The organism is Nitrosopumilus maritimus SCM1 (assembly GCF_000018465.1).
GTDB lineage: Archaea > Thermoproteota > Nitrososphaeria > Nitrososphaerales > Nitrosopumilaceae > Nitrosopumilus > Nitrosopumilus maritimus.
This window is the reverse complement of the sequence record NC_010085.1, coordinates 1-114,766: the sequence shown is the minus strand read 5'-3', so window position 1 is coordinate 114,766 and position 114,766 is coordinate 1. Positions and strand designations below refer to the sequence as shown.

The following is a 114,766-nucleotide window of genomic DNA, read 5'->3' as shown; positions in this document are numbered from 1 at the left end:
GGAACACGACTAAGGCCTTTAACCCATACAGGACCAAAACAACTACTTCCAATTGCAAATAAACCAATGTCTCAATACTGTATTGAATCCATGAAGAATGCAGGGATTACAGAAATTGCCATCATTATTGGAGGTATAGCTTCTAAAAAAGTCGAAGAATATTATGGAAATGGAGAGAAATTTGGAGTAAAAATCACGTATATTTCACAAGAAGCGCCAAAAGGTATTGCTCATGCAATAAATCTATGCAAAGATTTTGTTAAAGATGATAAATTCCTTGTATTTTTAGGAGACAATATTTTAAAAAAAGAAATTTTGGAATACAAAACCAATTATGAAAATTCTGATGCAGATGCACTATTGTTATTATGTGAAGTAGATAACCCTACACAATTTGGAATTGCAGATGTTAAAGATAATAAAATTATCAAGATCATGGAAAAACCAAAGGATCCACCAACAAATCTTGCAGTTACAGGAATTTATTTTCTAAATAAAAAAATTTTTGAAATTATTGATATCTTAAAACCTTCATGGAGAAACGAGTTAGAGATTACTGATGCACTACAATTATTGATGGAAAAAGGAAATAAAATTATCTTTGACACTGTAACTGATTATTGGAAAGATACAGGAACTCCAAATGATATTTTACATGCAAATAAAGAAATTCTTCAAGATATTTCTCAAGAATTTTTGGGAGAAAAAGAACAAACTCAAATTGATGGTGTTTGTGTTTTAAAAGAAAAATCATTGCTAAAAAATGTAAAAATAATTGGACCAGTCTTAATTGGAAAAAATTGTATTATTAATAATAATTCAGTTATTGGTCCTAATGTTAGTATTGGAGATAATTGTAAAATTTCAAAAAGTAAAATTGAGAATTCAATAATTATGAATAATTGTGAAATTAATTCAAATATAAAAATTTCAGATAGTATAATTGCTTTTGATTGTCAGATTTTTCAAGAAAAAAATGAAAAGAATGTTTTGCTTCTAGGTGAAGGAACAAAAATTTGGATTTAAAAAAAGAATTAATTAAAATAAGTACAATCATAGAATAATTTGTGAATACAGAAGAGCCATTAGTCAGCATTATTATTTTAAATTATAATGCAGGTAAATTAATTGAAAACTGTATTGAATCAATTCATAAAAGTGATTACAAGAATTTTGAAATAATATTAGTTGATAATGTATCGACAGATAATAGTCAAAATAAATGTAAAAAAAAATTTCCTGAAATTAAACTAATACAAAATCAAGAAAATTTAGGATATTGTGGAGGAAACAATATAGGGATAAAAACTGCCAAAGGGGAATTTATTGTGATACTAAATCCAGATACAATTGTAGAAAAATCTTGGTTAAAGGAATTTCTTCAAGAGTATAAAAAAATAGGTTTAGGCCTTTACCAACCAAAATTATTAGCATTAGACGATACATCTAGAATAAATTCTGCTGGAAACATGATTCAAATTTTTGGTTTTGGGTATTCTTTTGGAAAGGGTGAGAAAGAAAATTCAAATCATGATAAAAATTATCTAATTAATTATGCTTCTGGTGCATGCCTTTTTACTACAAAGCAAGTATTAGAAAAAATCGGTTTCTTTGATGATTTTTTGTTTGCATATCATGATGATTTAGAATTGGGATGGAGAGCTAGACAGTTAGGAATTAAATCACACTATGTTCCTAGGTGTGTGGTATATCATGCTGAAAGTTTTAGTTTTGGTTGGAGCAAGAAAAAATATTTTCTTTTAGAAAGAAATAGACATTATTGTTTACTGACACATTATTCTAGAAAAACATTTTTTAAAATGCTACCATCTTTGATCATAATCGAAATAATTGTAATAATGTTTTACTTATCAAAAGGAATGATAAAAGAAAAAATTGAGGGATATTCAAATATTTTAAAAAACTGGAATGGAATTAAGAAAAAATATTTAGAAATAGAATCAAAGAAAGAAATTAAAGATGTAGAAATCATCAAAGAATTTAAAAATCAAATTGAAATTCCAAGCATAGTAACAGGAAGAATATATTCAAAAAAAATTAATTATATTCTAAATATCTTGTCAAAATTTTTTATTAAAATTTTATAATTTTTTGTTTTTAAAATAATCTAAAGTTTCAATAATCCCATCTCTCAAGGAATACTTTGGTTCCCATCCCAATGATTTCAGTTTGGAATTATCAGCTAAAAAATTTCCCACATCCACTTTTTTAGTGTATTCTGGAGGTGGAATAAAATTTAGAGGCGAGCTTGTTAATTCATGAAGTATTTTACCGAATTCTTTAAACCATGTTTTTTGATGTGAAGAAATCCAATAGAGTTCACCATTTTTTCCATTTTTCATAATTGTCTCAATTCCTGAAACTACATCTTTCACATAGATAAGATCTCTAAAAAATTCTCCATCATTAAAGACAGTAATCTCTTTTCCACTATATGCTTGATAAATTAAAAAGTTTACAGCATTTTTTGATGAAATAGTTTTTTCTCTAGGACCAAAGGAATTTGTTATTCTAAATATTCTACAATCCATATCATATACTTGATGATAAATTTTACAAAAATGTTCACTACTCAATCTATTTGTTGCATAGATTGTTGTTGGAATACAAACTGATTTCTCATTTACAGGTAAAGAAATGGGTTTCCCTATAACAATGAATGTGCTACCTAAAATAAAAGTACATTTTAATTGTAATTTTCGAATTGATTCCAAAAAATATAATGTTGATTTTGAATTAACTTCTACATCATGAATAGGATCTTCAAAACTTTTTGAGTGAGAGGTTTCTCCAGCTAAATGAATAACTACATCAGGTTTTATTTCATTTAACAAATTTTGTATTTCTTTAAAATTTGTAATATCTAATTTAGAAAGATTTACTTTATCTTTCAAATGGTTTATGTTAGAGATATTACTGAATTCTCTTACGGCCAAAAAAATATCATAATTATTATACAGATAATCAGCCAAATGGCTTCCAATAAATCCATTTGCGCCAGTAAGCAATACCTTCACAATATCCATTTATTTTAGCATTTAATAAAAACTAGGATTCATAATAAGAAAGTCATAAGATTAAAAAAGATATTTTAAAACAATAAAACCAAGATTGCTGTATTATGAAAAAACAAATTAAAATTTTGGTTACTGGTGCAAGTGGAATGTTAGGCAATAAAATCATATCTGAATTAAGTAATAGTGATTATCAATCTTTAGGCATTTCAAAAAAAAATACACATACAATAAACAACACAATAATAAAAAAATGTGACATAACAAATTACAAACAATTAAAAAAAATTTTTGACGCATTCAAACCAAATATTATAATTCATACAGCAAGTATAACAGGCAACATTGAATGTGAAGAAAATCCAGAAAAAACTTTTTTGGTAAATTGTTTAGGAACATTTAATATTTTAAATCTAATGAAAAAAAATGGTGCCAAAATAATTTTTTGTTCTTCAAGAGAAGTTTATGGAAATTCAAAAAAGAAAGTTACTGAAAAAGATCTAGAGTTTCCAATTAATCTAAATGGAATTACAAAAATTACTAGTGAAAATTTAATAAAAAAATTTCATCAAACATATAATGTTCAATATGTAATCCTAAGATTTACAAATTTTTATGGAGATCTTAATTCTAAAAGAGGAATATCATTAATGATAAAAAATGCTATAAAAAATAAACAAGTTACAATTTATGGGGGGAAGCAAATTCTTAATTTATTACATATAGATGACGCAGTTAAGGCAATATTATTATCAATTAAATATAAAAATTCGAATACATTCAATATTGGTTCAGATGAAAAAACAACATTACCAAAATTGATTAAAATTATTGAAAATAACATTAATCAAAAAATTAAAATCAACAAAAAAAATGCAAGAGTAATAGAACCACAAAAATTTGTAATTAATATTAAAAAAGCAAAAAATGAGCTTGGATTTACTCCAAATTTTACTCTTGATTTAGGAATTAAAAAACTGGTAAAAGAAATCTAATTTTTTAATAAAATTATTATCATTACATGTTATAATAGAGGAATTTCAAGAAATAATTAAATGAAAATTGCTTTAACGTGTCCCGCATTTTTACCTGCTACTCAGTTTGGAGGGATTTTATTTCTATGTTTAGACATAGCAAGATTTGTTTCAAAAAACCATGAAACAACTGTATATACCACAGATTTAGATTTTGATAACAGCGTCAACAAATTTAATTCAGAGTTACCAAAGATTGAAAAATACGAAAAATTTGTAATTAAAAGAAACCATGTTTTTTTTAAAATAAAATTATTTTTTATAAATCCAGGATTGTTTTTTCAACTAAAGAAAGATAAGCCTGACGTAATTCATGCCATAGGAATTAGAGGGTTTCAAGCATTTGTTTCTGCAGTATACTCAAAAATTTACAAAATTCCATTATTATTAAGTGATCAAGGAGGATTACATACACATCCTGAATATCAAAAAGGGGCGGGTAAAATTCTAAATAAAATTCAGGAGCCTTTAGTAAAATTTGTAATTAATCAAGCTTCACATATTATTGCAGCAAATGAATATGAAAAATCAGTTTTTTTAAAATACTCAAATGAGAAAAAAATTACCATAGTGCATAATGGAATAGATTACAGAAACTTTGCTGCAAATAATATAGATTTTAAAGACAAATACAACATTAGTGAGTCATTTATTTTATTTCTTGGCAGATTCACCAAAATTAAAGGGATTGATTTACTGCTTTTATCATTCAAAAAAATTGTTGACAAGAAAAAATTTCAAGATTTAAAACTTGTGATTTTAGGAGCCAATTTTGGATATGAAAGAGAGATGAATTCAATGATAGAAAAATTAAATTTAAAAGAAAATATTTTGGTTATAGAAAAACCTACAAGAGGAGAGGTAATTTCAGCATATCATGCATGTAAATTTCTTGTACTACCATCAAGATGGGAAATGTCTCCACTAACTCCTTTGGAAGGATTCGCTTGTAAAAAACCAACAATTAGTACGAATATCTTTGGAATACCATATGTTGTTTTGAATAACAAAAACGGTTTACTTTTTGAACCAGAAAGTGTTGATGATTTAAAAGAAAAAATTGAAATTTTGTTAGAAGACAAAGAATTGGTAAAAAAACTAGGAAGTAATGGTTACGAGTTTGTCAAAAAAGAATATTCTTCTGATAATATGGGCAATCAAATTTTGAAACTATATGAAAAATCTCAGAAAAAAATGGAATGAGTGAATAATAGCAATGGTTTCATTAAAGGATAAAATTAAAAACATCAAAGGAATTAAAGATTTAACATCAATTGGTTTTGCCAATATTTCTGGAAATGCAATTAGTGCATTATTTTGGTTTTATTTAGCAAGTTTGTTAACAACTACAGAATATGGTGAATTATCTTATTTAATATCAATAGCAGGGCTTGCATCTGTTTTATCATTTGTAGGTGGTAGTCATACAATAACAGTTCTTACAGCAAAAAAAATCAACATCCTATCAACACTTGTAACAATTATTCTTCTGATTGGAGTTACAATAATGTTTGTACTATATCTTCTTTTTAGTAATTTATCAATAAGTATGTATGCTATCAGTTACCTAATCTACGGAGTTAGTATTGGAGAAATTTTAGGCAATAAACTTTACAGAACATATTCAATTTTATTTATTGTTCAGAAAGCTACAATGGTTTTAGCAAGTATTCTACTTTACCCCAATTTGGGAATTGACGGAGTAATTCTTGGATACGCAATATCACATTTTGTTCCAGGTTACAGAATTTTTAAAATGTTAAAAGGAAAATTCTCTTTTTCGTCATTAAAGCCTCAATGGAGTTTTATTTCAAATAATTATGGGTTAGTAATTAGTAGGGCATTTACTGGACAAATTGACAAAATTATAATTGCACCCATACTAGGATTTGCATTATTAGGAAATTATCATTTAGGAATTCAATTTCTTTCACTTTTGAGTATATTACCTATGAGTATGATGCAGTATATCTTACCCCAAGAATCCACAGGTCATTCTCATGTGATTTTAAAGAAATTAGCAGTTATCGTAGCTGTTTTGTTTGCAGTTTTAGGAATCTTCCTAGGTCCAATAATTCTGCCACATTTCTTTCCAAAATTTGAGAGTGCTGCAGAAATAATTCCCATAATGAGTTTAGTAGTAATTCCGAGAACAATAACAGCTATCACAAATGCAAAATTGTTAGGAATTTTATCAACTAGGTTTATTGTTATAGGTGTTGCAATATATCTTACAATACAAGTTTCAGGAATTTTGATCTTAGGGGAATTGTATTCGCTTAATGGAGTTGCGTGGGCATTAGTTTTAGCAGAAGCTGGTCAAGCTATTTTCCTATATGTTTCAAGTAAGTATTTCTTAAAAAAAACAAGTAATGCATAAGATCATCATTTCAAAGTGAAAAATTTCAATTTTCTCATGCTTATACTAAAGGGATATTTACAAAATCATATTTAACGAGTAGAAAACAAACAATAAAGTTGCAAGAAAAATCAAGTATAAATAAATATTTTAACAGTGATATTCTAAAACCTAAGATTTTCTTAGCGTTATTTGGAATATTTTTCTCTGCAATAATTATTAGATTAGCCTATGTAAATTTTGAAGTTCCATTAACATTAGATTCACTAGAATATTTTTTTTATGCATCTGATATTCTCATAACAGGAAAAATTCCCAATGACTACACAATTGCAAATAACGGATGGGCAATGTTACTATCAGGAATTTTTTGGTTTTTTCAATTTGAAAATATTATAAATTATATGAATTTGCAAAAAATCATTTCAATAAGTATTTCTTCATTAACTATTTTTCCCATTTACATTTTTGCAAGAAAATATGTAAGTATAAAACATAGTATTCTGGGAGCATTTATCTTTGCTATAGAACCACATTTAATTCAAAATTCATTATTTGGGATTTCAGATTCTTTATACATATTTTTAATTGTGATTTCTTTTTGTTTTTTTATTTCAAATAATAAAAAATTAAATTATTTAGCTTTTCTAATTGCAGGTTTTTCAACTATAGTAAGATCAGAAGGATTGTTTCTAATGTTGGGATTATCAATAATGTTTATCATTAAATATAAAAATGAAAAATTTGTTTTCCCAAAATATACAATTGCATTAGCATTATTTCTTCTAGTAGTTTTGCCAATGAGTTATTACAAATATGATGTAAAAGGCGAAGATGGAATTTTCATGAGGGCCGGTAATAGTTTTCTGAAACACACAGATATTGTTCCAGAATCAAATGTTAATTCAGGATTTCCATTTATTCATACAGGAATAGAAAATTATTCAAAATTTTTTGTTTGGAATATGATACCGATTTTTGGTTTTTTTGTTCCATTTGGAATTTATTTTCTATTAAAAAACAGAAATTTTGAGAAAAAATTTCTAATTGTATCTGCAATAACAATGTCACTACCTACATTTTATGCATATTCTATCCCATTACTGGATGGAAGATATTTCTATTTTTTATTTCCAATATTCTGTATAGTTTCACTTTTGGCGATTGAAAAATTTTCTATAAAAATGAAAAATGAAAATATAATAATAATTTGCATTATAATTGGAATTACTATTGCTTCAAACTATTACTTATATGAAAAAATTAACAATGAACACGAAATTGAAGTTTTAAAAATTGCAAAAATTATTTCGATGGATAAAAAAATAATTAATTCATTTTTACCCGAAGAAAAATATATTGAAGTTACAACTTTACCAGAAAAATGGAATGAATTTACAGAAATTTTTGAAAAACGGTATAAAGGAAAGTCAATCAGATCGACTTTAGATCATAATGTCAATACTGTTTTGGTTAATGAAAAAAATTCACTAGAAGAATATATGGTATTTTTTAGAGAGACAAATATTAGTCATATTATAGTTGATGATAAAAATGATTTAGCGATTTTTGATGACATACATGCTAATGAAGAAAATTACTCGTTTTTGATCAAAGAATTTGATTCAAAAGAAGAAAATTTTTCATACCATCTAAAAATATTTAAAATAGATTTTGAAAATTTTGAAGAAGGTAAATGAATTAATAAATTTTTTTTAAAAGTTTGACAATCTGTTCTTGTGAAATTGGTTTAACAGTTTCGAAATACTTTGTTGTGTTCTTTGGTTTTTTTGAACCAGGATATTTTTTGGGATCTAAAGATTCAAACATTTTAGGAATTATAAAAAAATTCTTTGTTTCTAAACAATGTTCCATTTCAAAATTTGTTAATAGATATTCGGTTAATTTTTCACCAGGTCTAATTCCAGTAATTTTTGTTTTTATTTTTGTTGATGAATACCCATGTTTTGGACCAATTACAATTTTCATTGCTTCAAAAAGATCTTTTAAATTCAGCATAGGCATTTTGAGAATAAAAGTTTCTCCACCTTTAGCAGTATAAGCTGCGTTTAAAATTAAATCAACTGCATCTTCTTTAGTCATAAAAAATCGTTTCATTCTTTCATCAGTTAATGTTAAAGGACCACCATTTTGAATTTGTTTTTCTATCTTAGGTAATATTGAACCTCTAGTATGAAATACATTTCCAAATCGTACAGAGGAAAAAACTGTCTTTGATTTTGAATGATATGCTTCAGCGGCAATTAATTTTTCTGCAAGAAGTTTTGTTGCACCCATCACACCTATAGGATTTACAGCTTTATCAGTACTAATAGAAATAACTTTTGATACATTCGCATTGACTGCAGCTTTTGCAACATTATTTGTTCCAATTATGTTTACGGTCATTGTTTCTAATGGATATAATTCACATCTATCTACATGTTTGAGTGCAGCGGCATGGAAAATAATATCACAATTTTTTACGATTGAATTGATTTTATCAAAATCTCTAATATCGCCAATTATGTATTCGATGTTTTTATGTTTAGAAAAATCTAATTCCATTTCATAAAGGGCATTTTCATCATTACTGAAAACTTTGATATGTTTTGCGCCATCAGATATAGCTCTTTGAACCAAAGCTTGTCCTATAGAACCGGTTCCACCAGTAACAAGAATATTTTTTTTATTTAAAATTGATTGCAAGTGATTTTTTTAAAATATTTTGAATTAATAACTATTGTTCTTTTTTAGTTTTTATGATGAAAGTAATTTTTGATAAATTTCTACATATTTTGGCCCTACAACGGACCAATCATGATTTTTGATTTCATCCAAAGCATTGTTCTTTAGTTCCTCTCTTTGTTTTGAGTTGTTCATTAATTGATTAATAGCATTTTTTAATTCTGTTGAATTTTCAGGTTTGATAATAAATGCATTTTTCATATGAGATAAAGTATCTTTAGCACCACCAACATCAGTACATATAATTGGAGTTCCACATGCCATAGATTCCAACAAAGTATAACTTAGTCCACCTTCCATTCTAGATGGTTGTATTAACAAATCAGAACCACGAATTATAGATAGAGTGTTTTCTCTATTTTGATATCCTAAAAAATGAATATTTTTTTGTAGTTCTGATAATTCTTTTACTTTATTCTCTTCTACCCCTGATCCTAAAATTAAAAGATGAATGTCTTGTGGTAATTTTTCTGCAACATCCAATACTTCAAGAATACCTTTTTCTTTTGATAATCTAGCAGCATAAACAATTTGTTTGTCAAATTTTCGATTAGATTTTTTGGTAATTGATTGTATATCCAATGCATTTGGGAGAAAAAACGTGTTCAATCCTTTTTGAGAGTAATAATCAAGCATTTCTTTTGAAGAAACCGTTATTGCGTCAACCCAGTTTAACGCTTTATCTTCATAATCCTTTGCTACATTTCCAGCAGTTTTTCCATGTAAATGATCTACTTGTTCATGATGAATTCCGTGTATTGCCAATAATTTTTTTCCCAAAACATTTTTCATTGCAAACGCAGATACAACATTTTGAGCATGTACTACATCATATTTTTTTGAAAATTTTGTTTTTAAAAAAGAAGATAGCATGAAGCTAGGATTTTTTAATTTTCGTATAGGAATTGTGAATGTATTTTCAGAAGAGATTACATCTACTTCATGCCCATCATTTTTTAAAAATTTTGTAAGACCTTGTACATGTCTAGCAACACCACCAATTCCTTCTTGAGTCGGAGAAATGATCAGAATTTTCATTGTTCAAAAATTAAGTTAGAATCTATTAAGGTCTTGGATTAAAAATTCCTTTTACATTGTTGCTTGTGCTGCTTGGTGGAACATTTCACTTTTTGCACATCCTGCTGCAAGTTCATCACCTGCACCACGTCTCATAAGACCTCTATAAAGACCGTCTTCGAGTTTAACACCTTCTCTCTCTTCCCATTCTTCTACAGTGATAGAGTATTTCTTTTGGATTCTGTCTCTGTACCATTCAGGAATTACATTAAATGCACAGAATGGAACGATTCTAAGATCAGGAGTAACATAATGGATATCACATCTTTGTAGTCTTTCTAGATCTTCATTGTATTTGTCTTGGAAGTGCATCATACCAAGGAATAATCCTTTAACATGCCAAGAACCAACTGAATCAAATGATCTCTTCATCAAGATGTTACCAAACATTTTTGCCAAGTCTAATCCTGCTGGTTGTTTCTTTGAATCAACAAATCCTTTGAGTTTTCTTACAACTTCAAGCATTGTAAAGTACTTGTTTTTACCAGAACGAATTTCTTCGGCTTTATCTTCAAATAATTCTAACATTCCTTGAATATCACAGAATTTTGTTAATGGAACAAATTTCTTTGTATCTTCATCTTCAAAGATGTATGTTCCTGCACCACAAGCAAAGTGAATTGATAATTCGTATTTTGGTTTGCTTGAGAATGCTTCAATTACATTTGTTAATGGCATACAACTTGGTACTGGGAACCAATCATCAATAGTTACTTCACCATTTGTTTGCTCTTCAATTCTTTGAATACAATCAGGAACTGTAATTCTGTATTTTTCACGTTCACTTTTACCCATTCTACCAGTTAGAGATACTGGTTGGAAGTTAACAGCATGAACTACATCCATGTTCTTTTGAGCATATCTAATAATTCCACCTAATTCATGATCATTAATTGATTTGATTACTGTTGGAACAAATACAACAGTTGTTCCTGTTTTTCTGCAACTATCAAGTGCATATGGAATTTCCCAGTGATTCTTTGGGTTTGTTCTTGCAGTTACACCATCAAATGAAAGATACAAATTGTTACATCCAGCTAGTCTTACTTCACGTGCTGCTTCTGGATCCATTGCATGTCTAATGCCGTTAGTGTTCATCTGAATATGGTCAACACCTTCTTCTTTCATAATTTTGATAACATCAGCAATATCTTCTCTAAGCATTGGTTCACCACCAGTAATTTGCATAGAGTTTCCTGGAATTGGTCTTTCTGCTCTTAGAGTTTTCATCATACCTCTAATTTGAGTATGATCTGGTTCGTACATGTAAGCACCTTCTAGACCTTTCTTTACATAGAAGAAACAATACCAACATGTCAAGTCACATCTGTTAGTTACAATCATGTTTGCAAGTCCACTGTGAGATAGGTGGTTTGAACATAATCCACAATTATTTGGACAAGAACATTTGTCAATCATTACGTTTGGAGCATGAGCACCTTTACCATCCATCCAGTAAGTACTGAATTTCTTGTATAATTCGTAAGAACCAAAGTATAATTCCTCACATTCACCATGAGTTGGACAAACTTTAGACATGAAGACTTTGTTATCCCTCTCAAAAACTTCTGCATCCAAAATCATGTTACAATCAGGACAGATACTTTGAGTGAATCTAATAGTGGATTTTTTACCTAAATTCTTTGTAGTTTGATTAGATATCTGAATTAGAGCCATGCCTACTATGGGCATTTTTCAGAAATGGTATATAATGCATTTCATACTTGGCCTCGGGTGGAATTTAGGAAGCAGGCATATGTGATTTAAATATCAAAACTGATCGACTAGATCGCATGAGCATATCAGATAAGACAAGAAAAGCATTAGAAAAAATTGGTCTTACAAGTTATGAGATTAGAACATTTTCAGCATTACTAAAATCAGGAGAATTAACAGCATCAGAGCTCAGTCAAAAATCAGGAGTTCCATACTCAAAAATTTATGAAGTTCTAGGAACTCTAGAAGAAAAAGGATGGATTGGAACAGATGATTCAAGACCAACTAAATATTTTGCAAAGTCACCATCAACAGGATTAGAAACAACAAAACAAAAAATGGAAAATGATTTTTCAGAGAATCAAAGTGTTATTCTAAATGAACTAGTTCCATTGTATGAAAAAAGTGGAACTAGTGAAAAACCAGACATTTGGGTATTATCAGGTGCAATAAACATTGCAGCAAAGATTCTAGAAATGGTTGAAACTTGTAGAAATGAAGTAATGATTGCATTACCTGAAGCTGGAGAAGAATTAGTTAGACAAGCATTACCAAAACTAAGATCACTACATGACAAGGGAGTAGAAATTACAATTCTTACATCAGACAAGATGGATAAAGAATCCATTAAAGCAATAAAACGAGTCGCAACGGTAAAAATCAAGAAAGGTTTGTTTGGAGGAGGAATAATTTCTGATAAAAAATACGTTGTAATATTGTTAGGTCCAGCAGTTGCTGCTGAAAATTCTTCAGATGTGGTTGCAATTTGGGCAGATCATGCAGGATTAGCAGGATTTGCACGTCAATATTTTGAATATTTATTAAAAGATTCAAAGAAGGTATAACATGGACGTACTAGATGAAGAGACTCTGTTTGTTGGAACCGCTGAAGCTGAACATGTTGAGATGTATCTCAAAGCGATTTGGCTTCTTAAAGAAAGAGGAGAAGAAGTCAAAATTAGCACTATTGCAAAAATGCTCAACGTTAGACAACCAAGTGTAGTTCAGATGCTAAAAAAATTAAATGCTAAGAATTTAGTCACTTACAACAAAGCAGGAGTAAGACTCACAGATGAAGGTCAAACAATTGGTTCTAGCATGATGAGAAACAGTAGACTTTTGGAAGTACTAATGGATAGTGCACTCAAAGTAGATATTGATGAAGAGATGGTATGTGGTATTGAACATCATATGAATAAACAGTTTACTGATGCACTTTGTACAATGTTAAAACACCCTAGAACATCGCCACATGGTAAAGAGATTCCAATGGGTGAATGTTGTAAATCAGCTTCATAGTATCCCAAAAGATATATCATCTTAGAAATTAGATTAAACATGGCATGTTTTTGCGGATGTGAAACGTATGAAAAAGACGATAATGGATTCAAAATTGCATGTGTGAAATGTGGACATGGTCCTCAAAATCACGATGAAGAGTTTAGAGCTGCTGCAAGAAAAAATGAATCACAGAGTCAGAAACGTGATGCAGATTTTGGATAGAATGTTATTCTCCAATTATTTTTACTAAAACTCTTTTTGGTCGCTTTCCATCAAACTCCCCATAGAAAATTTGTTCCCATGGACCAAAATCTAATTCACTATTAGTTATTGCAATAACTACTTCTCTTCCCATTACTTGTCTTTTTAGATGAGCATCTGCATTGTCTTCACCAGTATCATTATGTCTGTATTGATCAACTGGAGCATGCGGTGCTAATTCTTCTAACCATTTTTCATAGTCATGAAGTAATCCACCCTCATTATCATTGATAAAGACACTAGCAGTAATATGCATCGCATTTACAAGACACAAACCTTCTTTGACTTTGCTTTTAGTAACTAATTTTCTAATATCAGGAGTGATATTAACAAATCCTCTACGAGCTTCAACATTAAATGTTAGATATTCAGTAAACGAATTCATAATTTTTCTAAAGTAATCATCAATTAAAATCATAGGCAGGCTCAGAACTCAAGATCCTCATCATCATTTCAAAGGGATAGGTTCATCACCACCTGCAAGCCATATTTGAGGTAGATTCCTATTGAGTCTTTCAAGAAGCTTGATAAATGGCCAATAGTTTATTCATTCAAAATGGTTGCAATTGACACTCCAGCATCAGTAGAAAGTTTTAGAAGATTCATCATTTCTAGTACGTGTAAATCTTATGCTCCAAGAAGTTATCTGGATGATTCAGAAGTATTTGCAGAAAGAGAAGATAGTTTAGGTGCAATCTATGTTGAGGCAGCGGATAAGGTAACTTTGAAAAAAATTAGAGATATCACATTTGTTAATGCAAGGGACATTTTAGGAATTATCTATAATTCAAAAAGTGGTAATACATCTCTAAAATGGCGTCAATTAAAAAAAAATCATGGTAAAGTCACAGGAGAAGCATCTGCAAACTCTTTAACAAATTTAGCTGAATCAGGAGTTCTTACTTTAGATTGGGTTGAAAGTTATCTAAAGAAAAAATCTGAAGAAACAACTAACGAAGTAACAAACTAAACTCTTTTCTCTTTGTAGAATAGAACAACAACATGATAACAAAAAATATTGATGAGAATTTAATTTCAGTTATCCCAGAAGATTCAGATGATCTTCTAAATTTACGCAGAATTATTAAAGAAAATGATAAAATAATTGGTGATACAACCAGAGTACTAAAACAAGATAAAGATTATTCAAGGCCAGATAAAGGGGAAAGAATCAAAGTTAGAATCGCATTAACTGTAGAAAAGATTTCACTTGATGATGTATTAGATAGACTAAGAATCAGAGGTACAATTTCAGAATCAAGTAATGAGTCAGTACCACATGGAACTCATCATTCATTTATTTTAAAAATTAATGATGGTATTACAATCTCCAAGAAAAAATGGTTGCCATTTGAAAAAAATCTTTTAGAATCAAGTAACAATCAAGTTGGTTTTGTACTAGTAGCAATTGATACAGGAGACAGTGGTATTGCAAGATTAAGAGGAACACATTTGGAATTTATGCCAAATATTTACTCAGGTTCTGGTGGAAAAAGATACAAAACTAATTTTAATATTGAAAAATTCTTTGAGCAAGTACAACAAGCAATTTCAACTATTCTTAAAGAAGGAGATTCAATTGTAATTTTTGGTCCAGGTGAAACAAAGAAACGATTTGCAAATTTTATTCAAAAATCTCAAAATTTACAAAAATTCAAAGTACAAGTAGTTGAAGGAATAGATTCCGGTGGAGAAGATGGAATTTACACCTTTACAAAATCAAACACAATGAAAGAGATAATGTCAGATAGCAAACTGGCTAAAGTATCATCAATTATTGATGAAGTTATGCTTCTTGCAAACAAAAAAAGCACAAAATTTACCATGGGTTTTGATGAAACCTTTAATGCAAATCAAATGGGTGCAGTAGAGTCCATGGTTTTTTCAGATAAAGCAATTCAAGATGATGAACAAAAAATGATAGATTTTCTAAATGATATGGAAAATAAGGGAGTTAAAATGTATAGTGTGGATTCGTCTACAGACATAGGTCTAAGAGTTACTGGTTTAGGAGGCATAGTTTCCTTGTTACGATATTCAATTGAATCTTAATTTGTAGAGTCTATCAACCAATCAAGATAGGATTTGTTTATTGAAGTTACATCAATTTCAGCAATTTCAGGAACATTATATGGATGAGTTTCTTTGATTTTTTCTTTAAGTAATTTTGTATTTTTTGATGTAGTTTTGAAAATAGCTATATATTCAGATGTATTTTCTATTTTTTTATTCCAAGAATAGATTGAGTCTATTTTTGATATATTTACACATGCAACAGTCTTATTTTTTACAAATATTTTTGCGATTTTTGTGATTGATTTTTTATCAGGATAAGTTGAAATGATTATCGCGGGTTTCATAGTAACCGATAAATGTCCGTACCTTAAAAAAATTACAATTAGTTTGGAACTTGATTTTATCACTCAAAATTCGATTATCTATGTGTTGATGGCATGGGTAGTAATTGTTATTGTTGCAAAAGGACTAAAATTAGAGAAACATGGTTTTGAAATAAAAGCATACAGTCTAACTTACAAAAACAAACAAGTTAACTCAGTACTGTTAAAACTTCTTAGTCGGACAAGAAGAGGAATTAGAGTTTTTGCAGATGTAAGTGTAATTTCAGGTTTTATAATGATGGGTTTTGCATTTTGGTTTTTGCTAAATAATGTTGCAAACTTTTTTGTTGCACAAACAGAATTTTCAGAATTAACTGTTCTTATTCCAGGAGTTACATTAACTTCAGCAGCATCAATTACATATTTTTTACTATCAATTCCAGTTGTACTAGTAATTCATGAGGGAGCACACGGTATTGTTGCAGCATTAGAAAAGATAAAGATCAAAACAGGAGGATTTGCAATATTCATTGCAATGTTTGCAGGCTTTGTAGAACCTGATGAGGAAGAATTCAACAAAGCAAAAAAGATCTCAAAACTCAGAGTTATTGGAGCAGGAGCTACATCAAATGTAATTTTTGCATTTGCTTTAGGAGTAATTTTACTTACAAATCCATTTTTTGCAATGGTATTACCTGAACCACTATTAAGTACATTTTACGAATTACCAGAAGGAGTCCTAATTCTTTCAATTATTGAAAATTCAGGAGCAGAGCAAGCAGGATTACTTGCAAATGACATCATAACATCAATCAATGACAAGTCCATTCTAAGTCCGGCGGATTTCCCCAGTTTAAATCCAGGAGAGACAGCAAGTGTCTCTGTACTTAGAGATGGACAACCATTGGACTTTAGTCTTGAAGTAATGCCAGCACCAGATGATCCAGAAAGAGGATTGATTGGAATTATGAGAGATAATTCATTTGCATACAAGCCTATATTGAATTTTATTGAATGGAATGATCCAAACGTCTCAATGTTCCTCTTATGGTTATGGATGATTTCATTTTTCATTGGAATAATCAATATGCTTCCATTACCAATTTTAGATGGAGGTAAATTCATTCATACGATTATTGATCAAAGAATTTCAGAAAAAGCAGTAAATGGAGTAATGTGGGGAATCTATGCGTTTACTTTTGCTTTGTTTGGCCTAAACATTGCCCTCTCATATGTAAAATCTGGTTGGTTTACAATATAAAAAATACCAAATAGATTAGATACGCTAAATTATTTTTGCAATTTTTTTTATTTTAAAAATTTGAACAGATAATACCAAAATATTAAAATTCATTTACAGTTTTGAATTTTTTCTAGTCAGAATTTGTAAGAATAATTCGTAAATAATTTCCATTTTTTTGATCCGAAACAATAAAAAAATCTTTTTTAAAAATCCAAAACAAGAAATATTTTATATGATCTAAAAATGTTGAAACTTTCCCATAAAAAAAGTCTGCTTTAATTATAGAAAATCCTGTTGATGAAGATAGGGATTCAATACTTTTTTTTGTAAAATGGAAAATATGAGGTTGAGTAAAAATTGACTCATGTAATGTTTTAAGATTTGAGCAATTTGGAACATCTATGAAAATAATTCCGTTAGGGTTAAGTATTTTTTTTAGATCTAACAATACTTGTTTACAATCTTTTAAATGTTCAAAAACATGTGATAATATTATTACATCAAATTTTTTTTTTATTGATTTTATATCATCTGCAGAACCAGTTACACATTTCCCATAAGTTAATTTTCTATTAATTAATGAAAAATTTATTTTCGATGGCTCCATACCAAATACGTCAAAACCATTTTTCTCAAAAAATTCAAGAATAAATCCTTCACCAGAACCTAATTCAAACAATGAATGTTTTTTTTTCAACAAGGGTAATAGATACCATGATTGTGAGCGTGAAAGAGATTTTCGTACACCTGTCCAATCAAAAAACTTTTGAATGAATTTTGGAAATTTTTTTATTAAATAAGCATTATCAGTTTGTTGATTTTTAATTTGTTTATTTTTGATATTTCTAAATACATCCCAATAAGTTTCATCATAATATTTTTCCAGATTCAATGTTAGGTTTTTGTCCCAAATAAAATGTAATCCACATTCATTACATTTCAAAACAGGTAGATTAAAGAAACTCTTTTCAAATGCGATGTAAAGATTGTTAGATGAGCAACAAGGGCAAAAAGCATTATCAATAAAATCATATTTTTTACTTTCATTCATCAAGCAAAAAATTTCTATATAAGATTTAAGTCTTTGAAAATATTTTGGTCTTTATTAAGCAAAAATAATTTAATTTTAAACTATCTAAAGAATCATTAATGAAAAAAAATATTCAAAATCATGAAGTGTGACTACTGTGAAAATTTAGCAGTTTATACTAGAAAATATTCTGGACAAAAGCTCTGTTCAAAATGTTTCTCAAACTCTATTGTAAGAAAGACTGCAAAAACCATATCTAAACATAATATGATCAAAAATAATGAATTAGTAGCAGTTGCAGTATCTGGAGGAAAAGACTCCTTAGCACTGTTAAAAATTATTCATGAAATGGCATCATCTCATAATTTTAGAATTAAAACAATTACGATTGATGAAGGAATTCCAGGATACAGAAACGAAGCATTAGAGATTGTTGAAAAATTTTGTGGGGAATTGGGTGTAGAACACAAAGTTTACTCCTACAAGAATCTCTTTGAATTAACACTTGATGAAGCATTAGATTTAAGAGAAAACGAAAAAACATCTTCATGTTCAATTTGTGGAACTCTAAGAAGAAGAGCAATCGATCATGCAGCAAAAGATGTTGGAGCAGATGTTATTGCAACAGGACATAATCTAGATGACACATTACAGACATTTGTCATAAACATGCTTTCAGGAGATACAAATAAGATTGGTTGGATGGAACCTGATACATCATCAAATTCTTTAAGAAAAATCAAACCGTTTTGTGAGATATATGAATCTGAAATAGTATTTTATGCATTTACAAACGACATCCCATTTCAATCAGAACCATGTCCTCACATGAATGAAGGAATAAGAACAGAGATTCGTGAATTTCTAAACTCATTAGAAAAACAACATAGCGGAATTAAAAATAATTTGTATCAATCAATTCTCAGAGTATCAAATATTGTAAAAGAAACAAACTACAAAGAAAAAACGGTTTGTAAGAAATGTGGTAGTGATTGTACAGGAAATGTGTGCTCAGTTTGCAACATGATTTTGAAACTAAAGGAAAATCAAACCTAATGCAAATATAACATACTTTGTTTTAGAAAAATTGGTAGCAGGTAGGATCGGGGTGCCAGCCGTGCCCTGTTCTGAAACCGGCTATATGCAGAGATCAGTAACTGTTGGGTAAATCTCTAGATGGGTAATTCCCGCTTGGTGTGCGGAAATGAAATCACGCCGAGGCGGGTGGTTGCAGGACTAGAATTATCCGAAGGGATAACTTCTAAGACCGAACCATCGAAAGGGATGAGGTCCGGGAGGGAGCAATCCTAAGGTGGAGCATCCACGCTTCCTCGTCAACGTGGCGGATCTTGTATGCCTTGAAATGGGGCTATTCGTCTAGACTGGAACCAACAGAGCTGCTACCATTTATTATTAAATTCAAATTTACAAAGTTATGGAAGGGATAATTTCATTTGGAAATAAAAGAAATTATGAAGATTTTAAAAAACAAATTCCAATCCAAGTATTACCTCTATTTGATTCAATTAGGGAATTTTGTTTTAATTTAGGAGAAAATGTGATTGAAGATGTTAGAATGCACAGAGTTGTTTTTTGTAAATCAATGACATTTAGATGGTTTACAGATGTAGAGCCTCAAAAAGAAGGAGTAATAATAAAACTCCAAAAGAGTAGAAAAGAACCTGTAGAAATTATTCAAATTGATAAAGACCAAAAGATCTCAGAATTTGGAGATGTAATAAAAAGAGCATATGAACAAATTCATTAATACAAAACATCAAACTTTGAAAATTCGCCACTAAATTTTTCATTTCTTATTTCTACATCTTCGACTATTGCATTTGCAGGACCCCCATGGGCCCATTCAACCAATCTACTAACATTTTCTTCATCACCTTCCAAAATGGCCTCAACACGACCATCTTTGAGATTTTTTACCCATCCAAAAACATCATTTTGTATTGCTTTTGTTTTCAAAGTCTGACGGAAAAAAACACCTTGAACTCTACCAGTTACAAAAAGTCTAATTCGTTGGTTTGACATTCATCAAAGATTTCTTTGGGCTATTAATCAATTTTAGGTTAAAGAGAAAACTACTTTCTTTCTTTAATTCTAGCTCTACCAGTCTTTCTTGCAGCAATGCTTCCGACTTTGGCTCCTGGAGGAGTATCTCTAGAAACAGTAGAACTTTGTCCAACATGTTGGTGACGACCACCACCGTGTGGGTGAACATAGGCTGCTTGAGCAACACCTCTAACAATCGGATATTTCTTTCCTTTAGCTTTAAAGTTTCTCCATTTGCCACCAGCACTCATAAATGGTCTTTCGCTAGCTCCACCTCCAGCTAGAGTTCCAATCATAGCTCTGTTTTTTGGGTTAAGTGTAGTGAATTTTCCAGAAGGAAGTTTTACCGTAACACCTTCATCGCCATGAGAGAAAACAGTTGCATCAGTTCCGGCAGATTTTACAATTGCGCCGCCATCACCAAAGTGCTTTTCAATATTACATACAATAGTTCCATCAGGAATGTTTTGAATACTAATTACATTACCTTTTTCAATTTTTGATTTTAATCCAAATTGTAGAGTTTCACCAACTTTTGCTCCAAGAACTGCTGGAACAAACGATACGGAACCATCTTCAAATCTTACTTTAGCTAAAGGTGCTTCTCTACCACGTTCATGAACAAGGTCAATAATTTCACCTTCATGTTGTTCAGATAGCGGAAAACGAGGATAATTTGCTTTGGTGCCTACTTTACCAGTAGAAGTAGATCTAAATTGATTGCCTCCACGGCCACGTCTTCTTACTAATGGTCTCTTACCCAAGCTGATCGTTTCCTACGTAAAGAGGATTTTAAGCTTGTGATTTTTACCTGGTCTTTGGATAAATTACCACAAAGATATAAAAATTAGACAGAGGGCATTTGAATATGAGTCAAAACGCACTTTCTCTCAAAGTTTTAGAGGCATACACTAGAGATGTCGGAAGAGGAGTAGCAAGAATAGATTATGATTCTATGGATACATTAAATGCATCCACAGGCGATGTTATTGAAATTAAAGGTAAAAGAAGAACAGTTGCAAAATGTCTTCCATTATACCCATCTGATGAAGGAAAGGGAATTATCAGAATTGATGGCCTTGGAAGGAATAATTCAGGAATTGCAATTGGAGATACAATTTCAGTTAGGAAAATCAAAGCCGTAGCTGCAGAAAAGGTCGTAGTTGCTCCATTAGAAGCAATTCCACCAATTGATGAAAGATATCTTGCGGATGCTTTAGAAAGTGTTCCTTTGATTAAAGGAGACAATGTAATGGTGCCATACTTTGGTGGACGTTTAACTTTTCAAGTAATTGGAGTCACACCAGCTGCTGATGCAGTTTTGATCACCCAAAAGACAGTTTTCCATATTGCAGAAAAAGGTGAAACATTACGTGGAGTTCCACAAGTAACCTATGAAGACATTGGAGGTTTGACTGATGAGATAAAGAAAGTAAGAGAAATGATTGAACTCCCATTAAGACATCCTGAAATTTTTGAAAAACTAGGAATTGAAGCTCCAAAAGGTGTTTTACTTTATGGTCCACCAGGAACAGGTAAAACATTACTAGCAAAAGCTGTTGCAAACGAAAGTAATGCACACTTTATCAGTATTTCAGGTCCAGAAATTATGAGTAAGTTTTATGGTGAAAGTGAAGCAAGATTAAGAGAGATTTTCAAAGAAGCAAGAGAAAAGGCCCCTTCAATAATCTTTGTTGATGAAATAGATTCTATTGCACCAAAAAGAGAAGAAGTTACCGGAGAAGTTGAAAGAAGAGTAGTATCTCAGATGTTATCATTAATGGATGGATTAGAAGCAAGAGGTAAAGTCATTGTAATTTCTGCAACAAATAGACCAAATGCAATTGATCCTGCACTTAGAAGACCAGGAAGATTTGATAGAGAGATTGAGATCAAAGTACCAGATAAAAAAGGAAGAAAAGACATTCTTGCAATTCACAGCAGAAACATGCCATTATCTGACGATGTAAACGTGGATAAAATTTCAGCAATTAGCCACGGATATGTTGGTGCAGACTTGGAATACCTCTGTAAAGAGGCTGCAATGAAATGTTTGAGAAGATTATTACCAATTCTAAATCTCGAAGAAGAAAAAATCCCACCTGAGACTTTGGATAAATTAATTGTAAATCATGAAGATTTCCAAAAAGCCCTAATTGAGGTAACTCCATCTGGAATGAGAGAAGTTTTCATTGAAAATCCAGATGTAAAATGGGATGAAGTTGGCGGTTTAGAGGATGTTAAACGTGAATTACAAGAAGCAGTTGAATGGCCAATGAAATATCCAGCACTATATGACAAACTTGGTCACAGCATGCCAAGAGGAATATTGCTTCACGGTCCTAGTGGTACTGGTAAAACATTACTAGCAAAAGCTGTTGCAACCCAAAGTGAAGCAAACTTTGTTTCAGTTAGAGGTCCTGAGTTATTATCAAAATGGGTAGGCGAATCTGAAAGAGGAATTAGAGAAATTTTCAAAAGAGCAAGACAATCTGCCCCATGTGTAGTTTTCTTTGATGAAATTGATTCTATTGCACCAATTAGAGGAGCAGGTGGAGAAACTGCAGTTACTGAAAGAGTTGTCAGCCAATTACTTACAGAGTTAGATGGAATGGAAAACATGCATGGAGTTGTTGTTCTAGCTGCAACAAACAGAGCAGACATGATTGATCCAGCATTGTTAAGACCAGGAAGATTTGATAAAATTATTCAAGTACCAAATCCAGATAAAGATAGTAGAAAACGTATTCTTGAAATTAATGCTGAAAAAATTCCTATGGGTGATGATGTAGATATGGAAAAGATTGCAGAAATTACAGATGGAATGAGTGGTGCAGATACTTCATCTATTGCAAATACAGCAGTTTCATTAGTAATTCATGAATTCCTAGACAAACATCCAGATGTAAAAGATGTTGAAAAGAGCAGCATAGAAGCCAAAGTAACAATGAAACACTTTGAAGAAGCAGTAAAGAAAGTAAGAGAACAAAAAGACCTCAAGATGGGTGAAAAGCTAGTTGCTTCCTATTACAGGTAGTTTTAATTAAATAGCAAATCTAATTCTCGTAAATGTCAGAATATAGAGGATATGAAGGCAATTCGTTAGAATTTCTAAAGAGCAATCAAGTAGTTGTTGGAGATTCAGTCAAAATCCTCTCAGATATTACATATTCAGGCATAATTATGCCTCGATATGAGCATAGTGACGACAAACACATTGTTCTGAAGTTAAAGAGTGGGTATAATGTGGGATTAGAAATTGCAAAAATTGAGAGTATTGAAAAAATTCAATCATCAGAAAAAAATATTGATGAACTTGAAAAAATCAGCAAAATAGACGGATTACCAAAAGTATTGTTACTTTCAACAGGAGGTACGATTGCAAGTAAAGTAGACTATAGAACAGGAGCAGTTACTCCAGTGCTAACTGCAGAAGAATTGAATTCATCAGTTCCAGAGCTTTCTAAAATTGCAAATATTGATGCAGAAGTTTTGTTATCAGAATATTCTGAAAACATTATGCCAGAAAATTGGTTAGAGATAGCTAATAAAATTAGTAGTTATTCAAATTCAGACTATTCAGGAATTATCATTGCTCATGGAACAGACACAATGCATTATACATCATCATTTCTTTCATTTGCACTCGCAGGATTTCCAGTTCCAATTGTTTTAGTTGGTTCACAAAGATCATCGGATAGAGCATCATCAGATGCAGCATTAAATCTAATTGGTGCCACTAAATTCATTACCGAAAGCAAAACAAAAGGAGTGTACATTGTTATGCACAATGATGAAAATGACAATACCGTTGCATGTCACATTGGAACAAGAGTTAGGAAAAATCATACAAGTAAACGAGGAGCATTTCAAACAGTAGGAGATGATCCTGCTTTCATAATTGCAGAAGAAAAAATTCAAAAAAATATTTCAAAAGAGTTCTATAAAGTTCAAAAATTCCAACCAAAAATTAATCTAGATACAAAAATTGCATTAGTAAAATACTATCCAGGATATGATCCAAAATTAGTTGAACAAATTATTGACAACGGATACAAAGGAATAATCTTTGAAGGTACAGGATTAGGACATATTGGAAGGGTCATGTATGATTCTGTAAAAAAAGCTAGTGAAAAAGGGATATTTCTAGGCATGACATCACAGTGTATTGATGGAAGGGTAAGAATGACCGTCTATGAAAGTGGCAGAGATCTTCTAAATTTAGGCATAATTCCTTTAGAGAATATGCTTCCAGAAGTTGCTCTAGTAAAAGCAATGTGGGCATTAGGAAATACTCAGAATATTGAGGAAGTAAAAGAAATTATGCTTGATAATATTGCATCTGAAATGTCAATTTAGGAGAAAAAATGTCAGAGTTTTCAATAAACGAATTAGGTGTAAAAGTAGGACTTGAAATTCATCAGCAACTAGCTACAAATAAAAAATTATTTTGTAATTGTACACCAATTGATACGGATGAATATTCTATTAAATTTCAAAGAAAACTACGTGCTGCAAAAAGTGAATTAGGGGAATATGATCCTGCTGCATTATTTGAAAAATCAAAATCAAAAACAATAATGTATTTTGCAAATCCAGAAAGTAGTTGTTTAGTTGAACAAGATGAAGAACCACCACATGAATTAGATGTTGATGCAAAGAAAATTTCCCTGGTTATTGCATCTGCTCTAAAATCAGATGTGTTTAGAGAAATTTATCCAATGAGAAAAACAGTTGTGGATGGATCAAATACTACTGGATTTCAACGTACAATGTTAATTTCGCAAGGAGGTTCTTTTAATGTTGAAGACAAGGAGATTGGAATTCAATCTATTTGTCTTGAAGAAGATGCAGCAAAAATTTTAGGAGAAGATGGGGCAATTAAAAAATATGGATTAGAACGTTTAGGAATTCCTTTAGTTGAAATTGCTACTGAACCATTTGAAGTAAACCCACATGAAATTAAAAAAATTGCATTATCATTAGGGAGAATTTTAAGAAGTACTAAAAAAGTGAAAAGAGGATTAGGTTCAATCAGACAAGATGTTAATGTTTCAATTAAAGATGGAAATGCGGTAATTGAGGTTAAAGGAGTTCAGCAACTCGATCAATTAGAAAAAGTAGTAGAATATGAGGCTAAAAGACAACACGGACTATTAAAAATCTCAAAAAAATTACAAGAAATTGATTGGACTCATAGTGATAATGACAGAAAGGATGTTACAGAGTTATTCAAAAAATGTAAATCAAAAATTATTCAAAATGCCATAAAGAAAAATCAGAAGATAGTTGGAATTTCTTTTAGAAACATGTCAGGCATGTTTGGATATGCTCCTCATGAAGGAATTCGATTAGGAAAAGAGGTAGCAGAACTAGTCAGATTTTTTGGAATAGGAGGGGTTTTTCATTCTGATGAATTACCAAATTATGGTGTTGAAAATACAGATATTGATGATTTGAAAAAAACATTAGAAATCAACGATAATGATGGATTTTTGGTTTTAGCAGCACCAGAAGAAAAAATCAATGTAGTCATAGATCAAATAATTTTGAGAATAGAATACATTCGAAATGAAGGAATTCCAATAGATACACGATTAGCAACCCAAAGTGGCGAGACTAAATTTCTTAGACCAAGACCAGGTGCAGCAAGAATGTATCCAGAAACAGACATTCCCCCAATAATAATTTCAAAAACAGAATTAGATAATGCAATAAACAACATTCCAAAGTCATGGGATGATTCAATAAAAGATCTTCAAACAGAATATCAACTCAATCTCCAATTATCAGAACAACTCTTTGATTCAAACTATTTTGAATTATTTGAAAAGATAACTGAAAAAACTAAAGTTAATCCAACGTTTGTTGCATCAATATTATGTTCAACCATTACAAATTTAGAAAGAAATGGATTGGATTCAAAATTGTTGAAAAATGAAGAAATAACAAAAACATTTCAATTTTTAGAAGAAGGAAAAATTGCCAAAGAATCAGTTGAAATTATTTTTGAGAACATTATGAATGGAAAATCCCATACAATAGAGAAGGCAATGAATAACACCTCTATTGAGACTATAGATGAATCGGAATTAGAGAGTATTTGTAAAGAAATTGTTGAAAAGAATCAAAAAATTGTAGAAAATCAAAAAGAAAGAGCAATTGGACCTCTAATGGGAATTGCTATGAAAGAATTGAGAGGAAAAGCATCGGGCGAAATAATTAACAAACTTCTTTTAAAAAATATCAAAAATAAATTAGAAAATAATTAGTATGCGGGAAGTGGGATTTGAACCCACGAACTCCTAGAAGATAAGGATCTGAACCTTACGCCGTTGACCAGGCTGGGCGACTCCCGCAATGGAAATTTTTGAAATCTAGAATAAGTTTCTTTATTATACTGAAAAAACAATATCAATCAAAATGGAAATGGAATTCAAAGAAGTTTATTGTATGAATTGTAAAAAAGTACTAGGAAGATATAATATCAAATTTTATGATGATGATAAAATTTCAGAATTGTTAAAAACAACACACTCATCACATGTAAGAAAAGGACATCAAGTAAATATTAAAAAATTTGTAAAAAATTAATTTAATTTTTTTATCACTTCAGAAAGTTTTGAAATTCGATGAATATTTTTTTCAGTGATATGTTGATTCCAAGGTTGGGAATATAGAATTACTTTTTTCTTATTTTGTAGAAATTTTAATGCATTTAATGGTGAATCGTCAATAAAAACATCATAATCCAGATCAGCTTTCATAGGACCATCAATTACTGAAACATAGTTGTCATAAGAAATTTCGTAGTGTTTTAGCCAATTCTTTACAAAAGAATCAGTAGAACGTTCTCTTGCGGTGACAATATCTACCTGACCAATATCAGACAAATTTTTTGTGATCGAGGTTAGATTTTCTTCAGTAGGAGGAATTGAAGTCCAATTCTTCCAACATGAACTTAATTCAGTATAGAAATCGTAACGATTAATTTCAAACTTTTTCCAAAAATCCCAATCAGTAATTTCATGTTTTTTAATTTCTTGTCTAATTGAATTACTATAATTTAGCCAAGACAATATAACATCAGCGAGTACACCATCAACATCTAATGCAATCTTCATGTCAGTTAATCACTAGTTTGTTTAAATTCATCAAGTAGATTTTTTTGATGTTTGTTGAGTTTTTTAGGAATATTTACTACAATTCGAACATACTGATCTCCTCTACCTCTAGAATTGATGTGTGGTACACCTTTTCCTTTTAATTTGATTATTGTATTTGGTTGACTTCCAGAATCAACTTTTACTTTTTCAGTTCCTTCCAAAGTTGGAACAATAACCTCACATCCTAATGCTGCATCAACCATAGAAACATCTTGATCATAGAAAATATCTTTTCCATCTCTGTTAAAATTAGAATGAGGTTGTACTCTAATTCTAACAATTAGATCACCATTAGAGCCTCCAGGTACTTCGTTTCCTTCATTTGATACAGTATAATCACCTGAATCAATTCCAGGTGGAATATCAAATGTAACTTTTTTTGTGCCCTTTCTTTTTCCTTGACCTTTACAATCACCGCAAGGTGTTTCAATAATTGATCCTTGACCTCTGCATGAAGAACAAGGCGCAGCAGTAACAAATGATGCAAATCCCATGTTACGTGTTTGCCTTACTTGGCCCTGTCCATTACATGAAGAACAGGTTTTCTTGTCAGTTCCAGGTTTACAACCTGAACCATTACATGTATCACATTGAATTTGTTTTTGTAATTCAATTTCCATTTGTTTTCCATGTAAAACATCTTCCAATGTTACTGATGTTTGATAGAGAATATCAGAACCGCGTTGTTGCCCAAATCCAAATCCGCCACCTCCACGGCCAAATATTGATTCAAAGATGGAATCAAATCCGCCACCTCCACGGCCAAATATATCGCTAAAATCACCTCTTGCGCCTTGGAAGATATCTTCACTGGAATATCTTCCATCTACACCTGCATGACCATGTTGATCATAGAGTTGTCTTTTTTCAGTGTCAGAAAGAACTGCATATGCTTCAGAAATTTCTTTAAAGTGTTCTCCAGCCTCAGCAGATTGATTTCGATCTGGATGGAACTTTAATGCTAATTTTCTATACTGTTTCTTTATTTCGTCATTTGAAGACGATTTAGATACTCCTAAAACTTCATAATAATCTCGTTTTGCAGACATGAATCATTCCTTTATTCTAATTACTGTATAAATGGTTGAATTTAGAGAATTAGTTAGTTTTTGTTTCGTCATTTGAAGATGATTCTGTTGTTTGTCCATCAGCACCTTGTTGTCCATCAGCACCTTGTTGTCCATCAGCACCTTGTTGTCCATCAGCACCTTGTTGTCCATCAGCACCTTGTTGTCCATCAGCACCAGGTGGAGGAGCAGCGTTCTTGTAGAGTTCGGTAGTTACTTCATTTACTATTGATTGTAATGCTTCTAGTTTTGGTTTTAATTCCTCAGGTTCTTTGTCTAAAACTTCTTTGACTTCTTTTACAGCATCAGTGATCTTAATTCCTTGCTCTTGGGAAATTTTATCCTTGAGATCATGATTGACCAACTTTTCAGTTGTGTAAATGTAACTTTCTGCTTCGTTTTTGAGATCAATTTTTTCTTTCTTCTTTTTATCTTCTTCAGAGAATTTTTCAGCATCTTCTTTTAATTTTTCAATCTCTTCTTCAGAAAGTTTAGTTTTAGTTTCAATAGTAATTTTTGCTTCCTTTTGAGTACCAAGATCTTTTGCAGTTACATTTATGATTCCGTTTGCATCAATATCGAATTTTACTTCAATTTGAGGAACGCCTCTTGGAGCAGGAGGCAAATCAGTAAGATTAAAGCTTCCTAATGATACATTATCGGTTGCCATAGGTCTTTCTCCTTGAACTACATGAATGGTAACAGCTGTTTGATTATCAGCAGCAGTTGTAAACACTTTGCCTTTTGATGTTGGAATGGTAGTATTTCTTTCGATAAGAGGTTCTCTAACTCCCCCAAGGGTTTCAATTCCCAGTGTTAATGGGGTTACATCAAGTAGAACAATGTCACTGGTTACATCACCAGCAATAATTCCTGCCTGTATTGCAGCACCCATAGCAACTGCTTCCATAGGATCAACACCAGATTCAACTTCTTTGCCTATAACTTCACTAACAAATTTTTTGACTAATGGAATTCTTGTTGGACCACCAATCATAACTATTTTGTTAATATCAGAATTTGAGAGTTTTGCATCTTCAAGTGCTTTTTGAATAGAAGGTTTACAACGATCTACAATAGGTCCAATTAATTCATCAAGTTTGGATCTGGTTAATCTTAATTCAAGATTCTTTGCGCCAGATGATGGATCATGTGCAATAAATGGTAGATTAACATCAGTCTCCATTACAGTAGATAATTCAATTTTTGCTTTTTCTGCAGCTTCTCTTATTCTTGTCATTGCAGTTGTGTCTTGAGAGAGATCGACTCCTTCTTTTTTCTTGAATTCATCAACAATGTAATCAATCAAAACTTTATCCATATCAGTTCCACCAAGTTGTGTATCACCTGAAGTACTCATTACTTCAAAAACACCACCACCCATTTCCATGATAGTAACATCTAGAGTACCACCACCAAAGTCAAAGACGAGAATTTTCATGTCTTCTTTTGCTTTATCTAATCCAAATGCCAATGATGCTGCAGTTGGTTCATTAATTATTCTAACAACATCAAGACCGGCAATTGTCCCTGCATCTTTTGTTGCTTGACGTTGATTGTCATCAAAATATGCTGGAACCGTAATAACTGCTTTTTCCACAGTTTCTCCAACAAACGCCTCAGCATCTTTTTTTATTTTTTGTAGAATGAATGAAGAGATTTGTTGAGGTTTGTATTCTTTATCTTGAATTTTAAAGGTATAATCAGAACCCATTTTTCGTTTTGCGGCAATAATTGTATTATCGGGATTTGTAACTGCTTGTCTACGAGCAGGTTCACCAACTAAGAGTTCTCCTTCTTTAGAAAAAGCAACTACTGATGGAAATGCCTTTCCAGCTGCAGTTTGACCTTCTGCTGCAGGAATAATTGTTGGTTTTCCACCCATCATAACTGCAGCAGCAGAGTTACTTGTTCCTAAATCGATACCTATTACTTTGCCCATTTTTAATTATCATCCTTTTTTGAAATTTCTACTAATGTTGTTCTTATGACTCTGTTTTGAGAAATATATCCCTTCCTGATCTCTTTGGTAATTGTATTGTCATCTAAATCAGGATCAGTGATTACAGATATAGCTTCGTGATGATTAGGATCAAAAATTTCCCCCAACGCATCAATTGCAGTTACATTATATTTTTTCAATAAAGAATCCATATTTTTTAAAATTGAATCAAGACCTTCAGTGTTGATTTTATTTTCAGAAAATACATCTCTAGCACGAATGAAATCATCATAGATTTTTAGAAAATCTAATAGAAATTCATCAACTTTAGCATTAACACCATTTTGAATGTCAGATTGTGTTTTTCTAGTAAGATTTTGAAAATCGGCTAAAATATGTTTTAATTTTTCTTCACATTCTGAAGTTTTTTGTTTTTCTGCATCCAATAACTCTGAAAAATTTTCTTGAACTGTTTCTAAAGATTCAGATTCTTTTTTAGGTTCATCATCTTTATTCTCAGTTACAACATTTACAGGAATTTCATCCGATTCATTATCATTGGACAATTCAAACAGAATACTTGTTTAGCTAATTTATACTATTATTGAATTGTTTCGCATAGAGGGTTTGCTTTGACAATAATTAAATCAGAATCTTGTTTAGTTTTTTCAATATTTGTAAAATCAGATTTTGAGCAAGCCACAACAATTGTTGTTTTATCACTATGAAATAGATCAAAGTTTGGATCTTCATATGCTTCTACATCACCAATATAATCACGTAATCTAGAAGTTAGATTTTGTAGCATTTCAATTTTATCTCCTCGCATTGAATGTTGATCAAGTGTCCAAGATAATGCGATTTTAGTTCTACTAGCTTTAAGATCATTTTTCTTCAATGTTGCACGAATTTCATCAATTAATCGTTTGATGTAACCATCAATTCCCTTGACACTACCATTAATTAGATACATGAGTGTATTTGCACCTTCAAAAGATGAGCCTAAAGATTTTAGATCCAGTAAACCTCCTACCATGTCATCAAGGAATATTTCTTGAAAATCATCAGAAGATAGATCATTTTTAGTAATTTCATCTTGAGCATATTTACAAACTTCCAATACACTACACAAGCTTGAAAATCTTGAGAGTACATTGATTGCATGAAAATGTTCAGAAGATGAAATCGCAACAAAGTTTTTCTCTTTTTTTCCGGTAGTTAGTAAATCAGATAGTACAGAGTCTTTTTTACCATTAAAGGAACCAATAATTTTTGGTTGTTGTTCAATACCTTCCAAAGGATAATAAAAATATGAAATATCCTTTCCGACTTCTAATCCTGTAACATGTTCAAGTAAAGAAATGTTTTCATTATTTCCACCAAATCCTGTAGGAAGAGTAAAAACAACAGAGCTCTTTTTCTTTAAAGATGCAGTAGCGTCCTTGAATTTTGAATGAATTTCAGTTTTGATATCTTGTCCAGTTTTTCTAATTCTTGGGGTAAAAAACAAGTATTGAGCTTTAGAAATTGCTACTTCAATTGGCTCCATAGCTAATAATGGCTCATCTTCTTTTAGAGATGAAACATTAGGATATGTTTTAGCAATCTCTGCTTTTAATGAAATTGCAGATGGGGTTGATTCGTCAATTATGTAAACATCTGCTCCTTTAATGGCCATTTGTGATGCAATGGCGTATCCTTCTGTACTAAGGCCATAAACAACAATTTTTGTTCCCCCCATTACACTAAGCTTAGGATTAGACTAAGAAAAACTTATTGAACTAACTTCAATTATGAAAATTACTTGAAAATATGGATAGATATTCTAACTCCAAAACAATTATTGTTTTCTGAACCAATAATTGAGAAATTAGGTAAAAAAAACAGGATTTTATGTACTTCTAGAGATTATGAAGAAGTTTCAAAATTAGCAAAAATTCGTAATTTTGACCTGATTTTTGTAGGCAAACATGGTGGAGGAAGTAAAAATTCCAAACTAAAAGCAGGAATTGAGAGAATGGAAAAGCTTACTAGAAAAATTGAAGCATTTTCACCAGATCTTGTAATTAGTTTTTGCTCACCTGAAGCTGCAAGAATTTCATTCGGATTAGGAATTAAACACATAGCATTTTGTGATTCACCACACGCAGAGGCAGTGATGAGATTAACATTACCATTAATTCAGAAACTTCTAATCCCTTATACAATTCCAAAGAAAGAATTTTCAAAATTTGGCATAAATGAAAAAAATATTATTTCATACAAATCAATTGACGCGGCGGTCACAATAAAAAGAAAAACAAATCAAAGTGTACGACTTCCATTTAAAAATAATCATAAAAAGAATATTTTGATAAGAATAGAAGAAGAGGAAGCAGCATATACTAAAAAATCAAATAAAATCATTCCAATTATTGAAAATATAATTTCTCAATTTAGTGATGAAAATATTGTTATTTTGGGTAGATATACAGAACAAATTCAAAAATTGCAAAAGAAAGTAGGTAAAGACGCTAAAGTTGTAAAAATGTCATTTGATGGAAAGTATTTGTTAAAGAATACAGATGTTTTCATTGGTTCAGGTGGCACTATGACTGCAGAGTCTGCATTGATGGGAGTTCCTACAATATCATATAATGCGGTTCCAAATCTCATAGAAAATTTTTTGGTGAAAAAACGATTAGTTAAAAGAGAAACAAATCCAAAGAGGGTTTCAAAACAAATAACAAAGTTTTTTGAATCTAAAAAGCAATTAAATCAACAAAAAGCAAAAAAGATTCTAAATCAAATGGAAGACCCTATTGATAAATTAATTAGAGTATCAGGAATTAGTTTAGTTTTAGGCAAGTTAGAATAAAAAGTTCATTAAGGGAGTTAGCGTGCTCGAGTTAACAGCCCGATAGTGTAGAGGTCAAGCATATGGGCCTTTGGAGCCCGTGACGGCAGTTCGAATCTGCCTCGGGCTATTTTATCTAAAAAATAAAAAAACTGTAACATGAATATAGCATGAGGTATTTTTCTGAAATTAGATATGTCAGACATAGTATTAGGCATGGGAGAAGTAGGTGAAACTCTGTTTGGATTACTAGAGGAAAGAAATTTTGATTGTGTTGGTATTGACATAGAATCTTCAAAATGTAAAAATTATTCAGAAAATGATACAATCAAAAATCCAGAATATCTTCATATTTGTCTTCCAGGTGAACTTACAGAATTTGTAGATATTACATTAAGTTGGATTCCAAAATTAAAAGATCTAAAGGCAATAATTGTACATTCTACTGTAAGACCAGGTACTACAAAAAACATACAAGAAAAATCCAGTGTTCCAGTTTTATTTTCACCAGTTCGGGGTGTTCATAGAAGATTCTTAGATGACATCAAAAAATATACAAAATTTATTGCTTCAGATAACAATGAAATCGATCCTGACATCAAATTAGATTTAGAAAAAAGATTCCAGAAGGTTGATTGGATGTCAACAACAAAGACAGGTGAACTTGCAAAAATCTTAGTTGATACATCGTATTATGGATGGCTCATTAATTATGCGCAGATAACAAAGATGATTTGTGAAAAGGAAGGAATCGATTTTGATGAAATGTGGAAATTTGCAGATGAAATACATGAGAATTTAGGAAATAGACCAAAAATGTATCCAGGAATAATCGGAGGACATTGTGTTATACCAAATCTTAGTTTAATTGAGTATGAAAATTTAGACGTAATTAAAAAAATTAATGAGATGTATGAGAACTTTAAGAATAATTAGATTTTCTAGAAATCTAATTTAGTCAGAAGTTTTGATGCAACAATAAATAGTGCTGAAGCAATTCCGACAAGTACCAACATTTCAACAATAACAAATTCTGTAATATTCCCAAAAATTCCTGCTCGGATTACATCAACTAGATAGGTTAAAGGATTTAGATAAAATGCAGTACGTAACGGCTCAGGTACATTATCAGCAGGGTAAAATGCTGAACTAACAAATGCAAAAAATAAAAAGACTGTGTTAATGATTACGTTAAATCCTTCACTAGAACGTAATCTCGTTGAAATTATAGATGCCAATGAACCAAATAAAACTGAACCAGTAATAGCACCAAAAACAATCACAGGGATTGTAATTAATGAAAATTCTACAGATTCAAAAAATACTGGATACCCTACTAAAGCAATCAATGAAGCACTAACTAAACCAATTATGCCTATAGTGCAAATATTGCTAAGAATGTAATGACTTCTTGTAAATGGGCCAGACATTATTTGTTCAAACATTCCATGTCTTCGATCATTCCAGATTATGATTCCAGAAACTAAGGTACTATTCATTATGTTGAATCCAATCATACCTGATGCAAGAAATGCTGGATAATCAAGATCTTTTGCACCAAATGGCACATTTTGAATTAATGGTGCATATGCAAAACCTGCTACAAAGATATAGATCAAAGGAAAGATTACCTGCCAAATTAAAAATCCAGGATTTAAGGAAATTGTAAGATTTCTGTTTACTAGTCTAATTATTGGATTCATTTTCTCTCACCATTTTTAGGAATATTTCTTCAAGATTTGTTGGAATTGCAGAAAGATCTTCTATCTCAATGTCATTATCATTCAGTATTTTCAAAACTTTTAACAAAACTAATTCAGATTGTTCAGAATGGATTACAATATTTGTTCCAGATTCAAAATTTATTTTACAATCAGAAATTCCTTCTAGTAAATCAAGAATTTTAGAGTTTTTTTCCAATAAATGAATTTTAATAGTTTTTTCTTTTCCAAATTTACTTTTTAATGCTTCAGGAGAATCAACAGTTACAATTTTACCTTTATCAATAATTGCAATTTCATCACAGAGATATTCTGCCTCTGTTAGAATGTGAGTGGTATAGAAAATTGTCAATCCAGTTTTAACTTTATTTTTTAAATAATCCAACAATTTTCGTCTTGCACTAGGATCTAATCCAACTGTAGGTTCATCTAAAAATAACAAATCCATATCATGCATGAATTCACGTGCGACTTGCACTCGCCTTCGCTGACCAATAGACAAATCTTCATTTCTTTTTTTTCTGATCTCAACTAGGTCAAAATCTTTCATGAGTTGTTCCATTCTTTCCTTACGTTGAATTTTGGGAACATCCCACATCATTCCATACTTGTCAAGGGATTTTTCAACAGACAAGGTGGGCTCATAGCTAGGTTGTTGTAAGACTACTCCAATTTTGTGGCGTATTTCTAATGGATTTTTGATTGCATCGATTCCCAATATCTCAAGGGAGCCGTTTGAGGGAGGAATCAGAGTTGTGAGTAATTTGATAGTAGTTGATTTTCCAGCACCATTTGGGCCTAAAAATCCAAATACTTGGCCAGGTTTTACTGATAAAACAATATCATCTACTGCTTTTAGGGAGCCATATGATTTTGATAGATGATTAACATCAATACATGACATAACGAAACTGCGATCATCCTACTAATTTAGTTAATCAGTGGTTTAACCGTAGATTTTGCAGTAGTCAAGTCAATTATGAGACAATATATTCAAAATAAGAAAAATTTGAGGATGACAATTTGAAATTAACAATTATGCGATCTAATTTTATGTAAATAAAATGATAGGAGATAATGAAATTTTTATTAATAGAATAAAGGTAGCAATTATGAATTGTCGGAATTTGATAGTCTAGTTGAAAAGTTAATTGAACAAAAACCAGAGTTAACTAAAGAAATTATTGAAGAGCAAATTAAATTAAAAAAAGAGAAAATTGGTGCAGGGTATCTAACTGATCAAGGAGCTTTATTCTTGATTGCATCAGATTATGGGGTTACATTATCAGGGCCACTAAAAGTAGAAATGAGTTTGAAAGATCTCTATGCAGGAGCAAAAGAAATTTCATTAGAAACTAGAGTATTGAATTTATCACCTGCAAAACAATTTTCAAGAAAAGATGGTTCTCCATTTTATCTCAGAACTATGACAGTATATGATGATGCAAATTCTACAGCAAGTGTAAAGTTATGGGATGATAAAGCAAATCTTCCTGGAATTGAAAATCTGAAACCAGGAGACTTGATTAAAATTATCAAAGCTTATGTTAAATCTGATCTTGATGGTTCACCAACAATTAACATTGGTTCAGGTTCAAATGTAGAAGCTACTGATTCTACAAGTGAAATTCCAACAATAGACACAATAACAAAAGATGTGAGTGAGTTGCAAGAAGGTCAAAAAGATCTTGTAGTTTTAGGAGAAATTGATGGAGTAATTAGCGGTATGGAATTTACAAACTCTAGAGGTATGCCTGGAAAAGCCTTGAGAATGAGGCTAAAAGGAAAAGACGGCAGTGGAATGAGAGTAGTGTTATGGGGAAAAGATGAATCATCAATTCCAAATATGATTTCACAGTCAGCTAAAGTGAGACTACTTGGTGTCAAAGTAAAATCTGGAAATCAAGGATTAGAAATTCATGGAAATGATGCAACAATAATTGAGATTGAAGGAGGTAAAGAAGCAGAACCAGTAATTGCAAGAATTCTTTCAATGTCACCAACAGAAAATGGAAGAAACATGATTTTAGCGGTAGATAATCAAAGGAATCTTTACAACATTAATGATTCATCAAATTCAACCAGTATTTGTGTAGAAGGAGACGTCATAGAATGCATGCCATCCAAAGTTTATGGAAATTCAATTACACTTGATGAAAATTCTTTTGTAAGAAAGTTGGATAGTGATGAAAGTATTCCTTCATTATCTCAAATTAGAACAAAGATTAATGATGTTAAAGTTGATGGTAATTACTGTATTGAAGCAATAATTTTGAAAGTGCCAGAAAGACGCGAAGTACAAACAAAAACTGGAGAATCAATTGCACTTTCAGAAATGTTTGTCGAAGATGACACTGGACAAATTTGGGTAAAAGGATGGAGAAATCAAGCTAGACTAATTGACAAATGTGAATTAGGGGAGATTGTTTCAATAACAGGTCTTAATGCAAAAGCTGGACTAGAAGGCAGAATAGAGATGTTCTTAACAGCATTTTCTAAAATTACAAAAAAGAATTAGGAATCCCAAAAGCCTCTAGTAACTACATACTGTCTTTCTGCTTCATAGATTTGTTTGAATAAATGTTCTTCATCAACCATATTTCGTAAAATTCGTGCAGCAGTGTCTGCACCTACACCATAACCAGACATGACAATAATTGCAATTTTACCAAAATTTTCCACCAGAGAAGAGACTTTCCAGGCACGATCTACCTTATGTTTTTCTTCACTAGTCAATTTTTTGCCTTCATGTTTTTTTCGAATAATTTTAGGAAGATCATAATCAGAATAAAATGTCGCAGTGATTTGTCTCCCTTTACAATAAGGACAAATCAAGATATTTTTTACTTCATTTGTTTCAACTACACGTTCCCATTTTCCACATCTAGCACAGATTAAGCGATGTTTTGTTTTTTCAAGTCGAGCTTTTACAAGATCTAAAATTCCTTTATCAAGATTTGCAGGAGAAGAATAATATTTTGAAGTATGATCCAAGATTGGTTCTGCCAATTTCGAGAATTGATCAACTTCTAACCATTTTACATGAATTTGATCGTCACGAATTTCTTTTAGAAGTTTGTCAGTGTTTTTAAGATCATATTTATCATGAAATAATTCACGTAATGCTTCTTGTACAAGTGCAGTTTTTGCATATCTTTCATATAAAAATCGAGCAGACTTTCTTTCATAGACTGCACCTCTACCTACAATACCAAATTTTTTTGCAACACACCAAGTTCTCCAATTAACATTATGAGTACCAGCAAGAGATGCTGTAACCATTGAAAATAAATCATAATCATCTTTTAGAATCTCAAGAAATAATTTTTCTGAAATTCGTGATCTAGAAGATAAAACAATTCTATATCCATCAGAACGAGAATCTACAACAGAACCTAACATAGAAGATAACATGGAAGAAAGTAATGTTGAAAGAGTGGAATTGATTTTTGTACCAAAACAAGAATGAATTACAATTGAGCCTTGAGATCTATTAGATTCAACTACAACATTATTTTCTTCAGAAATTTCATTAAAATTTAGTTGTTCAATTGTTTTGTTTGTTAATTGTAATGAGCCATTTCTCACTTTACTTCTAAAATTACCCACCTTTCTGGCAGTTTTGTAGTCAATAGGGATATTCTCGCCTTCCCAATAAGGAACAGTAATTCCTCCACCTCGAAATGGCTCAACATTTACTGTAAATGATTTCTCGTCAACATTTAGAATTCTCCATTGTGAGCCCTTGAGCACAAAAATATTTCCTGAATCACCATAATCACCTACAAATCGTTGATCTAGTGTTCCAATGATTTTTTTTCCTACACTATCAAAAACTTTGAATTTGAGTATATCAGGAATTGTAGAAAGATTTTCAAAATAATATTTGAACGAACGGCCTTTCTTCCAAAAAGTCATCTTTGTTCTATCAAAAAAGATCAAATAATTTGAATCAAGTAAATCTAAAACATCTACAAGTTCTTCTAATTTTAAATTTCTAAATGGATAAGCCTTTTTTATCAAATCAAATGCTTTGTCAATTGAGATTTCTCCAATTTGCATTGTTAGTCCAACCAAGTGATGTGCTAAGACATCAAGTGAACCATCATGGATTTTTTGCTCTTCAATAGAGCCTTCCTGAATTCTTTGAAGAATTGCTTGTGCTTCAAATTCATCATCAGAGTTGTTTGTAATGATTAATCCCTTAGCAGATGCATTACGATTATGTCTACTTCGACCTATTCTTTGAACTAATTTTGATACCTGTCTAGGTGAACCATAATGGATGACTAATTCAACTGAACCAATATCCAATCCTAATTCTAGTGAAGATGTACAAACAACAATACCTCTTTTTCCTTCACGTAAATTTTGTTCAGTTTCTTCTCTAACTTCTTTTGAAAGAGAACCATGATGTAATTCAATTGGAATAATGGATTTTTCTTTGAGGATTGAGGCTAAAAATTCTGATTCACCTCTAGTATTTGTAAACAAAAGAACAGGGGAATCCAAATTCAAGTTAGAGACATGTTCAATAATTTTTTCTGCTACATCAGAAATTGTTCCATCTACATATTTTACTTCTACATCATATTTTCTCACTGAAGTATCTCTGATTATCTCACATTTTCTTTTAGTACCAACAACAAATTTTCCTGCCTCTTCAAAATTTCCAACAGTAGCAGATAACCCTATTTTTGTAAGTGGTAATTCGGAATTAAATTCCAATCTCTCAACACTTAGAGAAAGTTGAGTACCTCTTTCACTAGACAGTAGCTCGTGCACTTCATCTACTACAATCCACTCTAATTCTGAGAATGCATCAAGATACTTGACTTGAGTCAAAAGAATTACCAAAGTTTCAGGAGTTGTAATTAGTACATCAGGAGGGTTTTCAGTAATTTTTTTTCTATCTTTTTGTGTTGTATCACCATGTCTAATTTCAATAGAAAGTTCACTTTGATGAGCATATTTTGTAATTCTTCGAAAAACATCTCGATTTAATGCACGTAATGGAGTAATGTAAAGAGTTTTTATTTTTCCAGGCTTTTTAGTATTTTTCAATAAAGAAAATATTGGTATTACAGAACATTCTGTCTTTCCAGAACCAGTAGGAGCAATAACTAGACAATCTTTTTTTTGTAAAATTATTGGTGAAGCCTTTTTTTGAATTTCAGTTAGATTGGAAAAACCAAAATTCTCAAACAGAGATTCAGGAATTGGATTCATCTGTTTTGTTAGAACGGGATCTTTCATAAACAAATACACCAACTAATCCAAGAATAAATAGGACAATAGTCATGTTTGGGAGAACATCAAAAATATCTGTCATGAGTAAACTTCCTCATTGACCGTTAAATATCTTCAGAAGGAGACAATCCTAATTTATCAATGGTGTAAGAAAATGAATTTTCTATAAACGGAGAATAAATTTTACCATCAAATTTTGATGAATTTTTTGTTAGATGTATTTTGATGTGTGTAAATGGATCAATTGCACTTTTCATATTTTCAATTTCTTTTCCTTCCAGATTTCTTATCATATTAGTTACAACAATAGGAATTCTATTTGATATTGCAAAATTAGCTAAATCATGCATGTATTTCATAAACAAAGAATTTTTCTCAAAAATAGATTCATCTTTTTGGTATTCATAAGAAAATAAATCAGTTATATTATCAATTACAATTAATGAAAAATTCCTTTCAATATTTTTTATTGAATTAATTTGTTCAGAGGTATTAGTTAACCGTGAAACTGTAATTTGATTAAGAAAATCTGATTGAGATTCAGATTCTTTTTGAATATCCAAAATTCTTTCAGGTCTAAATCCACCTGTTGTATCAAAATACAAAACATGACCACCTTTTTTGATGGAATTTATTGCTAATTGTAATAATAGTTGGGTTTTTCCTGTTCCATTTTTTCCAAAAATATCTACAATTACACCATTAGGAATTCCTCCGAAGAGAGATTTGTCTAATTTTTCCAAACCAGTTGAGATCATGAGTGTTATTATTAGAAAAAGAAGAAAAAATTTAAGGAATTTCTATTTCTTCAAAGGAGGTAAGGCTTTTATTCTAGAGAACAAAGTTGCAAAACAAGTGAACAATTAGTGTCTCAATCAAATAGCGCAAAAAGACCTCTAACAACTCTTCAAAAAAGCACAAAGAAGAAAGTTACTGTAAGACTAAAGAATGAAGTTGAATACAAAGGTAAAATGGATAATGTTGACTCATACATGAATTTGATTATGACAGATGCTGAGGAATTACATGAAGGTAAGACTATCGCAAATTATGGTAGAGTTATCGTAAGAGGTAACAACGTATTATTCATTAAACTAGAAAATGAACTCTAGTAGGTAGTGAGTTTTATGACAAATAATTTTCTGTTTACATCGGAATCAGTAACAGAAGGACATCCAGACAAAGTTTGCGATAATATTTCAGATGCATTTTTAGATGAATTTCTCAAACAAGATCCAGATTCAAGAGTTGCAGTTGAAACAATGGTAACAACTGATTTTGTTGCAGTCTCAGGAGAAGTTACATCAAAAGCTAATTTGGATAAAAAAGCACAAGAAGAATTAGTTAGAAAAACCATTAGAGAGATTGGATATGACAATAAAGATTTGATGTTTGATGCAGATACTTGTCAAGTAAATTTAAGATTACATTCTCAAAGTCCCGATATTAGTCAAGGTGTTACTGCAACTGAAGAAAAAGAACAAGGTGCAGGGGATCAAGGATTAATGTTCGGATATGCAACAAATGAAACTCAAGAATTCATGCCTATGCCAATTTTGTTAGCACATAAACTAATTCAAAAATTATCTGAAGTAAGAAGAGACAAAACACTACCATGGGTAAGACCAGATGGAAAATCACAAGTATCTGTAAGATATGAAGATAACAAACCTACTGGAATTGAAACCGTAGTAGTCTCTACTCAACATGCACCAGAAATTTCTCAAGAAGAAATCAAAAACGAAATCATTGATAAAGTTATCAAGCCAGTACTAGGAGATCTATGGAATGATAATATCAAAATTCACATTAATCCAACTGGAAAATTTGTGATTGGAGGGCCACATGGAGATGCAGGTCTTACTGGAAGAAAAATTATTGTAGATACCTATGGTGGTTTTGGAAGACATGGTGGGGGCGCTTTCTCTGGTAAAGACCCTTCAAAAGTAGACAGATCAGCTTGTTACATGTGTAGATATATTGCAAAGAATTTGGTTGCAGCAGGTCTTGCAGATAGATGTGAAGTTCAACTTGCATATGCAATTGGAGTTGCAGAACCAGTATCATTATACGTAAACACTTTTGGAACAAACAAAATTCCGGAAAATCAAATTGAAGATTTAGTCAGAAAGAATTTTGATATGAAACCATCAGGAATTGTTTCTCAACTAGATCTGAAAAGACCAATTTACAAAAAAACAGCATCATATGGTCATTTCGGAAGAAATGAGCCAGAATTTGGCTGGGAAAAAACAAACAAAGTAGATGCACTAAAGCAAGGCGCCGGTCTTTAACAATTCTTTTACTGACTGAAAATTCATTTTTGAGAGATTTCTAAGTTTTTTGTGATCTCCAACAAAATTTCCAACTAGAATATTTAGATCATCTACACCATAATCAAATTCTGAGTTAGTTAAGGCAAGACGATAAGCATCTTCAATATCAATGTGATATAGTTTAGTTTTTTTCTTTTGTAAGTACAGTTGAATGTATTTCTTAAATGAGATTATTTCAGGACCCACAAGATCTAATGTTTTATTTTTAAATCTCTTATCAATAATTGATTGGAAAATCAATTTTGTAACATCTCCTATAGAAATTGGCTGTATCAAATATTTTCCAGACCCGGGAATAATGATTTGATTTTTTTTAATAGATTTTTTTAGATATTTTGTGAAAAGATCATCTTTACCTACAATATAGGAAGGTCGAAAAATTGTGTAATCAATTTTTGAATCAATAATAGATGTTTCAGCCTTGAATTTTGAGATAAAATACCCCATAGTAGTATCAGCAAATACTCCCAATCCACTTGTATAAACGAGTTTTTTGATTTTTGCCTTTTTTGATAAATTGACAATTTTTTGTGTTAATTGAACATTGATTGATTCATAATCAGTTTTTGTGGACTGTTTTCCAATTCCCACAAGATGAATTAATGCATATGAATTTTTTATTTTTGGCAAAAGTAATTGTTCCTCATAGGTTTTGGAAATAATTTTAGTTTCATTTTTGAATGGTTTGAAGTTTTTTCTAGATATTGAAATCAGATGAATATTTTTCTCAGACAAATATTTTCTAAGATTTTTTGCCACAAATCCACTGGCTCCAGTAATTACTATTTGAAGAGGTTTTTCCATAGAAATTCCAAGTAGTTTTTATTTTAAATCTATTTTGAAAATCAAAAATGGTAAACAAGAGTTAATACAGTAAAATGATTACATCAGTTTGTGGCAGAAGAGAAAAAACTCAGAACAGGGTACACAACAGGGAGTTCTGCCACTGCAGCATCAAAAGCGGCTTTATTATCAATTATCAAACAACAAAAAATTGAAGAGGTTGAAATTACCTTACCTAAGAAAACCACCATTAAGATTCCTGTAAATTCATGTGAATTTGAAAAAAACAAAGCAAAATGCTCTGTAATAAAAGATGGGGGAGACGATCCCGATGTCACACATGGTGCTGAAATTATAGTTGAATTAACATTTAATGAAAACAAAAAGCAAATTGAAATTGATGGGGGAGAAGGAGTAGGCATAGTTACTAAACCTGGTTTAGGTTTAGAAATTAACAAACCAGCCATAAATCCTGTTCCAAAAAAAATGATTACAGAAAATCTTCAAGAAATAGGCAGCGATATTCTGCATAAAAAAGGAATTAGAGTTGAAATATCAGTTCCAAAAGGTAAAGAATTAGGACCTAAAACGGATAATCCTAGAATAGGCATCAAAGAAGGAATTTCAATTTTAGGTACAAGTGGAATAGTAATCCCATTTTCAACTGCATCATATGCAGCATCCATTAGACAAAACTTGGATGTATCAATTGCTATGGGAAATGATACAGTAGTATTAACAACTGGAGGAAGAAGTGAAGACTTTGCAAAAAAGATCGTAGATCTTCCAGAACATTGTTTTGTACAAATGGGGGATTTTTCAGGTTACACAATTCAACAATGCGGTAGGAAAAATATCAAAAAGGCATACGTGGTTGGATTTATTGGAAAACTGGCAAAGATGGCAGCAGGAGTAAAACAAACTCATGTTAAAGGTTCCAAAGTTGATATGAACTTTCTAGCAGAATTGGCAAGAAAAGTCAACGCAGATAAAAAAATTATTGATGATATTAAAAAAGCGAATACTGCAAGACATGTTTCAGAAATTATACAAGAAAATAATGTGAGTGGATTTTTTGAGTTAATTTGCGCTGAAGTGTATAAACATATGAGAAAGCACAGTGAAGAAAAAGTTCCGATTGATGTCATATTATTTGATTTTGAGGGAAACATTTTGGCAAGAGAACCAAAAGGGTAAGGTATTTTATTAAATCAACAAAGTTTTGAATATGGAAAAAATTTCAGTTCTTTCTATTACTAAAAATGGTATAAAGATTGGTCAAACTCTAAAAGAATTTTTTCCAGAATGGAGCATTTTTGCACCTGATAAATTTTCTAATCAAAATGACTCAATCACATGGTATTCAGAGCCCACATCAGAGAAAATTGTTGAACTTTTCAAAAATAATGATGCAATAATATGCTTATTTTCTCTAGGTGCAGTGATTCGATTAATAGCACCTCATCTAAAAGACAAGAAAACAGATCCTGCTGTAATTGTGATTGATGATAAAACAAATTTTGTAATTAGTGTATTATCTGGACATATTGGTGGTGCAAATGAACTTACTGAAAAAATTGCAGAAAAATTACAAGCACAACCAGTAATCACTACAGCTGCTGACGTAAACAAAACTATTGCTGTTGATTTGGTCGGAAGAGACTTTGGTTGGAAGATTGATGATGACTCTAATGTTACTAGAATTAGTGCACACATGGTAAATGAAGAACCAATAGGAGTTTTTCAAGAAACAGGTGAAAAAAATTGGTATAAACAATTACCAAAAAATGTTTCACTATACAACACTATAAACGAATTAAAAAATTCAAAATCAAAAGCAAATTTAATAATTTCAGATAAAATCATTGACGATGATCTAGCATCTGAATCAGTTGTTTACAGACCACTAAGTTTAGTAATTGGAATAGGTTTGCATTGGGATACATCAAAAGAAACTATCAAAGAAGGAATTAATGATTGTCTTGATAAATTTAAACTCAGTCCAAAATCAATAGCAAAACTAGTTTCTATAAAAAAACCTGAAGATGTACAAGGATTAATTGATGCTGGAAAAGAGATGGGAGTTCCAGTCGAATATGTAAATAGAGAAGATTTGGCTAAAGTTACAGCCCCTAATCCTTCAGATACTGTAAAAGCATTTGAAGGAACAGCCAGTGTTTCAGAGGCTGCAGCAATTCTAGTGTCAAATGGCAAATTAATTGTAGAAAAGCAGAAATTCCCACCAAATTTGACTATAGCAATAGCGAGGATTGAGAATTGAAGCGAGGATTATTGATTATTGATAGAGGTAGTAGAGAAAGGGAGGCATCAGAGGAATTAGAGACTATTTGTACTGGAATTAAGGCTAAAGGAGACTATGTTTTTACGGATTATTGCTTTTTAGAAGTTGAACCACCATACATTGAGGATGGTATTTCAAAATGTCTCAAAGAAGATATTGATTCACTAACAATAGTACCGTATTTTCTATATCCAGGAAAAAAGGTCAAGATTGCTGTTACTGATGTAATGAAATTACAAAAAGATACACAAGTGAAATTTCTAATAACTAAACCAATGAGTATGCACAAAACTTTGGTAGATATTGTTGAGAATAGAGTCACAACTACACTCAAAGAAAATAATATTACATTACCTAATACAGATGTTGATGTTATGATAATTGGTCATGGCAGTAAAGATCCTAATGCACAAATGTCATTAAATTATATAGTTGATGAGTTAAAAAATTCTTACAGAAATGTAAGTCGTTGTTGGTTAGAAATTGAACAACCAGATATTTTTGAAGGAATTAAAAAATGTGAGAAAGATGAACCAAAAGTTTTGGTAATTGTATTTTATTTCTTACATGAGGGTGCACATGTTAAAACTGATATCAATAATGACTTAATTCCAGCTCTAAAAGATTCTAATCTCAAAGATACTTTTATTACAAAACATATTGGGGCTGATGAAAAAATCATTGATTTAATTATTGAAAGAGCAAAGGAGGTTGAAGATGCAAACTGAAAAAGGTCAATCAATTGAAGATGCAAGCATGCAAATGATTGAAGATGAAATTGGTTCTCATCCATACAATGAAAAGGAATGGCCAATTGTAAGAAGAATTATTCATTCTACAGCAGATTTTGATTTTGCAGATAAAAATAAAATAATTTTTCATAAGGAAGCAATTGAAAGCGGAATGAAAGCTTTGAAGAATGGTTGCAGTATCGTAGTAGATGTCAACGGGGTAATTGGAGGCCTCAATAAACAAAATCCAAAAGATTTTGGAAATGATATTGTTTGTAATATCTCAAAACCCGAAATTATGGAATTGGCAAAAAAAGAGGGAAAAACACGCTCTCAGGTATCCATGAGGGCTGCAAAATCAGATATTGATGAAGGAATTGTAGCAATAGGAAATGCGCCTACAGCCTTACAAGAGGTGATAAAGATGGTAAAAGAAGGAATTGTCAAGCCTGCACTAATCATAGGTATTCCAGTAGGCTTTATCTGCGCTGCAGAATCAAAAGAAGAATTATCTAGATTAGAAGAGGCGCCATTTATCACAAATTTGGGTAGAAAAGGAGGTAGTTCCTCAGCTTCAGCAATAATAAATGCAATTTTCAAGTTAATTCGAGCAGAATCAGCTTCTTGAATATTTTATACAATTTTTAACAAAATTTTCCGCATAATTAAAACTATCAAAATAAAGGTGTCCATAAGATGCCAGAGAATTGTATTGGATTAATCCATCTTTGTGATTCTTTATTCCGTCACCAATTTCTAATTCATAAGCAAATTTTGAATCAGTAGATACAGAATTTAGTTTTGAGTAATGAAATTCATGGCCTTGAATACTGTGTGATCTTTCAGAAATTATTGAAGGATTAATTTTTCCTTTGGTGTAATTTAGTTTCATTCTTTTTGTCATGTAGGTTTCTGCATCAAAAACACCTACCATTTTGTACTTTTTATTTTCTGAGGAAATAGATTTTGTAAGATACATCAATCCACCACATTCAGCATATATTGGAAGATTGTCTTCAGCAAGGTTTTTGATTAGTTTTTTCATAGTTTGATTTTTTGCTAATTTAGATCCTAAAACTTCTGGAAATCCACCTCCAATGTATAGTCCGTCACATTTTGGAATTTTTGTATCATTAACAGGACTAAAAAATTTCAATAATGCTCCTTCTCTTCTAAGAGATTCTAAATTATCTTGATAATAGAAATTAAAGGATGTATCTAATGCTATTGCAATTGTTGTTTTTGGTTTTTTATGAGAAGGTTTTGAGATTTTTTGAAGATGAGAAGTATTTTTTAAAATTTTAATAATTTGTTCAATATCTAAATTTTTTGAAATAGTTTTTGAGATTTTTTGAATTTTGTTATACAATGTTTTGTTATCTAAAGTAGAAAATAGTCCAAGATGTCTTGATTCAAGGTTAAGATTAGGATTTTTTGGAATTACACCTACAATAGGAAGTTTTGTTTTTTGTAAAGCTTGTCTGCACAGATTTTCATGTTTTTTACTACCTATTTTATTAAGAATTATGCCTGTAATTCTAGAATTTTTATGAAATTTTTGAAATCCCAAGGCTGTTGCTGCAATGGAGCGAGCAGTTTTACTTGCATCAAGAATCAAAATTACAGGAGATTTGGTAATAGAAGCTACATGATGCGTACTAGCATAATTTGAATCACCACCAAATCCATCATAATACCCCATTACTCCTTCAATTACAGATACATCAGATTTTGAATTTGAAATAAAGCTTGATAACAAATGGTTTTTTCCCATCAACCAAACATCTAAGTTGAATGCATTATTTTTTGAAATATTTGAAAGATAACTTGGATCTATATAATCAGGTCCCACCTTGAATGGTTGAACAGTATACCCTTGTTTTTGAAGTGCATAAATTATTGAACATGTGATGGAGGTTTTTCCAACTCCACTAGTAGCACCTGCCAAAACAATTCTTGGAATTTTCAATTTGCATCAATAATATTATTTTTTTATTTAAATTGATGTATTTGTTAAAATCTCAATGTTTTTAGTTAGATAAGAGGAGAAAATATCATGAGTGATGGTTTAACAATTGTATACACAGGGAAAGGCAAAGGAAAAACAACTGCTGCTCTAGGACTTGCATTAAGAGCTACAGGTTATAATAAAAAGATCTGCATGATCCAGTTTATCAAAGGTTCATGGCATTACGGAGAAATGGATTCAACAAAAAAACTTGAACCAGGATTTGAAATGGTTGCAATTGGAAAAGGTTTTGTAGGCATAGTTGATGATAAAAGTCCAAAAGAAGATCATGAAAAAGTAGCAAAAGAAGCAATAAGAATTAGTAATGAAAAAATTCAATCGGGAAAATACGATATTGTAATTTTAGATGAAATCAATTATGCAGTAAATTTGAACTTGATTTCAGTAGATAACGTGTTAAATTTGATAAAATCAAAGCCAGATAACATAGATTTAGTTCTAACTGGAAATTATGCAAAAGAAGAAGTTATAGAAATTGCGGATCTAGTCACAGAAATGAAAGAGATCAAACATCCATTTCAGAAGGGAATCAAAGCCAAAAAGGGAATTGATTTCTAGCCAGCAACATTAATTTACACATTTAGGAGTTTTAGAAGAAATGTCTACAGAAATCCAAGAAATGCCAGAGCAAGGAGAAATAGTTCTTGCCACAGTAACAAAAGTTATGGATCATGGTGCCTATGTAACACTAGATGAATATGACAATTTACAGGGATTTTTGCATATTTCAGAAATTGCTCCTGGATGGATAAGATCGGTTAATAGATTTGTAAAAGATGGAGAGAAAAAAGTCCTTCTTGTTAAAAAAGTAAATCCACAACGTGGAGATATTGATTTATCATTAAAACAAGTTTCTAAAGATCAGAAAAAACAAAAACTAAAAGAAGTTAAAAAATTTGAAAAAGGAAAAACTCTGTTACAAAATGTTCAAGAAAAAGCAAAACTATCGGATGAAGATATTGAAAAATTAGAAGATAGCATTTATTCAAAATACGACTCAGTATATGATGCATTTATTGAGATTGGAAGAAATGGAATTGATTCTATAAAGGAATTAAAAATTCCAAAGAAAACAACAGGCGTTATTGAAGAAATATGTTCCAAGATTAAACTTCCATCAGTAGAAATTAGAGGAATCATGGAAATTACTAATTCAAAATCAGATGGAATTGAAATTATTAGGAAAACTCTGTTGGATGAATTAAAGAAAGATTCAACAATAGACATCACATACTTGGGTGCTCCAAAATATAGATTATCAATAACTTCAGAAGATTTTAAATCTGCGGAAAAATCATTAAAACCAATAATTGCAGATATTCAATCAAAAATAGAAAAGAAGAGAGGAACATTCAAGTTTACTAGAGAAGAATCAAAGAAAACTCGAGAGAACTAAAATGAGATTTCAATTAAGAAAATGTAGTAAATGCTTTCAATATACACTTAAAGAAATATGTCCTAAATGTAAAGAACAAACAATTTCTGCACATCCAGCAAAATTCTCACCTGATGACAAATACATGAGATATAGATTAGCTGAAAGATATAATTGAAATTAGTTTGTTGGTATGTAATCCTTATTGATTTCATAAACAAAAATTCCAGTCAGAGCCCCGCCTCTAGGGGTATCATAGCTTGGAGATGAATAAACTAGTTTTAATGGACCATTATCATCCATAGAAAATTTAATGTTCTTTTCATAAATTGCAGTAAAACCAGGTTGATATGATAAAGATTGTTGGTTTGTTTCAAAATTAACATAACCAAGTAATTCAAATGGAATCATCTTTCCTAATGTAGTATTATTCCAGAAATGATCAGTTCCACTTATTCCATCTGATTGCAGATATTTTTCAAGTGGCTCTCCAGCTATACTCATGAACCATTGTTTTTTAGATTCATCTCCACCACCGCTTAAAATATAGACTGGTTGGTTTTCATTTCCATCCAAGTTTAGTCTTTGCCCAGCTATAAAAATAACAATATAATCTGCTTCCATTTCTTGCAAAGTTTTCCAGCCCTGTTCAGGAGTGCTTAAGAAAACTTTGGCAATTTTTTCAATTACATGATCAATCAAAGTAGAGTTATCAGCTAGTGTTGTTCTTTCTGCCTTAGTTTGAATCCAATATCCATAATCCCACCATGCAGCAACAACAGAATTCTCAGGAGTATTATTTTTTATCCATTCTAAAGAATCATTCCAATCATTATTGGCTAACCCAAAAGTAGTACCACCATTAAGTATAGTAAATGGATTGTCACCTACTTGAAATACATTTAGAGGAGCAACAAAAGTTATAGGAATTACCAATAATGTTATTAAACCAATTCCAAACGACAGTGTTAATACTAGATTTTTTAGATTAGAAAACTTCATTTTGTTCGAAAATAATGATTTAGATAAAAATGATATTCCCAAGGATGCAAGGATAATAACAGATACAGATGCAAATACTTCTAATCTCAAAAATGTTGAAGCAGCATAAACTCCAGTTATTCCTACAAGTAACGAAAATGATTTCATGTCATTTCGGATAACAAAATGGTTTTTAGAGTTACTTAACATCAACCATATTCCAATACCAGCAAAAACCATGATGACAGAATGGAATAAGAAAGAATGATGTATTGTAGGTGTAGCATGTTCGGATACTGAATCAGTTAGTGCATTATCAGTAGTTAAAAATGGATTTATTGCATTAAGATATCTATGAGACGGCAAGGGTATGAATTCTTCTGAGGTATTTATTAGAAGAAATGCTGAAATGATAATAAGAAAAGATGCAAGGAAGATCAAACCATTACGCATTTTGTGTTTATCATTACTTTTATTTTGAATAATTATACACAATACAAGAAAAATTGTTGGAACAAATAATGCAAACCCACCTAAACCTATTAGAAAATTTGATGTAATTCTTTCAAAACCCAAAGATGTTATAATTGTAGATAAACTAAAAATTGGAATTGCCCAAATCAGAAATTTATGATCTTTTCGTAAGAAAGGTAGAGTTAAGAAAAAGATAGCTAGTGGGATTATGAAAAATTGGTTTCCACCCCAGGCAGACAAACTCATTATAATAAAAAATCCACTAAAAACAAGTTTAGGTATAACAATTTTTTGATTTTTTGAATTAATACCGCTTAAAAGAAGGTACATTGATAAAATTGCAAAGAACAAACCAAGTGGTTCAGATTTAAACCAACCAATAGCACCTCTTGTTAACATTGGAATAGATACTGAAAATAATAATGCAGACAATAATCCTGCAGTAGTTCCGCCAATTACACGTACTAGTGCGAATATAACAATAGTTGTCAAAGAACCAAAAATTGCTGGGAAAAGTATGGTAAAATCATAGAGATTTCCTCCACCACCAAACATCCAATAAGTTACTGCAGCAGTAAGATGTAATGCAACTTGTGAGCTTTCAGATACGTCTCTACCCCAAGGATACCAACTTAATTCATCATTCCATTCAAAATATGCATCAACTCCATTGTTGACTAAATATTCAGTAGCACGATAATTGAAAAAAGGATCAAATTCATGTAATTCCCAACCCCATTCTGCAGGTTGGGCACGGACTAAAAAAGAGATTGAAAAAGATAATGAAAGAATACCAATCACTAAGAGATGATTTAATTTTAAATCAAATTGTCCAACAGAAATTAGAGTAGAATCAGAATTCAATAATTTTCAACACAAATCTAGGCTTATTACTCTTTATGAATAAATTTTAATTTTTCAAAATTTCCGGTTTATTGTGGAGCATATTTTCCAGTTAATTTTGCTTTAGCAATAATATGATCTTGTATAGAATTTTCAAGATCTTTTTTAGTTGAACCTTTACCTAGATCAAGAGCAGTATCAAGTGCATATAGTTTGAAAATGTATGTATGTTCTTTATCAGGAGGTGCTGGTCCACCATAACCAATTTCTCCAAAGTCAGTTTCTCCTTCAATTGAGTTTTCAGGTATAGAATTTTCATCCATCTTTGTAACTTCTGTAGGAATATTCCATAAAACCCAGTGAACCCAAACTTTTCCAACAGCACCCATTGCATCAGGATCATCCATGACCAAAGCTAGAGATTTTGCAGAATCTGGAACATCATTAATAATTAGAGAAGGACTAACATTCCCATTTTTGTAACCAAATTTTTTTGGAATGGTTCCACCATTTTCAAAAGATGAGCTTTCTAATTCCATAATTATGATGAGATAAAGCCTAAAGTTAAATTTTTCTAAGATTCTAAAATTATCTTATCATTAGAAAAAGACAATACAGAACTACCTACAGATTTTATTTGTTTTTTTAATTCTTTATCCATTGTGCCTATAATAGAATTATTAGATTTTATAAATTCTAGTAATTCTTTGTCTGCAAAAGAACCAGATAGTGGAATTGTTTTAAAATTTTTGATAAAATTTAATGTTTTTTCAATATCATATTTTTTTTCAGGAATTTTAAGTAATTTTGATAATTCTGTTTTTACAACCTCAGGAACGACAAAAGAAATTGTACCTATCTCGACATCAAGATTATCAATATTTTTTATTCTTCTAGTAGCAAGATTTATCAAAAAACTGGTATCGCAGATTACTTCAACCAACTATTCCTGCACCAATTAGTCTCCATCGTTCATCAATTCTTCTACTTAGTGCTACATTTCCACCTTCAAAAATACAGGCAGGTCTTCGTAATTCAATTTCTGTATTTTTGGATTTTACTTTAGTTACTTTACCCAATAATGGAGCAGTTCCAATATTCACTCTAAGTAGTTCACCTGTTTGTATTGGTTGGACTTTAATATCCTCAGTAGTTCCTACTGCTGAATCAAATAATGTTACATCTAGTTTTAGTTTTGTAGAATTTTCTGGTAGTGTACCTGGTTTTCCAATAACTGAACCAATGAATGAGTCACTTCGAGTCATTGATGGATCTAGTTTAGTTCCAATTGCAACTAAGCCACCAGGTTTTACAGATTCAACAATTCCAGCAGCAGTTCCTAAAGAAGTAATCTCTGTTACAAGAGGTTCATAATTTTTTTTCTTTTCATTTAGTATTCCTGGTTTTATCTCAATTTCATCACCTACGTTGAATATACCTTGAGTCAAGCTACCACCAATAACACCTCCCTTGATGTTTTTTAATTTAGTTCCAGGTTTGTTTACATCAAAAGAACGTAAAACATGCATAACTGTATCTTGTTTTTCATCTCTGTCAGGGGTTTTGATATTAGATTCTATTGAACCAATTAATGCATCTACATTTAGGCCAGATTGGGCAGAAATTGGTATAATTGGTGCTTTTGCAGCATGACTTCCTTTAACAAATTTTGTAATATCTTGATAATTTGCTAGTGCTTCTTTGTAAGATAGTAAATCAACTTTATTTTGAACTACTACAATCTGTTGAATTCCAAGTGTTTGGAGTGCTAAAAGATGTTCTTTTGTCTGGGGTCTTGGAACCTTTTCGTTTGCTGCAACTAGTAATAATGCTCCATCCATTAATGCAGAACCAGATAGCATATTTGCCATTAAACTCTCGTGTCCTGGGCTATCTACAAAACTAACAACTCTAGATAGTTCACTTTCTCCACCACAATTGTTGCATTTTGGTGTTGTAGAATACCCTAATGGTTCTTCACAGTTTTTACATTTGTAAAATGCTGCATCAGAATAACCAACACGAATTGTAATTCCACGTTTTAGTTCTTGACTATGAACACTTGTCCATGAACCAGTTAATGCTTGAATCAGAGTAGTTTTTCCATGATCTACATGGCCAGCAGTTCCAATGTTAACACATGGTTGATACCCATACTTTTCAATGTACCAATCAGGAAGTGTCTCTCTCCAGTGCATGAGTCAAAAGGTAGAATCGTTATATGTTAAGTTATTCTTTTTTATCTTCAGATTTTTCTTCTGCAGATTCTGGTGCGTCTTCTGCAGGAGCTTCTTCAACAGGTAATTCACCATCAAATTTGCAATTAATTTGATAAATTTCTTCAGAAACAGTGTTTCCACGCATTAATTTTCTTACTCTTTGTCCTTTCTCTGCATCTTGTAAACCTACACCTTTAGAAAGCAAAACGTATTTTCTTGCAGCACCATGAATATCATTTCTCATTGGAACACCAGACTTGTCACTACCTCCAGTAAGTTTTAACTTTCCATTTAGACCTACAACAGAAGCATCAGTTTCTTGTCCTAATTCAAGTCCTAAGAGAGGATTAGCATCGCTATCTTTAAGCTCTTTAGACATTGATTTTCCTTTGGTATCGGAAATGGTAATCTTGAAGTTTGCCAAGTATTCGAAAAAAATCTAAAACGACTAATTAACCTTTGGACATTATTTTTAAATTAACAGAGATAGAGATGAACATGGCTGAAGATATACGATGTCCCAAGTGCGATAATAAGATGGTCGACATGCAGGCCTGTCATATGTTTTGTCCTAATTGTGGAGCGCATCTAGATTGTTCAGATAAAGGAAATTATTGGTAAATTATAATCCGGGTCTATCAGGAATGTATTCAGAAGACATGTTGATTGCTTGATCTTTCATGATTTCAAGATACGTGTCATAATCTGCTTCAAAATTACAATGAGGGCATTTTACATTTGTTACATCATCATCCAGTATTGCAACTTTTTCACATTCAGGACATCTTGCATCCATGTACTAATTTGAGAATTAAGATATTTAATTATAATTAATGAAGAGAGCACAAGCGGAGTTAGTTTAGTCTGGTATGATGTCAGCTTCCCAAGCTGAAGGCCGCGGGTTCAAATCCCGCACTCCGCATTATAATTCACGAATTGCTTGTTCTATAATTCCTCTATCAGGAGCTTTTGGAAAATATTTTAGATAATTTTTAAGATCGTCTTTTGCATCGTTATTCTTGTTTTGTTGTTCTCTAAGATAAGCACGATTTTTGTAAATTTTAGCAGAACGTTTGGGATTAATTTCAATTGCTTTTGTGTAACAATCTTCTGCTTTTTCAAAATCATTTGTTTTTAGATAAAAATTTCCAAGTCCATTATACGTCAAATATGATCTATTATTGAGCTCTAAGCATTTTTCATAAAGTTTTATACATTCAGAAGATTTTTGTTCATTCATCATAGTACCTAAAAGATGGAGTGCTGTTGAATTTTCTGGATTCAATTCTATTGCTTGGTTTAAAGAGTTGATTGCTTCTGAGTAATTTTTTAGAATATTTTGTCGTTCTGATTCAAAACATAATCGATTTGATTTATCAAAAGAATCATTTTCAAGTTTGATAGAAGATATAATATCTTCAGGTGCAAGTACAATCAATAACTTTCCTTCTTCACACCATTCTTTTTCAAAAACATCTTCAGGAATTGCACCTTCCTGCATTTCACCTTCTTGATTTCCTGTTTGGATATAATGCAAAATAGTTTTTTCATCATTATTGTAACCAGTAATAATTGAAGCATGTTGAGTAACTTCAGGTATTCCTGGAAGAATTACTATTGGAGGGATTCCAGAATCAATAATTTTTTTTAGTTCATTTAGAGAAGAATGCACAATTTTACATATCAATCCATGTCTTTCTGCAGATTCAATTCCTTCAATTAGTATACTTCCGTTAAATCCTGCATATTTTTTTGCAGTCTCTGTAGCTTCAGCCATGGGCAAATCAATATTCCAATATTTTGAGACCACATTAACAGGCAATGGAAGGCAGATGTTTTCTTCTTCAACTAGAGGTAAAAGTAATTCATGGTCTTCTTGTTCCATAAATTAATCAAATTTTCAGAGTAATTAAAATCATTCAGAGTAGACAGAACTGTTCAATCAGATTATTTCCATCTAGACTCATTTCAGGATGAAATTGAGTTCCAAAAATAGGCTTGTTTACATGTTTGATAATTTCATATTTACAATTAGAAGATTCTCCAATAGAAACTAGTTCTTTAGGCAACTTTGATATCTCAAAATTATGACTCTCAAAAACCAATAAAGAATCATTATTTGTTAGATCATTCTCAAATATCTTTACAGTTTCATTTCCTTTCTGAAAAGATGAGCTTTTTTTGATGGTTCCTCCTAAAGTAAGAGCTAAGATTTCTGCACCATAACATATACCGAGTAGTTTAGAATTATTTTGCATAGAATAATTTACAATTTTGGAATTTATTTCATTAATCTTTTTTTCGTTTTTTCTTCTTCCAGATAAAATAAAAGAATCATAATTAGATAATGAATTGATATCTATAGTAAATGGTGTCTTAGTTTCAAATGGAATATTTTTTCTAGTAAGAAAATCAGTTAGATTTTTTGTGTAAATAGAACCATTATCTACAATTAGAAGCAATTAGCTGCCTACCTCAATTGAAACATAATGAATCTCAGATATACCATCCTTGACATATATTGTTCCGATATTGAGATTATTTTCTTCTTGCCACATGAATACTCTATCACTTCGTGGTTTTACAAAGTCATCAATAAACTGGGACAAGAATTCTACAGTTTCTTCACGTTCATTTTCAGTAAAGAAGAACAATTCTCCTTCATTGAATGATAATGGAATTTGTATTGATGTAGGTTCAGATATAGTAATTTCATTTTCTTCGAATACTTTCTTGATGATTTCGATTCTATCATTTCTGTCTAGCTCAACATAATTCTCATCAGCTACTGTAATAGAACCTGCTACGCCTGAAACTTTCTTCAGATAAGCTTCAAATGCTTGTTCTTGAGTATCTCCCAATCCAACAAAGTATTCTCCATTAAATGCAGCACCTACAGCTGCAATTGTTCCTAATTGTGCAACTACACCACCAGCACCAGCAGTATAAACAGGAATAAAGTAAACATCATGAGCACCTACCCTGTAGAGAATATTATCACCAATTCTTGGATTTCTCAATAATGTCTTTAATTGAGCAAATTCAGGATCTCTATCGAGTGCTTCTCTAACTGCGGTTGGACCAATTAGTTTTGTTTCAGAATCTAATGGAACTTCATAGAACTGCAAGTCTCCTAGATTAGTAAGATCGTTTTCAACTACCATATATCCAGCAAGGTTTCTTCCTTCAGATCCACGTAATTCTAATGATAATAAGCCTAAGAATTCAGTTTGATCAAATCCTGGTGGTTTTGCCTCAACATAATAGGTATCAAGACCACGAGGAATCTCATAAAATTCATTTGCTTGGATGAATGTTTCAACATTTGTGACATGGTAAACATTGTACATCTCAGTCTTCCAGTTGAATAACTCAACAGGATATCTGATCTGTTCCTCTAACCAAGCAGGCATTGGTTGGAATTGTTCTTCATATTGACTTGCAAACATTTCTGTAAAGAAATCATCTCCTGTCTTTAGTAATTGAATGTCACCATCGTATGAATCAACAAGAGCATATCCAACTAAACGCAAATATGGATTTCCAACAGACCATGGAACATCTCGTGTATCAAATCCAATGATTAATGGAATTAACCAATAGGAGTTTTCACCATCAGTAACAGGAAGTGAATCTAGTTCTTTACCAAACAAGTCATAGAGGAAATAAGGATACAGTGTTTGCATTCTATCATGAACATCTTTGTATCTCATGATATGAACAGATTCTCCTGGAAATGAAAGCAAAAAGTTTGGCTCAAATATCCAACTCAATGGAGGTGAAACATCTAATCCTCCTAATCCAGAATATGAAACGCCACCAAGTTCTGCGCTTTCAGATCCCCTAGAATTAGGATAACCTGACCAGGTTTGTTCAAATAAACCGCCTTCACCATAGTAAATTTCTCTTTGTTTGAAAAACTGCTCACTATCAACAATTTGTCCGTCTGTTGCTTCTAAAGTAAGGAATCCTTCTGGAACATGTGTATATACAAAATGCTCATTGTACCATCTATTTTCAAGGCTAACAGAGGTTGGAAGAATTGGTTTCATGGAGGCTGTCCAATACAAAGTATTGTTAAATCTCAAAATATCATTATCTTCAAAGTCAACATAAGGGATCAAACCAATTTCAGGTTTTAATTTGGCAAAAGCTGCTTCCCAGTCCCAAACTCGAATTACATCTAAAACATCGCTGTTTTGAGAGACATAATTCTTGATATTGTTTGGAGAAACAGATGTGAGTTGGACATCATGTGTGTTTTCTTGTATATTATTTAGTTCACCAAGATATCTGTTCACACCAATTTGTTGGGCAGTATATGGTCCCAAAAATTCAATCTTTTTTGCATCGGCAATGCTATTATTTACAGAAACAACACCCGCAATAATTATTGCAATTGCAATTATTGTAAGAATTCTAATGTATACATCTCTCTTAAACATATGAGTTAGAACACGTGCTCTAATCCTATCAACTACTGAAAATGCAATTAATGCAGAACCAATAACAAGTGTACCACCGATGACATATCTTGTGTTATAATCGATTTGATCAGTGAAAAAGAGATTGAATCCTGCCCAGAGTATTCCAATACCAATTATTCCTTCAATGGTAGAAACATAATTTAGGTATCTGGGTTTGCCTTCATTAGAGTCTTGAAGAAATGAAGTGATTACATTAATTATTCTGTGCAAGCCAACATACAAAACTAAACGTAATCCAATTGCAGCAAGTATTGGAGGTATCAAAATTACTAATGCAGGTATCATTGGAACTACGTTTTCTGCAGCATAATTTGGATCAGTTTCGGGAGTTACAAATGGTAATGAAAATAATTTTGGTAGATTTTCTATTCCAAGATAATTGCCATCAATAAACGACATTGCAGCAAATCCAAACATGATATTTGCAAAGAATGCACCAAAGAGGAAAATTTTGGTAATTTGCCAGAGAATAAATTGGCCTGAACTTAATTTGTAGTCTCTAAAACTAGGTACAGCATTAGTTATTGGTTGTTGTCCACTTCGACCTAAAAATCCAATTGCAGTATTAATTGCATACCAGAAAATAGAAGATCGTCCAGCGATATTAACACGAACTAATGCAATGGCAGCTAAAATAATAGTAGATACAAGTGTGTAATAGAGAGGCTTGGTAAATTGATCGCCAAATTCTGTAAAATTCATCGATAAAATAACTGCCTGATTTCCCACAATTGCAAAAATAACAATACCAATGATTGCAATAATACCTAATCTGATGTATTTTCCAGCATCAGGAGGAGGAGTCTGCTTATCAGTAGAGGCGCTATACAAAATCAAGTTGAGTTAAGATTTGGTAAATTAATGTCTTACCAGCAAAATTAGGCTATTGTTGCTAGTTTTTTGCATACCATATAGACTGCAGCAAATGTAGGAACACTTACTTTTTCGTTATGATATGGCCCAAATTTTTTATTTTTTAATTTAAACTCAATTGGACAATTTGCTAAGACTTCAACACTATCATCACTAAGAAAAGATGAATCGACATAAGCATCAAATTTTACCAAGTCTTTACAATGAATTTTTGTAAGACCGCTTTTACTATTGATAGAGCCTGGTAAACGAAAGATTCTATGAATATCCATTGTAACATTTGGATCAATTTTTGTACCAATATTTTCAGAAACATCATCCAAAGTTTTTTGGAATGATGAATAACCATTTGAAAGTAATTCTGAGACGATCTTTGATCTTTTTGATTTTGACCCATAAACATATTTTGAAAATCGTCCTTTCCATCCAGCTTCATCAAAATCTGGAAAAGAATTTCTATTTGGCTTAAATTTTTTCATTCCAAATTTTTCAGGGATTGCACCATTAAACATAATGTAATCTACAAGCTCTGATCTTTCTCTAGAACCATTTTGTTGAAATTGTGAATTATAAACATAGATATGAAATCCTTCATTCCCAGAAAAATATACTTGAATATCATCTTTGTTTACTGAAAGATCATTTGTTAGAATTTCTGATAATTTTTTAACTTCAATTTTTGAAGAGTCTATACAATTCTTACATGGCAAAGATTTTTTTTCTAATTTTGTAGAGTTACATTTTGAACATTTTTCAGAATTATTTGAAATTTCATGACATTCATTGCATATTGATAAAGTATGATTTCCTCTACACGATAGATTAAGATCCTTTGCATCAATATCAAAAATAAGATCAGCTTCCTTCCAATCTTTCTCATTCATAGGTAAATTTGGAAATGAATAGTATGCATTTGAACAATAGACATCAGATGGAACGTTTTGCATTAGTAGTAAATGCAGTTCTTTGTCATCTTTGACTGAAATATGACGTGTCATTCCTGAGTTGAATTTTTGATAACCAAATTCTCTTTCAGATGTACGTTCTGGTACTCTAATCAATTCGAATTGTTCAAAATAATATTTTTTGAACGCACTTTCTAGAAATTTTATATCAGTTTCATTCATTATTTTCTCTTTTTTCCAAATTGAAGTGGAGTGATTATGCCATCACATTCAGATGTTGCAAAACAAAGACTTTGTGTTTTTAATTTTTCACATGAAGGACAAGAATATTGGGTGCCACTGCCAGAAGTTCCAGCTAAATGATTGAGTTGGTAAAGAGTTACGCGCTCATTATAATCAGGAGCATTCTTGAATAATGGTGCAATTTGTTGAACAGATTGTCCTTTTGAAAGAAGAAAAGTTGCTAACATAAATCTACCAGAGTGTGGAAGATTTTCACCTTTTTCAAGTATGTCAATTGCATGTTTGATGCATGGAGGATATTCTCCAGTTGTTACTGTAAAAGTTGAGAATTTTTTTGATAACATTACAAGTTTGTTTACAGAATCTTCAAAGCCAGGAATCATTGTTGGTGTTTTTGCATTTACTATTTTTGAATTGATGTATGTACCAAGTTCTTTTCTAATCAATCTCACAGTTTCATGAGGAGTAAGAAAGACTTGTCCATTTTCAACATGTCTATTAATTAATTTCCATTCCCTTTCATGAAAATTAATAGAATGTTTTAGATAATCAGATACGGGAATTACAAAATAATCATCCAGTTTTTCTATTTGAACTGAAAATAAATCATCAATTACCCTAATTGCTAATTGTTTTTTTGATTCATCTGAAATATCTGCTAGGTCCTTTTCTAGATATTTTTCAGCTCGTCTTGCCTCAGCTAGCGCAAATCTCTTGATTAGAGTATGCATACCACTTAGTTTTAACAAAACTATAGCGAGTAAAAATGAGAAAACTTCTCTAGGTAGTGCTGCTTCTTTTGAGACCTGATCCCCAATAAGATCAGATTTGTAGATCTTGCCATCTGCTGCAACTTGAATTCTCTCATATGCCTTAGTTATCAGTTCCTTAAGATCAGGATCTGTTCCAAATTGTTCTAAGGTGAATCCCTTATCTTTCAGATACTGACCAGCATCAGCTAAGAATGGGTATTTTGCAATTTCATCTTGTCCAAGTGCCAGCATACTAGTAAATTACCTAGTTTACTTAAAAATCTGGTTTCAGTATATTTGATGCTGGTTTAAATTATGTTTTAATAAAATTTGGAATATGCAGATCGGCTGTCATGTGTCAATTTCAGGATCTATTGACAAATCAGTGGACAATGCAGTAGAAAGAGAATGTTCAGCGTTTCAAATCTTTACTAGAAATCCAAGAGGATGGCATGCAAAGACATTAACAAAAGATGACATTACCAATTTTAAATCAAAATTAAAAGAAAGTAAAATTGATAGATTTGCAACATGTGCACATATGCCATACTTACCAAATTTAGCTACTCCAAAAGAAGATGGGTTTGAAAAATCAGTAAAAACTTTGGTAGATGAAGTTGAGAGATGTGCACAATTAGGAATTCCATATCTTGTAACACACCTTGGAAGTCATTTAGGAACTGGAGAAGAGGCAGGAATTAAGAAATTAGTTAAAGGATTAACTGAAGCAGGTAAAACAAAAAATGATGTAATGATTTTATTAGAAAATACAGCAGGACAAAAAAATTCTGTTGGTTCAGATTTTAAACAATTAGGAGAAATATTCAAACAACTAAAACCTGCAAAAAAATTTGGTGTTTGTTTAGATACATGTCATGCATTTGTTTTTGGATATGATTTAAGAACCGAAGCAAAAGTCAAAGAAACTTTTTCAGAATTTGATAAATATGTAGGAATAGATAATTTGAAAATTCTTCATCTAAATGACGCTAAAGGAGATCTTGGTTGTAATCTTGATAGGCACTACCATTTAGGAATGGGAGGAATTGGCGAGAAAGGAATTTCTGCCATTGTAAAGTTTGCAAACAAGAAAAAAATACCCATAATTTTAGAGACTCCTATTGATGACGATAGAGATGATTTTGAGAACATTAGAAAAGCAAAAGAATTTGCGTAGAAATTTATTCAATGGTTTTAGTGAGTAAATATGGACTATGAAGCAGTAATGAAATTAGCACTTGAGAGAGGATTTTACTTTCCAAGTTGTGAAGTTTATGCTGATGCACAAGCTGGATTTTGGGAATATGGTCCAACGGGAGTAGGATTAAAAAATAAATTTCTAGAATTGTGGAGAAGAGAACTAATCAGAAGAGATGGAATGCTTGAGATCGATGGTTCACAGATAATGTCAAAATCAGTATTTGAAGCTTCAGGACATTTGGGAAATTTTGCTGATCCGATAATAAAATGTACAAAATGTAATTCAACATTTAGAGCAGATAGAACAATTGCAGAGTTAACTCAAATTGAAATTCCTGAAAGCGCAGATTTGGAAGAGTTTGATAATGCAATTAGTCAAAATAATATAAAATGTCCAAAGTGTAAGGGGGATTTTGATAAAACAAAGAATTTCAATATGATGTTTAGAGTGGGAATTGGTCCTGAAGAAGAGGAAGCATACCTTAGACCAGAAACTTGTCAATCAATCTTTGTAGATTTTCCTAGATTATACAAAACTATGAGAGGAAAGCTTCCTTTAGGAATTGCACAGGTAGGAAAGAGTTTTAGAAATGAAATTGCTCCCAGACAAAGTCTATTGCGTCTAAGAGAATTTTATCAAGCAGAGATTGAAGTTTTTTGTAATCCATCAAAACTGGATGAAGTTGAAAAGTTTACAGAAGTTCAAGACACAGTAATCAGAGTTCAAACAGATTCTGAACCAGTTGAAATGACTTGTAAAGAAGCAATAGAGTCTGGAACTGTTCCAAACAAGTTTGTAGCATATTATCTAGGAATATTAACTGAATTTTATGAAAAAACAGGTATAGATATTTCAAAAAGTAGATTTAGGAAATTGGGAGAAAAGGAAAAGGCATTCTATGCAGAAGTTGCATTTGATTTTGAGGTAGAAACCACAATTGGTTGGTTAGAACTAGTTGCATGCAACTATAGATCAGACTATGACTTGTCAAGTCATGCAAACAAGAGTAAGGAAAAGTTTGAGATTATGGATGGAGATGATAAGGTATTACCACACGTATTTGAGATTTCAATGGGAATTGATAGGAGTTTATACACAATTTTGGAACACTCACTCAAGGATGACAAAGAACATGAAAGAATAGTTTTATCACTAAAACCATACTTAGCACCAACTCATGTTGGAATTTTATCACTAGTAAAAAAAGATGGATTAAAAGAGAAAACAGATGAGATTTATCTTTCCATTAAACGAAAGTTTGATGCTTTCTTAGATCATTCAGGTGCAATTGGCAGAAGATATAGAAGGTTAGACGAGATTGGAGCTCCTTTTGCAGTTACGGTTGATCATCAGACGTTAGAAGACGATACTGTTACAATTAGAAAAAGAGACTCTATGGAACAATCTAGGGTAAAGATTTCTGATATGGATTCTATTCTTTTAGAATCTGTTAGTTTTCCATAGTCCGAATAACTGAGATTCGTTTAGAGATCTATTTCATTCTGATACTCAAATTTTGATTAATGGTTTTTAGGGAAATGGTAGAATTTGAGAGTTAAAAAAATAGACTGCCAAGCCTAAAAAATAATTAAAAATTAATAACTACTGAAAATTTCTGGGGAAATATGTTGGTAGAAAAGCCAAATAATCAGATCTCAATCATAATTCCTACATATAATGAATCTCAAAATATTCTCAACATTTTAAAATCAATTAAAGAAAATTTACCCAAAAATATTTCGGCTCAAGCAATTGTTGTTGATGATAATTCTCCTGATGGAACAGGGAAAATTGTTGATGATTATCTAAAAAATTTGAAGAAAATTACAAATTATACAATTGAAGTCATTCATAGAAAAACAAAAGATGGTTTAGGTTCTGCAATTCTTAAAGGAATTCAGCAAGCAACAGGCGATACAATTGTTGTCATGGATTCTGATTTTTCTCATCCACCACAAATTATTCCAAAATTAGTTGAATCAATAAAAAAATACCAATACGACATTGCAGTTGCATCACGTTACATTAAAGGTGGTAAAATTGAAAATTGGTCTGCAAAAAGAAAACTAATTAGTAAATTTGCAACACTTATTGCAAAAAAAGGATTGGGAATTAATACAAAAGATCCAATGTCTGGGTTTTTTGCATTCAAAAAAAATATTCTTAATGGACTAAATATTGACGCAATTGGTTACAAAATCCTTTTGGAAATTCTTGTTAAAACAAAAAATGTTTCAATTACAGAAATTCCATACACATTTCAAGATAGAGAATTAGGTTCTAGTAAACTAAGTATGAAAACAGTCTTTGACTATTACAAATCGGTTTGGAAGCTTTACAGATATGGAAAGCCAGAAGAAGAGAAAGAGAAGAGAAAGTCTGTGAAATTTCTTTACAAAGCAGCAAGATTCTATACAGTTGGAGCTTCTGGATTTGTAGTAAACTATTTGATTTCATTATTATTTGCAGGTGGAATTTCAGATATGTGGTACTTGCATGCAAATGTTATTGGAATTATTGCATCAATTTCAACTAATTTTATTCTAAACAAAGCATGGACATTTGGAGATAGAGATTTCAGAATTAAAAAGACAATGTCACAATATGGCAAGTTTGCATTGTTTAGTTCGCTAGGTGCATTAGTACAATTAGGAATGGTGTATTTCCTAGTGGATAGTGCTGAGATTTCATATCCATTAGCATTAATTTTAGCAGTGGCTACAGCAGCTTTTGGAAACTTTGTATTAAACAAGAAATTTACCTTCAAAGAAAAATTGCTAAACTAGTTTTTTAGAAATTAAAATAAAAAGAAACGACTGACGTCTTTTCCCAACTACTCGAAGGTAGAAGTAGAGGTTCCTGACGAAAGTCCAGTTGAGGAAGGTACAGATGGGAACTTATCACCAATCTGTTGTTCAGCTACTGCAGATGCTTCTTGTAGGATCTTCTCTGTTTCTTCACTAGAAACGTCTGACTCCATGTTAAATGAGTCTCCTGCAAGTGAATCCATCATAAGTCCATTGAGTGTCTGGGTCATGGTATTCAATTCTGAGTCTGCTTCTGGCATGAATCTTCCTAGCGATGACTTCAATCCCTTCATTGTAGACATTGCTGGTCCGATTGCCACCATAGCGTCACCAAGATCATGAATAGTTGTGAGTCTTAGTTGGACTTGTTCTAATGACATTCTTGCGTTGCCGAGCATCTTTGTAACCTTACGAATTTCAGCTAATTCGTTAGACAAAACTCTACTTGTGCTAGTATCATGTTGCTGCATTGCAGTCACGACTCTCTGAAAGAGTTGCGCATCTCTTTCGTGCAGTTTTCCTAACATAGAGTCCATCTTTGAAATTTGGACTTGTAGTTTGTTTACTGCAGTTTGGATTCGTGGTTTTAATGCACCTTGAGGCTTTACTGCTTCTCGGAGTTTGCCAGTTACGCTTTGGGTCTCTTGTCGAGCCCAAGTCTTGTCGAAGTTTGGCATGATTTGGATTTAGAAATTTAGTCTTAATGTCGGGTGTAAATTTAGATCAGTTTTTGGGTAAAATTAGCTAACAAACTATTATTCTGAGATTCTTTTGATAATGTTGTGGCTAAAATTGCAGTTTTTGATTCAGGACTAGGCTCATTATCTATAATTAAAGAAATGCAAAAAGCATTCAAGTCTGAAATCATCTACTTTGCAGACCAGCAAAGTTACCCTTATGGCAAAAAATCTCAGGCTCAATTGGAAAGAATTATGCGTAAATCTATCAATTTGTTAGAAAAATTCTCTCCTGATTTCATAGTTGTTGCATCAAATACGCCTAGCCTTATGTTAGATTTAGGCACAAATAGAATCTTTGTTGTAAAGCCACCTCTAAAAGAAGCAAAAAAAATCACAAAGTCAAAACAAATCGGGATACTTGCAACAGAATCGGCAACAAAAAGTAAAGGATTATCAAAATACATTCAAGAAAACATCCCAAAGTCTTTTAAAATTTTTAAAATTAATGGAACAAAACTTGTAGATTTAGTTGAATCAGGAAAATTTCTTACAGAAAAAAAATATTGTGAAAAGATCATTAAAAAAAAATTAGAAATATTGAATGAAAATCAAATCGATGCTGTTACATTATCGAGTACACATTTACCATTTTTAAAAAAATATTTAGAAAAAGAATTTCCAAACATACAATTTGTTGATCCAGGAAATATTGTAGCTCAAAAAATTTATTTCAAAATAAAAAACAAACAATCTAAAAAAAATTCTTTAAAAATTTTCACTTCTGGAAACACAAAAGAATTTCAATTAAAATTATCAAAAATAGGAATTAAAAACAAGGTTAATTTTTTGTCTTTTTAGCTTTTCTGTAACCATGACTGAATTTTTTATCATATAGTTTAGAATATTCATATGTTTCAGGATCAATTACATCACTAATTATTACAATAGCAGTTCTTGTAATTTTTTCTTCTTTGAGTTTCTTTGCAATGTCACCAAGTGTTCCTTTGATAATTTTTTGATCTTTCCAACTTGCTCTATATACTACAGCAACAGGTGTTTTCTTTTTGTATCCACCTGCAATTGCTTCTTTAACTAAATCAGAAATCAAATGAACACTGAGGTAAAAGATCAAAGTGGATTTGTGTTTTGCAAGTTCAGAAATTTTTTCTCTTTTTGGAACTTTGGTTCTAGATTCTGCTCTAGTTACAATAATTGTTTGAGTAACTCCTGGAAGAGTTAGTTGGGTTCCCAAAGCAGCTGCTGAGGCTAAAAATGCAGTAACTCCAGGCACGACTGTAGATTTTATTCCTTTTTTTGTAAGGTTATCAATCTGTTCTTTGATTGCACCATAGATTGATGGATCACCATCATGCAATCTAACAACAAGTTTGTCTTTTTTTGCATTTTTGTATAACACATCAAAAATTTCTTCTCTAACCATTCCAGCTGCATCATACAATTTTCCTTTTTTACATAATTTCAAAATGGGTTCTGGAATTAAAGAACCGGAATAAACAACAACATCTGCTTTTTGAATTAGTTTTTTTGCTTTAACTGTAATTAGTTCAGGATCACCTGGTCCACAACCAACAAAGAATACATCAGACACGTTTTACCACCAAGATTGAAAAGTATTTTGTAGTTAATGTATCATCATTTACTTCACCCAAAGTCATCTTTCTAATAATTTCATTTTCTGTTCCCAAGTCTTGTCCAATTGCAAAAATAGAGTTATCAGGGAATCCTGATTCTTTTAGAACATCAATTACTTGATCAAAATATCTACCATCTTTTAGAAATATCATAGATTCTGAATTTTTTGCAATCTCTTTAACACTACTCAAATCATAGCAAGAAGGAATTATTGCAACTTTTTCAGCTCCTTCAGCTATACTTACACCAACTTTTGATGCAAATGTAAACATTGAAACAATTCCAGGAATAACACTAATGTTCATTTCAGGATATTTTTCAGTAAGATCTTTGTGCATGTATATCCAAGTACTATACAAAAATGGATCACCTACTGTTAGATAAACAACATTTTTTCCTGATTGTACAGTTTCAGCCATAATCTTTGCATTTCTTTTCCAAGTCTCTTCAAGGACATCTTTGTCTTTAGTCATAGGAAAAATTAGCTTTACAATCTCTTGATTCTTTGATTTATCAATGAGGGAATCAACTACAGATAATGCAATACTAGGCCTGTCTTCTTTTGAGGCAGGACACATGATAATGTCAGCATCTTGGATTGCTTTTACAGCCTTGACTGTAAGAAGTTCAGGATCTCCAGGACCAACACCAATTCCTATCAATCCAGGCATGAAATGACTAAATTTTCTCCCAATTAAAAGCTAGATTAGGCTTTGGTTGCTGAAATTATGGTCACAGGGTTGCGTGCTAGCATCATGGTTCCAGTAGTGGTTTTTCTGCTTTTAGAGATGGTTACTTGAGTAATGTCTACATCTTTGAATTGTAATGTATCCATCACTTGCAATACAGAGTATAATGTTTCAATGAGAATAATTCCAATAACAATACGTCCACCTATCTTTAGTTTCTTTTCAGATAACTCTACAATTTCTTTGGTATCACCACCAGTGCCACCAACAAATATTGCATCAGCTTCTTCAAGTTCTAAAATTTTTTCTTTAGCGTTCCCAAGTATTACTGAAACATTTGAAAGTTCAAATTTTTCCAAATTTTTTTTTGTCAAGTCTACTGCATTTTGATCATAATCAATTGCAATGATTTTTCCAGAAGATTCAATTTGTAGTGCAGCTTCTACAGAAATAGAACCACTACCACAGCCAATATCATAGACAGTTTGTCCAGATTTTAGTCGAGCTTTACTAATTTGAACAGTTCTGACTTCTTCTTTGGTAATGGGAACTTTTTCAGTTCTCTCAAACTCTTCATCAGGAATTCCAGGAGTTTTGTAATCCCACATTAGATTATCACCTTTTGTAGTATACTAGATGTTAATTCCAGTAGAAATATTTCCAGAATGAACTAGAGTATAGGTTACAATCCAAGTAAACAAGTACAAGAAAACATAGCTACCAATTGCTTGTGTAACAATTTTCTTTCTGTCTGATGATGGTAATTGCATCTTCATTCCTTTAGCTACAATAATTGTTGCAAAGAATACTATAATCATAAATCCAATGGATGCCCATCGTCTATCCTCGCCTTCAATATCTTCAAAGATGAAAGTAGCTGCAGTACCTGCAATAACTGCAAGAGCAACACGCATCCAAAATAATTTGTTTAATTTTCTATCCTTGTCACTTTTTTCAGCCTCACTCATCTGAGGTTCTTTTGATGGTTCAGGAGCTGGTTCAGATTTTTCTATTTCAGGAATATCAACTGGCTCTTCTTGAGGAGTTTCCTTCTTAGAGTCCTCAGGCTCAGGTGTAGGTTTTGATTTCTTCTTTTTGAATTTGGCCAATTAAATTTCTAGCGTGTCTCAAGCAAACCATGTTTAATATCTTTGGTCAAAATTTGAGCACGTCATAGCAAGGGTATAATTTCAGATAAAAAATATGATAGGCATGGCATTATCAGGAATTGAATTACGATATTTAGTTGATAAAATTTCAAAACAAGTCGAAGATTACTATGTCAGCAATATCTATGGAATAACAAAAGACAGTATTCTCTTCAAATTACATCATACTGAAAAAAGTGATCTATTCATGATGATCTCTACCTCAGGAGTTTGGTTAACAGAAGTAAAAATTGATCAAGTTGAACCAAATAAGTTGCTCAAAAGACTAAGAAGTGATCTCCTTCGATTAAAATTAAAAAAGATCGAACAAATTGGTGCTGAAAGGATTGCATATTTTAGATTTGAAGGATTTGGAAAAGAGTTTGTTTTAGTAGGTGAATTTTTTGGAGATGGAAATATTTTACTTTGCAACAATGAGATGAAAATTCTTGCATTGCAGCATTCAATAGATGTAAGACATAGAAAACTAAGTGTGGGGTTAGAATATGCTCAACCCCCACAAAGTGGATTAGATATTTTCAATTTAGCAGAAAAGGATTTTGAAGATATCAAAACAACAGAATTGGTTGCGGCAAAATGGTTTGGACGTACTCTAGGTTTGCCAAAAAAATATGTAGAAGGTATTTTTGAAATTGCAAATGTTGATCCAAAAAAGATTGGTAATCTTCTAACTGAGGAAGAGATAGAAAAGATCTTTGAGACAACAAAGAAAACCGTATCAGACATTGTTTCAGAGAATCATGATCCTATCATAGTAAGAAATGAAAAAACAGAAGTTCTTCCAATTCAACTTGGAAAAATTGAAGGAGAGATTACCAAAGTAAACAGCTTCATAGAAGGACTTGACACTGTTTTTACACAAAATATTGTAGATAAAGGAAAATCAATTCAGACTAGTGGCTCAGACAAGAAGATAAAAGAATTAGAAACTCAGATTTCTGAGCAGGAAAAAGCCATTCAAACAGTAAAAGAGAGGTCAAAAAATATCACAAATGTAGCAAATTCACTCTATGATATGATTTCAAAAGGGATTTTATCAATTGAAGATAGTTCTGCACAAGAAATCATGACAGCAAACAATGCAAAATTGATTTCAGAAAAAGGGATTCCACTAATTGTTATTCAAGATGAGAAAATAAAGGTAGACACAAAGGCGTCTTTGCAATCAATTGCATCTGCATTATTTAATGAGGCAAAAAAACAATCAGGTGCAATAAGTTCTATTGAAGAAATAAAATCTAAGACTTTAAAAAAATTAGAGAAACTACAAAACAAAACAGAATCTGAGAAAGACACGATTCTAGTTTCTGAAATTAGAAAAAAGAACTGGTATGAAAGATATAGATGGTTCTACACATCTGATGGATTCTTAGTGATTGGTGGAAGAGATGCTGCATCAAACTCTGCAGTGGTAAGAAAACATTTGGACAAGAATGATAAAATTTTCCATGGGGATATTTTTGGTTCTCCATTTTTTATTATCAAAGATGCACAAAATGTTCCTGATACAAGTATGAATGAAGTTTCACATGCAACAGTTTGTTTTAGTCGTGCATGGAGAGAAGGAATGTACGGTGTTAGTGCATATTGGGTAAATCCCGATCAAGTAAAAAAATCAGCTCCAAGTGGAGAATTTCTTCCAAAAGGATCATTTACAATTGAAGGGCAAAGAAATTTCATTAAAAGTGGAAATCTCAAACTAGCAGTGGGGATAATTCCACAAGAAGATGGCTATGCATTAACATGTGGCCCACCTGAAACAATCAAGAAAAATTCAATCTGTTATGCAATAATTGAACCACAAGGAATCGAAATGGTTGATGCTGCAAAGAAAATTAGGCTGGAATTCTCAAAAATTCATGAAGAAATTACTAAAAAAATCAGTATTGATGAATTTGTTCGCGTAATGCCTGCTGGAAAAAGCCAGGTAAAAGATGTTAACAGAGGGGAAGCAGATATTCAAAATTTCATTGATACTGAAGAGGATGACTAGCATCAGTATCAAGGGATAGTTTCATTCCGTTATTTATTGAAGAAAATTCTTCATCAGGCAAAACTACGAGTGGAATGTTTGCTAGTGCACATCCAGTAGCTACAGTCAGATCTGCTTTTTGACAGATCATTGCAAGTGGTGCTGTTCCATTTGATTTGATAGAATAAATTGTGTATGCACCTACACTACTTCCAACACCAGAAGGAAAAACTAGAATCGTATCTTTGATTGATTTGTCATATAGATCATGATTTTTGTCACTAATAATTCCAGTTTTTTTGTCAACTGTTCCTAGAAAATTAATTGCATCTTTTGATTTTAGTACAATACCTTCAACTTTTCCTGAAACTAGAACCTTCATCGTGTCTCATCTTCTATAATTTGCGATAATGATTTTAGATTTACACCAACACCATTAGAGTTTTTTAGATAAAATGCACCCTTGATGCTATTAGTTGTAACAGCATCAACATTTTCTTTGTTAATTAACGGAGTAAGACATGTACAACAGTCAGAAAGAATTTCACATCCTGCACGTTCTAATTCATTTGTATAGCCAATTTTGTTTGCTTGTTCTTTTACAGTTCTTGGAGTAAATATCATACATCTCTTCTCAAATGTTCGTCCCTTTAGTTTTCCAGCTAGTTCTGAAATTTCTTCTAACCCTAGTTGAGGACTACCAAGTGTAATGATATCCCCTTTCTCAGATGTGTTTAGCTCATCATAAACATTTTGCATTGCTTTCTCATCAAAATCTATTTTCTCAGCATCAGACTCACCTTCTCCAAAGATAAATTTGGCACAGGTTCCAGACGTTCCCATTCCACCACACATTGCCTTGCATTGACGGTTATCCATCTCACCTAAACCAGAAATATTTACAGAAATATCTCCAACTTTTCCTGCAAAGAAGCCTAACATTCCATATGTCAGTTCATTTGGATCGTTTACTTTCATTCTAATTGTTACATTTGGTGAATCTTCTTTTCGTAGTGAAGAGTAAGGACTCTTGCCAGTTAATGCACTAGCTAGTGCACTAAATGCACTTTCTTTGTTTGTTTTCAAATTATCATAAGAATTTGCATGAATTGCAGCATTGCTTTCTGCAAATGCAACTTGAGTTCCATCTTTTGGAATCTCAAAAATTTCGTAAGGAATACATGAAAAAGATGGAATAACACCCATTATTTCATATGAATTTCTAATAGAGAGTTGTTTTGATATAAAATTCTCATCTAATCCATAGTTTGATACATTATCAATGTCAAATCCCATGGGATTAAGAGTGGTCTTTACTTTGACTCGTGCATCTTTGCTAATACTCGAAAGAAATTCTTCGCCTGCATCGCCTATTGTGTTATAATTTACTCCAGATAGATGAGTCCATTCAATTGGAACTAGTTTTTCTGCATCTGTTGCCTCACCGGTTGCAACAAGAATTCTGTATGCCATTTGCATAATTTCACCCTGTTCACCTTTTAGTGCAGATTCTTCTTCTCTAGTTAATTCCAATGAGATTGATTTGGATTTACAGTTATAATACTTGTACGTAGTTTTTCATATGAAAATGGAAAAAATTCTAAGTAAAATGATGGATACAATGAACTCGGTAAAGACACCACGAATAACTGCATTACGAGATCTTCACGACGCTGAGACTGGTCCATTTAGTATTTTGATTGGAACCATACTTTCTGCCAGAACAAAAGATGAGAGTACAACAAAAGTAGTCAAGGTCCTATTCTCAAAATACAAAAATCCAAAACAACTTGCAAATGCCAAACTAAAAGATGTTGAAAAAATTATCAAATCAATTGGATTCTATCATGTCAAATCCAAACGAATTATTGAAGTTGCAAAGATTATTGATTCAAAATACAAGGGTAAAGTGCCTGAAGATTTGGATACTTTAGTACAATTGCCAGGAGTAGGACGAAAGACTGCAAACTGTGTGCTAGTTTATGCATTTGAGAAACCTGCAATTCCAGTTGACATTCATGTTCATAGAATTTCAAACAGATTAGGTTTGGTTGAAACGAAAAACCCTGAAGAAACAGAACAAGAATTAATGAAAAAAGTTGACAAGAAATTTTGGATTGACATTAATGACACATTTGTTATGTATGGTCAGAACATTTGCAAACCAATATCACCAATGTGTGATGTATGTAAAATAAAGCGAAGTTGCAAATTTTACAAATCTAAGAACGCTTCTTAGTTAGAAACAACACTCCAACTATAACACCAATTCCTGCTGCAACATAAAATGGAAACATTGCAAATGCATTCTTTGATGGATCACCTGAAAGAAATTCCAAAATCAAACTACCGGAATTTGCTGCGGGAGGATCAGTAGAGCCCTCCATTCCATGAACAGAGTAAGAACCTATTGCAAATTCACCAATATCCAAATTGGTGACGACAATTCTTGCACCGTTATTGACAGTTAGTCCTGCTCTATCTGTAAAGGAGATGATCGACTTTGCTTCTGGATACCAACCTCTTTCCAAATCGCTATGAACTACAATGTATCCTTCTTTTGGAGTCTGGACTGCTACCCAGAATTTGTTATCAGGAATTGAACCCATTCCAACCTCAATGAATTCGTCTTCAGAGTTTGCATCATAGAGTCTAAAGACGGCATTTCCATCAGGATTTGCATAAAGGAGATTGTTATCAATTGTTACCTGCCAGCTGACTGCATGAATCTCATCTAGAGGGACAACAGGAGCATCTCGTAAAACTCGATTAAATTCTTGAGCAGGAATCTCGATTTCATCAATAATTAATGAAGGGTTTACTTCCTGAGCAAACGCAGGAGTAATAAAAATTCCAGAAAGTAAAATTGCTGCAAATAGATATCTCATGGAGCTAGTGCAAGTTTGATTGAATAAATATCTAATCAACAAAAGGTTTTGGATGATCCAAAATTACTTGTGCAACTTCAGGTCTTAGGATAAATTGAGAAGGTGCTTGTCCGTTTTGAATCATTTCTCTTAATGCAGTTCCACTGATTTGCTCTTTGTCATCATTATCATGTGGACATGCCTTTGGAGTTGTGTATGTAAGACATTTTCTACAATAAAAGAATGCAGGGAAGAACACTGGAGCAATATCTAGTTCAGGATAATCTGAAAAGATTTCTTGTGCTGCCATTGGATCATAGAATTTTCCAACTCCTGCATGGTCTCTGCCAATAATGATATGAGTACAACCATAGTTTTGTCTCATGATTGCATGATGAATTGCTTCTTTTGGTCCTGCATATTTCATTTGAGTATGTAGAGTTCCTAGTTTACATCTATTTTCTGCATAGTAATGCTCGATCATTGTTTCATAACATTTTACAATTACTTCATCAACAAAGTCACCAGATTTTTTCTTTCCAATTACAGGATTTACAAATACTCCATCTCTTGTTGTAATTGATGTCTTTTGTAACATCTCATGTGCAACGTGTGGAGGGTTTCTAGTTTGGAATGCACAAATAGTTTTCCATCCAGCTTGTGCAAATGCTTCTCTGGTTTGTTTTGGAGTTAGTCTATTTTTTCTAATTTCAGTATCATTTGGTCTTTGAATAAAATCAATTTTTCCACCAACTAGGAAATCTTTCATCGACATTGTGTATGCTACACCTGGATGGGCTGTATCATTAGTGCCATAGACTCCTTTAGCTGTTTTTTCCTTGTCAAAAGTATAAACTTCTTCAACATGTAATACTGCAATACCAATTCCATCTGGATTTTGCAATAGTACGTCTACTGCATCTTTCATTTTATTTGCAGTTTCTTCATCAACGTCTAATACGATAGGAATGGTCCATGCAAGATCATTTGCAAGTCTTCCTCTTGATATAACACTCTCAAAGTCTTGTTGGCCTAAAAAGCCCTCTAGGGGACTAAAGATACCATCTGCAATATTTTCAACATCATTTGCCAAGTCTTCAGAAATTGTAATTGAGAATAATCCGCTAGGATCAACATTTGTAATTCTGTTAACTAGTACTCCACCATGTGGTTTGATTGAATCGTTTTCTGACATACTATTCCACTCTTTTACGCTCTATATGAAGGCCACACTCTTTGTGTTCTCCTTGTTCCCACCACCATCTTCCTGCTCGAATGTCTTCTCCAGGCTTTATTGGTCTGGTACATGGTTCACATCCAATACTAGGATAGCCCTTGTCAAGGAGGCTGTTGTATGGTAAATCATATTTTTTGATATGTTCTTGAATCTGATCCCATGTCCAATCAATTATTGGGTTGATCTTGAGAATACCACCATGTCCATGATCAAGTTGGAACATTGTAACATCTTCTCTAATTTTGGTCTGCTCTCTTCTTAATCCAGTAATCCATCCATCAAGTGTACTTAACATTTTATTCATTGGATGGACTTTACGTATTTCACAACAGAGTTTTCTGTTCTCTACACTTTCATAGAACAAATTTAGTCCTTTTTCTTTTACCATATCTTCAACTTCTTTAGTATCAGGAAATAACACTTCAATTGTAATATGGTATTTTTTTCTCAAGACATCCATGATATCATATGTCTCTTGAGGTAATCGTCCTGTATCCAAAGTAAAGAATCTAAATTCAGGATTAATTTTCAACATCATATCCATTATGACGGCATCTTCTGCACCAAAGCTAGAAGCTTTTGCAACCTTAGGATGTAAATTATCAGATACCCATTGAAGAGCTTCTTCAGCTGTTTTTATCTTTGAGTTGAGATCATCTACTTGTTCTTGTGTAAATCTAGTCACATATTCACTTGAAGTATTTGTTTTATATTGATTACCCGAAGTTTTGTCCTAAATTATAAACAAGTAGATTTCAAAGTAGAAAATATGAATGAAACATCATATGTTGTAGTTTTTCCGACTATATTTTCAAAAAATAAAATTCCACAGTTAATTTCCAATATCAAAAAGATTCTCAAAATAAAAAATCAAGAATTCAAATCAGTAAAGAGAGACGGAGAGATTATTTTAGTAGATGCAAATGATCCAGTATTTGCATCATCTGCAATCAACATGCTTTTTGGAATTCAAGAGGTTGCAATTGCAAGACAGAAAAAAAATGATTATCAAGAAATTGTTTCTGAAATCACTTCTGTAGGGGGAAATTTACTTCTAAAAGGTGAAAAATTTCTAGTCAAAGTTGAAGGAATATCAAAAGGATTTCTTGTAAAGGACGTAGAGATTGCAGCTACATCAAGTATTATAGAAAAAAAATCAAAGCTTGGTGCACATCCAGGAACAGAACAAGATTACGACAAATTATTGTATACATATCTAACAAAGAATAATGCATACATCTGCATTTTTTCAGATAAAGGAAAAGGCGGTATCCCATATCAATCACAAAGTGAGAAAACAATTTGTGCAGTATATGATGAATTATCTGCAGTTTCTTGTTATGAGACCATAAAGCAAGGATACGATACAAAGGTAATAGTCTGTTATAGACAAAAATCAGAGTTGATGAACCTAGCTAAAACACTAAACCAAATAATTCCAAGACTAGTTCAAGAGAAAATCGAATTAGAGTTCTTTCATCTGAAAATAAATCCAAAAGGTGTCAAAAATTATCTAACATATGTAAATTCAGTTGTAGAAATAATGCTACAGTCTTCAATTAAACGAGTGTCTTTAGCTATATCACCACAAATATTTTCATCAGATTTTCTGGATAACGCACTAAAACTAGTATTTTCAAAAAAGAAGATTCCCCTAGTTCCATTAGCTGGAGTAGACACAAACTTGTTTGATGAAGCAAAAGAGATTGGACTGGAGAGAAATATCAAGAAATTAGAAAATATTGCAGCCATTAGTTCAGATGAAATTCCTGTTTTTGTGAAAAAAGAGGTAGAAAAAGCACTCAAAACAAAAAAAGTGATTTCCATTCAGGCTGGACCAAACAATGTACATGATATTTTGGATTCGCTAGAATAGAATCATTGAGAATTTAAACAGCGTATTTGGTTGCATATTGTGCTCAAAATAGGAGAATTCATCTACCCATGGGGAAGTGGTCACTATTCAAGAATGATGAGGTTAAATGAAGTTCTTGGAGATCACATCAAAGAAGACTTTGAGGTTCATTTCTCCAGCAAAGACCACGTATACGAAAAATTGTTGAAAAAATTTCCAGATGAAAGAGAGAAAATTCATGAAATTTTAATGCCAACTCCTATTGATGGAAAGTTTGGTCCAAGTGTTTCAATGTCATTAATGAATTTGCTATTACCAATTTCAAAGAATCCACCACTAGTAAGACAGATTGCAAATTATCTTCGAGAAGAGAGAAAACTCTACAATAAAGAAAAATTTGATTTGGTAATTAATGATGGAGATATGGGATCAAATATTTTAGCAAAAAACAGAAACATACCAAGCTTATTCATAACAAATCAATTCAGACCGAGATTATACAATTCAAGATCATATCTATATCCATCACTGATATTTGTTGCAAAACAAATTCAAAAAGCATCAAAGATTCTTGTTGCAGACTCTCCACCACCTTATACAATGTGTGAGTACAATCTAAATGTCATAGAAGAAGCTGAAGAAAAGGTGACTTATGTTGGTCACTTTACAAACAGTAAGAAAATTGAAAAGACTGACAGTTCTGATCTTGAAAAACTAATTGAGAATGATGAATTTGGGTATTGGATGAGAACTGGAAACAAATCAACAAATGATGGAACTGGTCAAAGATACGAAGAAGTATTTCATAAAGAGGAAATGAAAACAGAAAAGAGGATAATTTCACATGCAAGAAATGATCCAAATATTGATTCTGTTATTGGCAAAGATGGAAAGAGATATTCCATATCTGATGCATTAGAGAAGAAAATAGATTGGATTCAGATTGATATTGGATTTCTTTCAGAACAGGAAAAGGATACTGTGTTGGATCTATGCAAATATGCTGTAGTGAATGGTTCACATACAGTAATGGGCGAGATTATGGGTGGTAAAACAAAGCCAATCATCGGCATTCCCATCTATGATGAGCACACTAACAACATCAAATGGGCCGAAGAGAAGAATTTGGGAATTCTAGCCACAAAAACAAAGCAGGTAATTGAAGGAATATCAAAGATTAGAGCAAATTATGAGAGATTTGAAGAGAGTTTAAACGAATTTTCAAAGAATTTTGTCCCAAACGGGGCTGAAAATTCAGCAAAGATTGCTGCCCAAACGTTAGAAGAAAAGAGATAATACATTATTTTTTGAATTTTGCTCGTCTGGCACGCGGGATTTCGATGGGCGAACGGACCGAAAGGGATGATGAAAAAATCCGCGTGTCAGATGTTTATCGATCAATTTACAATGTGGGAACGCTTTTATGGAAAAAATTAAGCCAAATCATCAGTGCCTAACTGTCCAGAATGTACACACAGAGAGAGAAAAAAGATTCAAGAAAAATATGAATCTGAAGTTCCTGAAGAAGAAAGAAGCAGAGAGGATCTTTTCAAGTTATACGATGAAATTGACATTCCAATGAAGATGGATGAGAAGAATAGAAGAAATTTTGTTTGTAAACGATGTGGTCTTTACGCAACAAGAGAACAAGTTTCAGACATCAGATACAAACTCAACCAAAAAGAAAGAACACGTGATGATAAGCATGATGACTATTTAGAATGGTGGTCAAAGAGCAAAAAAGAAAAAGCTGAAAACTAGCGTGAGTTATTATGGTAAAAAAGAAAAAAGAAGATGAAATTCCTGAATGGGTTACTGATGAGATTCAGAATGCAAAATTCAAAAAACCTGAAGAACTAAAAAAATCTGGATACATACTAGAGTTTTATTACGAAGATAACAAAATTGATGTTCAATTGTATGATGCTGTAGAAGACGGAAGACACATTGTAACTATGGATGTTCCAAAAAGTGTCAAGATAGATGACTTGTTAAAAGGAGAAGTCTATGAATTTGTTTTTGATCAACACAAAGCACCACTTAGCAAAAAAGTCTCAGAGTATTTAGAAAAAGAAAAAGAGATTGATATGAATGCAATTTATCAATTTGAGTTAAAATCACTTGAATTGTTAGATGTAGGCTCTAATGAAGCCGCAGATGATGACGAAGAAGAGTAATTCAGAATTACTTTACAGCGTCTAATTGTTTTTTGAAAGACTTTCCCATGATAGGGTTAATGAAATAAGGAAATGTATGCTTTAACCATACAGCACTTCTAACCACAGAAGGAACAATAATTTCTAATCTAGGAGAGTTTGCAGCCTTTAGAATTGCTTTTGCAACAGTTTTAGAACTAAGTGATGTGGGGGAATATTTTGGCATTTTCTCAAATGAAGGATGATCAAAAAAGTCTGTTCTAACCATTATTGGACTAACAACAGTAATTCCTACTCCAGTACCATGTAGTTCATGTTTAAGACCCTCTGAAAATCCTAGTATTGCAAATTTTGATGCACAATATGATGCAATTCCAGGAAGGCCAAAGCTTGCAGCAACTGATGCAACATTGACTATATGACCAGATTTTTTATCCAACATGGAAGGTAGAAAGTTTTTGATACAATACATCATTCCAAAATAATTTGTTTCCATCTGGGATTCTATTTCATCAACAGATAGATCTTTAACAGAACCATAAATTGCAAAACCAGCATTATTTACCAACACGTCAACAGAATCAAATTTTTCTAAAACAGTCTTTGACATTTCTTTTACTTGCGTTTTATCTGAGACATCACATTTGCAGACAAATGTTGTTACTTTGAATTTTTCTAATTCGCTTGCAAGCTCATCCAACTTTTCTTTTCTTCTTGCAACAAGAATTATGTTCGCACCAAGCTTTGCAAATTCAATTGCAGTTTGCTTTCCGATTCCAGATGATGCTCCAGTAATCAATACTGTTTTGTTTTTGAAATCCACAAATCAAAAAAATCGTTTTAAGATAAAGTGGTTTCTATGTGGCTTGAGGTTTTGAGATTCTACTCAAGGCTAGTTTTACTAAAAGCAACCAAGTAATCACAATTGGTACATAGTATGTTGCAATTCTCCAGCCTATTACTGCATCCCAAGCTAAACCACCTTGGGAAGCATCAAAGTCAAATGGATTTAGATTGTTAAGATATGCAACAATTCCAAATTCAGCAAGGCCAGAACCACCAATAGTGATTGGAAGATTTCCAATTGCATTTGCCCCCATTACAGCCATAATAGAATCAAATGCGTTGATAACATATCCAGTTCCCATTGCAATGATCATAAATGAAATTCCATAAAATGACCAAGATGCTATTGAAAACAAGAATGATATTGTAAAGACCTTTTTTGATTCAGAAGTTTTGAGATTTTCTCTACTCATAGTACACACTTCTTCCATCCAAGAGTTTGTTTGTTCTATATACTTGGTACCTTTCTCTTTTCCAAATCTTTGTGCAAGTTTTCCCAAAACTTTAGGAACTTGGAATGTGCGTTTAGAAGACAAGAAGAATAGTACCATCCACAATGTGGTGACAGTAATGCTGGTTCCCAAAACTACTGCGGCAACAACATATGCTCCATTTAGCAGTGCAATTATTCCTGCCATTATAGATAACAATCCAGCTGCAAACACTTCAGTTACAATATCCATTATTGCAATCCATGTTGATTTTGAGGGCTTTACTCCCTTTTTGTGCAAATAATAGATTACGATGAATTCTGCTCCAATAAACATCGGAGTTGTAAATTTGATAAACTCACTACCGACACGAACTCCAGTTAATTTCAAAACAGAATCAAAATTGCCAAGATATCTCCTTGCAATGTAGGCAAACTTTACTCCTTGAAGTCCTAGTTTTATCATCATTGCTACAACTGCACCGACAAATGGAAAGAAACCGATTGCAAGAACGTCTTCAGGTTTGATATCAAATTGAATAGCTATAATGATAATTGGAATTAATGTAGCAGGAATAGCTGCAAGTCTCCAGTTCATTTGATGATTTCTTTGAAGGATCAAATATGAAAGTTGACAAAATCGGTTTAGTAGAGTTTTCACGCCTAAAACCATGCACAAATTCTGTAATTAATTGAGATTAGCCTCAAAAATATTCTGTAATTCTCAACTAGTTTGAAATATGAGCAGATTATGAATCAGACAGATTGAAGACCATTTTTGTTTCTGGAACTGCAGGTTCAGGAAAATCATTACTCTCATCAAAACTATATGATTACTATACAAAGAACGGTGCATTTACTGCAGTTCTAAATTTGGATCCTGGAGTAGAAAATTTACCATATAGCTGTGACGTTGATGTCAGAGACTTTGTAGATATTGTGTCCATCATGCAACAATATGATCTTGGTCCAAATGGTGCACTAGTTATGGCAGCTGATTTGATTGCATCAAAGATTGATGATATTCAAAATGAGGTAAACAGAGTGAATCCAGATTATCTCATAGTTGACACACCAGGACAAATTGAATTATTTGCATATCGTTCCAGCGGACGTTTTCTTATAGACAACATTTCATCTGAAGAGAAAACAAGTGTGTTTCTTTTTGATGGTGCATTGATTACAACTCCAGTTAATTTTGTATCAATTGCACTTTTAGCAACATCAATTAGACTACGACTTAATCTACCAACAATCAACGTACTGACAAAAACTGATCTTATTGGGGCCAATCTCAAAAACATTCTACAATGGTCAAGTAGTTTGAGTACTTTGGAGAGTGCTATTGCAAATGATGCAGATGGAGATACCTATACTCTGACTACAAACATCTTGAGAGGATTGAATCTTAGCGGATTTGCACAGGGACTAATTCCAATCTCAAATGTAACTGGAGATGGATTTGTCAATCTAGAGGGAGCTCTTAGCAGAATTCTTAATTTGGGCGAAGAGGTAGAAGATTAGTGGCATCAAAAGTTACAGTAAAAGCACCTTCGTCTACAGCAAATCTAGGTCCAGGATTTGACGTATTTGGTTTGGCAGTAGATGCATTTTATGACGAAGTGACTCTCACCAAAACAAAAAGTAGAATCACAATAGTAACTGATGACAACATTCCAACAAAGCCAGACAATAATACTGCAGGACTAGTTGTAAAAAATATGAAAAAAAAATTCAAGATAAAAAGTGGAGTAGAGATTAAAATCAAGAAAGGCGTTCCTGCAGGATTTGGAATGGGAAGTAGTGCCGCATCAGCTGCTGCTACAGCAGTAGCATTTGACAAATTATTTGGATTAAAGTTAGATGGAAATTCTCTAGTAGAGTTTGCAGGATCTGGTGAAAAAGCAAGTGCAGGATCAGTTCATTATGATAATGTTGCAGCTTCCGTATTAGGAGGATTTGTAATTGTTAAAACAAATCCATTGCAAGTAACCAGAGTAGATCCTCCAACAAATCTTAGAATGTGTGTTGCTGTTCCAAAACTTGAGGTTCCAAAAAAGAAGACCAAGGTTTCAAGAGGAGTAATTCCAAAGAAAGTGAAACTAACAGACAGTATTTTGAATTTATCAAACGCATCTGCAATTGTTGCAGGATTTATGAAAAAAGATCCAGAATTAATCGGAAACTCAATCAAAGATGTAATTGTAGAACCTGCAAGAAAGCATATGATTCCAGGATTTGACAAGGTAAAAGAAAATGCCCTAAAAGCAGGGGCATTAGGCGTAACAATCAGTGGAGCAGGACCTTCAGTAATTGCATTTTCTAAAAGTTCAGCTGATTTGAAAAAGATCAGTTCTGCAATGTCAAGAGGATTTGCATCAGCAAAAACAGAATGTCAGACAGTAATCTGCAAACCAAGTAAAGGTGCTGCAGACAAAAGAAGATGAGTCATGAAAAAAGCAGTAGTTGTTTTTAGTGGAGGAGTTGACTCTGTTTGTGCAGTATCATTTCTAAAATCAAAGTACGAGTTGTATGGAATTACTTTTTCATATGGTCAGAAAGCAAACATGGAGATTTCTGCTACAAAATCATTTGCAAAGAAATTAGGACTAAAACAGCACAAGATTATCGATATTGGTTTTATGAAAGAGTTGTACGGTGACTCTAATGTCTTGACTAGCTCAAAAAGAAAGATTCCAAGCAAATTTGAGTACTCTATAGTAGTACCAATTAGAAATGCAGTGTTTCTCTCAGTTGCATCTGCATGGGCATATACCCTAAACGCATCCCTAGTCGTTTATGGTGCACATACAGGAGACAAGTACTATCCGGATTGCAGACCTGCCTTTGCAAAGAAACTAGAATCAGCATTCAATCAAGGCGAGATTGATGGGATTAATTCAAAAATAAGAAAAAAGATAAAGATTTGGTCTCCATACAGAGAAGGGTTATCAAAAAGTGACTTGTTAAAGAAAGGAAAGAAAGTGTTAGGTGATTCCATCTTTAGAACTTGGAGTTGTTATTCAAACAAAAAACTGCATTGTGGTGTTTGTGAGTCTTGCAATAATAGAAAGATTGCATTTGAGAAAGCAGGAGTTACAGACAAAACAAAATATCTAAAATAATTCTAGTATCTGTTGTTTAGAATTTTCTTTTTTAGAATAAATCCTCTTATTCCAATATACCATGCCAAGAAAATCAATCCAGTGATTCCCCACCAGATATAGTTCTGAAGGTCTGGAGACAATTCGGATAGAGTTGCAACAACTTCTCTTGCAATCAACATACAGACTGCAAGGACTATTGCAAATTCAATTGCATACCAAGTAAATTTTGGCCATCCTTCTTTTGGGATATATGCAATCTTTCTTCCGTCATCCATGAGTTTTTTGAAATAGAATCGGTATTTAATTTTTGAGTATCTAATATGCAGAATCTGAAGCACGTTTTCGAATTAGAGTCATAATGCTCTCTTTATCCTCTTTATTTTCATAAATTCCTCTAAATGCTGATGATGATAGTGTTGCATCATTTCTGACACCACGCATTTTCATACATAGGTGCTCTGCATCAGCTAAAACAACTACTCCCTTGACACCTTGAGAGTATAGTTCATCTGCAATGTTTTTGGTTAGGCGTTCTTGAATCTGGAGTCGTTTAGAGTACTTTTCAACTAGTCTTACTAGTTTTGAGATTCCAAAGACTCTGCCATTTGGAGAATATGCAATGTGGATTTTACCAAAGAATGGAAGCATATGGTGCTCACACATTGAGTAAAACTGAATATCACGTGCTACAACTACGTCAGAATCTTCTGAGAATTGAACAGCTAATTCTGAATCAGAGTCATATCCAGAAAAGATTTCCTGATACATGTTTGCGATTCTTTCAGGTGTTTCACGCAAGCCCTCACGGGTAGGATCTTCGCCAACTTCGATTATCAATTCTCTGACAAGTTTCTTTACACGTTCTTCATCCATTTTGATGATTTGAGACGATTTTTCTAGTATTTGAACGTAATCGGATTTTTAGGTTGGTGGTAACTATGGTGCGCCAATGAATTTGTGCAGTTGAGGAACAACCTTGACTTCGTTGTAGTGTGGAAAAACAATATCATACAAACTCAACAACAAATCAAGTGAAGGTTCTGCAACACCATAAGTTGGTTGGATGATGAATCCATCAATGTCATCTTTTGATACAATATCAAAGATTTGATTGACTAGTTGTGTAAAATCATCAGGCTTTGTTTTTGAGCTGACAACTACTTTGATGTAGGTTATCTTTTTTGCAGAGACTGATGATTCCAAGCATTTCATGGTATGGCCAATTAGTTTCTCATAGTGTTGAGAGTCTACAAAATCTGAATCCTTTGTTTTGAATTCAATTTTTACAATGTCAATAAATGGCAAGACGTGATTGAATCTATCAATATCAAAACATGATGATTCTAGATATGTTGGGATTTTTTTCTCCTGAATGTGTTTTGCAAGTAATGCAACTGCTTGATGTTGAATAAGAGGATCACCTCCTGTGAAATTTACTTTGTATGTTTGATTTTTTAGGTTAGAGTCAATTAGTTGATTTGCATCCTCAATAGAGTATTCTGTTCCAGAATCAAGTGGAAGAGATTCTTTTGTATCACAATAAAAACAAGTAAATGGACAACCTGCTAGTCTTACAAAAAGTGTCTTTGTTCCATAAAGAATGCCTTCCCCTTCTACGGATGTAAATATCTCAAATAATCTAACTTTCAAGTAATAATGGTAATTTTTTTCATTATTTATTCAGTGAGTTTCTAATGCATCACTGGTTCTTTTGTGTAGAACAATCCAGAAATAAAGAACACTATGCCTAGAATGCCAATTGTACTTCCAATTAGTTCTACTTGATTTTGAAGATCTCCTTCCATTGGAGCCCATAACCATGCCATCAAAGCGCCAACCACAATCATTGGAATTCCCACACCAACAGTAATTGCTTTAGATGCCATGCTCAATCCTGTTTGGAAAATGTATAATAAGTTTATGATAATTTTTGGGAGTTTGAAAATTACTGATTAAGATTGACTATGAGTTGTTTTGCAGTTATGATGTTGTTTTCGGAATCATAGCTAATCACATAAAGTAATGCAGATGAGCCATTAGGGAATGGTGTAACATTATCTATGGTCATACTATTACCAGTTGTGAATTCTACAATATTTGGAGTACAACTAACACAGCCAACTTTGTAATTTTTCACTGAATCATCGTTATTCCAGGTAATCTCTACAGTTGCAGAATCTCCATCATAGTTTGAAACAGAGGTGCTAACAGAATCTAGTGGTTCTGCAAATGCTTGGTTTGTAGAAATGATGCCTACTGTCAATACCAATAGTGCAAGTAACGTTAGGCTCTTCAATTCTCTTCCTCCAAATCGTTTCGTAATTTGACCATATTTAGAAGATCTTTTTTGTAAATTTCAACTACACCTAATCTTTCTAGTCTTTTTACGGCTCTCCACATTGTGGTTCTTGGTTGAAGGAACTTCTTTCTTAGCTCACTTTCAAAGACTTCACCACCATTCTCAGAGATGAATTTTACAATCTCTTTATCATCTTCTCTCATATCTGGTCTGAGATTAAAGATTGTATCAGGAGTTAGTGAATCAGTTGTGGGTTTAGGAATATCCTGGATTATCTCAGTTTGTAATTGAGGTTTTGATTGTCTCTTTTTTACCACAATTACTGAAGCAATTATAGCTGCTGCAATTGGGCCAACTATCAAACCAATAGTTACTGAATCAAATGAAAATTCAGGTGGAGTTGTAGGTGTTTCTACAGGAGTACTAAAGATGTAATCAATTTGTGCAGAACCAGGAGATATATCTAATTTAATTTGAGAATCAAGTTGTTCCATGTTTTCAGGTAGAATATTCATTCCAACAATGACAGAGTTTTCTGGCATTAGGAGGGAATAATTTGTAGGAGAATCAAATGAAAATGTCCAGATCCTACCTTCTTTAGAAATTAAGTCGTGGATATCATAGTTTACGGTGATAGAAGAATGATCACTCGTCTGAATCATCGCTTTATCTTCAATGACTTCACCAGATAATGTCGTACCATCTGACCCAATTGCAACAAAGTTGTCAATAGATGGGCCAAAGAGACTTAACTCAAAGTTTGAGGAATCCACATCAATTTGAGAGGAGATATGTGTAGAACCATCTGAATTGATGATTAGATCAAGAGTTCGAGTAGTGGCAAATGAGGTCTGCAAAGGTATCGTTAGTGCTACAACCAGCAATCCTGCAACTATCAGAGGTGCATTAACCATTGTATCGATGATACCATCAGTCCTTACAAAAAGCATTCCATCTTCTCGAGACTCTGTCCTATGAATTGGTACGATTTGGGGATTCATTGGCTAATACCTTAGGTTCATGCTCTCCACGAGTCCCTGAAATCTCTTGAATTCTTGGAAAAATTGAAGTCCTTTTTCAGTGATTTGAAAGACTCTATTTCTGTCGTTTTTGACAGACTCGACTAAGCCTGCTTCTACCAGTTTCTCACATTTGTCTAGTACTGCATAGTGAGATAGGTTGGCTTTGCGAGATATTGCAGATACAATGATTCCTTCACGACCGCCATCAGCAGTAACGTTTAGGATATCACCCATGATGCCCATTTCGGACCTGTATTGTTGTTTTGACATGGTATAGTATACAATCAATTAGTTATTGAGGAATGTTTTGAAACACCATAGCGGAACACGTAGCGGAACACCATTTTGAACAGAAAAAATTGTCAATTTTTGGCAAAATCGTTGCGGAGGAGAAAATTCCTAGAAATTCTGTGCCTAGTTTTTTGTATGAAAAATACTAGATTTCTTGCAAAAAACATACTTTTTGACAAATTGAGAAAAAATGTCTGAAATTGATAGATTTTAGAAGTTTTTGCTGAAATTTACTATATAAAGAACAGAACGATTCCTGTCTGTTCCTAATGTATAATTTTGAAGTGTACTATTCATGGTAAAACCCCAAAACAGAACTATTGGTGTTATTGCTGTCCTTTTGATGCTTGGTGCATCTCCAATTACTGTAACCTACTCGTTTGCAGACAATACTGGAGTTTATGAGCCAAAAGGAAGTTCCAAAAATGAGGGACTAGGAGTAATCCTAACCGAAAAAATGGTTGATGGAAAGCTCAAAGTCCAACGTTATGCCTTGCCATCTGATACTTCGAAAGAAGATATGCAGAGAATGATGTCATCTGACATATCAGGATGGGCAATAATGAATTACAAGGCCTATAATGCTGGAATTACTCTCTTTGATGGAAAAGCAGTAAAAGTCGGGCAAGACTTGTGGGAGATTTCAACTAACGGAGTCCTAAGTCTTGGAGAAAGAGAGTTTGACATAGAATTAAGTGGAAAATCCAATGGTTCCCATGTAGAACTGCATGGAACTGCCTCAGAAGAGGATCTCAGTTACAAAGTTGTATTTTCTGGTAAGTTTTCAGACAATGAGAATGTCTTTGAAATTTTCTTTAATTCAGCAGTAAATCCTGAGATGGGTCAAAATATCAAATTTCTTCAGATTGGAGATACCAGTTTTGAAAAATCAGTTGATTTTAACCAAGAGTTCAGAAATTCAATTTCGGTGAAATAATTCACCACATTTTTCCTTTTTTTGAGTAAAAATCATTCACCTTGTCAGCTTTGAGATTCATAGTAACTTTTTATTCCCATTTTAGAAAGTAAATCATAAAATGTTTGATAAATTCAAGAAAGAAGAGGGCGGAGAAATGGTAGAAGAGAGACCTGAAGATAATACTGAACAAGAGGCTGCTCCAGAATCTACAGTTTCAGAGACTCCAAGTCAGATTGGAATTGGGGAATTAATGGGAAAACGTGCTCAGCTTGAAGAGGCAATTGATTATGTTGGTTTAATGATTAAGAATCTCAAAGACAAGCGAACTTTACTTGAAAAAGATATTGAAGAAGAATCAGTAGATATCAAGAATCTCAAAGAGAAACTCCAAAAGGTCAACGAGTACATAGAGGAGGAAAACAGAGGAATTTCAGAACTTGCCGAAAAGAGAAAGCAAGTTGAAGCAGAAGCTGATGAGGTAGGCACCATTATCAATAATTTACGAGAGAAATTATCTGGTGTTGATAGAATTATTGATGATGAAGGTAGTCGAGTTAGAAAAATCAAAGAATCTCGAGAAGCATCAGAATAGTTCTAGTTTACAATTAAAATTCTATTTTCTACTAGAAATTCAATTCCTTTAACAAATTCATCTTCAGAAATTAATCCTTCAGACCACCAATCAGCGTTATTTTTTATCCATCCAGGAATTGGTTTTGATATTCCAACTGCTTCCTCAATAGTATAGTCAGGATAATTTTCATCAAACCATTCTTTGTATGATTCTTCATTGTTGTATCTGTCAATGTAGCTTTGTGGATCTTTGGTTTCATCTACAAAAGTTGGTTTTGTTTTTTCTGAAGATTGTTCAGGTAAGTCAGGAATATTTACAATTTTTTCTTTCATTAAGAATTGGACACCACTAACAAATGTGTCATCATCAATATTTCCTTCAGACCACCATTTTGCGTTATTTTTTACCCATGTCGGTACTTTTTCTTTTAATGCTTCCGGCAACCCTACTGCCTGCTCTATGGAATCATATTGCGAATAATTTTCATCAAACCATTCTTTGTATGATTCTTCATTGTTGTATCTGTCAATGTAGCTTTGTGGATCTTTGGTAGGATCAACAAATGATGCGATTTGAATAGAATTGGTTGAAGAATCTTTTGATAATACATTTACATCTAATTCAATTGGCGTAATTAGATCATTTTTTTCTCCAAGATTATTCCACACTCCAAAAATGAGTGTATGTTTGCCTTCTTTTTGTGGATTCCATGTCAAAGCAAGTGTAAAGTCTTGATTAGGATTTATTGATGCTGAAAAGGAACTAAGTTCCAATAGTTCATTTCCATCATCAACCATAGCATAAAAGGTAAAATCTATTGGAGATGTTCCAGTATTTTGCAGTATTGCAGATGGTTGATAGGCAAAAGGTACCCCATTTAGTGGAGCAAAAATCTCGTTTACAGTATTACCAGTACTATCAACAATTTTTGGTGCAGATATTTCTAATTCAACATTGTCTGCATAAGAAGTGATAGGGATGAAAATGGCTGACAGAATAAAGCCAAATATTAGATAATTATTCAACTTTAATCCTCACGGCATAGTATTATTTAGATTCTCAGTCAAAATACTCTCAAGAACAAAACGACAAAAATTGAATATAAGAAAATAGGTTTGATCAGTAGTAAATATTATAACATAACAAGAGAATTTTTGAAAAATAATTTTTAGTAAAACTTTGAAGTTGATTCTGTAGATGCTGCTGATTCAGTAGGAACTGATGGGAACATTTGTCCTGCAGAGCTTTCTGCAACAGCTGCTGCTTCTTTAAGAATTGCATCAGATTCTGCGTTTGTTGTCTCATCCATTCCAAATGCAGCATCACCTGAGAAACTTTCAGTCATAAATCCACCTAACATTTCTGCCATCTGACCAATTTCAGCTTCTGCTCCAGGCATTACTTTTCCAAGAGAGGATTTGAGATTCTTCATCAATCCCATTGTTGGCATGATAGCTACTACTGTATCTCCTAAATCACTAAATGTTGTTAATCGTAATTCAATTTGTTCTAGAGCAACTCTGGCACTGCTCATAATTTTGATAACTTTTCTAATTTCTGCTAGTTCATTTCCTAGAACCTTGCTTGTTTGAGTATCATGTTTCTGGGTTGCCTCTACAATTCTTGCAAATAATTGCTCATCACGTTCTTTCAATCCAGATAGCATTTTGTCTAATTTTTGAATCTGTAATCGTAATCTTTTGACTCCTTCTTGAACACGTGGTTTTAGAGCACCTTTAGGCTTGACAGTATCACCAATTTTTTCAGTAATACTAGTAGTAGGTGGTTTAGTCCACTTGTTACTCAAATTAGCCATGGTTTAGGTTTAGGAAAATGTACTTAATTTCAGGTGTAAAGAATGATTCACAGCGTGTGTAACTTCACTAACAAAGATGAAAAATCAATCCAAAAATCTATTTACCATTTTTCTAGGCATAACTCATGAGTGAGCCATTTGGTTTTGATTTGCCAGATAATTCCAAAGAATTAACAGATAAAGAATATGTCAATTTGGTAAATCGAATTAGAGGTAATTTTCTTAGCTATGTTTCAGTTTTAGATTCAACACTAACGGTAATTATTTCAGACTTATTTTTACGTGACAAAAATGATTTTCCGTTGTGGGCAAAAACTGTATTTGATGAGGATAGAACCGCATCTTTTGGAACAAAAATAGTTTGGATATCAAGAATAATGAAAAATCATCAAGAATTCAAAAAAGAAATTGAGGAAAAAACAAGAATAAAGATTCAACAAAAACTAAATGAAATTAGAGAAATTAGAAATGATTTTGCACATAATTTTGCACAGAACAAAAAGATCGAATCTGAAAATATAAAAAATAGAATTATCAAATTATATGATTTTGAAGAAGGTATGACTACACCGAAATTATTCAAAATGGAAGAAATTATGGATTTGATAAATGACCCATGGATTTTAGAACAACTTGAAAAAATAGAAGCACTAACCAAAAAAATAAGAGAAAACTAGAAATTTATTTTTATAATGGGATTTTCAAAATAATTTTATGAACAAAAAAATCATCATCGTTCCTATTGCAATAATTGTAGGATTTGTTATGGTGTTGTCTTTGGATTCATCTGAGAAAGATGATGGTATTGTTTTTCATGTGACACTAGCAGACCCACAATTGTATGTAAATGGAGAATATACAGAAACTTTTGAAATAGAAAGCGGTGAATATTATTTTAGATTTGTTCCAAATGGAAGTAGTCCAGAAATTTTATCAATTTCATTAGATGGTTATAGTATAGAATTTTCTGAAGATTTCAAATTAGAAAACACTCTACATGAAACAGGAATTTCTGAATATTATACATGGGAATATCTTGGAGAAAATCAAATTATGATTTCAGAAAAACAGCAAGTAAAGATCAGTATCAATCCAAATGGAAATGTGATGGGTTCGGTATCTGTTAGTATTTTACAAAATTAAAAGAGGCGTAATCCCCTTCATTGCAGAACTATGAGAGATTCCCTCTCGTTGTCAAACGACTTCAGCGCTTGATTGCCTATATCGTTCTGCGGGGTTACGCGATTTTAGTCGATAGGAATTATATCCTTCGGCATTAATTATTATAGGAACTTCAACTATTTAACAGTTTATCTAATAAATTACAAATAATTTTAGAATTATTGAAATATTTTATTCCTATTTTAAAAAAATCGATCTATAAATTACGAATTTTTTTGTTAAAGATATTGAGTTTATCAGGAAAAGTAGCTCTAGTAACTGGTGGAAGTAGGGGCATCGGATTTGCTACTGCAAAGGTTTTGTCAGAAAATGGAGCTAATGTAGCAATTACCGGGAAAGTTCAGGAGCGGTTAGAAAAAGTATCTTCTGAAATTTCTAATTCATTTGCAATTGTAGCTGATGTAAGAAAAACAGAGGATGTAAAAAATGCAATAAAAAAAATCGTTGAAAAATTTGGCAGATTGGACATTCTTGTAAACAATGCAGGAGTTTTCCCAAAAATAAAAAAATTACATGAAATTGATGATGAAGAATGGAATGAAGTTTTAGATGTAAATCTTACAGGACAGTTTAGAGTTACTAAAGAAGCAATTCCTCATTTACAAAAAACATCAGGTTCAATAATTAATATTTCATCAGATGCAGGACTAAAAGCATATCAAGGATTTAATGCAGATGCATATTCTGCAACAAAAGCAGCACTTATTGTACTCACAAAATGTTGGGCACTTGAATATTCTAAAGATAAAATCAGAGTTAATTGTATTTGTCCAGGAGTAGTAGATACTGATATGACAAAACCATTTGTGAAAACCCAAAAAGATAGAGATTTCATGAATGCAGAGCACCCATTAGGAAGAATAGGTGAACCTGAAGAAGTGGCAAAAGCTGTACTATATTTTGCCTCAGATGATGCAGCATGGACTACAGGTGCAATTTTAGCAGTAGATGGGGGAGAATCAACTAAGTAAATTCATATGAATTTAATAGCACCTGAAGGAGTAAACAGTGATGAAAGATAGAAAAGCAAAAGCAAAGTTGATTATATTATTAGGAATTATTTGGATAATCGTATCTTTACCACTTCCTTGGATCATAAACAATCCTCTAGTTTCAGAATCTCAATTTTTCACAATTCTTGGAATCATTGGAATTATTTCGATTCCGTTTATTGCACTCGGAGTAGTATGGACATTAAAGCCTGAACTTACAACATAGGAGAAAATTTGAAGAATTTACCAATTTTAGATAAAATTCCAGAATTAGACATTGCAATCAAAGCAGCGCAAGAAGCTGGAAGTGCAATTTTAGAGATTTACAAGGGAAAATTTGAAGAATTTACAAAAAAAGATGATTCCCCAATAACAGAAGCAGATCTAAAAAGTAACGAGATAATCAAAGGGATTTTGTCTCAGACAAAATTTTGTATTTTGTCTGAGGAAGACAAAGATGATCAAAGTAGATTATCTGAAGAAGTAATTTGGATAGTTGATCCGTTAGACGGTACTTCCGATTTTATTGACAAAACTGGAGAGTTTACTGTAATGATTGCTCTTGTAAAAAATAAAAAACCTATTCTTGGAGTTATAGGTTGGCCAACTGAAAAAACATTATTTGTAGCGCAAGAAGGAAAAGGTGCGTTTAGATATTCTAATGAAGAATGGAAAAAAATCTCAGTTACTACAACTAAAGAACTTTCAGAATGTAGAACTGTTGGTTCAAGACATCATCTATCAGAAAAAGAAAAAGCCTTTATCAAAAAATTAGGAATTGAAGATTTTACAAGTATTGGTAGTTCATTAAAGGTTGGAAAAATTGCATCAGGTGAAGCTGAAGCATACATCACTACTACAGATAAAATGAAAGAATGGGATTCAGCTGCATCACATTGCATAATTTCTGAGGCAGGTGGAAAGATGACAGATATGCTTGGAAACAACATTTCATATAACAACAGGGAAGTTCATCATCAAAATGGAATTCTAGTTACAAATGGAATTATTCATCAAACAATAGTTGATGAATTTAAAAAATTAGAGTAGGTTTCTTGATTTAAGAAATTCCTTTACTTTGTTTGCACTATCACCAAGTGACTCATTTTCTGTGTCAACTATGAGATCTGCTTTTTCAGGAGCCTCATAAGGATCGTCAATTCCTGTAAATCCTTTGATTTCTCCTTTTCTTGCTTTAGCATACATGCCTTTGACATCTCTTTTCTCACATTCTTCTAGTGAACATTTGACATAGCATTCTGCAAACTGATCACCTGCATCGACAATAGTTCTGGCATTTTCTCGGTTTTCAAGATATGGTGAGACTAGAGATACTGCACTTGGAACACCATGTTTTAGCAATAGTTTTGCCAAGTGTGCAACTTTTTTGTTGTGTTCATCACGTCCTGCTTTTGAGAAATCTTTTGGAGAAAACCATTCTCTTAATTCATCTCCGTCAAGCATTGCCAAATTAGGAATGTCTTTTTGCAAGTCTTTTACGATGGTAGTCTTTCCAGAACATGGAAGACCAGTCATCCAAAGAACAAAAGGTTTCATGCAAAAAATTTCTGATTTACCCATAAAGAGCTTACGTTAATTTTGAACCCAGGGTTGATTTTCAAGATATTCAATTTCTTTAATCATGTCTTCCATTTTTTTTGAAATTGTCATGACCGATCTAAATTGCTCATACATGTCTAATTCTTCTTCTTTTGACAAAACTTCGGTTTCTGCCTTATCAAAAAAGTCTTCTTCTTTATTCATATGATCCATGAGATACACAGAATATGTTTTCAGATATCTTGCAACAGGTTCTCTTGCATCTTCACCTTCTTTCCATCTTTTGAGATGTTTTTTGATTTGTAAAGCAATTCTTCTAGAAAATTCGTGCTCAATTAACAGTCCTCTGATCTCTTGTTTTAGGTGATCATATGTTGCAACACATGGAAAATACGAGTCTTCTTCTCTAGAATAGTGAATAGAGTCCAAAAATTCTTCAATAATTAATGTAATTTTGTCAATATCAGAAAAAGGAATGTTTTTTCCTGCATAAAGTTCAGTATAGCATTTTATGATGACTTTTTCTAATCGTCGAATCTGTTTATGATCTTCACGTAATGTCTCAGTACCACTCAAGTAAGAAAATTACATTATGGTTGATTTAATGTGTATCTAAAATCACCACTGAGCCTAAAATCATCAACTAAATCTAGTTTAATTTTTATCCGAAGGTATGTAGATGCAGTCATAAATGAATCCGATAATTTTGTCTATTTTGAATTTGATCAGAGGGCAAAGTGGTGAAATTCCATTATCTAATTTTGATTCAAGTTTTATTTTTGAAAAACTTACAGAGATAGAGAATTCAGTTGGAACATTATCTTCTCAAGACGGTTTCATTGCTCCAGCTCATGTGATTTTACTTGCGGCAGGAGTAGTTATCTTTCTTGGAGTTGCAGGTGAGGCGTTTTTCAAAAGAACAGGAATTCCTGATGTCGCATTTTTAATGGTTTTAGGAGTCATTTTAGGTCCAGTACTTGGTCTGATTCAACCGGAAGCTGTACTTCAAGTGGTCCCATACTTTGCAGCTCTTGCACTGATAATAATCATGTTTGATGGTGGATTGAATTTAGATATCAAACATGTGATAAGGACAGCACATTTTTCATCAACGTTAGCTATTCTGGGTTTTATTTTGTCAGTTGCAATGATTTCAATTGCAGCTCATTATGCGTTAGGATGGCTTTGGTTAGAGAGTATACTGCTAGGGTCTATCGTAGGAGGAAGTAGCTCTGCAATTGTATTTGGATTAGTCAGAAATGTCAAAATTTCAGATGAAACAAAGTCAATGCTTAGTTTTGAATCAGCATTAACTGATATTTTGGCTACAATAGTAGCATTCATTCTATTTGAGGCAGTACTTGCAGGAACATTTGATTTACAAATACTACAAGAAACTATTGGAAGAGCAGTTGTAGTAGGTCTTGTTCTTGGATTTGGTGTAGGAATCCCTTGGATGTATGTATCAACAAAGCTTGGAAACGCTCAACATGGATATATGCTCACATTAGGAATTTTGTTTGTATTATTCTTCTTGGCAAACTCATTTGGAGAGTCAGGTGCTTTGACTGCCCTAGTATTTGGTTTGATGTTAGGAAACAAGAATCATCTTGCGCGTATTCTTAGATTCAAACTTCCAAAAATTGAGATGGATGACCCAACTCACAATCAACTCACATTTTTGGTAAGAGCATTTTTCTTTGTGTTTGTTGGATTGATGGCAAGTTTTGGACAAATAGAATACATGATATTTGGAATTTTGATTACAATTGCTGTTTTCTTTGGAAGAGGAATTGTTGCAAGAATAACATTAACGAAAAGATTTTCCAAATTAGATAAAGCTGTTACAAATGCTATGATTCCTAGAGGGTTAGCTGCTGCAGTACTTGCAACATATCCAATAACAATGGGTCTGCCTAATGCTGAAGCATATCCACAAATAATATTTTTCATTATTTTATCGTCTGTAATTATTACAACAATTGGAATGGGAAGATCAAAAAATATTCCACCACCTGAACCTGTAAAGGGTGGATTCGTAAAACCGCCAGAAGATCCTGATGATACATCTAATGATGAATCAGAAGAAATTGTTGATGAGTCAAAAGAAGGTGGATTTGTAAAAAAAGTAAATTCTCAAGAATGATTATAGTTCAAGTGACTCTTTGAGTCCTTTGTACCTGTTTCTGATAGTAACTTCAGTTACATTTGCAGCCTCTGCAATGTCTCTTTGAGTCTTATCCTCACCATTTTTGACACATGATAGGTATAATGCTGCAGCAGCTAATCCCATAGGATCTTTTCCTGCAGAAACCTCATTTTCTTGTGCTTTTTTGAGAACTTTGACTGCGTATCTTTTTGTTTTCTCTGCAATTCCAATTCTACTTGCAATTCTTGCAACACATTGAATTGAATCTGTAACTGGCATCTTCAAATCAAGTTCTTTAACGAGTAATCTGTAACATCTTGCGATATCTTTTCTTTTGATATTTGCTGCTTGCTCTACATCTTTGAGATTTCTTGGAGTTTCAGTATCACGACATGCAGCATAAAGTGCTGATGCCATTAGTGCTGAAATAGAACGGCCTCTAACAAGTCCTTTGTCAAGGGCTTTTCTGTAAATGTAAGCTGCCTTTTCAATTACTGCATCAGAAATTGCTAGTTTATCTTTTAGTCTGTTTAATTCACTAAATGCTTGTCTAAAGTTTCTGTCAACTGGTTCATGAACCTGACTTCTACTATCCCAGGTCCTTAATCTCTCAATGGTACTTTTCATTGAAGCTGTAAGTGGTCTACCAGATGCATCCTTGTTTACTGGATTGATAATTGTTGCAAGACCCATATCATGCATTGTTAATGAAGTAGGAGCTCCTGCTCTTGCTCGATCTCCATGTTCATCTTGTGTAAAAGAACGCCATTCTGGACCTGCCTCTTGTAATTTTTCAGTAATTACAAAACCACATTTGGAGCAAAACATTTCTCCAGATTCATTATCAGTTACTAATTTTCCCTGTGCACATCTTGGACAGAGTTCTTTTGTTTTACTTACCATAATTGATTCTGGAATCCTAGGATTGGTGGTATTTATGAATCAACAAGTTATTTTTTGGGATTTTTGAGCCTGTAATTGCCCAGAATAGTCATAATGCAGTTGTGATAATAAAAAAGCATGAATCGGTTCTGGATTGCACCTTTTCTTGTAGGATTGTTCTTTATGATCCCTAACATTCATGGAGAAACTCTAGTTCAGAATCTAGAGGGAGGAATGGATATTAAGATCACTCATCCTGATGAAATAGTAGTCGGTAGGGAAGGAATCATCTCAATTTTAATAAAAAATAATGGATGGGAAGAAAAACAAGATATTTCATTTGAATTTTCATTATCTGATGTACCAGGATTAATTGTAGAACCAAACAGCGTAACAATTGAGAAACTTACTGAAGGTGGTTCATATGGTGAAAATGTCAGTCTAAATATTACAAATGATGCAAGTCCAGGAATTCATTTTCTTAACATAAAATATTCTCAGATTCTAGTTTCAAATAACGAGACACCACAAGATCCGTTTTATCACGACATTGCGATTCCAATTACAATAAAAGAAGACCCAAATGTTACAATCCACACAAAAATGCCTGAATCAATTTTTGCAAATGCAGAATTTCCAATTGAAGTTGAAGTGATATCTAAAGATATTGACATTACCGATGTTAGAATCAAAATCATTCCACCGAAAGATATTGAATTTAGAGGAGAGACAATGCATTCATTTTCTAAAATTGAAAAAAACACTCCAGTTGGAATCACATCACGGATCATTACCCCAACTGAAGAAGTAAATACAGAATACAAGTTACCATTTGAGATTATTGTACAATATACTGATGATGTTGGAGATGAGAAGGAAGATTCACAAACTGTCTCAGTGGTATTACGACCTAGAACCTTTATGGAATTAACAACTGATGGTGGGATTTGGGTAGGAGATTTCTTTATTGCACCTTATGTTAGCCTTGGAACAATCATAGGAATTCCAGCTGGAGCAATCATTTCATTATTGGTAAGAAGAAAGACATCTCCAAAGAAACGCACCAGAAAGAAAAAAGTCTAAGAATCTAATTTTTCTTTGATACTTTGAATGTATTTCTGACTATACTTTGTAAATAATTGAATTTTAGGTTGAGATAGAGCCATAGCTCCAGGTCTACTATTTACATGAGCTTCAGCAGCTTGCTGTTGTTCTAAGAGTTTCTCAAGATTCTCTTTTGATTGTGATTCTAGTTCTGAAACTAGAGTTGCAAGTTCATTTTCTAAGATATCTTTAGTGTCAGGAATTTCAGGAGGTTCAGCACCTATGATCTCTTTTGTAGTAATTTTTCCAAATACTTTTTCGTCTAAATAATGCAATAGCCAGAAATGGAGACTAGTATTATAAATTCAATTTGGAAGAAATGTAAAAAGTGCGTTGCAGTGCAACCAAATCTTTTATCTTTGAATAATTTCTGGCTCTAATGATGACTTATTGTATTGGCAAATGCAAAGAGTACAAGGCATTAAAGCCATCACAAATTGGAAGATATGCCGCAGGACAAAAGAGATGTAATTATTGTGAAGTTTTTGTAGAATATGATGGGTTGGCTTGTCCATGTTGTAATAGACAGCTAAGGTGTTTGCCTAGAAGTAGAAAAGGAAAAGAAAAGTACCTATCTCAAATTGTCATTAAAAAACAATTATTGAACTAACAAAATTTTAGAAACAAATTCTAAAAATATTATCAATTTTGAAAATAGTACCTACAGTTAAAGATCTACTTATAAGAAATCAATACTAGTATAAACATGGCAATACCATCAGACATTGAAGATTTTGTTGAAAAACATATCAAGTTGATGATATCTCAAACAGAATCTTATCTTCCTTTTATCAAAGTTGCATTTCCATATTCAAACAATGTATCTGATGGTGTCTACAATCTAATCATAGGTAGTGCTTTGTCTGTATTTGTGAATCAGTATGCAATGAGAATGAAAAATCCAACTGTTGAAGATTTTGCAGATTTTGGAAAGATTGCGCTAAAGTACAGAGATCAAGTTGATCAATTCTTTATATGATTAGGCTAGTTCGCCTAGAAAATGAACTGTATCATTTGTAACAATTACAGTTCTATCTTTTGGTACACGGAATAATTTTTTCGAATCATTTGTCTGAACGATTAGTTTTGAAAATGGATCTTTCAATGATTTGTATAGTATTCCTTTATCACCTACAGATTGAGACCAATGAGTTCCTTGTACAAATGATATTGTTTGAAACTTTACAACCTGATAAGAGTAGACCATTTCTAATCAGTTAGATATTATCGTACTCATTAAGGATTTTCCTCCTATTAGAGCTCCAATAGAGAGGCCAACATTGACAATAATGTTGGCTGCCAGTGCACCATATTGATTATTCTCTAGTAGATTACTAGAATCAAGTGCAAATGAGGACATTGTTGTTAGAGAACCACAAAATCCTATTGCGGCAAATAGAGAATATCTTCCATCAAGATTCCATTGTTGTGATAGAACAATAAACACACCAAGAATGAATGCACCAATTACATTAACTATCAAAACGTTTAGCGGTAATGTGTTGAAAATCAAAGGAGATTCTGTAATTTTGTATCTTAGAAAAGCCCCAAGAACTGATCCGGCTGCAAGAAAAACAAACTCTAATCCTTTCATATTTGGTTCATAGAAACAGACGTTATTAGTGCTATTTGAGACATTTTGGGTTCAAAAAGCCTAATTTCGCATTTGATGAAATGCAGGTTTATGATTTTTATAGGTTTGATTTTTTGTCCATGGCAGATGACCCTCAAAATAAAAGTCAGCGACTATGGATTTGAAGATGATCTTGAAATTACTGGTGAAGCAAACGAAGTAATTGAGAAATTCAGATCTCACATGGAAGAAAAACACGGAATTGATTATTCAAAAGAAGCAGTAATTCAGATGTTTACAAATCGCGGACATTCTTTAGAATCAATGAAGCAATAATTTTTTAAAAATTCTTTTTTCATTTTTAACATTTAATACAATGTATGTTGTATTGGTTTTGTAAAACAAATTTTTCTAAAAAGATTAGGAATTTTTTGTTTGTAAAGTATAGTTTTGATTACAAAATTTCCTATAACAATTTATTTTTATTTTATGTTAACTAAGTATAGTTAATAGTGGTAGAAAATTATTCAAACGATTATGATGTCAAGTGTAAACTAGACGCTTGCAAAACCTACCCTGCAATAACAGATTCTGAACGAGGAGAAATTGTTTGTGGGGGTTGCGGTCTTATTCTAGTGCAAAACTTAGCTGACGCATCATATGAAAACAACGGTTACACTCAGGAAGACTTTATGAAGCAAGCAAGAACAGGTCCTGCAACATCTCTAACGATGTTTGACAAGGGACTATCAACTGTAATTGGAAGCAATAAAGATTCTTCAGGAAATGCATTACCAAGCAAAACAAAATATGAATTCAATAGACTTCGAACATGGGATCAAAGAAGCAAATCAAGAAAGACTGCTACTTTGAGCAAAGCCTTTACTTTACTTCATTCAATGAAGACAAAGTTAAGCGTGCCAGATAATGTGGTAGAAAATGCTGCCTATATCTACAGAAAAATTGTTAGTGCAAAATTGACACGAGGAAGAACTATGGCATCATTGATTTCAGCCTCGTTGTATGCAGCATGTAGAGAAAATAATATTCCAAGAACATTAGATGATATTGCAAAAGCTGGTAATGTTGAGAGAAGAATACTTTCCCGAGATTTGAGAACCATAATCAAAAAGCTTGGATTAAATCTTAATCAGTACGACACTGCCTCGTTTATCTCCAAAATTTCAAACAATATGAATTTGAAAGAAACGACAAAACGAGGAGCATTTGATATACTAAAACGCTGTGAAGAAGAAGGAATTACTGCTGGAAAACACCCAGTAGCACAAGCGGCTGCTTCATTATACATTTCATGTGTACTGAATGGCGAGAGAGTCAGTCAAAAAAGAGTCTCAGTTGAAGCAGGAGTCAGTGACGTAACAATAAGAAACAGGACTGTTTTGATTAAGAAGATACTAAAGCTTGATGAGTAAAAAATCCAAAAAAATCCTACATGGTGAATGTAGGAGAAATTATTTTTTCATAAAATACATCTTTTAGTCTATTTACCAATTCCATAATTACACGAAGTTGTTCTATTGTGATTTCTTCCAAGTCTTTGATTCTTTCATTCAATTGTGATATTTGTGATTGTAATCCTGATTTTTCATTCTTTAAAGTAGATATTTGACCTTGAAGGTTTTTGTTTTGTTGCTTTAATTGTTCATTTTCTTCAGTTAGTCTCTGGATTTTTTCTGATTCAGTCTCTTCAGGAAATGGTTCAGGAACAGGTTCAGGTTCAGGTAATGGAATTGGTTCAGGTTCAGGAGAAGGTTCAGGAAGTCCTGGAGGTTCTGGTTCTTGTTCAGTTTCTTGTGCAAATGAAGGTGTTAAGCTAATCAAAATAGCTATTACAGTTAAACTAAATAAAAAACTAATTTTCATTTTATCCATACAATTTAAGACAATTTTGTATATGAATATGATTATTGATTGTTAAGAATGAAAAAGAAAGTTATTTGTAGAAATCAGGTTCTTGATCTCTTTTTTGTTTTGGAAGATCATCCATAACAGCTTGAACTACTTCGTTGTGATTGTATGTCAAGTGCCTGAGAAACTTTGCAGATTCATCTGCTCGTGTCTTTTCATCAGCAAATAGCATCTCAGGGCTACTAAGTTCTGCCATCATAGTATTACATTCTTGGCAGGGGTCAAAGTCAAGATACAGTTTCATGTTTTGTCTCATTTTCCTTAGTATTTAGACTATTTTATGGACTGAGCAAGTGGAATCTCTTTTTTGCGAGGCTTTACCTTGTCAATTGCATCAACTAGTTCTTGTTGAGATATCTTGATGTCTTTGACATTTTGTGCTTTGCCGCTAACATATTTTTTAAGAGCTGCTATTGCTGCTCTGTTTGCAACTGCTGCAATTTCAGCTCCACTAAATCCATCAGTCAACTCTACAAGTTTTGCAATATCCACATCACTTGCAAGTGGTTTCTTTTTTGTATGAATCTCAAATATGTTTCGTCTTCCTTTTGCATCTGGATTTGGAACTTCGATGATTCTATCAAATCTTCCAGGTCTAAGCAGTGCATCATCTACAATGTCTAATCGATTTGTTGCACCAACTATCAACACATTGTGTAGTTCTTCTAGTCCATCTATCTCAGTTAGAATTTGAGATACCACACTCTCTGTTACATGTGATTCTGAACCACCACTGCCTCTTCTGGGTACTAGTGCATCTACTTCATCTAAGAAGATTATACAAGGTGCTGCTTGTCGTGCTTTTCTGAAGATTTCTCTGACTCCTTTTTCAGATTCGCCGACCCATTTTGAGAGTAATTCTGGTCCCTTTATGCTGATAAAATTAGACTCTGTCATTTTTGCAAGAGCTTTTGCAATCAATGTCTTACCAGTTCCAGGTGGACCATGTAATAGGATTCCTTTTGGTGTTTCAACATCAACATAGTCAAATGCTTCTTTGTGTTTGATAGGCCATTCAACTGCCTCACGTAATTCTTCTTTTAGTTCATCAAGACCACCAACATCATCCCAACTTACGTTAGGAATCTGTACTTGGACTTCACGTAATGCACTTGGTCTGACTTCTTTTAGTGCATCTCTAAAGTCTTCACTTGTTATCTCTATTTTTTGTAGAATTTCTGCAGATATCTTATCTTCATCAAGATCTATCTCAGGAAGAATTCTACGCAGTGATCTCATTGCAGCTTCTTTTGACAAGACTTCCAAGTCAGCTCCAACAAATCCATGTGTTGTCTTTGAGATTTGTTTGAGATCTACCTTTTCATCTATCGGCATTCCACGTGTGTGGATTGAAAGAATTTCAAATCTTCCTTCATCATCAGGAATTCCAATTTCAATTTCTCTATCAAATCTTCCAGGTCTTCTAAGTGCAGGATCAATAGAGTCTGGTCTATTGGTAGCTGCAATAACTACAACTTTACCTCTAGATTTCATTCCATCCATCAAAGTCAAAAGTTGCGAAACAATTCTCTTTTCAACTTCTCCTGAAACTTCGTCTCTTTTTGGAGCAATGGAATCTATCTCATCAATGAAGATTATGCTTGGAGAATTCTCTTCAGCTTGATTGAAGATCTCTCTAATTTTTTCTTCACTTTCACCATAGTACTTGCCCATGATTTCAGGACCACTAAGTGAGATAAAGTGGGCATTAGTTTCACCAGCTACTGCCTTTGCAAGAAGAGTTTTTCCTGTACCTGGAGGGCCATATAATAAAACTCCTTTTGGAGCTTCTACACCAATTTTATCAAATAGCTCTGGATGCCTCATTGGTAATTCTACCATCTCACGAATTTTTTGGACTTCGTTTTTGAGACCACCTAGTTCATCATATGTTATTCTTGGAACAGAAGCATCAACTGATTTTGTCATTGTGCCAAGTTTGAAAATTGTATTTTCAGTAACAATTACTGGTTTTGAAGGTTTTGTGCTAGTTACAATGAATTGAACTCGTCCACCCATCTGAGTGTTAAGAGATAATGTATCTCCAGTTGTAAATACATGATTAAGATAGTTATAGGTCATGTATTCTTGTAATCCTTCAGCAGATATTTTCTCAGTAGGAGACAAAACAATCTGTTCTGCGTTTGCAGCTTCAACGGATTTTAAAGAAATTTTATCACCAATTCCTGCTCCAATGTTTTGTCTTGCCATTCCATCAATTTTGATAATTCCTGTACCATATTCTTCAGGATTTCCTGGCCAAAGTTTTACATGTGTTTTTTTGTTATATGTTAATTCTAAGATTTGGCCAGTATTCCATTTGTTATCTTCAATAATTTTAGGATCAATTATTGCTCTTCCTCTTCCAACATGTTGTTGCGGAATTTCATCAACTTTTAAAATAATTTCACTCATTTTTTCACCTCAAAAATAAAGGGGGGTTTATTCAACCTCCACCTGTTTGCCAGTTGGTTTTTCTTCAACTAACTTGAAGACAAGTTGCAAAATTCCGTTTTTGTAGGAAGCCTTTGCAGAGTTTTCATCAACTTTGTGTTGTACTGGAACTTTGACATGATATTTTTTATCACCACGTTCTGCGGACAAATCTACAACTTTGTTGTCAACAATAATTTTGACATCAGTCTTTTCAACTCCTGGCATCTCAGCTATGAGTTTTACAACTTTTTCTTTTTCATCAACAATTGTGTCTACTATTGGTTCTCGTGTATCAGAAGCTGGAAGTTGGCCTGGTTTGACGTTTCCATATTCTTTTACAACAGGTTTCCCATCAGGACCCACGGTCATTGTATAACCATAATAAAATGGGCCAGATTCAGAACCATTTCCCTTGAATCCCTCAAAGATGTCATCTGTATTGAAAAAAGATCTAGACATCTGTTTGAAGATTCTATCAAATTCGCTATCAAAGAACATTGTCATATTCACCTATAGTATGTAATATCTATGACATTATATAAAGATTATTGGATTTTCTTTGATTTCTTACATAAGCCTATTATAACTGACATTATATAATAATCTTAATGAGGGTAGCAAGCATGTCCGTGCCTGAGATAGTCAGAGAGATGATCACAAGAAATCGTTCGATTTATGACTGCATGAAGATGGATTTGATAAACTATACAGCATTAGCAGTAAAGATTCAGCCAGAAGTTGAAAGAATTTTGGGTAACAGTGTTAATCTCAATACCATAGTTGTGGCAATCAAGAGATATGCAGATTCATTTGAGATTAAAGAGGAAGTAAAGGAAGAACCAGTTTTGAAGAATGCAAGATTGGCTTTGACTGATGGAATTATGGATATTAAATTTTCAATCAAAGATTCTAACCAAATTGATCCTATGGCAATTTTGGATAAGTTCTCAAAGATTACAAATAACTATGAATTTTTTAGAATGTCCGATTCCTTTAGATTCCTTACTGAAGACATGGAAGACATTAGGCAGATTTTTGGTAATGTTTCAGATAGAGAGGATGTATTTAGTACGGGTCTTGCAAAGATCAAAATTACAATACCAAATTCACAAAATCAATCAGATGTGGTTTCCTATGTTGCAGAGGTATTACATGCAAACGGAATTGAACTAGTTAATGCGTTTTTCAGTCAGGATAATATCGTAATTTTTCTAAATGAAAAGGATGCATCAAGGGCATATGAGATTTTACACTCTGATATAATGAGAGCCTGAGAATAGGCACGCATAATTTCCGAAAATAAACTCATAGGGATATATTTCGTCTTTTTCTGGGGTAAGCAAATGGCTCGAAATAAGAAGAAAATTGTCGTTTTAGGAGGCGGTTTTGCAGGATTAGAGTGTACTAGGAAACTAGAAGAATATTTCAAAAATGATTCAGAAATTGAAATTGTTTTAGTTAGTGAGGATAATTTTCTGTTGTTTACTCCAATGCTACCCCAAGTGGCTTCCGGAATGATTGAGACAAGACACATTGTAATGCCAATTAGAACAATTACAAAAAAAGCAACATTTTACGAAGGTAGAGTCAAAAATATAGATCCTTACGGAAAAATTGTAAATCTTTGGGGGAGTGGAAACAAGAGAGGAATTTCACTTCATTATGATTTTCTTGTTGTAGCATTGGGAAGTGAAACTAACTTTTTTGGAATGAATGATCTTGAGAAAAATGCCTATCAAATGAAGACACTCAATGATGCAGTTATGGTTAGAAATAGAATGATAGACATGTTAGAACAAGCAGAAAATGAGACAAATCCAATTCTAAAACATAGTCTTCTAACTTTTGTTGTAGTTGGAGGAGGATTTGCAGGAATCGAGACAGCAGGAGAGATAATGGATCTCCTATTGGATGTTAGAAAGTACTACCCTAATATCAAAAAAGAAGATATTAGAGTTGTCGTATTAGAAGCATTACCAAATATTTTACCAGGTTTTTCTGAAAGCCTTGCAAAGTTTGCACAAGAAAAATTAACAGAACATGGAATTGAGATCAAACTACAAACAGCTGTAACTAGTTTTGATGGAGATGAAGTCATGATAAAGAGATTGGATGTTGACAAAGATGCATCAGATGATTCAGTTATTAGTTCAATCCAAACAAAGACTGTAATTTGGACTGCAGGTGTAACACCAGTCAATACAATCAAGAGATCGTTATTCAAAACAGACAAAGGAAAAATCATTGTAGACAAGAATTTAGAAGTAAATGATTTTCCAGGTGTTTTTGCAATTGGAGACTGTGCGCTGTTTATGGATCCTAATAGTCAAAGACCATTTCCACCAACTGCTCAAATTGCAGAGGCTCAAGCCAAAATTGCTGCAAAAAACCTTCATGCTTTGATTAGAAATGAAGAAAAAACAGAATTTACGTATGAATCAAAAGGCCAGATGGCAATTATCGGAAAGAGAACAGGTATTGCATCATTTTTAGGAATGAATATTCATGGAATTTTTGCATGGTTTCTTTGGAGAAATATTTACCTATCAAAAATCCCAACGTGGGATAAGCGATTTAGAGTTTTTCTTGATTGGACAGCTGATGCGATTTTTGATAGAGACATTTCAAGACTCAAATTCATGAGACGTGAACCAGAAAAAGAATACAAGGTTCTTGATGAAGTAGATGATGTTTGGTAACTAGTTTAGTTTTCTAATTTTATAGATGATAATAGTTGGAGCTACAAAATACATTCCAATATTCATTAGAATTATTCCTACACCATAAGAGATCATTTCTTCTTCTGAATTTATTTCAGCATACTTTAGAATTGAAAGTGAAGACAACATCGGAGTGATTGTTAGTTTCACAATTTCTTTGAAGAGGGGAGACTCACGTTCTAAATCAGCAATTGTTGGGGAGAATGAATAATACAATTGATTAAATCCACTCATAAAAGCAGTTCCAGATTCTGTTTCAAGAATAGTGTTATCTCTTAATTCTCTTAATTGTTGTACTTGAGGTGCAAGTTCAGAGCCAAATGTTGCAGTTGCAATTAAACATCCACCATTTTCTTCAGAATTTGCAGAGTCTTCAGATAATTTTTTAAAAGAATCTATTGTTTCGTTAAATCTTTCTATTTGAGAATCAAAGTCGTCTACACCGTTACTGTACGAAAAAGTGTAATAGTTATCTGAACCATAAATTATAACCTCTTTGAATTTTACATCATAATCCTGACCATTAGCAGAAAAAACTCCTTGTGCGTTAGTTACATATGCATCCTTATCATTAATGGTAATTTGTTCTTGAGAAATTATATTCAATCCTCTTGATTCTGCAAGTGGTTGTAATTCTTCATTTTTTTCTGAAATTATATCATCAATGATTTTTCCATTTGTAGGAAGTATTGTAAGTGAAATTACAGGATTTACTGTGCCAACCTTTGGTCCAACTGCTACAACATCAGGAGTGTTTTCTTGAGTTTTCTCAGGTTGTTGTAAAAGCCAGCCTGCAGGAGCACTAAATGCTATATCATGTTCTTCGCTTTCAAATAGTTGACTCCCAGTAGATGGCTCTACGTTTGTTTGGATTCGATCAGGTTCTGTTAATTCAATTAAATCAGGAATATCTGCACGTGGAACAACTGAAACTTTGATAATTCTTACTTGTTCAGGATTTATAGGTTCATCTCTACTTCCAGTGGAAACTGATGCAATTTTATCAAGTGTTTCAAAACTTTCTTCAGTTATAATTCTACCAAATACAGTGTATTGTTCATCAAGAAAGTTGGAATTTTGATGTACGATAAAGAATTGTGAGCCACCGCTATTTGGATCAGCTGATCTTGCCATTGAAACTATTCCACGATTATGTTTGATATTGTTAAACTCTGCATCTAATCTTTCATCTGGACCACCAGTCCCCCAGGTACTTGAATCGCCATCAATTGTATTTGGATCACCGCCCTGAATCATGAAGCCTGGAATTATTCTATGAAAAAGAGTTCCATCGTAAAATCCAGAGGTTGATAGTTTAAGAAAATTTTCTACATGTTTAGGTGCATCATTTGGGAAAAAGCCAATTGTGATATTTCCCAAACTAGTTTCAATGATTACAACAGGATCCATTATCTTAATTGGATTAACCTCTACAGATTGGGCAGTTGTTTGATTTACAATTCCCATAAACAATAATGAAAATGTGATTGCAAGAATTATTTTCTTCAATATTTTTCTGCAATAAATCTCACTTAAAAGCCAATTGTATTAGTTTTTAACAAAGCCAAACAGATTACTCCTATGCAACCTGATGAGAAGATTCAGGCACATGTTGTTTCAATATGGAGAGAATCAAAAAAATTTCTATCAATTGGAGGTAAAGAAGGAATGTTGGTTTTAACTGATAAGCATCTAATGTTTATTCATAAAACTGAAGCCAAAATGAAATGGTGGAAGGCAATTACTCAAAGACAGGTAATTAATTTTATCAGATCAAAAAATACCATGATACGTCATGATGGTTATGATGAAGAAGATTTGATGAATGATGTTGAAGATAAAAGAAACACAGAATTATCATTTGATGATATTTCCAATATTAGTTTTGAAGAAAAGACGTGGGGAAGTGTTTTAGAATTAGAATATGAACAAGACGGTAAAAAAGAGAAATTTCAATATTCTATTGCCCAAGATTGGGTAAAATATCCAGCAAAAGAGCCCACAAAATACATGAAAGTAGATTGGGCACCATTTGTGCAATATATTAAAGACAGACAGAAATTTACAAAGTAAAATTGGGAAAAGTTATTGCCGTAGGTGTAGGTCCAGGTTCACCAAAATATGTAACAGAAGTTGTCAAAGATATAGTTCAAAATTGTGATATTGTGATTGGGTACAAATACACTTTAAAAACAATCGAACACCTTCTTGAGGGCAAAGAAATTCATGAAATTACAATGAATAATCAAGAAGAATCCTATCAAGAAGTTTTTCCAAGATTAGGAGATAAAACTCTAGTAATTCCATTTACTGGAGATGTAAATTTTTCAGAATCTGAAGTGGTAGATAGATTAATAGAAATTTTTGGTGAGGTAGAAATAGTTCCAGGAATTAGTTCTATACAAGTAGCAGCATCCAGAGCACAAGTACCGCTTGATAAATCTAGAGTGATTACAATGCATGTAACAACTCCAATTGAAGATAAGAAATTAGAGCTGCAAAAGGCATTGATTGATGGATTTAGTGTGGTGTTAGTTCCAAGACCATGGCCAAAACAACCAGACAAGCATTTTATGCCATCAGAAATTGCAGTTTATCTTCGTGAATGTGGTTTTGATACTACAAGGATTAAAGTTCATGTTTTTGAAGCCATAACCACTGAAAATGAAACTAGTTTTGAAGGAACTGTAAAAGATTTGGAAGGAAAAGAGTTTTCAGATTTGTCAGTAATGGTGTTTAATCAAACAAGTTTAGATTCTTACATGAATTACAGATGGCAATGGGAAAATTAGTTTCCTAGATTTTGGCCTTGTCTAAGAATTAGATTATCAGAATTGGGGAATACATATGCTACAATTTTCATCCAAGGGTAGTCTGGATCATATAATCTGTAAAATCCTGCTTCATCAAATGTAATGTTAACAGATTTGCCAGGGGCAATATCGCCAGTTGAGATTCTACCATCTGGATCAAATGGATCATGTCTATCACCATAATTTTCTTTTCCACTAAGAATACTATGAGAAACATTATCATCATTTATGATTGTAATAGTAGTTCCTGGTTCAATTGATATCCTATCATCAGAAAAATATCCTAACCTAATTGAGCCACTTGTTGTTAGTCCGACATAGCTATCCGAAACTCCTTGAGAGGAAGCACCTTTAAGAATACGAATTGAAAGTTCTTGTGATTCTTCAATTGTTGGGGTTACATCAATTTTTGATAATGAAGATAATTTTGTAGTGTAAATTATTTTGTAGGTATCATCAGTTGTTGTAATTCTACCAGTAAAACCATAAACTGCAGCATCTTTACTTTCTGCAACTAATCTTCCAAAGAAGCTGATTGTAGTATCAAAACCACTAGAACTTTCTATATCTCCATTAATTCGAATATAACGGCCTTCACGCAAAAATTTTCCTTCTAATTCTGAAATGATAAATTCTTCTTCATCAAGTGTGATAAAGCCATCCTCTATTACAAAATTAATGGTACTACCTCGTTGGTCTTGAGATGATAAACCAAAATCAATTTCTGAAAATTTGATTTGTTCTTCAGTTACAGCAAAACCAGAGCCCTCTAGGAGAAATACTTGGTTTTCAGAAACTTCTGCAAACGATTCATTGAGAATATATCCTGAGGAAAATATGAATAATGCTAGTAATGTTATTGTTAACTTCACAATAGATTTGTCTTCTAATTTGGTTTATAATTTGCTACTAAATTATTTTAGACTCAATAGGCAAATCCTAAGGGATCAGATATCAATTCCAGGTATTTGGAGGCCTTGTTCTTGAGCCATTTCTATCATGTAAAATTCTAGATACCCTCCTGCCAAAAGCAACCCAACTACAACACCAATCTCGATTACAGTTGGTTTGATGAAGGTTCTAAGATTGATTTTTTTCGTTATTGCTCTAATCAGGATAAAACTCCTAGATGTTGCTAAAGAATATGCAGTTAACTCCATCAAGCCAAATGGAGATAAAAATAAAATTGCTAAGGGGGGGACTTTTTCTAAAATTGGAGCAGTTGTAGTTATTGCTGCAAATGCAAATCCTGTTGACCATGCTGAAAACAAACCCCAAGCAACACCAAATCCTGGAATAAACATTGGAAGTGCTAATGATGTGTTATGAGTAAATATCCCAAATCCATCAATATCCAAAACTAATTCCTCAAATTCTGACATGAAAATATCAGCTTCTTCCTGGCTCACAGTAGACATTGAACCAATTTGATATGTACCAGTAAAGATTGCCATGAATATGAAAAATAAAGAAATTCGGAGTTTATTCACAACACAATACCATTAGAACAATATTTGAGGGTTGGTAGGCGCAGATTTAATTAAACCACATTATATTTTTTGATATGAAAAAGGAACTGTCCTTTGCATTAAACTATGCATTAAACAAAGGATTCCAGATTCATCCAAATGCTTTTAAAATTTTAGAAAATGTCGATGTGAAAAAACTAGAGAAAATAATAAAGGAAATTGTCAGAGAAAAAACCAAACAGAAATTATTTCAAATCAATCAAGATGATTTAGAAACATATCTTGGAATCAAAGATGATCCATCCTTAGAAAATGAGGTCAAGGTTTTGCTGGATCCTACAGACAAGATAACCACGGGAGAAGGAGTAAAGGGATACAATGCATTGTTTTCTAGTAGGTTTAACAAACTAAAACGAATAATTTCAGACAGACCAGAGGCTCGAATGTTAAAATCTCTGACTTTTGTTAAAAATGAAAGATCTGAAGATGACATGTATGTCTGTGGTTTGGTAACTTCAAGAAATAGTGAGAGAAATGTAACAAAGTTGGTTTTAGAGGATCCTTCAGGCTCATTTGAGGGGATTATTTTTGATACTGAACTTCAAAAGACGGCAGATACTCTCCTAGTAGACCAATTTGTTATGGCAAGAGTTAGTGTAGGAAAGAACTCTGGATTCATCATAAAGGATTTGATTTTTCCGGATATTCCTGATCAGGCCACAAACAAGTCAGAATCTGAAGCCTATGCCGTATTTTTGTCTGATTTACATATTGGAAGTAAATATTTCATGGAAGAAGAGTTAACAGAGTTTTTCTCTTGGATATCTAGTCCCGATCCTACAGCAAAAAAAATCCGATTTATTTTGATTGGAGGAGATATGGTTGATGGGGTTGGAATTTACCCAAATCAGAACAAGGAATTAGTTTGTCAAACCATAGAGGAACAGCTTAAAAAAGTTGAAAGTTTGATTGATCAGATTCCAAAAAATATCAAGATAATCATAATGCCTGGAAACCATGATCCGGGTAGAAGGGCACTCCCTCAACCAGCAATTCCAAAGAAGTATAATTCTGGATTATGGGATAGGGAAAATGTCATAATGGTTGGAAACCCTGCTGTAGTCTCATTAAATGGTGTGAAAGTGATGATGTTTCATGGGCAAAGTATTGATGATATTGTAAAGACTACCCCAGGGCTAAGTTATGACAAGCCAACAAATGTGATGAAGCACCTACTTAGGGCCAGACATCTAAGTCCAATTTATGGCAGCCAGACGCCAATTGCTCCTGAGATGCAGGATCTTATGGTAATTGAAGATATTCCAGATATCTTTCATGTAGGCCACGTCCACAAGGCTCAGTTGGATATGTACAAGGGTATATTGTTGGTTAATTCAGGCTCTTGGCAGAAACAGACACCATTTCAAGCAAGTGTTGGGATGACTCCAAATCCAGGTATTGCTTTACTGGTTAATTTAAAGACCTTTCAGGTTTTCCACCAAAATTACAATTCTAATCTAGACAATATCTTGCAAAGTTAAATCATCTTTGAAGGTCTTTTTTACCATTTCAGATGATATTGTTAGTTTGTATTTTTTTGTCCTACCATGAATTCCTTGATGGACCAATCTTCCAGAGATTATTCCAGAAAGTTCAATTTCACTTAGCATTTGTGTGATTCTTCTTTGGGTAAGCTCATCTCGTCCTACAACTTTACAGAGGTTTTTGTATGAAGAGTATATTTCTCCAGTAGAAGAGCCATTGGCCTTCATTATAGCAAGTATGACTAGTTTTTCGTGAAGTGGGTATGATTTGAGGGATGTCTCTTCTTTGTTTTCTTCAATTTTTTGAGATGCATCTCTGACATGGGTTTCAGTGACTTTGTCTGATTGTTGTCTTTCAGCAAGTTCGCCTGCAACTCTAATCAGATCTATTGCCCGTCTTGCATCACCGTGTTCTCCTCCTGCCAGAGCAGCGCATAAGTTTAGAGCAGATTCATCCACAGATTCGGCCTCAAAGGCTTCAGATATCCTCTCCTCTAGAATTTTTTTTATTTGTTCAACATCATAATTTGTAAAGACAATCTCCTCCTCTCCCAGACTGCTGATTACCCTAGGGTCTAGTTTTTCTTTGAAGGTCAAGTCATTTGAAATTCCAATCAAAGTCAATGATCCAGAATTGAGGTTTTCGTTTGCTCTGGTTAGTTGGTAAAGGATGTCCTTTCCAGTCTTTGATACTAGTTCTGCTAGGTAATCTATCTCATCAATTACAAAGACAACATTGGTTTTTTCCTGATCAATATTATTCAGGATACGTTTGAACACCTCACTGATGGCAAGACCAGTTGAGGGTAATTCTTTGTCAGATAGCCCTAATTGACGCCCAAAACTGACCAATAAACCGTATAATGTGGTCTCTTTTTTTGCGTTTGAGTAGATTAGTTTTATCGGGAAATTTGATTTCTCTACCCTCTCTTGGATTTTTGAGATAACTTTTTTGACGACAAGTGTTTTGCCAGTACCAGGTTTACCATATACCAAAAGATTGGAAGGTCTTGATTGTTTGAGAATTGGTAAGAGTGATTGGGTAACTTGTTCTTGTTCAGTATTCCTATGTTGGATGGTTTTTGGAATATAGGTAAAATGTAGGATCTCCCTGTTTTTGATAATTGATTTGCCAGATTCAGCTGCATCTAATAATCTATCAATCGGATCAGACATACTCACACACCTTTGTTTCCTATCAATTTCATCTTAACCATATCTCAATTAAGAGAGTATAGAATAGAATAGTAATTCTAGTTTAGTTTGTAATTAATTATTTTTAGTTAGTTTTTGTTTTTTCTCAAAAAAAAAATAGAAAAAA

General features: G+C 32.5%; 127 protein-coding genes, 3 tRNA genes and 1 other RNA gene (1 of these 131 cut by a window edge). 64 read left to right on the top strand and 67 right to left on the bottom strand.

All coding sequences use genetic code 11. The features are described from left to right. Positions 1 to 1,026 carry the 3' portion of a glucose-1-phosphate thymidylyltransferase gene (locus NMAR_RS00645; protein WP_012214511.1) on the top strand. 30 nt of this gene lie to the left of the window's left edge, so only the last 1,026 of its 1,056 coding nucleotides appear in the window; its start codon lies beyond the left edge, outside the window; its stop codon occupies positions 1,024 to 1,026. Positions 1,027 to 1,067: 41 nt separating this feature from the next. Next, positions 1,068 to 2,108, top strand: a complete 1,041-nt coding sequence (locus NMAR_RS00640; protein WP_012214510.1) for a glycosyltransferase family 2 protein — start codon at positions 1,068 to 1,070, stop codon at positions 2,106 to 2,108. On the opposite strand, the gene NMAR_RS00635 is transcribed toward NMAR_RS00640, so the two are convergent. Then, the gene (locus tag NMAR_RS00635) at positions 2,103 to 3,047 is read right to left on the bottom strand and encodes a GDP-mannose 4,6-dehydratase (protein WP_012214509.1); all 945 of its coding nucleotides are present in this window, start codon (positions 3,045 to 3,047) and stop codon (positions 2,103 to 2,105) included. The two genes, NMAR_RS00640 and NMAR_RS00635, sit on opposite strands and share 6 nt — an antisense overlap. A gap of 95 nt (positions 3,048 to 3,142) precedes the next feature. Here NMAR_RS00635 and NMAR_RS00630 point away from each other — a divergent pair, with 95 nt between their 5' ends. From NMAR_RS00630 to NMAR_RS00615, 4 genes are all read left to right on the top strand, one after another. Then, on the top strand, positions 3,143 to 4,030 hold the full coding sequence (locus NMAR_RS00630; RefSeq protein ID WP_012214508.1) for an NAD-dependent epimerase/dehydratase family protein: 888 nt from the start codon (positions 3,143 to 3,145) through the stop codon (positions 4,028 to 4,030). A 60-nt stretch (positions 4,031 to 4,090) separates the two neighbouring features. After that, complete coding sequence (locus NMAR_RS00625; protein WP_012214507.1) at positions 4,091 to 5,272, top strand: glycosyltransferase family 4 protein; 1,182 nt, start codon at positions 4,091 to 4,093, stop codon at positions 5,270 to 5,272. Between the two features lie 13 nt (positions 5,273 to 5,285). Continuing rightward, a complete protein-coding gene (locus NMAR_RS00620) occupies positions 5,286 to 6,449 on the top strand; it encodes a lipopolysaccharide biosynthesis protein (protein ID WP_012214506.1) in 1,164 nt (387 codons plus the stop codon). A gap of 98 nt (positions 6,450 to 6,547) precedes the next feature. Next, positions 6,548 to 8,128 (top strand): glycosyltransferase family 39 protein, encoded by a 1,581-nt coding sequence (locus NMAR_RS00615; RefSeq protein ID WP_012214505.1) that lies wholly within the window; start codon positions 6,548 to 6,550, stop codon positions 8,126 to 8,128. 1 nt (position 8,129) lies between these two features. Here NMAR_RS00615 and NMAR_RS00610 read toward each other — a convergent pair whose 3' ends face one another. The 3 genes from NMAR_RS00610 to tes are packed head-to-tail and all read right to left on the bottom strand — an operon-like array spanning position 8,130 to position 11,945. Then, entirely contained in the window at positions 8,130 to 9,137 is a 1,008-nt protein-coding gene (locus NMAR_RS00610) for an SDR family NAD(P)-dependent oxidoreductase (RefSeq protein WP_012214504.1), read from the bottom strand. Positions 9,138 to 9,188: 51 nt separating this feature from the next. Continuing rightward, positions 9,189 to 10,214 carry a glycosyltransferase family 4 protein gene (locus NMAR_RS00605; RefSeq protein ID WP_012214503.1) on the bottom strand — a complete coding sequence of 342 codons (1,026 nt, stop codon included), beginning with the start codon at positions 10,212 to 10,214 and terminating at the stop codon, positions 9,189 to 9,191. A gap of 51 nt (positions 10,215 to 10,265) precedes the next feature. After that, a complete protein-coding gene (tes, locus tag NMAR_RS00600) occupies positions 10,266 to 11,945 on the bottom strand; it encodes a tetraether lipid synthase Tes (RefSeq protein WP_012214502.1) in 1,680 nt (559 codons plus the stop codon). Between the two features lie 101 nt (positions 11,946 to 12,046). Here tes and NMAR_RS00595 point away from each other — a divergent pair, with 101 nt between their 5' ends. From NMAR_RS00595 to NMAR_RS09615, 3 genes are read left to right on the top strand one after another with little or no spacing between them, the layout of a single operon-like run. Next, positions 12,047 to 12,814: a TrmB family transcriptional regulator gene (locus tag NMAR_RS00595; RefSeq protein ID WP_012214501.1), complete on the top strand. Its 768-nt coding sequence runs from the start codon at positions 12,047 to 12,049 to the stop codon at positions 12,812 to 12,814. A gap of 1 nt (position 12,815) precedes the next feature. Beyond that, complete coding sequence (locus NMAR_RS00590) at positions 12,816 to 13,268, top strand: metal-dependent transcriptional regulator (protein ID WP_012214500.1); 453 nt, start codon at positions 12,816 to 12,818, stop codon at positions 13,266 to 13,268. Between the two features lie 39 nt (positions 13,269 to 13,307). Continuing rightward, positions 13,308 to 13,472 (top strand): hypothetical protein, encoded by a 165-nt coding sequence (locus NMAR_RS09615; protein WP_012214499.1) that lies wholly within the window; start codon positions 13,308 to 13,310, stop codon positions 13,470 to 13,472. A 4-nt stretch (positions 13,473 to 13,476) separates the two neighbouring features. On the opposite strand, the gene NMAR_RS00585 is transcribed toward NMAR_RS09615, so the two are convergent. Next, the gene (locus NMAR_RS00585) at positions 13,477 to 13,896 is read right to left on the bottom strand and encodes a secondary thiamine-phosphate synthase enzyme YjbQ (RefSeq protein ID WP_187146544.1); all 420 of its coding nucleotides are present in this window, start codon (positions 13,894 to 13,896) and stop codon (positions 13,477 to 13,479) included. Between the two features lie 171 nt (positions 13,897 to 14,067). Here NMAR_RS00585 and NMAR_RS00580 point away from each other — a divergent pair, with 171 nt between their 5' ends. Together NMAR_RS00580 and NMAR_RS00575 are read left to right on the top strand one after the other, a co-directional pair. Continuing rightward, the gene (locus tag NMAR_RS00580) at positions 14,068 to 14,481 is read left to right on the top strand and encodes a hypothetical protein (protein ID WP_012214497.1); all 414 of its coding nucleotides are present in this window, start codon (positions 14,068 to 14,070) and stop codon (positions 14,479 to 14,481) included. Between the two features lie 32 nt (positions 14,482 to 14,513). Beyond that, on the top strand, positions 14,514 to 15,563 hold the full coding sequence (locus NMAR_RS00575) for an mRNA surveillance protein pelota (RefSeq protein WP_012214496.1): 1,050 nt from the start codon (positions 14,514 to 14,516) through the stop codon (positions 15,561 to 15,563). Here the strand turns inward: NMAR_RS00575 and cutA are convergent. Beyond that, on the bottom strand, positions 15,560 to 15,871 hold the full coding sequence (cutA, locus tag NMAR_RS00570) for a divalent-cation tolerance protein CutA (protein WP_012214495.1): 312 nt from the start codon (positions 15,869 to 15,871) through the stop codon (positions 15,560 to 15,562). The genes NMAR_RS00575 and cutA overlap by 4 nt on opposite strands. A gap of 88 nt (positions 15,872 to 15,959) precedes the next feature. On the opposite strand from cutA, the gene NMAR_RS00565 reads away from it, so the two are divergent. Then, positions 15,960 to 17,111, top strand: a complete 1,152-nt coding sequence (locus tag NMAR_RS00565; protein ID WP_148680268.1) for a site-2 protease family protein — start codon at positions 15,960 to 15,962, stop codon at positions 17,109 to 17,111. Between the two features lie 112 nt (positions 17,112 to 17,223). Here the strand turns inward: NMAR_RS00565 and NMAR_RS00560 are convergent, their stop codons facing one another. Continuing rightward, positions 17,224 to 18,144, bottom strand: coding sequence for a class I SAM-dependent methyltransferase (locus NMAR_RS00560; protein WP_012214493.1), 921 nt, complete (start codon positions 18,142 to 18,144; stop codon positions 17,224 to 17,226). A gap of 120 nt (positions 18,145 to 18,264) precedes the next feature. Here NMAR_RS00560 and NMAR_RS00555 point away from each other — a divergent pair, with 120 nt between their 5' ends. From NMAR_RS00555 to NMAR_RS00545, 3 genes are all read left to right on the top strand, one after another. Next, complete coding sequence (locus NMAR_RS00555) at positions 18,265 to 19,179, top strand: TIGR00269 family protein (RefSeq protein WP_012214492.1); 915 nt, start codon at positions 18,265 to 18,267, stop codon at positions 19,177 to 19,179. 34 nt (positions 19,180 to 19,213) lie between these two features. Then, positions 19,214 to 19,527: signal recognition particle sRNA (gene ffs / locus NMAR_RS00550), an RNA gene on the top strand. 31 nt (positions 19,528 to 19,558) lie between these two features. Continuing rightward, the gene (locus NMAR_RS00545; protein WP_012214491.1) at positions 19,559 to 19,891 is read left to right on the top strand and encodes a DUF5655 domain-containing protein; all 333 of its coding nucleotides are present in this window, start codon (positions 19,559 to 19,561) and stop codon (positions 19,889 to 19,891) included. Here the strand turns inward: NMAR_RS00545 and NMAR_RS00540 are convergent. Continuing rightward, positions 19,888 to 20,166: an acylphosphatase gene (locus NMAR_RS00540; RefSeq protein ID WP_012214490.1), complete on the bottom strand. Its 279-nt coding sequence runs from the start codon at positions 20,164 to 20,166 to the stop codon at positions 19,888 to 19,890. The genes NMAR_RS00545 and NMAR_RS00540 overlap by 4 nt on opposite strands. A gap of 50 nt (positions 20,167 to 20,216) precedes the next feature. Beyond that, on the bottom strand, positions 20,217 to 20,951 hold the full coding sequence (locus NMAR_RS00535; protein ID WP_012214489.1) for a 50S ribosomal protein L2: 735 nt from the start codon (positions 20,949 to 20,951) through the stop codon (positions 20,217 to 20,219). A 104-nt stretch (positions 20,952 to 21,055) separates the two neighbouring features. On the opposite strand from NMAR_RS00535, the gene NMAR_RS00530 reads away from it, so the two are divergent. Genes NMAR_RS00530 through gatE form a run of 3 tightly spaced genes read left to right on the top strand, consistent with a single transcriptional unit; the run spans position 21,056 to position 26,459 of the window. Continuing rightward, on the top strand, positions 21,056 to 23,224 hold the full coding sequence (locus NMAR_RS00530; RefSeq protein ID WP_012214488.1) for a CDC48 family AAA ATPase: 2,169 nt from the start codon (positions 21,056 to 21,058) through the stop codon (positions 23,222 to 23,224). A 32-nt stretch (positions 23,225 to 23,256) separates the two neighbouring features. Beyond that, entirely contained in the window at positions 23,257 to 24,546 is a 1,290-nt protein-coding gene (gene gatD, locus NMAR_RS00525) for a Glu-tRNA(Gln) amidotransferase subunit GatD (RefSeq protein ID WP_012214487.1), read from the top strand. Between the two features lie 8 nt (positions 24,547 to 24,554). Further along, positions 24,555 to 26,459: a Glu-tRNA(Gln) amidotransferase subunit GatE gene (gatE, locus tag NMAR_RS00520; protein WP_012214486.1), complete on the top strand. Its 1,905-nt coding sequence runs from the start codon at positions 24,555 to 24,557 to the stop codon at positions 26,457 to 26,459. A gap of 2 nt (positions 26,460 to 26,461) precedes the next feature. On the opposite strand, the gene NMAR_RS00515 is transcribed toward gatE, so the two are convergent. After that, positions 26,462 to 26,546: transfer RNA gene (locus NMAR_RS00515), tRNA-Leu, on the bottom strand. A gap of 70 nt (positions 26,547 to 26,616) precedes the next feature. On the opposite strand from NMAR_RS00515, the gene NMAR_RS09610 reads away from it, so the two are divergent. Next, positions 26,617 to 26,781: a hypothetical protein gene (locus NMAR_RS09610; protein WP_187146543.1), complete on the top strand. Its 165-nt coding sequence runs from the start codon at positions 26,617 to 26,619 to the stop codon at positions 26,779 to 26,781. On the opposite strand, the gene NMAR_RS00510 is transcribed toward NMAR_RS09610, so the two are convergent. Genes NMAR_RS00510 through NMAR_RS00490 form a run of 5 tightly spaced genes read right to left on the bottom strand, consistent with a single transcriptional unit; the run spans position 26,778 to position 32,103 of the window. After that, positions 26,778 to 27,311, bottom strand: a complete 534-nt coding sequence (locus NMAR_RS00510) for a 5' nucleotidase, NT5C type (protein ID WP_012214485.1) — start codon at positions 27,309 to 27,311, stop codon at positions 26,778 to 26,780. The two genes, NMAR_RS09610 and NMAR_RS00510, sit on opposite strands and share 4 nt — an antisense overlap. 5 nt (positions 27,312 to 27,316) lie before the next feature. Next, positions 27,317 to 28,402 (bottom strand): molecular chaperone DnaJ, encoded by a 1,086-nt coding sequence (dnaJ, locus tag NMAR_RS00505; protein WP_012214484.1) that lies wholly within the window; start codon positions 28,400 to 28,402, stop codon positions 27,317 to 27,319. Positions 28,403 to 28,451: 49 nt separating this feature from the next. Beyond that, entirely contained in the window at positions 28,452 to 30,362 is a 1,911-nt protein-coding gene (dnaK, locus tag NMAR_RS00500) for a molecular chaperone DnaK (protein ID WP_012214483.1), read from the bottom strand. A 2-nt stretch (positions 30,363 to 30,364) separates the two neighbouring features. Continuing rightward, complete coding sequence (locus NMAR_RS00495; protein ID WP_012214482.1) at positions 30,365 to 30,928, bottom strand: nucleotide exchange factor GrpE; 564 nt, start codon at positions 30,926 to 30,928, stop codon at positions 30,365 to 30,367. Between the two features lie 35 nt (positions 30,929 to 30,963). Continuing rightward, the gene (locus NMAR_RS00490) at positions 30,964 to 32,103 is read right to left on the bottom strand and encodes a hypothetical protein (RefSeq protein ID WP_012214481.1); all 1,140 of its coding nucleotides are present in this window, start codon (positions 32,101 to 32,103) and stop codon (positions 30,964 to 30,966) included. Between the two features lie 63 nt (positions 32,104 to 32,166). On the opposite strand from NMAR_RS00490, the gene NMAR_RS00485 reads away from it, so the two are divergent. The 3 genes from NMAR_RS00485 to NMAR_RS00475 all read left to right on the top strand — a co-directional run bounded on the left by NMAR_RS00485 (position 32,167) and on the right by NMAR_RS00475 (position 34,134). Further along, positions 32,167 to 33,219, top strand: a complete 1,053-nt coding sequence (locus tag NMAR_RS00485) for a DUF354 domain-containing protein (RefSeq protein WP_012214480.1) — start codon at positions 32,167 to 32,169, stop codon at positions 33,217 to 33,219. A gap of 36 nt (positions 33,220 to 33,255) precedes the next feature. Then, positions 33,256 to 33,328 (top strand) — tRNA-Gln (locus NMAR_RS00480). A gap of 65 nt (positions 33,329 to 33,393) precedes the next feature. Then, entirely contained in the window at positions 33,394 to 34,134 is a 741-nt protein-coding gene (locus tag NMAR_RS00475; RefSeq protein WP_012214479.1) for a GDP-mannose dehydrogenase, read from the top strand. A 5-nt stretch (positions 34,135 to 34,139) separates the two neighbouring features. Here NMAR_RS00475 and NMAR_RS00470 read toward each other — a convergent pair whose 3' ends face one another. Further along, a complete protein-coding gene (locus tag NMAR_RS00470) occupies positions 34,140 to 34,901 on the bottom strand; it encodes an ABC transporter permease (protein WP_012214478.1) in 762 nt (253 codons plus the stop codon). Then, on the bottom strand, positions 34,885 to 35,823 hold the full coding sequence (locus tag NMAR_RS00465) for an ABC transporter ATP-binding protein (protein WP_012214477.1): 939 nt from the start codon (positions 35,821 to 35,823) through the stop codon (positions 34,885 to 34,887). The genes NMAR_RS00470 and NMAR_RS00465 overlap by 17 nt, the downstream gene beginning before the upstream one ends. Before the next feature lie 213 nt (positions 35,824 to 36,036). Here NMAR_RS00465 and NMAR_RS00460 point away from each other — a divergent pair, with 213 nt between their 5' ends. After that, positions 36,037 to 37,437 (top strand): single-stranded DNA-binding protein, encoded by a 1,401-nt coding sequence (locus NMAR_RS00460; RefSeq protein WP_012214476.1) that lies wholly within the window; start codon positions 36,037 to 36,039, stop codon positions 37,435 to 37,437. Here NMAR_RS00460 and NMAR_RS00455 read toward each other — a convergent pair. Further along, positions 37,434 to 40,175, bottom strand: coding sequence for a DEAD/DEAH box helicase (locus NMAR_RS00455; protein ID WP_012214475.1), 2,742 nt, complete (start codon positions 40,173 to 40,175; stop codon positions 37,434 to 37,436). The genes NMAR_RS00460 and NMAR_RS00455 overlap by 4 nt on opposite strands. Before the next feature lie 98 nt (positions 40,176 to 40,273). Beyond that, entirely contained in the window at positions 40,274 to 40,927 is a 654-nt protein-coding gene (locus NMAR_RS00450) for an ATPase domain-containing protein (protein WP_012214474.1), read from the bottom strand. A gap of 108 nt (positions 40,928 to 41,035) precedes the next feature. On the opposite strand from NMAR_RS00450, the gene NMAR_RS00445 reads away from it, so the two are divergent. Both NMAR_RS00445 and metK read left to right on the top strand, forming a co-directional pair. After that, complete coding sequence (locus NMAR_RS00445; RefSeq protein WP_012214473.1) at positions 41,036 to 41,281, top strand: U6 snRNA-associated Sm-like protein LSm6; 246 nt, start codon at positions 41,036 to 41,038, stop codon at positions 41,279 to 41,281. A gap of 15 nt (positions 41,282 to 41,296) precedes the next feature. Then, on the top strand, positions 41,297 to 42,463 hold the full coding sequence (gene metK, locus NMAR_RS00440) for a methionine adenosyltransferase (RefSeq protein WP_012214472.1): 1,167 nt from the start codon (positions 41,297 to 41,299) through the stop codon (positions 42,461 to 42,463). Here the strand turns inward: metK and NMAR_RS00435 are convergent. Then, a complete protein-coding gene (locus tag NMAR_RS00435; protein ID WP_012214471.1) occupies positions 42,440 to 43,309 on the bottom strand; it encodes an NAD-dependent epimerase/dehydratase family protein in 870 nt (289 codons plus the stop codon). The genes metK and NMAR_RS00435 overlap by 24 nt on opposite strands. Positions 43,310 to 43,399: 90 nt before the next feature. Between NMAR_RS00435 and NMAR_RS00430 the strand changes: the two genes are divergently transcribed. The 4 genes from NMAR_RS00430 to NMAR_RS00415 are packed head-to-tail and all read left to right on the top strand — an operon-like array spanning position 43,400 to position 46,949. Continuing rightward, complete coding sequence (locus tag NMAR_RS00430; protein ID WP_012214470.1) at positions 43,400 to 44,485, top strand: cobalt-precorrin-5B (C(1))-methyltransferase; 1,086 nt, start codon at positions 43,400 to 43,402, stop codon at positions 44,483 to 44,485. A gap of 31 nt (positions 44,486 to 44,516) precedes the next feature. Next, positions 44,517 to 45,569, top strand: coding sequence for a cobalt-precorrin 5A hydrolase (locus NMAR_RS00425; RefSeq protein WP_012214469.1), 1,053 nt, complete (start codon positions 44,517 to 44,519; stop codon positions 45,567 to 45,569). Continuing rightward, complete coding sequence (locus tag NMAR_RS00420) at positions 45,566 to 46,318, top strand: sirohydrochlorin chelatase (protein ID WP_012214468.1); 753 nt, start codon at positions 45,566 to 45,568, stop codon at positions 46,316 to 46,318. Before NMAR_RS00425 ends, NMAR_RS00420 begins: the two co-directional genes overlap by 4 nt. Next, on the top strand, positions 46,308 to 46,949 hold the full coding sequence (locus tag NMAR_RS00415; RefSeq protein ID WP_012214467.1) for a precorrin-8X methylmutase: 642 nt from the start codon (positions 46,308 to 46,310) through the stop codon (positions 46,947 to 46,949). Before NMAR_RS00420 ends, NMAR_RS00415 begins: the two co-directional genes overlap by 11 nt. Here the strand turns inward: NMAR_RS00415 and NMAR_RS00410 are convergent. Continuing rightward, positions 46,938 to 48,290: a cobyrinic acid a,c-diamide synthase CobB gene (locus NMAR_RS00410; RefSeq protein WP_012214466.1), complete on the bottom strand. Its 1,353-nt coding sequence runs from the start codon at positions 48,288 to 48,290 to the stop codon at positions 46,938 to 46,940. The genes NMAR_RS00415 and NMAR_RS00410 overlap by 12 nt on opposite strands. 87 nt (positions 48,291 to 48,377) lie before the next feature. Here NMAR_RS00410 and cobO point away from each other — a divergent pair, with 87 nt between their 5' ends. Genes cobO through NMAR_RS00395 form a run of 3 tightly spaced genes read left to right on the top strand, consistent with a single transcriptional unit; the run spans position 48,378 to position 49,903 of the window. Continuing rightward, on the top strand, positions 48,378 to 48,908 hold the full coding sequence (cobO, locus tag NMAR_RS00405; RefSeq protein ID WP_012214465.1) for a cob(I)yrinic acid a,c-diamide adenosyltransferase: 531 nt from the start codon (positions 48,378 to 48,380) through the stop codon (positions 48,906 to 48,908). A gap of 40 nt (positions 48,909 to 48,948) precedes the next feature. Continuing rightward, entirely contained in the window at positions 48,949 to 49,746 is a 798-nt protein-coding gene (locus NMAR_RS00400) for a translation initiation factor IF-2 subunit alpha (RefSeq protein ID WP_012214464.1), read from the top strand. 1 nt (position 49,747) lies between these two features. After that, complete coding sequence (locus NMAR_RS00395) at positions 49,748 to 49,903, top strand: RNA-protein complex protein Nop10 (protein ID WP_012214463.1); 156 nt, start codon at positions 49,748 to 49,750, stop codon at positions 49,901 to 49,903. 2 nt (positions 49,904 to 49,905) lie between these two features. Here the strand turns inward: NMAR_RS00395 and NMAR_RS00390 are convergent, their stop codons facing one another. From NMAR_RS00390 to NMAR_RS00365, 6 genes are all read right to left on the bottom strand, one after another. Then, positions 49,906 to 52,044, bottom strand: coding sequence for an STT3 domain-containing protein (locus NMAR_RS00390; RefSeq protein WP_012214462.1), 2,139 nt, complete (start codon positions 52,042 to 52,044; stop codon positions 49,906 to 49,908). A gap of 68 nt (positions 52,045 to 52,112) precedes the next feature. Next, positions 52,113 to 52,562, bottom strand: coding sequence for a YbhB/YbcL family Raf kinase inhibitor-like protein (locus NMAR_RS00385; RefSeq protein WP_012214461.1), 450 nt, complete (start codon positions 52,560 to 52,562; stop codon positions 52,113 to 52,115). 35 nt (positions 52,563 to 52,597) lie between these two features. Further along, positions 52,598 to 52,966, bottom strand: coding sequence for a PIN domain-containing protein (locus tag NMAR_RS00380; protein ID WP_012214460.1), 369 nt, complete (start codon positions 52,964 to 52,966; stop codon positions 52,598 to 52,600). Then, positions 52,959 to 54,221, bottom strand: a complete 1,263-nt coding sequence (locus tag NMAR_RS00375) for a translation initiation factor IF-2 subunit gamma (protein ID WP_012214459.1) — start codon at positions 54,219 to 54,221, stop codon at positions 52,959 to 52,961. Before NMAR_RS00375 ends, NMAR_RS00380 begins: the two co-directional genes overlap by 8 nt. Positions 54,222 to 54,252: 31 nt before the next feature. Continuing rightward, positions 54,253 to 54,666 (bottom strand): S6e family ribosomal protein, encoded by a 414-nt coding sequence (locus NMAR_RS00370; protein ID WP_012214458.1) that lies wholly within the window; start codon positions 54,664 to 54,666, stop codon positions 54,253 to 54,255. Between the two features lie 198 nt (positions 54,667 to 54,864). Next, positions 54,865 to 55,038, bottom strand: a complete 174-nt coding sequence (locus tag NMAR_RS00365) for a hypothetical protein (protein ID WP_012214457.1) — start codon at positions 55,036 to 55,038, stop codon at positions 54,865 to 54,867. A gap of 52 nt (positions 55,039 to 55,090) precedes the next feature. Here NMAR_RS00365 and NMAR_RS00360 point away from each other — a divergent pair. Further along, positions 55,091 to 55,164 (top strand) — tRNA-Gly (locus NMAR_RS00360). On the opposite strand, the gene NMAR_RS00355 is transcribed toward NMAR_RS00360, so the two are convergent. From NMAR_RS00355 to NMAR_RS00335, 5 genes are read right to left on the bottom strand one after another with little or no spacing between them, the layout of a single operon-like run. Continuing rightward, positions 55,165 to 56,127, bottom strand: a complete 963-nt coding sequence (locus tag NMAR_RS00355; protein ID WP_012214456.1) for a tetratricopeptide repeat protein — start codon at positions 56,125 to 56,127, stop codon at positions 55,165 to 55,167. Between the two features lie 34 nt (positions 56,128 to 56,161). Then, a complete protein-coding gene (locus NMAR_RS00350; protein ID WP_012214455.1) occupies positions 56,162 to 56,704 on the bottom strand; it encodes a type 1 glutamine amidotransferase in 543 nt (180 codons plus the stop codon). After that, on the bottom strand, positions 56,705 to 59,560 hold the full coding sequence (locus NMAR_RS00345) for a UPF0182 family protein (protein ID WP_148679997.1): 2,856 nt from the start codon (positions 59,558 to 59,560) through the stop codon (positions 56,705 to 56,707). A 47-nt stretch (positions 59,561 to 59,607) separates the two neighbouring features. Continuing rightward, a complete protein-coding gene (locus tag NMAR_RS00340) occupies positions 59,608 to 60,729 on the bottom strand; it encodes a DNA primase small subunit domain-containing protein (protein WP_012214453.1) in 1,122 nt (373 codons plus the stop codon). Further along, entirely contained in the window at positions 60,729 to 61,754 is a 1,026-nt protein-coding gene (locus tag NMAR_RS00335) for a DNA primase (protein ID WP_012214452.1), read from the bottom strand. The genes NMAR_RS00340 and NMAR_RS00335 overlap by 1 nt, the downstream gene beginning before the upstream one ends. An 85-nt stretch (positions 61,755 to 61,839) precedes the next feature. Here NMAR_RS00335 and NMAR_RS00330 point away from each other — a divergent pair, with 85 nt between their 5' ends. From NMAR_RS00330 to NMAR_RS00320, 3 genes are all read left to right on the top strand, one after another. Next, positions 61,840 to 62,679, top strand: coding sequence for a deoxyribonuclease IV (locus NMAR_RS00330; RefSeq protein ID WP_012214451.1), 840 nt, complete (start codon positions 61,840 to 61,842; stop codon positions 62,677 to 62,679). Between the two features lie 30 nt (positions 62,680 to 62,709). Then, the gene (glyS, locus tag NMAR_RS00325; RefSeq protein ID WP_012214450.1) at positions 62,710 to 64,167 is read left to right on the top strand and encodes a glycine--tRNA ligase; all 1,458 of its coding nucleotides are present in this window, start codon (positions 62,710 to 62,712) and stop codon (positions 64,165 to 64,167) included. Between the two features lie 161 nt (positions 64,168 to 64,328). Continuing rightward, positions 64,329 to 65,489, top strand: a complete 1,161-nt coding sequence (locus tag NMAR_RS00320) for a glycosyltransferase (RefSeq protein ID WP_012214449.1) — start codon at positions 64,329 to 64,331, stop codon at positions 65,487 to 65,489. Between the two features lie 47 nt (positions 65,490 to 65,536). Here NMAR_RS00320 and NMAR_RS00315 read toward each other — a convergent pair whose 3' ends face one another. Continuing rightward, positions 65,537 to 66,187, bottom strand: a complete 651-nt coding sequence (locus NMAR_RS00315; protein WP_012214448.1) for a Snf7 family protein — start codon at positions 66,185 to 66,187, stop codon at positions 65,537 to 65,539. A gap of 105 nt (positions 66,188 to 66,292) precedes the next feature. Here NMAR_RS00315 and NMAR_RS00310 point away from each other — a divergent pair, with 105 nt between their 5' ends. Beyond that, on the top strand, positions 66,293 to 67,048 hold the full coding sequence (locus tag NMAR_RS00310; protein WP_012214447.1) for a glutamate racemase: 756 nt from the start codon (positions 66,293 to 66,295) through the stop codon (positions 67,046 to 67,048). Here NMAR_RS00310 and cobM read toward each other — a convergent pair. From cobM to NMAR_RS00290, 4 genes are read right to left on the bottom strand one after another with little or no spacing between them, the layout of a single operon-like run. Then, positions 67,029 to 67,799, bottom strand: a complete 771-nt coding sequence (gene cobM, locus NMAR_RS00305) for a precorrin-4 C(11)-methyltransferase (RefSeq protein ID WP_012214446.1) — start codon at positions 67,797 to 67,799, stop codon at positions 67,029 to 67,031. The two genes, NMAR_RS00310 and cobM, sit on opposite strands and share 20 nt — an antisense overlap. After that, positions 67,792 to 68,514, bottom strand: a complete 723-nt coding sequence (gene cobI / locus NMAR_RS00300; protein ID WP_012214445.1) for a precorrin-2 C(20)-methyltransferase — start codon at positions 68,512 to 68,514, stop codon at positions 67,792 to 67,794. The genes cobM and cobI overlap by 8 nt, the downstream gene beginning before the upstream one ends. A gap of 35 nt (positions 68,515 to 68,549) precedes the next feature. Continuing rightward, a complete protein-coding gene (gene cbiT, locus NMAR_RS00295) occupies positions 68,550 to 69,140 on the bottom strand; it encodes a precorrin-6Y C5,15-methyltransferase (decarboxylating) subunit CbiT (protein ID WP_012214444.1) in 591 nt (196 codons plus the stop codon). A 24-nt stretch (positions 69,141 to 69,164) separates the two neighbouring features. Beyond that, entirely contained in the window at positions 69,165 to 69,641 is a 477-nt protein-coding gene (locus tag NMAR_RS00290) for a hypothetical protein (protein WP_012214443.1), read from the bottom strand. 103 nt (positions 69,642 to 69,744) lie between these two features. On the opposite strand from NMAR_RS00290, the gene rqcH reads away from it, so the two are divergent. After that, entirely contained in the window at positions 69,745 to 71,694 is a 1,950-nt protein-coding gene (gene rqcH / locus NMAR_RS00285) for a ribosome rescue protein RqcH (protein WP_187146542.1), read from the top strand. Here the strand turns inward: rqcH and NMAR_RS00280 are convergent. Both NMAR_RS00280 and NMAR_RS00275 read right to left on the bottom strand, forming a co-directional pair. Further along, positions 71,669 to 72,055 (bottom strand): aconitase X swivel domain-containing protein, encoded by a 387-nt coding sequence (locus NMAR_RS00280; RefSeq protein ID WP_012214441.1) that lies wholly within the window; start codon positions 72,053 to 72,055, stop codon positions 71,669 to 71,671. The two genes, rqcH and NMAR_RS00280, sit on opposite strands and share 26 nt — an antisense overlap. After that, positions 72,052 to 73,206 (bottom strand): aconitase X, encoded by a 1,155-nt coding sequence (locus NMAR_RS00275; protein WP_012214440.1) that lies wholly within the window; start codon positions 73,204 to 73,206, stop codon positions 72,052 to 72,054. The genes NMAR_RS00280 and NMAR_RS00275 overlap by 4 nt, the downstream gene beginning before the upstream one ends. A 55-nt stretch (positions 73,207 to 73,261) precedes the next feature. Here NMAR_RS00275 and NMAR_RS00270 point away from each other — a divergent pair, with 55 nt between their 5' ends. Next, complete coding sequence (locus NMAR_RS00270; RefSeq protein ID WP_148679996.1) at positions 73,262 to 73,912, top strand: endonuclease III domain-containing protein; 651 nt, start codon at positions 73,262 to 73,264, stop codon at positions 73,910 to 73,912. Here NMAR_RS00270 and NMAR_RS00265 read toward each other — a convergent pair. Genes NMAR_RS00265 through NMAR_RS00255 form a run of 3 tightly spaced genes read right to left on the bottom strand, consistent with a single transcriptional unit; the run spans position 73,896 to position 76,462 of the window. After that, entirely contained in the window at positions 73,896 to 74,561 is a 666-nt protein-coding gene (locus tag NMAR_RS00265; protein WP_012214438.1) for a hypothetical protein, read from the bottom strand. The two genes, NMAR_RS00270 and NMAR_RS00265, sit on opposite strands and share 17 nt — an antisense overlap. Positions 74,562 to 74,592: 31 nt before the next feature. Next, the gene (gene sat, locus NMAR_RS00260; RefSeq protein WP_012214437.1) at positions 74,593 to 75,735 is read right to left on the bottom strand and encodes a sulfate adenylyltransferase; all 1,143 of its coding nucleotides are present in this window, start codon (positions 75,733 to 75,735) and stop codon (positions 74,593 to 74,595) included. 1 nt (position 75,736) lies between these two features. After that, the gene (locus tag NMAR_RS00255; RefSeq protein WP_012214436.1) at positions 75,737 to 76,462 is read right to left on the bottom strand and encodes a phosphoadenylyl-sulfate reductase; all 726 of its coding nucleotides are present in this window, start codon (positions 76,460 to 76,462) and stop codon (positions 75,737 to 75,739) included. An 84-nt stretch (positions 76,463 to 76,546) separates the two neighbouring features. On the opposite strand from NMAR_RS00255, the gene NMAR_RS00250 reads away from it, so the two are divergent. The 4 genes from NMAR_RS00250 to NMAR_RS00235 all read left to right on the top strand — a co-directional run bounded on the left by NMAR_RS00250 (position 76,547) and on the right by NMAR_RS00235 (position 79,809). After that, positions 76,547 to 77,653 (top strand): thiamine biosynthesis protein, encoded by a 1,107-nt coding sequence (locus tag NMAR_RS00250; RefSeq protein WP_148679995.1) that lies wholly within the window; start codon positions 76,547 to 76,549, stop codon positions 77,651 to 77,653. Between the two features lie 39 nt (positions 77,654 to 77,692). Beyond that, positions 77,693 to 78,928: a glycosyl transferase gene (locus NMAR_RS00245; RefSeq protein WP_012214434.1), complete on the top strand. Its 1,236-nt coding sequence runs from the start codon at positions 77,693 to 77,695 to the stop codon at positions 78,926 to 78,928. A gap of 153 nt (positions 78,929 to 79,081) precedes the next feature. Continuing rightward, positions 79,082 to 79,393 carry a hypothetical protein gene (locus NMAR_RS00240; RefSeq protein WP_012214433.1) on the top strand — a complete coding sequence of 104 codons (312 nt, stop codon included), beginning with the start codon at positions 79,082 to 79,084 and terminating at the stop codon, positions 79,391 to 79,393. Positions 79,394 to 79,404: 11 nt separating this feature from the next. Then, complete coding sequence (locus NMAR_RS00235; RefSeq protein WP_012214432.1) at positions 79,405 to 79,809, top strand: hypothetical protein; 405 nt, start codon at positions 79,405 to 79,407, stop codon at positions 79,807 to 79,809. Between the two features lie 7 nt (positions 79,810 to 79,816). Here the strand turns inward: NMAR_RS00235 and NMAR_RS00230 are convergent, their stop codons facing one another. Then, positions 79,817 to 80,611: an SDR family NAD(P)-dependent oxidoreductase gene (locus tag NMAR_RS00230; RefSeq protein WP_012214431.1), complete on the bottom strand. Its 795-nt coding sequence runs from the start codon at positions 80,609 to 80,611 to the stop codon at positions 79,817 to 79,819. Positions 80,612 to 80,645: 34 nt separating this feature from the next. Then, on the bottom strand, positions 80,646 to 81,662 hold the full coding sequence (locus NMAR_RS00225; protein ID WP_148679994.1) for a lysylphosphatidylglycerol synthase transmembrane domain-containing protein: 1,017 nt from the start codon (positions 81,660 to 81,662) through the stop codon (positions 80,646 to 80,648). 167 nt (positions 81,663 to 81,829) lie between these two features. Here NMAR_RS00225 and NMAR_RS00220 point away from each other — a divergent pair, with 167 nt between their 5' ends. Genes NMAR_RS00220 through NMAR_RS00210 form a run of 3 tightly spaced genes read left to right on the top strand, consistent with a single transcriptional unit; the run spans position 81,830 to position 84,189 of the window. Beyond that, complete coding sequence (locus NMAR_RS00220) at positions 81,830 to 82,588, top strand: ATP/GTP-binding protein (protein ID WP_012214429.1); 759 nt, start codon at positions 81,830 to 81,832, stop codon at positions 82,586 to 82,588. Next, a complete protein-coding gene (locus tag NMAR_RS00215; protein ID WP_012214428.1) occupies positions 82,588 to 83,511 on the top strand; it encodes a homoserine kinase in 924 nt (307 codons plus the stop codon). The genes NMAR_RS00220 and NMAR_RS00215 overlap by 1 nt, the downstream gene beginning before the upstream one ends. 3 nt (positions 83,512 to 83,514) lie before the next feature. Next, on the top strand, positions 83,515 to 84,189 hold the full coding sequence (locus tag NMAR_RS00210) for a 7-cyano-7-deazaguanine synthase (protein WP_012214427.1): 675 nt from the start codon (positions 83,515 to 83,517) through the stop codon (positions 84,187 to 84,189). Positions 84,190 to 84,191: 2 nt separating this feature from the next. Here NMAR_RS00210 and NMAR_RS00205 read toward each other — a convergent pair whose 3' ends face one another. The 7 genes from NMAR_RS00205 to NMAR_RS00175 form a co-directional block, all read right to left on the bottom strand. Beyond that, positions 84,192 to 84,446: a hypothetical protein gene (locus tag NMAR_RS00205; RefSeq protein WP_148679993.1), complete on the bottom strand. Its 255-nt coding sequence runs from the start codon at positions 84,444 to 84,446 to the stop codon at positions 84,192 to 84,194. A 40-nt stretch (positions 84,447 to 84,486) separates the two neighbouring features. Further along, complete coding sequence (folE, locus tag NMAR_RS00200) at positions 84,487 to 85,044, bottom strand: GTP cyclohydrolase I FolE (protein ID WP_012214425.1); 558 nt, start codon at positions 85,042 to 85,044, stop codon at positions 84,487 to 84,489. A gap of 63 nt (positions 85,045 to 85,107) precedes the next feature. After that, entirely contained in the window at positions 85,108 to 85,821 is a 714-nt protein-coding gene (locus NMAR_RS00195) for a 7-carboxy-7-deazaguanine synthase QueE (protein ID WP_012214424.1), read from the bottom strand. A 41-nt stretch (positions 85,822 to 85,862) separates the two neighbouring features. Further along, a complete protein-coding gene (locus NMAR_RS00190; protein WP_012214423.1) occupies positions 85,863 to 86,057 on the bottom strand; it encodes a hypothetical protein in 195 nt (64 codons plus the stop codon). Between the two features lie 59 nt (positions 86,058 to 86,116). Continuing rightward, a complete protein-coding gene (locus tag NMAR_RS00185) occupies positions 86,117 to 86,467 on the bottom strand; it encodes a hypothetical protein (RefSeq protein ID WP_012214422.1) in 351 nt (116 codons plus the stop codon). After that, complete coding sequence (locus NMAR_RS00180; RefSeq protein ID WP_012214421.1) at positions 86,464 to 87,471, bottom strand: helix-turn-helix transcriptional regulator; 1,008 nt, start codon at positions 87,469 to 87,471, stop codon at positions 86,464 to 86,466. Before NMAR_RS00180 ends, NMAR_RS00185 begins: the two co-directional genes overlap by 4 nt. Positions 87,472 to 87,474: 3 nt before the next feature. Beyond that, positions 87,475 to 87,762: a winged helix-turn-helix domain-containing protein gene (locus NMAR_RS00175; protein ID WP_014964168.1), complete on the bottom strand. Its 288-nt coding sequence runs from the start codon at positions 87,760 to 87,762 to the stop codon at positions 87,475 to 87,477. A 316-nt stretch (positions 87,763 to 88,078) separates the two neighbouring features. Between NMAR_RS00175 and NMAR_RS00170 the strand changes: the two genes are divergently transcribed. Together NMAR_RS00170 and NMAR_RS00165 are read left to right on the top strand one after the other, a co-directional pair. Then, positions 88,079 to 88,720 carry a hypothetical protein gene (locus NMAR_RS00170; RefSeq protein WP_012214419.1) on the top strand — a complete coding sequence of 214 codons (642 nt, stop codon included), beginning with the start codon at positions 88,079 to 88,081 and terminating at the stop codon, positions 88,718 to 88,720. Positions 88,721 to 88,820: 100 nt separating this feature from the next. Further along, positions 88,821 to 89,294, top strand: a complete 474-nt coding sequence (locus NMAR_RS00165) for a hypothetical protein (RefSeq protein ID WP_012214418.1) — start codon at positions 88,821 to 88,823, stop codon at positions 89,292 to 89,294. 2 nt (positions 89,295 to 89,296) lie between these two features. Here NMAR_RS00165 and NMAR_RS09905 read toward each other — a convergent pair whose 3' ends face one another. Together NMAR_RS09905 and NMAR_RS00155 are read right to left on the bottom strand one after the other, a co-directional pair. Further along, entirely contained in the window at positions 89,297 to 90,301 is a 1,005-nt protein-coding gene (locus NMAR_RS09905; protein WP_012214417.1) for a hypothetical protein, read from the bottom strand. Between the two features lie 143 nt (positions 90,302 to 90,444). Continuing rightward, entirely contained in the window at positions 90,445 to 91,092 is a 648-nt protein-coding gene (locus NMAR_RS00155) for a Snf7 family protein (protein ID WP_012214416.1), read from the bottom strand. A 125-nt stretch (positions 91,093 to 91,217) separates the two neighbouring features. Between NMAR_RS00155 and NMAR_RS00150 the strand changes: the two genes are divergently transcribed. The 5 genes from NMAR_RS00150 to NMAR_RS00130 all read left to right on the top strand — a co-directional run bounded on the left by NMAR_RS00150 (position 91,218) and on the right by NMAR_RS00130 (position 94,316). Then, the gene (locus NMAR_RS00150; RefSeq protein ID WP_012214415.1) at positions 91,218 to 91,769 is read left to right on the top strand and encodes a hypothetical protein; all 552 of its coding nucleotides are present in this window, start codon (positions 91,218 to 91,220) and stop codon (positions 91,767 to 91,769) included. 37 nt (positions 91,770 to 91,806) lie between these two features. Continuing rightward, complete coding sequence (locus NMAR_RS00145; protein WP_012214414.1) at positions 91,807 to 92,235, top strand: hypothetical protein; 429 nt, start codon at positions 91,807 to 91,809, stop codon at positions 92,233 to 92,235. A 266-nt stretch (positions 92,236 to 92,501) separates the two neighbouring features. Continuing rightward, positions 92,502 to 93,245, top strand: coding sequence for an SDR family NAD(P)-dependent oxidoreductase (locus NMAR_RS00140; protein WP_148679992.1), 744 nt, complete (start codon positions 92,502 to 92,504; stop codon positions 93,243 to 93,245). 40 nt (positions 93,246 to 93,285) lie between these two features. After that, the gene (locus NMAR_RS00135) at positions 93,286 to 93,492 is read left to right on the top strand and encodes a hypothetical protein (RefSeq protein ID WP_012214412.1); all 207 of its coding nucleotides are present in this window, start codon (positions 93,286 to 93,288) and stop codon (positions 93,490 to 93,492) included. Positions 93,493 to 93,500: 8 nt separating this feature from the next. Then, positions 93,501 to 94,316, top strand: a complete 816-nt coding sequence (locus NMAR_RS00130; RefSeq protein WP_012214411.1) for a 3'(2'),5'-bisphosphate nucleotidase CysQ family protein — start codon at positions 93,501 to 93,503, stop codon at positions 94,314 to 94,316. Here NMAR_RS00130 and cysC read toward each other — a convergent pair. Beyond that, positions 94,308 to 94,823, bottom strand: a complete 516-nt coding sequence (cysC, locus tag NMAR_RS00125; RefSeq protein ID WP_148679991.1) for an adenylyl-sulfate kinase — start codon at positions 94,821 to 94,823, stop codon at positions 94,308 to 94,310. The two genes, NMAR_RS00130 and cysC, sit on opposite strands and share 9 nt — an antisense overlap. Before the next feature lie 36 nt (positions 94,824 to 94,859). Further along, complete coding sequence (locus NMAR_RS00120; protein ID WP_012214409.1) at positions 94,860 to 95,402, bottom strand: hemerythrin domain-containing protein; 543 nt, start codon at positions 95,400 to 95,402, stop codon at positions 94,860 to 94,862. 115 nt (positions 95,403 to 95,517) lie between these two features. Between NMAR_RS00120 and NMAR_RS00115 the strand changes: the two genes are divergently transcribed. Beyond that, on the top strand, positions 95,518 to 96,972 hold the full coding sequence (locus NMAR_RS00115) for a cation:proton antiporter (protein ID WP_012214408.1): 1,455 nt from the start codon (positions 95,518 to 95,520) through the stop codon (positions 96,970 to 96,972). Here NMAR_RS00115 and NMAR_RS00110 read toward each other — a convergent pair whose 3' ends face one another. Beyond that, a complete protein-coding gene (locus tag NMAR_RS00110) occupies positions 96,973 to 97,878 on the bottom strand; it encodes a transcription initiation factor IIB (protein WP_012214407.1) in 906 nt (301 codons plus the stop codon). 117 nt (positions 97,879 to 97,995) lie between these two features. On the opposite strand from NMAR_RS00110, the gene NMAR_RS00105 reads away from it, so the two are divergent. Beyond that, complete coding sequence (locus tag NMAR_RS00105; protein WP_012214406.1) at positions 97,996 to 98,940, top strand: COG1361 family protein; 945 nt, start codon at positions 97,996 to 97,998, stop codon at positions 98,938 to 98,940. Here the strand turns inward: NMAR_RS00105 and NMAR_RS00100 are convergent. After that, positions 98,937 to 99,236, bottom strand: a complete 300-nt coding sequence (locus tag NMAR_RS00100; protein ID WP_012214405.1) for a hypothetical protein — start codon at positions 99,234 to 99,236, stop codon at positions 98,937 to 98,939. The two genes, NMAR_RS00105 and NMAR_RS00100, sit on opposite strands and share 4 nt — an antisense overlap. A 107-nt stretch (positions 99,237 to 99,343) precedes the next feature. Here NMAR_RS00100 and NMAR_RS00095 point away from each other — a divergent pair, with 107 nt between their 5' ends. Both NMAR_RS00095 and NMAR_RS00090 read left to right on the top strand, forming a co-directional pair. Next, a complete protein-coding gene (locus NMAR_RS00095; protein WP_148680267.1) occupies positions 99,344 to 99,571 on the top strand; it encodes a hypothetical protein in 228 nt (75 codons plus the stop codon). 96 nt (positions 99,572 to 99,667) lie between these two features. Then, on the top strand, positions 99,668 to 99,940 hold the full coding sequence (locus tag NMAR_RS00090; RefSeq protein WP_012214404.1) for a hypothetical protein: 273 nt from the start codon (positions 99,668 to 99,670) through the stop codon (positions 99,938 to 99,940). On the opposite strand, the gene NMAR_RS00085 is transcribed toward NMAR_RS00090, so the two are convergent. Both NMAR_RS00085 and crcB read right to left on the bottom strand, forming a co-directional pair. Further along, the gene (locus NMAR_RS00085) at positions 99,941 to 100,168 is read right to left on the bottom strand and encodes a hypothetical protein (RefSeq protein WP_012214403.1); all 228 of its coding nucleotides are present in this window, start codon (positions 100,166 to 100,168) and stop codon (positions 99,941 to 99,943) included. A 6-nt stretch (positions 100,169 to 100,174) separates the two neighbouring features. Continuing rightward, the gene (crcB, locus tag NMAR_RS00080) at positions 100,175 to 100,555 is read right to left on the bottom strand and encodes a fluoride efflux transporter CrcB (protein WP_012214402.1); all 381 of its coding nucleotides are present in this window, start codon (positions 100,553 to 100,555) and stop codon (positions 100,175 to 100,177) included. Between the two features lie 126 nt (positions 100,556 to 100,681). Here crcB and NMAR_RS00075 point away from each other — a divergent pair, with 126 nt between their 5' ends. Both NMAR_RS00075 and NMAR_RS00070 read left to right on the top strand, forming a co-directional pair. Continuing rightward, positions 100,682 to 100,870, top strand: a complete 189-nt coding sequence (locus NMAR_RS00075; protein WP_148679990.1) for a hypothetical protein — start codon at positions 100,682 to 100,684, stop codon at positions 100,868 to 100,870. A gap of 176 nt (positions 100,871 to 101,046) precedes the next feature. Beyond that, positions 101,047 to 101,967, top strand: a complete 921-nt coding sequence (locus NMAR_RS00070) for a transcription initiation factor IIB (RefSeq protein ID WP_012214400.1) — start codon at positions 101,047 to 101,049, stop codon at positions 101,965 to 101,967. A 16-nt stretch (positions 101,968 to 101,983) separates the two neighbouring features. On the opposite strand, the gene NMAR_RS00065 is transcribed toward NMAR_RS00070, so the two are convergent. The 4 genes from NMAR_RS00065 to hsp20 all read right to left on the bottom strand — a co-directional run bounded on the left by NMAR_RS00065 (position 101,984) and on the right by hsp20 (position 105,403). After that, on the bottom strand, positions 101,984 to 102,376 hold the full coding sequence (locus NMAR_RS00065; protein WP_238523177.1) for a hypothetical protein: 393 nt from the start codon (positions 102,374 to 102,376) through the stop codon (positions 101,984 to 101,986). 112 nt (positions 102,377 to 102,488) lie between these two features. Then, positions 102,489 to 102,707 (bottom strand): hypothetical protein, encoded by a 219-nt coding sequence (locus NMAR_RS00060; protein WP_048083098.1) that lies wholly within the window; start codon positions 102,705 to 102,707, stop codon positions 102,489 to 102,491. 29 nt (positions 102,708 to 102,736) lie between these two features. Beyond that, positions 102,737 to 104,878 carry a CDC48 family AAA ATPase gene (locus NMAR_RS00055; protein WP_012214398.1) on the bottom strand — a complete coding sequence of 714 codons (2,142 nt, stop codon included), beginning with the start codon at positions 104,876 to 104,878 and terminating at the stop codon, positions 102,737 to 102,739. 27 nt (positions 104,879 to 104,905) lie between these two features. Beyond that, positions 104,906 to 105,403: an archaeal heat shock protein Hsp20 gene (gene hsp20, locus NMAR_RS00050; protein WP_148680266.1), complete on the bottom strand. Its 498-nt coding sequence runs from the start codon at positions 105,401 to 105,403 to the stop codon at positions 104,906 to 104,908. 104 nt (positions 105,404 to 105,507) lie between these two features. Here hsp20 and NMAR_RS00045 point away from each other — a divergent pair, with 104 nt between their 5' ends. Then, entirely contained in the window at positions 105,508 to 106,173 is a 666-nt protein-coding gene (locus NMAR_RS00045; RefSeq protein WP_148679989.1) for an ACT domain-containing protein, read from the top strand. Positions 106,174 to 106,242: 69 nt separating this feature from the next. Beyond that, positions 106,243 to 107,598 (top strand): NAD(P)/FAD-dependent oxidoreductase, encoded by a 1,356-nt coding sequence (locus NMAR_RS00040; RefSeq protein WP_012214395.1) that lies wholly within the window; start codon positions 106,243 to 106,245, stop codon positions 107,596 to 107,598. Here the strand turns inward: NMAR_RS00040 and NMAR_RS00035 are convergent, their stop codons facing one another. Then, complete coding sequence (locus tag NMAR_RS00035; RefSeq protein ID WP_012214394.1) at positions 107,599 to 109,128, bottom strand: peptidylprolyl isomerase; 1,530 nt, start codon at positions 109,126 to 109,128, stop codon at positions 107,599 to 107,601. Positions 109,129 to 109,200: 72 nt separating this feature from the next. Between NMAR_RS00035 and NMAR_RS00030 the strand changes: the two genes are divergently transcribed. Beyond that, positions 109,201 to 109,692: a hypothetical protein gene (locus NMAR_RS00030; RefSeq protein ID WP_012214393.1), complete on the top strand. Its 492-nt coding sequence runs from the start codon at positions 109,201 to 109,203 to the stop codon at positions 109,690 to 109,692. Positions 109,693 to 109,694: 2 nt separating this feature from the next. Next, entirely contained in the window at positions 109,695 to 110,411 is a 717-nt protein-coding gene (gene cbiE / locus NMAR_RS00025) for a precorrin-6y C5,15-methyltransferase (decarboxylating) subunit CbiE (RefSeq protein WP_012214392.1), read from the top strand. Here cbiE and NMAR_RS00020 read toward each other — a convergent pair. Continuing rightward, positions 110,408 to 111,304: a cupredoxin domain-containing protein gene (locus NMAR_RS00020; protein WP_012214391.1), complete on the bottom strand. Its 897-nt coding sequence runs from the start codon at positions 111,302 to 111,304 to the stop codon at positions 110,408 to 110,410. The two genes, cbiE and NMAR_RS00020, sit on opposite strands and share 4 nt — an antisense overlap. Positions 111,305 to 111,379: 75 nt before the next feature. Then, positions 111,380 to 111,922: a stage II sporulation protein M gene (locus NMAR_RS00015; protein WP_338037105.1), complete on the bottom strand. Its 543-nt coding sequence runs from the start codon at positions 111,920 to 111,922 to the stop codon at positions 111,380 to 111,382. Positions 111,923 to 111,996: 74 nt separating this feature from the next. Between NMAR_RS00015 and NMAR_RS00010 the strand changes: the two genes are divergently transcribed. Then, a complete protein-coding gene (locus NMAR_RS00010) occupies positions 111,997 to 113,442 on the top strand; it encodes a DNA-directed DNA polymerase II small subunit (RefSeq protein ID WP_012214389.1) in 1,446 nt (481 codons plus the stop codon). On the opposite strand, the gene NMAR_RS00005 is transcribed toward NMAR_RS00010, so the two are convergent. After that, positions 113,419 to 114,621 (bottom strand): Cdc6/Cdc18 family protein, encoded by a 1,203-nt coding sequence (locus NMAR_RS00005; protein WP_012214388.1) that lies wholly within the window; start codon positions 114,619 to 114,621, stop codon positions 113,419 to 113,421. The genes NMAR_RS00010 and NMAR_RS00005 overlap by 24 nt on opposite strands. Positions 114,622 to 114,766 lie beyond the last annotated feature (145 nt).

What these genes read in the sequence shown, in the direction of transcription:
- NMAR_RS00635 (WP_012214509.1), bottom strand. Translation starts at nt 3,047, where the DNA reads ATGGATATTGTGAAGGTATTGCTTACTGGCGCAAATGGATTTATTGGA.
- NMAR_RS00630 (WP_012214508.1), top strand. Translation starts at nt 3,143, where the DNA reads ATGAAAAAACAAATTAAAATTTTGGTTACTGGTGCAAGTGGAATGTTA.
- NMAR_RS00625 (WP_012214507.1), top strand. Translation starts at nt 4,091, where the DNA reads ATGAAAATTGCTTTAACGTGTCCCGCATTTTTACCTGCTACTCAGTTT.
- NMAR_RS00620 (WP_012214506.1), top strand. Translation starts at nt 5,286, where the DNA reads ATGGTTTCATTAAAGGATAAAATTAAAAACATCAAAGGAATTAAAGAT.
- NMAR_RS00605 (WP_012214503.1), bottom strand. Translation starts at nt 10,214, where the DNA reads ATGAAAATTCTGATCATTTCTCCGACTCAAGAAGGAATTGGTGGTGTT.
- tes (WP_012214502.1), bottom strand. Translation starts at nt 11,945, where the DNA reads ATGCCCATAGTAGGCATGGCTCTAATTCAGATATCTAATCAAACTACA.
- NMAR_RS00595 (WP_012214501.1), top strand. Translation starts at nt 12,047, where the DNA reads ATGAGCATATCAGATAAGACAAGAAAAGCATTAGAAAAAATTGGTCTT.
- NMAR_RS00590 (WP_012214500.1), top strand. Translation starts at nt 12,816, where the DNA reads ATGGACGTACTAGATGAAGAGACTCTGTTTGTTGGAACCGCTGAAGCT.
- NMAR_RS09615 (WP_012214499.1), top strand. Translation starts at nt 13,308, where the DNA reads ATGGCATGTTTTTGCGGATGTGAAACGTATGAAAAAGACGATAATGGA.
- NMAR_RS00585 (WP_187146544.1), bottom strand. Translation starts at nt 13,896, where the DNA reads ATGAATTCGTTTACTGAATATCTAACATTTAATGTTGAAGCTCGTAGA.
- NMAR_RS00580 (WP_012214497.1), top strand. Translation starts at nt 14,068, where the DNA reads ATGGTTGCAATTGACACTCCAGCATCAGTAGAAAGTTTTAGAAGATTC.
- NMAR_RS00575 (WP_012214496.1), top strand. Translation starts at nt 14,514, where the DNA reads ATGATAACAAAAAATATTGATGAGAATTTAATTTCAGTTATCCCAGAA.
- cutA (WP_012214495.1), bottom strand. Translation starts at nt 15,871, where the DNA reads ATGAAACCCGCGATAATCATTTCAACTTATCCTGATAAAAAATCAATC.
- NMAR_RS00565 (WP_148680268.1), top strand. Translation starts at nt 15,960, where the DNA reads ATGGCATGGGTAGTAATTGTTATTGTTGCAAAAGGACTAAAATTAGAG.
- NMAR_RS00560 (WP_012214493.1), bottom strand. Translation starts at nt 18,144, where the DNA reads ATGAATGAAAGTAAAAAATATGATTTTATTGATAATGCTTTTTGCCCT.
- NMAR_RS00555 (WP_012214492.1), top strand. Translation starts at nt 18,265, where the DNA reads ATGAAGTGTGACTACTGTGAAAATTTAGCAGTTTATACTAGAAAATAT.
- NMAR_RS00545 (WP_012214491.1), top strand. Translation starts at nt 19,559, where the DNA reads ATGGAAGGGATAATTTCATTTGGAAATAAAAGAAATTATGAAGATTTT.
- NMAR_RS00540 (WP_012214490.1), bottom strand. Translation starts at nt 20,166, where the DNA reads ATGTCAAACCAACGAATTAGACTTTTTGTAACTGGTAGAGTTCAAGGT.
- NMAR_RS00530 (WP_012214488.1), top strand. Translation starts at nt 21,056, where the DNA reads ATGAGTCAAAACGCACTTTCTCTCAAAGTTTTAGAGGCATACACTAGA.
- gatD (WP_012214487.1), top strand. Translation starts at nt 23,257, where the DNA reads ATGTCAGAATATAGAGGATATGAAGGCAATTCGTTAGAATTTCTAAAG.
- gatE (WP_012214486.1), top strand. Translation starts at nt 24,555, where the DNA reads ATGTCAGAGTTTTCAATAAACGAATTAGGTGTAAAAGTAGGACTTGAA.
- NMAR_RS09610 (WP_187146543.1), top strand. Translation starts at nt 26,617, where the DNA reads ATGGAATTCAAAGAAGTTTATTGTATGAATTGTAAAAAAGTACTAGGA.
- NMAR_RS00510 (WP_012214485.1), bottom strand. Translation starts at nt 27,311, where the DNA reads ATGAAGATTGCATTAGATGTTGATGGTGTACTCGCTGATGTTATATTG.
- dnaJ (WP_012214484.1), bottom strand. Translation starts at nt 28,402, where the DNA reads ATGTCTGCAAAACGAGATTATTATGAAGTTTTAGGAGTATCTAAATCG.
- dnaK (WP_012214483.1), bottom strand. Translation starts at nt 30,362, where the DNA reads ATGGGCAAAGTAATAGGTATCGATTTAGGAACAAGTAACTCTGCTGCT.
- NMAR_RS00490 (WP_012214481.1), bottom strand. Translation starts at nt 32,103, where the DNA reads ATGGGGGGAACAAAAATTGTTGTTTATGGCCTTAGTACAGAAGGATAC.
- NMAR_RS00475 (WP_012214479.1), top strand. Translation starts at nt 33,394, where the DNA reads ATGTCAGACATAGTATTAGGCATGGGAGAAGTAGGTGAAACTCTGTTT.
- NMAR_RS00470 (WP_012214478.1), bottom strand. Translation starts at nt 34,901, where the DNA reads ATGAATCCAATAATTAGACTAGTAAACAGAAATCTTACAATTTCCTTA.
- NMAR_RS00465 (WP_012214477.1), bottom strand. Translation starts at nt 35,823, where the DNA reads ATGTCATGTATTGATGTTAATCATCTATCAAAATCATATGGCTCCCTA.
- NMAR_RS00455 (WP_012214475.1), bottom strand. Translation starts at nt 40,175, where the DNA reads ATGAAAGATCCCGTTCTAACAAAACAGATGAATCCAATTCCTGAATCT.
- NMAR_RS00450 (WP_012214474.1), bottom strand. Translation starts at nt 40,927, where the DNA reads ATGATCTCAACTGGTTTGGAAAAATTAGACAAATCTCTCTTCGGAGGA.
- metK (WP_012214472.1), top strand. Translation starts at nt 41,297, where the DNA reads ATGACAAATAATTTTCTGTTTACATCGGAATCAGTAACAGAAGGACAT.
- NMAR_RS00435 (WP_012214471.1), bottom strand. Translation starts at nt 43,309, where the DNA reads ATGGAAAAACCTCTTCAAATAGTAATTACTGGAGCCAGTGGATTTGTG.
- NMAR_RS00425 (WP_012214469.1), top strand. Translation starts at nt 44,517, where the DNA reads ATGGAAAAAATTTCAGTTCTTTCTATTACTAAAAATGGTATAAAGATT.
- NMAR_RS00415 (WP_012214467.1), top strand. Translation starts at nt 46,308, where the DNA reads ATGCAAACTGAAAAAGGTCAATCAATTGAAGATGCAAGCATGCAAATG.
- cobO (WP_012214465.1), top strand. Translation starts at nt 48,378, where the DNA reads ATGAGTGATGGTTTAACAATTGTATACACAGGGAAAGGCAAAGGAAAA.
- NMAR_RS00400 (WP_012214464.1), top strand. Translation starts at nt 48,949, where the DNA reads ATGTCTACAGAAATCCAAGAAATGCCAGAGCAAGGAGAAATAGTTCTT.
- NMAR_RS00395 (WP_012214463.1), top strand. Translation starts at nt 49,748, where the DNA reads ATGAGATTTCAATTAAGAAAATGTAGTAAATGCTTTCAATATACACTT.
- NMAR_RS00385 (WP_012214461.1), bottom strand. Translation starts at nt 52,562, where the DNA reads ATGGAATTAGAAAGCTCATCTTTTGAAAATGGTGGAACCATTCCAAAA.
- NMAR_RS00375 (WP_012214459.1), bottom strand. Translation starts at nt 54,221, where the DNA reads ATGCACTGGAGAGAGACACTTCCTGATTGGTACATTGAAAAGTATGGG.
- NMAR_RS00365 (WP_012214457.1), bottom strand. Translation starts at nt 55,038, where the DNA reads ATGGATGCAAGATGTCCTGAATGTGAAAAAGTTGCAATACTGGATGAT.
- NMAR_RS00355 (WP_012214456.1), bottom strand. Translation starts at nt 56,127, where the DNA reads ATGGAACAAGAAGACCATGAATTACTTTTACCTCTAGTTGAAGAAGAA.
- NMAR_RS00340 (WP_012214453.1), bottom strand. Translation starts at nt 60,729, where the DNA reads ATGAATGAAACTGATATAAAATTTCTAGAAAGTGCGTTCAAAAAATAT.
- NMAR_RS00335 (WP_012214452.1), bottom strand. Translation starts at nt 61,754, where the DNA reads ATGCTGGCACTTGGACAAGATGAAATTGCAAAATACCCATTCTTAGCT.
- NMAR_RS00330 (WP_012214451.1), top strand. Translation starts at nt 61,840, where the DNA reads ATGCAGATCGGCTGTCATGTGTCAATTTCAGGATCTATTGACAAATCA.
- glyS (WP_012214450.1), top strand. Translation starts at nt 62,710, where the DNA reads ATGGACTATGAAGCAGTAATGAAATTAGCACTTGAGAGAGGATTTTAC.
- NMAR_RS00320 (WP_012214449.1), top strand. Translation starts at nt 64,329, where the DNA reads ATGTTGGTAGAAAAGCCAAATAATCAGATCTCAATCATAATTCCTACA.
- NMAR_RS00315 (WP_012214448.1), bottom strand. Translation starts at nt 66,187, where the DNA reads ATGCCAAACTTCGACAAGACTTGGGCTCGACAAGAGACCCAAAGCGTA.
- cobI (WP_012214445.1), bottom strand. Translation starts at nt 68,514, where the DNA reads ATGCCTGGATTGATAGGAATTGGTGTTGGTCCTGGAGATCCTGAACTT.
- cbiT (WP_012214444.1), bottom strand. Translation starts at nt 69,140, where the DNA reads ATGTGGGATTACAAAACTCCTGGAATTCCTGATGAAGAGTTTGAGAGA.
- rqcH (WP_187146542.1), top strand. Translation starts at nt 69,745, where the DNA reads ATGGCATTATCAGGAATTGAATTACGATATTTAGTTGATAAAATTTCA.
- NMAR_RS00280 (WP_012214441.1), bottom strand. Translation starts at nt 72,055, where the DNA reads ATGAAGGTTCTAGTTTCAGGAAAAGTTGAAGGTATTGTACTAAAATCA.
- NMAR_RS00270 (WP_148679996.1), top strand. Translation starts at nt 73,262, where the DNA reads ATGGAAAAAATTCTAAGTAAAATGATGGATACAATGAACTCGGTAAAG.
- NMAR_RS00265 (WP_012214438.1), bottom strand. Translation starts at nt 74,561, where the DNA reads ATGAGATATCTATTTGCAGCAATTTTACTTTCTGGAATTTTTATTACT.
- sat (WP_012214437.1), bottom strand. Translation starts at nt 75,735, where the DNA reads ATGTCAGAAAACGATTCAATCAAACCACATGGTGGAGTACTAGTTAAC.
- NMAR_RS00250 (WP_148679995.1), top strand. Translation starts at nt 76,547, where the DNA reads ATGAATGAAACATCATATGTTGTAGTTTTTCCGACTATATTTTCAAAA.
- NMAR_RS00235 (WP_012214432.1), top strand. Translation starts at nt 79,405, where the DNA reads ATGGTAAAAAAGAAAAAAGAAGATGAAATTCCTGAATGGGTTACTGAT.
- NMAR_RS00225 (WP_148679994.1), bottom strand. Translation starts at nt 81,662, where the DNA reads ATGAACTGGAGACTTGCAGCTATTCCTGCTACATTAATTCCAATTATC.
- NMAR_RS00210 (WP_012214427.1), top strand. Translation starts at nt 83,515, where the DNA reads ATGAAAAAAGCAGTAGTTGTTTTTAGTGGAGGAGTTGACTCTGTTTGT.
- NMAR_RS00205 (WP_148679993.1), bottom strand. Translation starts at nt 84,446, where the DNA reads ATGGATGACGGAAGAAAGATTGCATATATCCCAAAAGAAGGATGGCCA.
- folE (WP_012214425.1), bottom strand. Translation starts at nt 85,044, where the DNA reads ATGGATGAAGAACGTGTAAAGAAACTTGTCAGAGAATTGATAATCGAA.
- NMAR_RS00190 (WP_012214423.1), bottom strand. Translation starts at nt 86,057, where the DNA reads ATGGCATCTAAAGCAATTACTGTTGGTGTGGGAATTCCAATGATTGTG.
- NMAR_RS00180 (WP_012214421.1), bottom strand. Translation starts at nt 87,471, where the DNA reads ATGAATCCCCAAATCGTACCAATTCATAGGACAGAGTCTCGAGAAGAT.
- NMAR_RS00175 (WP_014964168.1), bottom strand. Translation starts at nt 87,762, where the DNA reads ATGTCAAAACAACAATACAGGTCCGAAATGGGCATCATGGGTGATATC.
- NMAR_RS00170 (WP_012214419.1), top strand. Translation starts at nt 88,079, where the DNA reads ATGGTAAAACCCCAAAACAGAACTATTGGTGTTATTGCTGTCCTTTTG.
- NMAR_RS00165 (WP_012214418.1), top strand. Translation starts at nt 88,821, where the DNA reads ATGTTTGATAAATTCAAGAAAGAAGAGGGCGGAGAAATGGTAGAAGAG.
- NMAR_RS00155 (WP_012214416.1), bottom strand. Translation starts at nt 91,092, where the DNA reads ATGGCTAATTTGAGTAACAAGTGGACTAAACCACCTACTACTAGTATT.
- NMAR_RS00150 (WP_012214415.1), top strand. Translation starts at nt 91,218, where the DNA reads ATGAGTGAGCCATTTGGTTTTGATTTGCCAGATAATTCCAAAGAATTA.
- NMAR_RS00145 (WP_012214414.1), top strand. Translation starts at nt 91,807, where the DNA reads ATGAACAAAAAAATCATCATCGTTCCTATTGCAATAATTGTAGGATTT.
- NMAR_RS00135 (WP_012214412.1), top strand. Translation starts at nt 93,286, where the DNA reads ATGAAAGATAGAAAAGCAAAAGCAAAGTTGATTATATTATTAGGAATT.
- cysC (WP_148679991.1), bottom strand. Translation starts at nt 94,823, where the DNA reads ATGAAACCTTTTGTTCTTTGGATGACTGGTCTTCCATGTTCTGGAAAG.
- NMAR_RS00115 (WP_012214408.1), top strand. Translation starts at nt 95,518, where the DNA reads ATGAATCCGATAATTTTGTCTATTTTGAATTTGATCAGAGGGCAAAGT.
- NMAR_RS00110 (WP_012214407.1), bottom strand. Translation starts at nt 97,878, where the DNA reads ATGGTAAGTAAAACAAAAGAACTCTGTCCAAGATGTGCACAGGGAAAA.
- NMAR_RS00105 (WP_012214406.1), top strand. Translation starts at nt 97,996, where the DNA reads ATGAATCGGTTCTGGATTGCACCTTTTCTTGTAGGATTGTTCTTTATG.
- NMAR_RS00095 (WP_148680267.1), top strand. Translation starts at nt 99,344, where the DNA reads ATGACTTATTGTATTGGCAAATGCAAAGAGTACAAGGCATTAAAGCCA.
- NMAR_RS00090 (WP_012214404.1), top strand. Translation starts at nt 99,668, where the DNA reads ATGGCAATACCATCAGACATTGAAGATTTTGTTGAAAAACATATCAAG.
- NMAR_RS00085 (WP_012214403.1), bottom strand. Translation starts at nt 100,168, where the DNA reads ATGGTCTACTCTTATCAGGTTGTAAAGTTTCAAACAATATCATTTGTA.
- crcB (WP_012214402.1), bottom strand. Translation starts at nt 100,555, where the DNA reads ATGAAAGGATTAGAGTTTGTTTTTCTTGCAGCCGGATCAGTTCTTGGG.
- NMAR_RS00075 (WP_148679990.1), top strand. Translation starts at nt 100,682, where the DNA reads ATGACCCTCAAAATAAAAGTCAGCGACTATGGATTTGAAGATGATCTT.
- NMAR_RS00060 (WP_048083098.1), bottom strand. Translation starts at nt 102,707, where the DNA reads ATGAAACTGTATCTTGACTTTGACCCCTGCCAAGAATGTAATACTATG.
- NMAR_RS00055 (WP_012214398.1), bottom strand. Translation starts at nt 104,878, where the DNA reads ATGAGTGAAATTATTTTAAAAGTTGATGAAATTCCGCAACAACATGTT.
- hsp20 (WP_148680266.1), bottom strand. Translation starts at nt 105,403, where the DNA reads ATGACAATGTTCTTTGATAGCGAATTTGATAGAATCTTCAAACAGATG.
- NMAR_RS00045 (WP_148679989.1), top strand. Translation starts at nt 105,508, where the DNA reads ATGAGGGTAGCAAGCATGTCCGTGCCTGAGATAGTCAGAGAGATGATC.
- NMAR_RS00040 (WP_012214395.1), top strand. Translation starts at nt 106,243, where the DNA reads ATGGCTCGAAATAAGAAGAAAATTGTCGTTTTAGGAGGCGGTTTTGCA.
- NMAR_RS00030 (WP_012214393.1), top strand. Translation starts at nt 109,201, where the DNA reads ATGCAACCTGATGAGAAGATTCAGGCACATGTTGTTTCAATATGGAGA.
- NMAR_RS00010 (WP_012214389.1), top strand. Translation starts at nt 111,997, where the DNA reads ATGAAAAAGGAACTGTCCTTTGCATTAAACTATGCATTAAACAAAGGA.
- NMAR_RS00005 (WP_012214388.1), bottom strand. Translation starts at nt 114,621, where the DNA reads ATGTCTGATCCGATTGATAGATTATTAGATGCAGCTGAATCTGGCAAA.